Annotated in this window: 108 protein-coding genes and 3 pseudogenes (2 of these 111 cut by a window edge); 75 read left to right on the top strand and 36 right to left on the bottom strand. The window is 63.5% G+C overall.

Features of this window, described 5'->3' with window-relative positions; all coding sequences use genetic code 11:
- A protein-coding gene (locus A7Q26_RS20355; protein WP_066863627.1) for an aldo/keto reductase crosses the window boundary here: on the bottom strand, positions 1–571 show its 5' portion. Its footprint begins 473 nt before the window's first position; the window shows 571 of its 1044 coding nt (coding positions 1–571); the start codon lies at positions 569–571; the stop codon falls past the left edge of the window.
- 101 nt (positions 572–672) lie between these two features.
- Between A7Q26_RS20355 and A7Q26_RS20350 the strand changes: the two genes are divergently transcribed.
- The gene (locus tag A7Q26_RS20350; RefSeq protein ID WP_066863624.1) at positions 673–1629 is read left to right on the top strand and encodes an NAD(P)-dependent oxidoreductase; all 957 of its coding nucleotides are present in this window, start codon (positions 673–675) and stop codon (positions 1627–1629) included.
- 5 nt (positions 1630–1634) lie between these two features.
- On the opposite strand, the gene A7Q26_RS20345 is transcribed toward A7Q26_RS20350, so the two are convergent.
- From A7Q26_RS20345 to A7Q26_RS20310, 8 genes are read right to left on the bottom strand one after another with little or no spacing between them, the layout of a single operon-like run.
- Positions 1635–2441: an FAS1-like dehydratase domain-containing protein gene (locus tag A7Q26_RS20345; RefSeq protein ID WP_066863621.1), complete on the bottom strand. Its 807-nt coding sequence runs from the start codon at positions 2439–2441 to the stop codon at positions 1635–1637.
- A 5-nt stretch (positions 2442–2446) separates the two neighbouring features.
- Entirely contained in the window at positions 2447–4084 is a 1638-nt protein-coding gene (locus A7Q26_RS20340; protein WP_066863618.1) for an acyl-CoA dehydrogenase family protein, read from the bottom strand.
- Positions 4081–5295, bottom strand: coding sequence for a CoA transferase (locus A7Q26_RS20335; protein ID WP_066863615.1), 1215 nt, complete (start codon positions 5293–5295; stop codon positions 4081–4083). Before A7Q26_RS20335 ends, A7Q26_RS20340 begins: the two co-directional genes overlap by 4 nt.
- 9 nt (positions 5296–5304) lie before the next feature.
- Positions 5305–6456: an acyl-CoA dehydrogenase family protein gene (locus A7Q26_RS20330; protein WP_066863612.1), complete on the bottom strand. Its 1152-nt coding sequence runs from the start codon at positions 6454–6456 to the stop codon at positions 5305–5307.
- A 28-nt stretch (positions 6457–6484) separates the two neighbouring features.
- Complete coding sequence (locus A7Q26_RS20325) at positions 6485–7693, bottom strand: acetyl-CoA acetyltransferase (protein WP_066863609.1); 1209 nt, start codon at positions 7691–7693, stop codon at positions 6485–6487.
- A gap of 28 nt (positions 7694–7721) precedes the next feature.
- A complete protein-coding gene (locus A7Q26_RS20320) occupies positions 7722–9170 on the bottom strand; it encodes an OB-fold domain-containing protein (protein ID WP_066863606.1) in 1449 nt (482 codons plus the stop codon).
- Complete coding sequence (locus A7Q26_RS20315) at positions 9167–10003, bottom strand: MaoC family dehydratase (protein ID WP_066863603.1); 837 nt, start codon at positions 10001–10003, stop codon at positions 9167–9169. The genes A7Q26_RS20320 and A7Q26_RS20315 overlap by 4 nt, the downstream gene beginning before the upstream one ends.
- Before the next feature lie 5 nt (positions 10004–10008).
- Positions 10009–10929: an SDR family NAD(P)-dependent oxidoreductase gene (locus A7Q26_RS20310; protein ID WP_066863600.1), complete on the bottom strand. Its 921-nt coding sequence runs from the start codon at positions 10927–10929 to the stop codon at positions 10009–10011.
- 103 nt (positions 10930–11032) lie between these two features.
- On the opposite strand from A7Q26_RS20310, the gene A7Q26_RS20305 reads away from it, so the two are divergent.
- The 4 genes from A7Q26_RS20305 (at position 11033) to A7Q26_RS20290 (ending at position 16396) form a co-directional block, all read left to right on the top strand.
- On the top strand, positions 11033–11824 hold the full coding sequence (locus tag A7Q26_RS20305) for an IclR family transcriptional regulator (RefSeq protein ID WP_198163006.1): 792 nt from the start codon (positions 11033–11035) through the stop codon (positions 11822–11824).
- A complete protein-coding gene (locus A7Q26_RS20300) occupies positions 11821–12849 on the top strand; it encodes an acyl-CoA dehydrogenase (RefSeq protein WP_084439237.1) in 1029 nt (342 codons plus the stop codon). Before A7Q26_RS20305 ends, A7Q26_RS20300 begins: the two co-directional genes overlap by 4 nt.
- A gap of 12 nt (positions 12850–12861) precedes the next feature.
- Entirely contained in the window at positions 12862–14016 is a 1155-nt protein-coding gene (locus A7Q26_RS20295; RefSeq protein ID WP_066863595.1) for an acyl-CoA dehydrogenase family protein, read from the top strand.
- Positions 14017–14350: 334 nt separating this feature from the next.
- On the top strand, positions 14351–16396 hold the full coding sequence (locus A7Q26_RS20290; protein WP_066863593.1) for a 3-hydroxyacyl-CoA dehydrogenase NAD-binding domain-containing protein: 2046 nt from the start codon (positions 14351–14353) through the stop codon (positions 16394–16396).
- A gap of 46 nt (positions 16397–16442) precedes the next feature.
- Here A7Q26_RS20290 and A7Q26_RS20285 read toward each other — a convergent pair whose 3' ends face one another.
- Both A7Q26_RS20285 and A7Q26_RS20280 read right to left on the bottom strand, forming a co-directional pair.
- Positions 16443–17759 carry a spinster family MFS transporter gene (locus A7Q26_RS20285; RefSeq protein ID WP_198163005.1) on the bottom strand — a complete coding sequence of 439 codons (1317 nt, stop codon included), beginning with the start codon at positions 17757–17759 and terminating at the stop codon, positions 16443–16445.
- A 117-nt stretch (positions 17760–17876) separates the two neighbouring features.
- On the bottom strand, positions 17877–18986 hold the full coding sequence (locus tag A7Q26_RS20280) for an amidohydrolase family protein (protein ID WP_066863590.1): 1110 nt from the start codon (positions 18984–18986) through the stop codon (positions 17877–17879).
- Between the two features lie 666 nt (positions 18987–19652).
- Here A7Q26_RS20280 and A7Q26_RS20275 point away from each other — a divergent pair.
- The 9 genes from A7Q26_RS20275 (at position 19653) to A7Q26_RS20235 (ending at position 30439) form a co-directional block, all read left to right on the top strand.
- Positions 19653–22073 carry a TonB-dependent receptor gene (locus A7Q26_RS20275; RefSeq protein WP_198163004.1) on the top strand — a complete coding sequence of 807 codons (2421 nt, stop codon included), beginning with the start codon at positions 19653–19655 and terminating at the stop codon, positions 22071–22073.
- Positions 22074–22202: 129 nt separating this feature from the next.
- On the top strand, positions 22203–22961 hold the full coding sequence (locus tag A7Q26_RS20270; RefSeq protein WP_198163003.1) for a FadR/GntR family transcriptional regulator: 759 nt from the start codon (positions 22203–22205) through the stop codon (positions 22959–22961).
- 14 nt (positions 22962–22975) lie between these two features.
- Entirely contained in the window at positions 22976–24199 is a 1224-nt protein-coding gene (locus A7Q26_RS24900; RefSeq protein WP_228221279.1) for an alpha/beta fold hydrolase, read from the top strand.
- Positions 24200–24381: 182 nt separating this feature from the next.
- On the top strand, positions 24382–25599 hold the full coding sequence (locus A7Q26_RS20260) for a thiolase C-terminal domain-containing protein (RefSeq protein WP_066863582.1): 1218 nt from the start codon (positions 24382–24384) through the stop codon (positions 25597–25599).
- Positions 25599–26036: a Zn-ribbon domain-containing OB-fold protein gene (locus tag A7Q26_RS20255; protein ID WP_066863579.1), complete on the top strand. Its 438-nt coding sequence runs from the start codon at positions 25599–25601 to the stop codon at positions 26034–26036. The genes A7Q26_RS20260 and A7Q26_RS20255 overlap by 1 nt, the downstream gene beginning before the upstream one ends.
- A complete protein-coding gene (locus A7Q26_RS20250) occupies positions 26033–27382 on the top strand; it encodes a phenylacetate--CoA ligase family protein (RefSeq protein WP_084439233.1) in 1350 nt (449 codons plus the stop codon). The genes A7Q26_RS20255 and A7Q26_RS20250 overlap by 4 nt, the downstream gene beginning before the upstream one ends.
- Positions 27379–28056, top strand: a complete 678-nt coding sequence (locus tag A7Q26_RS20245; RefSeq protein WP_066863576.1) for a hypothetical protein — start codon at positions 27379–27381, stop codon at positions 28054–28056. The genes A7Q26_RS20250 and A7Q26_RS20245 overlap by 4 nt, the downstream gene beginning before the upstream one ends.
- Positions 28053–28886: an alpha/beta fold hydrolase gene (locus A7Q26_RS20240; protein ID WP_066863573.1), complete on the top strand. Its 834-nt coding sequence runs from the start codon at positions 28053–28055 to the stop codon at positions 28884–28886. Before A7Q26_RS20245 ends, A7Q26_RS20240 begins: the two co-directional genes overlap by 4 nt.
- Complete coding sequence (locus A7Q26_RS20235; RefSeq protein ID WP_066863570.1) at positions 28883–30439, top strand: AMP-binding protein; 1557 nt, start codon at positions 28883–28885, stop codon at positions 30437–30439. The genes A7Q26_RS20240 and A7Q26_RS20235 overlap by 4 nt, the downstream gene beginning before the upstream one ends.
- 15 nt (positions 30440–30454) lie before the next feature.
- Here the strand turns inward: A7Q26_RS20235 and A7Q26_RS20230 are convergent, their stop codons facing one another.
- A complete protein-coding gene (locus A7Q26_RS20230) occupies positions 30455–31852 on the bottom strand; it encodes an MFS transporter (protein ID WP_066863567.1) in 1398 nt (465 codons plus the stop codon).
- A gap of 137 nt (positions 31853–31989) precedes the next feature.
- Here A7Q26_RS20230 and A7Q26_RS20225 point away from each other — a divergent pair, with 137 nt between their 5' ends.
- On the top strand, positions 31990–32871 hold the full coding sequence (locus tag A7Q26_RS20225) for an SDR family oxidoreductase (protein WP_198163002.1): 882 nt from the start codon (positions 31990–31992) through the stop codon (positions 32869–32871).
- Positions 32868–33494, top strand: coding sequence for an SDR family oxidoreductase (locus tag A7Q26_RS20220; RefSeq protein WP_066863562.1), 627 nt, complete (start codon positions 32868–32870; stop codon positions 33492–33494). Before A7Q26_RS20225 ends, A7Q26_RS20220 begins: the two co-directional genes overlap by 4 nt.
- Before the next feature lie 342 nt (positions 33495–33836).
- Here A7Q26_RS20220 and A7Q26_RS20215 read toward each other — a convergent pair whose 3' ends face one another.
- Positions 33837–36242, bottom strand: a complete 2406-nt coding sequence (locus A7Q26_RS20215) for a TonB-dependent receptor (RefSeq protein WP_198163001.1) — start codon at positions 36240–36242, stop codon at positions 33837–33839.
- Between the two features lie 264 nt (positions 36243–36506).
- Between A7Q26_RS20215 and A7Q26_RS20210 the strand changes: the two genes are divergently transcribed.
- The 7 genes from A7Q26_RS20210 (at position 36507) to A7Q26_RS20180 (ending at position 44571) form a co-directional block, all read left to right on the top strand.
- Entirely contained in the window at positions 36507–37628 is a 1122-nt protein-coding gene (locus A7Q26_RS20210) for an acyl-CoA dehydrogenase family protein (protein ID WP_066863556.1), read from the top strand.
- A complete protein-coding gene (locus A7Q26_RS20205; RefSeq protein WP_066863553.1) occupies positions 37628–38830 on the top strand; it encodes an acyl-CoA dehydrogenase family protein in 1203 nt (400 codons plus the stop codon). Before A7Q26_RS20210 ends, A7Q26_RS20205 begins: the two co-directional genes overlap by 1 nt.
- A 124-nt stretch (positions 38831–38954) precedes the next feature.
- The gene (locus A7Q26_RS20200; RefSeq protein ID WP_066863550.1) at positions 38955–40475 is read left to right on the top strand and encodes a class I adenylate-forming enzyme family protein; all 1521 of its coding nucleotides are present in this window, start codon (positions 38955–38957) and stop codon (positions 40473–40475) included.
- Between the two features lie 29 nt (positions 40476–40504).
- Entirely contained in the window at positions 40505–41794 is a 1290-nt protein-coding gene (locus A7Q26_RS20195) for an FAS1-like dehydratase domain-containing protein (RefSeq protein WP_066863547.1), read from the top strand.
- A 1-nt stretch (position 41795) separates the two neighbouring features.
- Positions 41796–42593 (top strand): enoyl-CoA hydratase/isomerase family protein, encoded by a 798-nt coding sequence (locus A7Q26_RS20190; protein WP_066863544.1) that lies wholly within the window; start codon positions 41796–41798, stop codon positions 42591–42593.
- A gap of 33 nt (positions 42594–42626) precedes the next feature.
- Complete coding sequence (locus A7Q26_RS20185; RefSeq protein ID WP_066863541.1) at positions 42627–43769, top strand: acyl-CoA dehydrogenase family protein; 1143 nt, start codon at positions 42627–42629, stop codon at positions 43767–43769.
- Positions 43770–43785: 16 nt separating this feature from the next.
- Complete coding sequence (locus tag A7Q26_RS20180; protein WP_066863537.1) at positions 43786–44571, top strand: crotonase/enoyl-CoA hydratase family protein; 786 nt, start codon at positions 43786–43788, stop codon at positions 44569–44571.
- Here the strand turns inward: A7Q26_RS20180 and A7Q26_RS20175 are convergent.
- Positions 44568–45335, bottom strand: a complete 768-nt coding sequence (locus A7Q26_RS20175) for an alpha/beta fold hydrolase (protein WP_066863533.1) — start codon at positions 45333–45335, stop codon at positions 44568–44570. The genes A7Q26_RS20180 and A7Q26_RS20175 overlap by 4 nt on opposite strands.
- A 290-nt stretch (positions 45336–45625) precedes the next feature.
- On the opposite strand from A7Q26_RS20175, the gene A7Q26_RS20170 reads away from it, so the two are divergent.
- The 3 genes from A7Q26_RS20170 to A7Q26_RS20160 are packed head-to-tail and all read left to right on the top strand — an operon-like array spanning position 45626 to position 47961.
- Complete coding sequence (locus A7Q26_RS20170; RefSeq protein ID WP_066863531.1) at positions 45626–46408, top strand: enoyl-CoA hydratase-related protein; 783 nt, start codon at positions 45626–45628, stop codon at positions 46406–46408.
- A gap of 4 nt (positions 46409–46412) precedes the next feature.
- Positions 46413–47183 carry an SDR family NAD(P)-dependent oxidoreductase gene (locus A7Q26_RS20165; protein WP_066863528.1) on the top strand — a complete coding sequence of 257 codons (771 nt, stop codon included), beginning with the start codon at positions 46413–46415 and terminating at the stop codon, positions 47181–47183.
- 7 nt (positions 47184–47190) lie between these two features.
- Positions 47191–47961 (top strand): enoyl-CoA hydratase/isomerase family protein, encoded by a 771-nt coding sequence (locus tag A7Q26_RS20160; protein WP_066863525.1) that lies wholly within the window; start codon positions 47191–47193, stop codon positions 47959–47961.
- A gap of 84 nt (positions 47962–48045) precedes the next feature.
- On the opposite strand, the gene A7Q26_RS20155 is transcribed toward A7Q26_RS20160, so the two are convergent.
- Complete coding sequence (locus tag A7Q26_RS20155; RefSeq protein ID WP_066863522.1) at positions 48046–49053, bottom strand: zinc-dependent alcohol dehydrogenase family protein; 1008 nt, start codon at positions 49051–49053, stop codon at positions 48046–48048.
- A gap of 190 nt (positions 49054–49243) precedes the next feature.
- Between A7Q26_RS20155 and A7Q26_RS20150 the strand changes: the two genes are divergently transcribed.
- The 4 genes from A7Q26_RS20150 (at position 49244) to A7Q26_RS20135 (ending at position 53258) form a co-directional block, all read left to right on the top strand.
- Positions 49244–49975: an NUDIX hydrolase gene (locus A7Q26_RS20150; protein WP_198163000.1), complete on the top strand. Its 732-nt coding sequence runs from the start codon at positions 49244–49246 to the stop codon at positions 49973–49975.
- A 65-nt stretch (positions 49976–50040) separates the two neighbouring features.
- Positions 50041–51138, top strand: coding sequence for an acyl-CoA dehydrogenase family protein (locus A7Q26_RS20145; RefSeq protein WP_066863517.1), 1098 nt, complete (start codon positions 50041–50043; stop codon positions 51136–51138).
- Positions 51135–52346 (top strand): acyl-CoA dehydrogenase family protein, encoded by a 1212-nt coding sequence (locus A7Q26_RS20140; RefSeq protein WP_066863514.1) that lies wholly within the window; start codon positions 51135–51137, stop codon positions 52344–52346. The genes A7Q26_RS20145 and A7Q26_RS20140 overlap by 4 nt, the downstream gene beginning before the upstream one ends.
- A gap of 27 nt (positions 52347–52373) precedes the next feature.
- On the top strand, positions 52374–53258 hold the full coding sequence (locus tag A7Q26_RS20135) for a DMT family transporter (RefSeq protein ID WP_066863511.1): 885 nt from the start codon (positions 52374–52376) through the stop codon (positions 53256–53258).
- Between the two features lie 4 nt (positions 53259–53262).
- Here the strand turns inward: A7Q26_RS20135 and A7Q26_RS20130 are convergent, their stop codons facing one another.
- On the bottom strand, positions 53263–53853 hold the full coding sequence (locus A7Q26_RS20130; RefSeq protein WP_157102638.1) for a TetR/AcrR family transcriptional regulator: 591 nt from the start codon (positions 53851–53853) through the stop codon (positions 53263–53265).
- 84 nt (positions 53854–53937) lie between these two features.
- Between A7Q26_RS20130 and A7Q26_RS20125 the strand changes: the two genes are divergently transcribed.
- The 6 genes and pseudogenes from A7Q26_RS20125 to A7Q26_RS20105 form a co-directional block, all read left to right on the top strand.
- Positions 53938–54990, top strand: coding sequence for an aldo/keto reductase (locus A7Q26_RS20125; protein WP_066863505.1), 1053 nt, complete (start codon positions 53938–53940; stop codon positions 54988–54990).
- A gap of 2 nt (positions 54991–54992) precedes the next feature.
- Positions 54993–55838: an NAD-dependent epimerase/dehydratase family protein gene (locus A7Q26_RS20120; protein ID WP_066863502.1), complete on the top strand. Its 846-nt coding sequence runs from the start codon at positions 54993–54995 to the stop codon at positions 55836–55838.
- 3 nt (positions 55839–55841) lie between these two features.
- Positions 55842–56300 carry an acyl-CoA thioesterase gene (locus A7Q26_RS20115; RefSeq protein ID WP_066863499.1) on the top strand — a complete coding sequence of 153 codons (459 nt, stop codon included), beginning with the start codon at positions 55842–55844 and terminating at the stop codon, positions 56298–56300.
- Between the two features lie 152 nt (positions 56301–56452).
- Positions 56453–56830: pseudogene (locus tag A7Q26_RS20110) on the top strand (transposase); the annotation flags it as partial.
- Positions 56814–57072, top strand: a pseudogene (locus tag A7Q26_RS24895) (IS30 family transposase); the annotation flags it as partial. The pseudogenes A7Q26_RS20110 and A7Q26_RS24895, both read left to right, overlap by 17 nt.
- A gap of 4 nt (positions 57073–57076) precedes the next feature.
- A pseudogene (locus tag A7Q26_RS20105) lies at positions 57077–57379 on the top strand (integrase core domain-containing protein); the annotation flags it as partial.
- Between the two features lie 400 nt (positions 57380–57779).
- Here A7Q26_RS20105 and A7Q26_RS20100 read toward each other — a convergent pair.
- Complete coding sequence (locus A7Q26_RS20100) at positions 57780–58064, bottom strand: winged helix-turn-helix transcriptional regulator (protein ID WP_232313885.1); 285 nt, start codon at positions 58062–58064, stop codon at positions 57780–57782.
- 142 nt (positions 58065–58206) lie between these two features.
- On the opposite strand from A7Q26_RS20100, the gene A7Q26_RS20095 reads away from it, so the two are divergent.
- The 3 genes from A7Q26_RS20095 to A7Q26_RS25735 all read left to right on the top strand — a co-directional run bounded on the left by A7Q26_RS20095 (position 58207) and on the right by A7Q26_RS25735 (position 59804).
- Positions 58207–58395 (top strand): hypothetical protein, encoded by a 189-nt coding sequence (locus tag A7Q26_RS20095; protein WP_066863489.1) that lies wholly within the window; start codon positions 58207–58209, stop codon positions 58393–58395.
- Positions 58396–58485: 90 nt separating this feature from the next.
- A complete protein-coding gene (locus A7Q26_RS20090) occupies positions 58486–59424 on the top strand; it encodes an SDR family NAD(P)-dependent oxidoreductase (protein WP_157102637.1) in 939 nt (312 codons plus the stop codon).
- The gene (locus A7Q26_RS25735; RefSeq protein WP_066863483.1) at positions 59421–59804 is read left to right on the top strand and encodes an LLM class flavin-dependent oxidoreductase; all 384 of its coding nucleotides are present in this window, start codon (positions 59421–59423) and stop codon (positions 59802–59804) included. The genes A7Q26_RS20090 and A7Q26_RS25735 overlap by 4 nt, the downstream gene beginning before the upstream one ends.
- 307 nt (positions 59805–60111) lie before the next feature.
- Here A7Q26_RS25735 and A7Q26_RS20080 read toward each other — a convergent pair whose 3' ends face one another.
- From A7Q26_RS20080 to flgE, 3 genes are read right to left on the bottom strand one after another with little or no spacing between them, the layout of a single operon-like run.
- Complete coding sequence (locus tag A7Q26_RS20080; protein WP_066863480.1) at positions 60112–61020, bottom strand: flagellin; 909 nt, start codon at positions 61018–61020, stop codon at positions 60112–60114.
- A 29-nt stretch (positions 61021–61049) separates the two neighbouring features.
- Positions 61050–63146, bottom strand: coding sequence for a flagellar hook-associated protein FlgK (flgK, locus tag A7Q26_RS20075; RefSeq protein WP_066863477.1), 2097 nt, complete (start codon positions 63144–63146; stop codon positions 61050–61052).
- Between the two features lie 49 nt (positions 63147–63195).
- Positions 63196–64512, bottom strand: coding sequence for a flagellar hook protein FlgE (flgE, locus tag A7Q26_RS20070; protein ID WP_066863474.1), 1317 nt, complete (start codon positions 64510–64512; stop codon positions 63196–63198).
- A gap of 189 nt (positions 64513–64701) precedes the next feature.
- Between flgE and A7Q26_RS20065 the strand changes: the two genes are divergently transcribed.
- From A7Q26_RS20065 to A7Q26_RS20040, 6 genes are all read left to right on the top strand, one after another.
- A complete protein-coding gene (locus A7Q26_RS20065) occupies positions 64702–65103 on the top strand; it encodes a flagellar biosynthesis repressor FlbT (RefSeq protein WP_066863472.1) in 402 nt (133 codons plus the stop codon).
- Positions 65104–65137: 34 nt separating this feature from the next.
- Positions 65138–66475, top strand: a complete 1338-nt coding sequence (gene fliI / locus A7Q26_RS20060) for a flagellar protein export ATPase FliI (RefSeq protein WP_066863469.1) — start codon at positions 65138–65140, stop codon at positions 66473–66475.
- Positions 66459–66890, top strand: coding sequence for a hypothetical protein (locus A7Q26_RS20055; protein WP_066863467.1), 432 nt, complete (start codon positions 66459–66461; stop codon positions 66888–66890). Before fliI ends, A7Q26_RS20055 begins: the two co-directional genes overlap by 17 nt.
- Positions 66887–67864, top strand: coding sequence for a peptidoglycan-binding protein (locus tag A7Q26_RS20050; RefSeq protein ID WP_066863464.1), 978 nt, complete (start codon positions 66887–66889; stop codon positions 67862–67864). Before A7Q26_RS20055 ends, A7Q26_RS20050 begins: the two co-directional genes overlap by 4 nt.
- A gap of 157 nt (positions 67865–68021) precedes the next feature.
- Positions 68022–68900, top strand: coding sequence for a sigma factor (locus A7Q26_RS20045; RefSeq protein WP_066863788.1), 879 nt, complete (start codon positions 68022–68024; stop codon positions 68898–68900).
- 120 nt (positions 68901–69020) lie between these two features.
- Positions 69021–70448 carry an alginate export family protein gene (locus tag A7Q26_RS20040; protein WP_084439229.1) on the top strand — a complete coding sequence of 476 codons (1428 nt, stop codon included), beginning with the start codon at positions 69021–69023 and terminating at the stop codon, positions 70446–70448.
- An 8-nt stretch (positions 70449–70456) separates the two neighbouring features.
- On the opposite strand, the gene A7Q26_RS20035 is transcribed toward A7Q26_RS20040, so the two are convergent.
- The 3 genes from A7Q26_RS20035 to flaF form a co-directional block, all read right to left on the bottom strand.
- Complete coding sequence (locus A7Q26_RS20035; protein ID WP_066863462.1) at positions 70457–71077, bottom strand: response regulator transcription factor; 621 nt, start codon at positions 71075–71077, stop codon at positions 70457–70459.
- Positions 71074–73791 carry a PAS domain S-box protein gene (locus tag A7Q26_RS20030; RefSeq protein WP_066863460.1) on the bottom strand — a complete coding sequence of 906 codons (2718 nt, stop codon included), beginning with the start codon at positions 73789–73791 and terminating at the stop codon, positions 71074–71076. Before A7Q26_RS20030 ends, A7Q26_RS20035 begins: the two co-directional genes overlap by 4 nt.
- 152 nt (positions 73792–73943) lie before the next feature.
- The gene (gene flaF, locus A7Q26_RS20025) at positions 73944–74324 is read right to left on the bottom strand and encodes a flagellar biosynthesis regulator FlaF (RefSeq protein WP_066863458.1); all 381 of its coding nucleotides are present in this window, start codon (positions 74322–74324) and stop codon (positions 73944–73946) included.
- Positions 74325–74515: 191 nt separating this feature from the next.
- Between flaF and motA the strand changes: the two genes are divergently transcribed.
- The 13 genes from motA to A7Q26_RS19960 are packed head-to-tail and all read left to right on the top strand — an operon-like array spanning position 74516 to position 83760.
- Positions 74516–75400, top strand: coding sequence for a flagellar motor stator protein MotA (gene motA, locus A7Q26_RS20020; protein WP_066863455.1), 885 nt, complete (start codon positions 74516–74518; stop codon positions 75398–75400).
- Positions 75384–75704, top strand: coding sequence for an STAS domain-containing protein (locus A7Q26_RS20015; RefSeq protein ID WP_066863452.1), 321 nt, complete (start codon positions 75384–75386; stop codon positions 75702–75704). Before motA ends, A7Q26_RS20015 begins: the two co-directional genes overlap by 17 nt.
- Positions 75701–76066: a response regulator gene (locus A7Q26_RS20010; RefSeq protein ID WP_066863450.1), complete on the top strand. Its 366-nt coding sequence runs from the start codon at positions 75701–75703 to the stop codon at positions 76064–76066. Before A7Q26_RS20015 ends, A7Q26_RS20010 begins: the two co-directional genes overlap by 4 nt.
- Positions 76063–78171, top strand: coding sequence for a chemotaxis protein CheA (locus A7Q26_RS20005; protein WP_066863447.1), 2109 nt, complete (start codon positions 76063–76065; stop codon positions 78169–78171). The genes A7Q26_RS20010 and A7Q26_RS20005 overlap by 4 nt, the downstream gene beginning before the upstream one ends.
- On the top strand, positions 78168–78662 hold the full coding sequence (locus A7Q26_RS20000; protein ID WP_066863444.1) for a chemotaxis protein CheW: 495 nt from the start codon (positions 78168–78170) through the stop codon (positions 78660–78662). The genes A7Q26_RS20005 and A7Q26_RS20000 overlap by 4 nt, the downstream gene beginning before the upstream one ends.
- On the top strand, positions 78659–79552 hold the full coding sequence (locus A7Q26_RS19995) for a CheR family methyltransferase (RefSeq protein ID WP_084439228.1): 894 nt from the start codon (positions 78659–78661) through the stop codon (positions 79550–79552). Before A7Q26_RS20000 ends, A7Q26_RS19995 begins: the two co-directional genes overlap by 4 nt.
- On the top strand, positions 79549–80568 hold the full coding sequence (locus A7Q26_RS19990; protein WP_066863441.1) for a protein-glutamate methylesterase/protein-glutamine glutaminase: 1020 nt from the start codon (positions 79549–79551) through the stop codon (positions 80566–80568). Before A7Q26_RS19995 ends, A7Q26_RS19990 begins: the two co-directional genes overlap by 4 nt.
- Before the next feature lie 15 nt (positions 80569–80583).
- On the top strand, positions 80584–80973 hold the full coding sequence (locus A7Q26_RS19985; RefSeq protein ID WP_066863438.1) for a response regulator: 390 nt from the start codon (positions 80584–80586) through the stop codon (positions 80971–80973).
- 4 nt (positions 80974–80977) lie between these two features.
- Complete coding sequence (locus A7Q26_RS19980; protein WP_066863435.1) at positions 80978–81505, top strand: chemotaxis protein CheD; 528 nt, start codon at positions 80978–80980, stop codon at positions 81503–81505.
- Positions 81506–81521: 16 nt separating this feature from the next.
- Positions 81522–81794, top strand: coding sequence for a hypothetical protein (locus A7Q26_RS19975; RefSeq protein ID WP_066863779.1), 273 nt, complete (start codon positions 81522–81524; stop codon positions 81792–81794).
- Between the two features lie 17 nt (positions 81795–81811).
- Complete coding sequence (locus A7Q26_RS19970) at positions 81812–82675, top strand: flagellar motor protein MotB (RefSeq protein ID WP_066863432.1); 864 nt, start codon at positions 81812–81814, stop codon at positions 82673–82675.
- Between the two features lie 15 nt (positions 82676–82690).
- The gene (locus A7Q26_RS19965) at positions 82691–83116 is read left to right on the top strand and encodes a hypothetical protein (RefSeq protein WP_066863429.1); all 426 of its coding nucleotides are present in this window, start codon (positions 82691–82693) and stop codon (positions 83114–83116) included.
- A gap of 20 nt (positions 83117–83136) precedes the next feature.
- Positions 83137–83760, top strand: coding sequence for a PilZ domain-containing protein (locus A7Q26_RS19960; protein WP_066863426.1), 624 nt, complete (start codon positions 83137–83139; stop codon positions 83758–83760).
- A gap of 55 nt (positions 83761–83815) precedes the next feature.
- Here the strand turns inward: A7Q26_RS19960 and fliP are convergent, their stop codons facing one another.
- Genes fliP through A7Q26_RS19945 form a run of 3 tightly spaced genes read right to left on the bottom strand, consistent with a single transcriptional unit; the run spans position 83816 to position 85082 of the window.
- Entirely contained in the window at positions 83816–84559 is a 744-nt protein-coding gene (fliP, locus tag A7Q26_RS19955) for a flagellar type III secretion system pore protein FliP (RefSeq protein WP_066863423.1), read from the bottom strand.
- Positions 84552–84842: a flagellar biosynthetic protein FliO gene (locus tag A7Q26_RS19950; protein ID WP_066863420.1), complete on the bottom strand. Its 291-nt coding sequence runs from the start codon at positions 84840–84842 to the stop codon at positions 84552–84554. Before A7Q26_RS19950 ends, fliP begins: the two co-directional genes overlap by 8 nt.
- Before the next feature lie 6 nt (positions 84843–84848).
- Entirely contained in the window at positions 84849–85082 is a 234-nt protein-coding gene (locus A7Q26_RS19945) for a FliM/FliN family flagellar motor switch protein (RefSeq protein ID WP_066863417.1), read from the bottom strand.
- A gap of 114 nt (positions 85083–85196) precedes the next feature.
- Between A7Q26_RS19945 and flgC the strand changes: the two genes are divergently transcribed.
- The 8 genes from flgC (at position 85197) to A7Q26_RS19905 (ending at position 90107) form a co-directional block, all read left to right on the top strand.
- Positions 85197–85604: a flagellar basal body rod protein FlgC gene (flgC, locus tag A7Q26_RS19940; RefSeq protein WP_066863414.1), complete on the top strand. Its 408-nt coding sequence runs from the start codon at positions 85197–85199 to the stop codon at positions 85602–85604.
- An 11-nt stretch (positions 85605–85615) separates the two neighbouring features.
- Positions 85616–85942, top strand: coding sequence for a flagellar hook-basal body complex protein FliE (locus tag A7Q26_RS19935; protein WP_066863411.1), 327 nt, complete (start codon positions 85616–85618; stop codon positions 85940–85942).
- A gap of 135 nt (positions 85943–86077) precedes the next feature.
- Positions 86078–86341, top strand: coding sequence for a flagellar biosynthetic protein FliQ (locus A7Q26_RS19930; RefSeq protein WP_066863409.1), 264 nt, complete (start codon positions 86078–86080; stop codon positions 86339–86341).
- A gap of 4 nt (positions 86342–86345) precedes the next feature.
- Positions 86346–87101: a flagellar biosynthetic protein FliR gene (locus A7Q26_RS19925; RefSeq protein ID WP_066863406.1), complete on the top strand. Its 756-nt coding sequence runs from the start codon at positions 86346–86348 to the stop codon at positions 87099–87101.
- Between the two features lie 3 nt (positions 87102–87104).
- Positions 87105–88172 (top strand): flagellar biosynthesis protein FlhB, encoded by a 1068-nt coding sequence (gene flhB / locus A7Q26_RS19920; protein ID WP_066863403.1) that lies wholly within the window; start codon positions 87105–87107, stop codon positions 88170–88172.
- Between the two features lie 118 nt (positions 88173–88290).
- Positions 88291–89406 carry a flagellar basal body P-ring protein FlgI gene (locus A7Q26_RS19915; RefSeq protein ID WP_198163011.1) on the top strand — a complete coding sequence of 372 codons (1116 nt, stop codon included), beginning with the start codon at positions 88291–88293 and terminating at the stop codon, positions 89404–89406.
- A gap of 1 nt (position 89407) precedes the next feature.
- On the top strand, positions 89408–89695 hold the full coding sequence (locus A7Q26_RS19910) for a rod-binding protein (protein ID WP_066863397.1): 288 nt from the start codon (positions 89408–89410) through the stop codon (positions 89693–89695).
- Positions 89685–90107, top strand: a complete 423-nt coding sequence (locus A7Q26_RS19905; RefSeq protein WP_066863395.1) for a flagellar biosynthesis protein FlgN — start codon at positions 89685–89687, stop codon at positions 90105–90107. The genes A7Q26_RS19910 and A7Q26_RS19905 overlap by 11 nt, the downstream gene beginning before the upstream one ends.
- Before the next feature lie 68 nt (positions 90108–90175).
- Here the strand turns inward: A7Q26_RS19905 and A7Q26_RS19900 are convergent, their stop codons facing one another.
- The 4 genes from A7Q26_RS19900 to A7Q26_RS19885 form a co-directional block, all read right to left on the bottom strand.
- Positions 90176–91501, bottom strand: coding sequence for a putative bifunctional diguanylate cyclase/phosphodiesterase (locus A7Q26_RS19900; protein ID WP_066863392.1), 1326 nt, complete (start codon positions 91499–91501; stop codon positions 90176–90178).
- 73 nt (positions 91502–91574) lie between these two features.
- Positions 91575–92762 carry a helix-turn-helix domain-containing protein gene (locus A7Q26_RS19895; RefSeq protein ID WP_066863389.1) on the bottom strand — a complete coding sequence of 396 codons (1188 nt, stop codon included), beginning with the start codon at positions 92760–92762 and terminating at the stop codon, positions 91575–91577.
- A gap of 419 nt (positions 92763–93181) precedes the next feature.
- A complete protein-coding gene (locus A7Q26_RS19890) occupies positions 93182–93607 on the bottom strand; it encodes a flagellar biosynthesis protein FlgB (RefSeq protein ID WP_066863386.1) in 426 nt (141 codons plus the stop codon).
- Positions 93608–93621: 14 nt separating this feature from the next.
- Positions 93622–96324, bottom strand: coding sequence for a hypothetical protein (locus tag A7Q26_RS19885; protein ID WP_084439249.1), 2703 nt, complete (start codon positions 96322–96324; stop codon positions 93622–93624).
- A gap of 112 nt (positions 96325–96436) precedes the next feature.
- Between A7Q26_RS19885 and A7Q26_RS19880 the strand changes: the two genes are divergently transcribed.
- From A7Q26_RS19880 to flhA, 6 genes are all read left to right on the top strand, one after another.
- On the top strand, positions 96437–97465 hold the full coding sequence (locus A7Q26_RS19880) for a flagellar motor switch protein FliG (RefSeq protein ID WP_443018175.1): 1029 nt from the start codon (positions 96437–96439) through the stop codon (positions 97463–97465).
- Positions 97466–97472: 7 nt separating this feature from the next.
- Positions 97473–98153 carry a FliH/SctL family protein gene (locus tag A7Q26_RS19875; RefSeq protein WP_066863775.1) on the top strand — a complete coding sequence of 227 codons (681 nt, stop codon included), beginning with the start codon at positions 97473–97475 and terminating at the stop codon, positions 98151–98153.
- 98 nt (positions 98154–98251) lie between these two features.
- Positions 98252–99862, top strand: a complete 1611-nt coding sequence (gene fliF, locus A7Q26_RS19870) for a flagellar basal-body MS-ring/collar protein FliF (RefSeq protein WP_066863380.1) — start codon at positions 98252–98254, stop codon at positions 99860–99862.
- 80 nt (positions 99863–99942) lie between these two features.
- The gene (gene fliN, locus A7Q26_RS19865; protein ID WP_285833722.1) at positions 99943–100233 is read left to right on the top strand and encodes a flagellar motor switch protein FliN; all 291 of its coding nucleotides are present in this window, start codon (positions 99943–99945) and stop codon (positions 100231–100233) included.
- Positions 100233–100676: a helix-turn-helix domain-containing protein gene (locus tag A7Q26_RS19860; protein WP_066863375.1), complete on the top strand. Its 444-nt coding sequence runs from the start codon at positions 100233–100235 to the stop codon at positions 100674–100676. Before fliN ends, A7Q26_RS19860 begins: the two co-directional genes overlap by 1 nt.
- A 62-nt stretch (positions 100677–100738) precedes the next feature.
- Complete coding sequence (gene flhA / locus A7Q26_RS19855) at positions 100739–102832, top strand: flagellar biosynthesis protein FlhA (RefSeq protein ID WP_066863372.1); 2094 nt, start codon at positions 100739–100741, stop codon at positions 102830–102832.
- Between the two features lie 61 nt (positions 102833–102893).
- Here flhA and A7Q26_RS25730 read toward each other — a convergent pair whose 3' ends face one another.
- Positions 102894–103145, bottom strand: a complete 252-nt coding sequence (locus tag A7Q26_RS25730) for a hypothetical protein (RefSeq protein WP_198162997.1) — start codon at positions 103143–103145, stop codon at positions 102894–102896.
- Here A7Q26_RS25730 and A7Q26_RS19850 point away from each other — a divergent pair.
- Both A7Q26_RS19850 and A7Q26_RS19845 read left to right on the top strand, forming a co-directional pair.
- On the top strand, positions 103144–104430 hold the full coding sequence (locus A7Q26_RS19850; protein WP_198162996.1) for a flagellar hook-length control protein FliK: 1287 nt from the start codon (positions 103144–103146) through the stop codon (positions 104428–104430). The two genes, A7Q26_RS25730 and A7Q26_RS19850, sit on opposite strands and share 2 nt — an antisense overlap.
- An 11-nt stretch (positions 104431–104441) precedes the next feature.
- Complete coding sequence (locus A7Q26_RS19845) at positions 104442–105092, top strand: flagellar hook assembly protein FlgD (protein ID WP_066863366.1); 651 nt, start codon at positions 104442–104444, stop codon at positions 105090–105092.
- A gap of 30 nt (positions 105093–105122) precedes the next feature.
- Here the strand turns inward: A7Q26_RS19845 and A7Q26_RS19840 are convergent, their stop codons facing one another.
- The 4 genes from A7Q26_RS19840 to A7Q26_RS19825 form a co-directional block, all read right to left on the bottom strand.
- On the bottom strand, positions 105123–105401 hold the full coding sequence (locus tag A7Q26_RS19840) for a hypothetical protein (protein WP_198162995.1): 279 nt from the start codon (positions 105399–105401) through the stop codon (positions 105123–105125).
- A 194-nt stretch (positions 105402–105595) separates the two neighbouring features.
- Positions 105596–107008, bottom strand: coding sequence for an efflux transporter outer membrane subunit (locus A7Q26_RS19835; protein WP_066863360.1), 1413 nt, complete (start codon positions 107006–107008; stop codon positions 105596–105598).
- A complete protein-coding gene (locus A7Q26_RS19830) occupies positions 106998–108203 on the bottom strand; it encodes an efflux RND transporter periplasmic adaptor subunit (protein ID WP_066863357.1) in 1206 nt (401 codons plus the stop codon). Before A7Q26_RS19830 ends, A7Q26_RS19835 begins: the two co-directional genes overlap by 11 nt.
- Positions 108196–111387 (bottom strand): efflux RND transporter permease subunit, encoded by a 3192-nt coding sequence (locus A7Q26_RS19825; RefSeq protein ID WP_066863354.1) that lies wholly within the window; start codon positions 111385–111387, stop codon positions 108196–108198. The genes A7Q26_RS19830 and A7Q26_RS19825 overlap by 8 nt, the downstream gene beginning before the upstream one ends.
- Before the next feature lie 305 nt (positions 111388–111692).
- Between A7Q26_RS19825 and A7Q26_RS19820 the strand changes: the two genes are divergently transcribed.
- The gene (locus A7Q26_RS19820; protein ID WP_066863351.1) at positions 111693–112619 is read left to right on the top strand and encodes a LysR substrate-binding domain-containing protein; all 927 of its coding nucleotides are present in this window, start codon (positions 111693–111695) and stop codon (positions 112617–112619) included.
- A gap of 12 nt (positions 112620–112631) precedes the next feature.
- Here A7Q26_RS19820 and A7Q26_RS19815 read toward each other — a convergent pair whose 3' ends face one another.
- Positions 112632–113782, bottom strand: partial view of a GH1 family beta-glucosidase gene (locus A7Q26_RS19815; RefSeq protein WP_066863348.1) — the 3' portion only. Its footprint extends 307 nt past the window's final position; only the last 1151 of its 1458 coding nucleotides appear in the window; its start codon lies beyond the right edge, outside the window; the stop codon is at positions 112632–112634.

Raw genomic sequence — 113782 nt, 5'->3', positions numbered from 1 at the left:
CCATCAGCGAATATTGGATCTGCTGGCCGACATAGCGCGCATAGCCCCTCTCCCGCGACACCGCCTGGGCTTTCATCAACTGCCAGCCGGCATAGTTGGAACAGCCGATATAGCGTATCTTTCCTGCCGTCACGAGGTCGTCCAGGGCGCGCAATGTTTCCTCCAGCGGCACCAGCGCGTCGAAACTATGTACTTGATACAGGTCGATCCAGTCCGTGCCCAGTCGCTTGAGGCTCGCGTCGCACGCATCAATCAGATGGCGGCGGGACAGGCCAGTGTCGTGATCGTTGCGGCCCGTGCGCCCGAACGCCTTGGTCGCGACGACGACATGTTTGCGCCGGGGCCCCAGCGCTTCGCCCAATATCTCCTCCGACCGTCCTGCCGCATAGACGTCTGCCGTGTCGAACAGGGTGACCCCAGCGTCCAGGCACATGTCGATCTGCCGCATGGCGTCCGCGCCGCGCGTGGCGCCCACACCGCCAAATTGCCCGTCGCCGTCGGAAAAGGTCATGGCACCAAAGCCCAGTACCGAAACCGCCAGGCCGCTGTTGCCCAGATATCGCCGCTCCATAAGCCCGCTCCTTCAGCAATGGTATTCTAGGTTATATATGTTGCTATCCGTGACGGACGGCTTATCGTCAAGGCATCGGATCAAATGAGGGACTGGAAAATATGGCGGCAAGCCATCCGACGATCGGCCCGCGCGTCCTGGTCATGAGCCGCGCCATCTTGAAGATGCTGCGGCCGCCACCCGGCGAGTTCGACTATGTCTGCCTTGACGACCATGCCGATCGCGATCGCTATCTGGCCGAACATGGCGCGGGCATCGCAGCCATCATCGCCGCGGGTATGGAACGACTCGATGCTGCCCGCCTCGCTATGCTGCCCGACCTCCAACTGATCGCTGTCGTCGCGGCGGGGATGGCTGGCATCGATCTCGATGCGGCGCGGGCACGCGGCATAGCGGTGTGCAACGCGGGAGACATTAATGCGGGCGACGTCGCCGAATATGCCGTTACGATGATGCTGGCGCATCGCCGCGATCTCATGGCGAACGACGCCTATGTCCGGTCTGGCCGCTGGGCGGAAGCGCGTCTGCCTCCCGGCCATGCGGTATCGGCGCAGCGCGTAGGCATCGTCGGCCTCGGCCATATCGGACGCAACATCGCGCAGCGGCTCCACCCCTTCGGTTGCGAGATACGCTGGTGGGGCCCCAATCCCAAGCCTGTGTCGTGGCAGCGGATAGAGTCGCTTGAGGCGCTTGCCGATTGGGCGACGACCTTGCTGGTCGCGGTTGCGGGCACCGACGAGACGCGCGGCCTTATCAGCGCGGACGTCCTCGACCGGCTCGGCGCAGACGGCCTGATCGTCAATGTATCGCGCGGCTTTGTTATCGACGAACCCGCAATGATTGCTGCGCTCAGGGATGGCAGGCTCGGCGGCGCGGCGCTCGATGTGTTCGATGGCGAACCGATCGACGGCACCGGTTGGGTCGGCGTCCCCAATGTGCTGATGGCCCCCCATGTCGCGGGCGCGACCATCGAATCGCTGGCGGCGGTGATGCAGGGCGCGCTCGACAATGTACGCCGCCATTTTGCTGGCGAACCGCTGGAGCGGCGTGTCGTCTGACCGCGTTAGCCGCTCAGGCGCCCGATTGCGGTCATATGGTCATGCCCCTCCGCCGATCGCACATGCAGCGCGACGGTATCGCCCGCTATCATGCCGAGCAGCCGCAAGGGCGCATCGGCAAAGGCGGGTGCTACCGCGCGAAAGCTGAACTCCCGCAAAGCGTCCGGTCCGGCCATGCGATCAGCCAGGTCCAGCAGCAACGCGGCCATCAGCGGCCCGTGCACGACCAGGCCAGCATATCCCTCCGCTTCGCGGGCATAGGGCAGGTCGTAATGGATGCGGTGGCTGTTGAATGTCAGCGCGGAATAACGGAACAGCAGAGGCGCACTAGGCGTCACTACCCGTTCCCAGTCCCAGTCCTTTTCCGTCTGGGTTTCGACTATGGCAACGGGCGCGGCGCCGGGCATGGCGGCCTCGCGATAGACGATCGTTTGCCTCTCGCTGACTGCTGCCTGGCCGTCGGCGGTGACATCGTGGGCGACTATGACGAACAGCAACCGGCCGCTGCTTCCCGATTTCTCCGTACTGCTCTCGATCCGGCTGGTCCGCTCCACCCGCGCGCCCACGCGAATGGGCGCATGGAATGTCAGCGCGCTGGATGCCCACATTCGGCGCGGGAAGGCAGCATGGTGGGGCATTGCGCCACCGCCACCTGCTGGATGCCCATCCGCGCCCAGCGCGGCCGTCTCCGCTTCGGGCGTGTTGAGGCACCAGTGGATACCCTGCGGCGCGCCGTCCCGCACCGCCCTGTCGAACGTCGCGGCATAGCGGGCGGCGAGTGCGGGCGTAAGGGTGTCGCTGTGCCGTTCCATCGCCGTCAGTTCCTGTTCGTCAGCAGCCCGCGCGCGATCACCTGCGCCTGAATCTCGGCCGCACCCTCGAATATGTTGAGGATGCGCGCGTCGCACAACAGCCGGCTGATCTCATATTCCAGCGCATAACCGTTGCCGCCATGGATTTGCAGCGCATTGTCGGCGTTGGTCCACGCTACCCGTGCAGCCAGCAGCTTGGCCATGCCCGCTTCCACGTCGCAGCGCCGCCCCTTGTCCTTCTCGCGCGCTGCGAAATAAGCGAGTTCGCGCGCCGCGATCGTCTCCACCAGCATCATCGCCAGCTTGTCCGACACGCGCGGGAAGTCGGCGATCGGCCTGGCGAACTGCCGTCTTTCGATCGCATAGCCATAGCCCAGCTCGAACGCGCGCCACGCGACGCCCACTGCGCGCGCGGCGGTCTGGATGCGCGCGCCCTCGAATGTCTGCATCAGCTGGCGGAAACCCTGTCCTTCCTCGCCGCCCAGCAAGGCCTCGCCCGGCGCAGCAAAGCCGTCGAACATCAGTTCATATTCGCGCATCCCGCGATAACCCAGCACGGCGATCTCGCTCCCGCTCATCCCTTCCGCCGGGAAGGGCGTGTCGTCGCTCCCGCGCGGCTTGGGCGCCAGGAACATGGAAAGCCCGGCATTGCCCGATCCCCCGGTCCGCGCCAGCAGTGTCATCAGGTCGGACCGGGCTGCATGGGTGATCCATGTCTTCGCGCCCGATATGCGCCAGCCGCCTTCCTTATGCTGGATTGCGCGGGTGCTCAGTTGCGCAAGATCGGACCCGTTGGATGGCTCGGTAAATACCGCCGTCGGCAATATTGTCCCGCTAGCAATTCCCGGCAGCCATTGCGCCTTCTGGGCGTCCGTGCCCGCCAGCCCGATCAGCTCGCCCGCAATTTCCGACCGGGTGCCCAGCGACCCCGCGCCGATCCAGCCGCGCGACAGCTCTTCGGTGACGACGCACATCTCCAGCTTGCCCAGCCCCAGCCCGCCATATTCCGGCGCTATGCAGACGCCGAACGTCCCCAGCGCCGCCAGCTCGGCGATCGTCTCATCGGGTATCAGCGCGTCCGCCAGATGCCATTGATGGGCGTAGGGCGTGATTTTATCGACGGTGAAGCGTCGATATTGCGCCCTGATCGCATCGATCGTCTCGTCGCCCATATCCTCCGCTATGGTGCCGCCCGCCCGCACATGCGCGATCAGAGCGGCGCGCGCGCGGGGATCGTCCGCCTCCGCCACGAACGCCGCGACCGCCGGATCGGTGCCAAGTTCGCGCGCCGCCTCGGCCAGCCCCAGTTGCGCAGGCCGCACATATTCATTGGCACTGATCGGCAGGCCGCCCAGCATCTGCGCGGCATATTCCCCAAAGGCGAGCGCGAGCACCAGCGCTTCAGCGTCGCCATAGCGGTGCCGCGCCGTCAGCCCCTCCGCCCAGTCGGCCAGCGCACTCAGCGCCGCGACCGTCGTCGCGATCCAGGCCAGGCCATGGGCTGCACGCTGGTCGGCATCGAGCCGCCTGGGGTCGATCTTTCCGCCGGGCGCCACCCGGGCTGCCACATGGACCTGTGCCGCCGCGCCATAGCGCCGCAGCGCCTCCAGCGCCGTGCGCGCCCGTGCTATCGTCTCTGTCATGCGCGCGCCGCTATCCCCCTGTCGATCAATGCGCCAATCTGCCCCGACCCAAGGCCCAGCAGGTCGGCCAGTATCTCCTCGCTGTCCTCGCCCAGTCGCCGTGCGCGCCGCGGGGTTTCGCGCATCTGGGCCGGCAGGGTCGCCATCGCGCCGGGCACCGGATAGCGCAGCCCGCTCGTTTGCTGGATGGTCGAAAAAAGCGGATTGTCCGCCACCAGCACCGGATCGCGCACCGCCTGCGCCATGTCCTGGTAAGGGCCCCAGCAACAGCCCTGCGCATCCATCGCTACCCTCAGCTCCGTCGCGTTGCGGCGTGCGACCGCGCTCTCGACCAGCGGAAACAGCGCGTCGCGATGGGCAAAGCGCTCGCCCTCGTCGCGGGCGAAGTTGACGCTGCGGGACGCCTCGATTCCCGCGACCGCCTCTTCCAGCCCAAGCACGGAGACCAGCCCGCGCCATTGCCGCGGCGTGATCGCCATTATCATCAGCCGTTGACCATCGGCGGTCAGGAAGTCACGCCCGAACGCGCCATAGACCGCATTGCCATGACGAGCCCGATTGCCGGTCTGCAATGTCTCGGCCAGCTGTCCCAGATTGGCGATGGTGGCGATGCCGACATCGGCAAGTGGAATCCGGACTTCCTGTCCCATGCCAGTCTCGCGCCGGTGCAGCAGGGCGGCGAGCATGGAAAAGGCCGCATAGGCGCCGGTCAGCAGGTCCCACGCCGGCAGCACATGGTTGACCGGCGCGTCGCCCAGACTGTCGGGCCCGGTGATCTGCGGAATGCCCAGTGCGCAATTGACGGTATAGTCGAGCGCCGGGCCGCCATCGGCTTGCCCCATGACCCGCACGGTGACAAGGTCGGCGCGTCTTTTTGCCAGCCTTTCATGACTCAAAAAACCATCGACGGGAAAGTTGGTCAGGAACAGCCCCGCATCCGCGCCCGGCGCCGTCGCGAGGGCCGCGAGGAGTTCCCGTCCTTCCGGCGCGCCCAGATCGAGCGCGACCGATTTCTTGCCCTTGTTCAACCCTTCCCAATAAAGGCTCGCGCCAGTCTCCGCCTTGGGCCAGCGTCGATAATCCGGCCCCCCGCCGATCTGGTCGACGCGGATGACGCTCGCCCCCATCTGCGCCAGATAGAGGCCGGCGGTCGGCGCCGCCACGAAGGATGACGCCTCGATGACGCGTGTGGAGCCGAGAAGCTGGTACATGGGTGGACCTTAACTGCGCGCCGCGAAGTCGCGGATCATCTGTTTGGCGATCACCAGCTGCTGAATCTGGGTCGTGCCCTCGTAGATGCGATAGATGCGCGCATCGCGGAACAGCCGTTCGGCTTCATATTCGGCCAGATAGCCCGCGCCTCCATGGATCTGCACCACCCGGTCGACCACGCGCCCGCACATTTCGGTCGCGAACATCTTGAAGGCGGAGGCTTCGAGCGAAGCGCGACCCCGTTCGGATCGCGCGCAGGCGTCCAGCATCATGCACTCGCTGGCATAGATTTCCGCTTTGGAGTCCGCCAGCATCGCCTGGATCAGCTGGAACTGGGCGATCGGCTCTCCGAACGCCTTGCGTTCCATCGCATAACGCAGCCCGGTTTCCAGCGCCCTTTCCGCCAGCCCCAGCGCGGCCGCGCCCACCGAAAGCCGTCCTGAATCCAGCGCCTGCATCGCGGCGAAGAAGCCCCTGCCTTCCTCGCCGCCCAGGAGGGCGCGGGCGGGTACGCGCACATCCTCCAGGATGATGTCGGCTATTTGCGCGCCGCGCTGTCCCATTTTCTTGTCGGGGCTGCCCAGCGATACCCCCGGCGCATCCATGTCGATCAGGAAGGCGCTGACATGCGCGTTGCGCGGCAGCGGCTCGGCGCTGGTGCGCGCCATGATCAGGCCGATCTTCGCGAAGGGGGCGTTGGTGATATAGCGCTTCGTACCGTTCAGGATATAGTCGTCGCCGTCGCGGACCGCGCGGGTCTTGAGTGCCGCCGCATCGGACCCGCTATCCGGTTCGGTCAGGCCGAAACAGGCGATCTCGCCCGCCGCCGACCGGCTGAGCCATTCGCGCTGCTGCTCGGGCGTGCCCCCTTTTTTCAGCGCGGTCGAAAACATGCCGGTGTTGATTGACATGGTCGCGCGGAAGGCGGGGGCTGGCCAGCCCATTTCGCGGATGACGCGGATATACTGGCTGATGCTCAGGTCCGCGCCGCCAAATGCCTCCGGTGTGGTCAAGGCGAAAAGGCCCATGTCGCGCATCTCCGCCAATATCGCGTCAGGCACACGATCGCTGTCGATCACGTCCGCCTCGGCGGGGATCAGGCGCTCGCGAATATAGCGGCGCAACTGATCCAGAAACGCCTCGAACGTCTCTTCATCCATGCCCGACGCTCCTTCCGATGATGTGACCTCAAGCATCGGCCAGCCCCACGATGGCAACGGCCGACACATTCTGGCTCGGCATCCCGCCCAGATTGTGGCTCAGCGCCAGGCTGGGCGGCGTCTGCCGCTGCCGCGCCCCGGCGCGGCCCAGCAATTGCAGATAGTTTTCGTAGATCATGCGCAAACCCGACGCGCCGATCGGATGGCCGAAACATTTGAGGCCGCCGTCGATCTGGCACGGCACCTTGCCATCGGCGTCGAACATGCCGTCCAGCACATCCTTCCAGCCCTCCCCTTCCTTGGAGAGGTAGAGATCCTCCATCGTCACCAGTTCGGTGATCGAGAAACAGTCATGCACTTCGGTCAGGCTGATCTGCTCGCGCGGATTGGTGATGCCGGCTTCATGATAGGCCTTCTCCGCAGCGATGCGGGTGGTGTGGAAATAGCTTCCATTCCAGCCGCCGCCATGCTGCAATTCCCAACCATTGGAGCTGGCGATCTGCAAAGCCTTGATCGTGACGATATCGGTCTTGCCCAGCGCGCGGGCGATATCGGGCGTGGTGACGATGGCGCAGGCCGCGCCGTCCGACACGCCGCAGCAATCGAACAGGCCCAGCGGCTCGGCGATCATCGGGGCATTCAATACGGTGTCCATGTCGACGGCCTTCTGCAAATGGGCCTTCGGATTCTTCGCCCCATTGGCATGACTTTTGACCGATACATGGGCAATGGCGCGTTTCAGATCCTCCTTCGAAACACCGTGCGTGTTGCGATAGGCCGATGCGAGCTGCGCAAAATTGCCCGGCGCCGACCCGGTAATTCCGGTCATGTCATGCATGGTCCCGCGCGTGCGGACAGGCAGCCCGCCATAGCCGGTGTCCTTCAGCTTCTCGACACCCAGCGCCAGCGCAATGTCCGCCGCGCCCGACGCCACGGCATAGACCGCGCCCCGAAAGCTCTCCGTGCCGCTCGCACAGTAATTCTCGACCTTGGTGACGCCGATATTCTTCAGCCGCAGCGCGGTTGCGAGCGGAATGCCCGACGGGCCGATATTCACCGCATCAAAGGCTACGCCCAACCACGCAGCATCTATCTGCGACGTCTCGATTCCCGCATCAGCGATCGCCTCCTCATAGGCCTCGACCATCAGCTGGTCGGCGTCCTTGTCCCATCGCTCGCCAAATTTGGCGCAGCCCATGCCCAATATGGCGACCTTGTCCTTGATACCGCGTGCCATAGACTTTCTCCTTGGCTGGAAGCGCCGATCAGGCTGCCGGAACGGCCTTCCAGAAATATTTGGTGAAGTCGCGAATCTCGTCGATCGCCTTGATGCGGAACATCATCGCCATGTCGCGTCCGACCTCGACATCGTCGGCCTCGACATCGGTGAACTCGGCCATCATCCGGCCGCCGCCCTCGAAGTCGATCATGCCATAATAGCTGGGCGGGGCAGGGGAGTAGGTCAGCGCGTCCGCCGTATAGGTCACGATCCGCGCCTTTCGGTCGGCCAGCGGATAATCCTCCTGCGTCCCGAAGCCATGATCGTTCGGATTGACCGATATGTCGCTCCTGGGGAACTGCACGACCCCAGTCTTCGCACACCGCCCGCCGACGAGTCCCAGCACCGCCTTGCGGTTGCGCCACAATGTGGTGCCTGGCTGCTTCTGGTCGGCCTCGGCGCGCATTCCCCGATCGAGGCCGAGATTGCCGCGATGGAACAGCCAGCGCAGGTAATTGCCGTCCTTGACGCCGCGAGCCAGCGATCCTGCGACACCGCGCGCGGGCGAAGCGCCGCTGCCGGTCGCCTCGAACAACAGCAGGTCCACACCCTGGCCGAAGGCCACCAGCACTATCTTCTCGCCCGCGCGCGCCGTCTCCAGCGCAGCAGCAAGCAGCAGGAACGGATGTGCGACGCCGCTGTCGCCCACGCTGTCACCCAACCGGTCGGCCACCGCTTCGGCCCTGATCGCGGCCTTTTTCGCCAGTCCTTCGGCGACGCCCCGCGCGGTGATCGGCACAATGAATCGGTCGATGTCGGCCCCTGTCACGCCCAACGCCGCGAAACCATCGGTCAACGCTGCGCCGATCATCCCGCTATAGCCTTCGTCGCGGATCCAGCGGCTCTCCCAACTATAGTCGAAGTCCTGGCCGGACGAGCGAAAATGGTCGACGAAGTCGATCGTGACGCTGTGGCTGCCCAGATATTTCGCGACAACATCACCCTGGCCGATAAGCAGCGCGGCGGCCGCATCGCCCTGCACCATCTCGGATTCTGAGGCGGGTCTGGACAGCCGCATTTCCGACGCCAGCGCCAGATGCGGTTTTGCTCCCCCCTTCGCCGCCGCCAGCGCCTGGATCAGAGCCGACGTCGCCACGCGCTGCCCCCCGGTCACGTCAAATGCGCCAGTCGCATCGTTCAGCGTCAGCGCCTCCTTGACGACGCCGCTGTTCAGCCGGTCGGCGAAGGGCAGGGTGGTCGATGCCAGGCTGACCGATCCCACCGCGCCGCGCTGGTCCTCCGGCACCGCGTCGCGCGCTGCCTCCACCGCCATGGTGATCGGATCCTCGTCCCAGTTGGCGATCGCCCGCTCGCCCTTGGCCAGCCCTTTGAGGCCACCGGCGAACCAGCCATTGGCGGCGAAGATCGCCGATCGCTGGAGCCGGTTGCGCGGAATATAGGCGCCAAAGCGCAGGATGCCGGTTTCGCTCGTCATTGGAACTCCACATAGCCGTTGTTGAGGACGAGGCGGTCGCGTTCCACCACGCGCGCGGTGAAGGCGGCCTTGCCCTCGCCCTCGCGCCAGATTGCCGTTTCGATCGTCTCGCCGGGAAAGACTGGCGCCGAAAAGCGCGCATCCATACGCTTGATCCGGTCCGGCCGATTGTCGGCCAGCCCGCGCAGCAGTGCGCGACCAACGATACCGTAGGTGGCCAGGCCATGCAGGATCGGACGCTCGAACCCGGCTGACAGCGCTACCTTGGGGTCGGCGTGCAACGGGTTCATGTCGCCCGACAAGCGATAGAGCAGCGCCTGATTGTCGGCAGTGGGCAGCGCGATCATCAGGTCGGGCGCGCGATCGGGGATCGCATGAGGCAGGGGCTGGCCCTCGGACGATCCACCGAATCCGCCGTCGCCGCGCAGGAAATTGGTGTTACGCACCGTCGCGATATGGCGGCCGTCGTCGGCGTAGATTTCACGCGTCTGGTAGACGATCGCGCCTTTCTCCTGCCCTTTGTCCAGGATCGGCCCGAAGGTCGTATAACCGATCAGTTCGCCCTCGACCGGAAGCGGCAAATGAAGCTGCGCGCTGGTCTCGGCGTGCAATATCTTCTGCCAGGTCACGTGATAGGCCGGGTCGCGCCAGATGAAGCCCGGATAGGCCATCGTTACCGCCATGGTGGGCAGCGCCTCCAGCCCCTCTTCATAGACGAACGGCAATTCTTCCGCACCCACGCCCAGCGCATAGAGCATGACCTTGAACGGATTGATCTTTTGCCGCGTCTCGATCGGCGGCATGTTCAGCAGGACCTGTGGGTCAAAGGCCATGATCGTCAGACCGGATCATAGGGCCAGATTTCGGCCGACCGCGCGAGCGGCATCATGTCGTGCGCCATGGCAGGCAGCAGGTCGCTGACGATAGTGTCGGGCGTCCACCCGCCGGAACGCTGCATCGTCTTGATCGGGCGCGGCTTGTTGAACAGGAAAATCTCGTTCTTGCGCACGCCGAACGTCTGGCCGCTGACGTCCCTCGCTCCGTCGGAAAGCAGCGCGGCGACCATCGGCGCGATCTTGTCCGTGGTCATCGTCTTCATCCGCTCGATCCGCTTTTCCTCATCCGGGTTGGTGGCGGGGATCGTCGCGATCAAACGGCTCCAGGCGAAGGGCGCTATGCAGTTTGACCGCACGCCAAAGCGCTGCATGTCGAGCGCGATCGAGTTGGACAGGGCGAAGATGCCCATTTTCGCTGCCGAATAGTTGGCCTGGCCGAAATTGCCGATCAGCCCTGATGTCGATGTGAAATGGACATAACTGCCCGACCTCTGGTCCTTGAAATAGGGCGCCGCGGCCTTCGACACATAGAATGATCCATTGAGGTGCACGTCGATCACCTGCTTCCAGTCGACGATACTCATCTTGTGGAAGATGCGGTCGCGAAGGATGCCGGCATTGTTGACCACGCCATCGATCCGCCCGAACTGCTTTACGGCATCCTCGATGATCGATGCCGCGCCCTCCGGCTCGGCGACGCTGGCGCCATTGACGATGGCCTTGCCGCCCTCTGCCCGGATCAGCGCAGCGACCTCCTCGGCCGGCCCTGCATCGGCGCCTTCGCCCTCTGCCGATGCGCCCAGGTCGTTGACGACGACGTTCGCGCCCTGTCGCGCACATAGCAAGGCGATATCGCGGCCGATGCCGCGCCCTGCACCCGTCACCGCCACCACCTTGCCATCCAGCCGTGCCGAATCGCCCATGTCTATCCTCTCCGCATTTCGATTTCCCATGATCTAGCTTACCTATATAACTTATTCAACTATGCGAATGGACATTCATGATCGTGAATGGTAGGGTATGGCCATGGACATGCCTCGCCCCGATCCTCAACTCCGGCCGCCGGTCAATTCGGTGGTGCAGGCGATTGCGATATTGCGCCATCTGGGCGCGCTTTCCGAACCACAGGGCGTTACCGCCATTGCGCGTGCCCTTGGACTCAATCCCAGTTCCTGCTTCAACGTGCTCAAGACGCTGCTGCGCGAGGATCTTGTGAGCTTCGACGCGGTGTCGAAACGCTATGCGCTCGGTCTTGGCACGATCGATCTCGCGCGGCTTGCGCTGGGCCGCGATGCGGTCGTCCGCGCGGCGCATCTACCCATGGCGACGCTCGCCGGGCAGTTCGATGCTGCCGTAGGCCTCTGGCGTCTTACCGAAGGCGAACGCCTGGTCCTGGTCGCGCTCGCTGAAAGCGCGGAGGCTATGCGCATCCACATGGTGGTTGGCCAGCGCCAGCCCGCCGCCGCGGGTGCGACAGGTCGCGCGGTGCTTGCGCGTCGCGCCCTGGATGATGCGGCCATTGCGGCTGTCCATGCCGGCATCCGCTGGAAAAGCGCGCCCGATCCGCAGGAGTTCATCGCCCAGGTGCGCGCGGCGGCGGCGAAGGGCTGGGCGATTGACAATGGTCAGATCAATCACGGCATCTCGACGGTGGCGGCCGCGATCGTGGATACAGGCGGCGCGCCGCGCTTCGTCCTCTCCGCGTCTATGTTCAGCGGCCGGGAGAATGCCGAGGGTATGGATGCCATCGGCGCGGCAATGCGCCAGGCGGCGGACGCCATTGCCCAATCGGCCTATGCTATGGAGATGGCCACATGAGCGATGCAGCGATGGTCCTTGGCACGGCCGATCGGCTGATGGCGGACCAGTGCGACGACGCGACGGTGCGCAGCGCACGGCGGGGGGCTTGGCCGGCCTCCCTGTGGAACGCGATCGCACAGATGGGCCTGCCGCTGGCGCTCGTGCCCGAAGGATCGGGCGGCTTCGGACTTGATCCGGTCGATGCCTTCGCGCTGGCGCGTCTGGCTGGCCGCCATGCGCTACCGCTGCCGCTTGGTGAAACCATGGCGGCGAACCAGGCACTCGCGCTCGCGGGGCTGCCGCTGGCGGAAGGTCCGGCTGCATTTATCCCTGTCGAGTCGGGCCTCGTTCTCCGCGACGGGCGCATTACGGGCACCGCCGATCGCGTGCCTTGGGGGGCCACCGTCGGCACGCTGGTCGTGGAATATCTGCTTGGCGGCGCGCGCCATGTCGCCCGGCTGGACAGTGGATGGCGCGTGGCGGAGTCGGGGACGAACATCGCTCATATGCCGCGCGACAGGCTGTCGATTGATGCCGCCATAACCGCCACAGCACCTGCGCAAGGCCATCCTCTTTACCTCATGGGCGCGGGCCTTCGCGTCCTGCAGATCGCCGGTGCGCTGGACCAGGTACTGGATCTCAGCATCGCCCATGTGTCCGATCGCAAGCAATTCGGGCGCGCCCTCGCCACATTCCAGGCGATCCAACATGAACTGGCCCGGATGGCAGGCGAAGCGGCCGCCGCGGGCGCTGCCGCCGGTTTGGCGGCGGAGGCGCTGGCCGAGGCCGCCGGCGACCCGATGCTCAGCGTTGCGGCCGCCCGCATCCGCAGCGCGGAGGCGGCGAGCGTCGCCGCGGGCGTCGCCCAGCAATTGCATGGCGCGATCGGCTTTACGCAGGAGCATCGCCTGCACTGGTACACCAGTGCGTTGTGGAGTTGGCGCGACGAATATGGCGGGCCGCACCATTGGACGCAGTGCTTGGGCGCCGCCGCGCTCGCGGTTGGCCGCGATGGGTTCTGGCCCTTCGTCGTTGCGGCCTGACAGGACGGAAACATGAATCCCATCCGCTTTGCTACGCCCCCTCGCCACGAAGCCGCCGAGGCTTTGCGACACGACGTGCGCGCCTTTCTGCATGATCGGCTGGCCCATGTTCCGCCGATCCGCCGCGCCGACAGCTGGACCGGGGTGGACAAGGATTTCTCCCGTGCCATGGGCGCGAGGGGTTGGCTCGGCATGACATGGCCCAAATGCTATGGCGGGCACGAACGCAGCGCCTTCGAACGCTATGTCGTGATGGAAGAGACTCTGGCCGCCGGCGCCCCTGTCGGTGCACACTGGATCGGTGATCGGCAGAGCGGGCCGACCTTGCTCAAATTCGGAACCGAAGCGCAACGGCGAGCCGTGCTACCGCGCATCGCGGCAGGTCAGGCGATGTTCTGCATCGGCATGAGCGAACCGGATTCCGGTTCCGACCTCGCCGCCACCCGCACCAGTGCCCGGCGCACGACCCAGGGCTGGCGCATTAATGGGACCAAGGTCTGGACCACGGGCGCGCATCAATCCGACTATATGATCCTCTTCTGCCGCACATCAGGCACGCCAGCCGATCGTCACGCCGGGACCAGCCAGTTGCTGATCGATCTCCATGCCACGCCCGGCATTGCCATCCGACCGATCATCGATCTGGCGGGCCAGCATCATTTCAACGAGGTTCATTTCGACGATGCGCTTGCGCCGCTCGACGCGCTGATCGGGCAGGAAGGCAATGGTTGGAACCAGGTGATGAGCGAACTCGCTTTTGAACGCTCCGGGCCGGAACGGTTTCTTTCCTCAATGCAGCTGATCGTGGAACTCATCGCCGTTCTGGGCAAGGGGCATGGCGATCTGGCTCGCGCTGCGATTGGCCGCCTGTCCGCCCATCTCATCATCCTGCGCCGCCTTTCGCGTGGGGTGGCGGCGATGCTGGACGCAGGCGAGAATCCCGCGCTCCATGCGGCCATCGTCAAGGATCTTGGCGCGGTCTTTGAACAATCCGTGCCCGACATCGCGCGCGGTCTGATCGATGCGGAACCCGACCTCGCCGCACGGGCCGACTATAATGCGGTCCTCGCGAAGATCGTGATGAATGCGCCCAGCTGGTCGCTGCGCGGGGGCACGCGGGAAATTCTGCGCGGCATCATCGCGCGGGGCTTGGGAGTGCGCGGCTAGCGATCGGCCCCCGTCGGACCGTCAGCGCCGGTCTGGGCGCGGGAAAAAGCCCTTCCAATGTTGGATTTCCTTTGCTTCAAAGGCGCTTGGCCCGGCCGCTGGACGGAGCGGCGGGACCACCCTGTCGCCGACGGGTCGAAAGGCGCCATAAGGTGACATTGCAGCCGGTATCTTGCGGCACCTTTGTCGCTTTAGGCCCTTTGCACGCGCCGAACCGTCGGCCCCGCATCCGAAAGTGCACCTGGATAACTATGTTCTCTTTCTCCGGTTGCGCGGCGCGCCGAGTCAGGGCAAAGACCGATGCAAACATGCTTTGCAAATCGAGGAGCCTTTCATGAGCGAAGTCGGAAAATACAGCGTCGAGGACGGCGGCATCGGGGTGATCGAAATCGACAACCCCCCGGTCAATGCTCTGGGCATCAAGACGCGCCTGGCGCTCGATGCGGGCTTCCGCAAATTTGCGGAGGACGATAGCGTCAAGGCGATCGTCCTGATCTGCGGCGGCCGCACCTTCTTCGCCGGCGCCGATATTTCCGAATTCGGCCAGCCACCGCAGGAGCCCGGCCTGCACGCGGTATTCGACATCATCGAAAACGGTACCAAGCCGGTGGTTGCCGCGATCCATGGCACGGCGCTGGGCGGCGGTTACGAACTGGCGCTCATCTGCCATTATCGCATCGCCGTGCCGTCCGCGAAGGTCGGCCTGCCCGAAGTCAATCTGGGCCTGCTGCCCGGCGCCGGAGGCACGCAGCGTCTGCCGCGTATCGTCGGCGTCGAAACCGCCCTCGACATCATGACCGGCGGCGCGCCGGTTCCCGCGAAAAAGGCGCTGGAACTGGGCATGATCGACGCCGTGGCTGAAGAGGGCAAACTGCGGGAGGACGCCATTGCCTTTGCTCGCACCGTCGTCGACAAGCCGCTCCAGCGCGTGCGCGACCGCCAGGACAAGGTGGCGCCATCGCGCGGCAAGCCTGAAATCTACGAAGCCTATCTCAAGAAGAATGCCCGTGCCTTCCGCGGCTTCAAGGCGCCCTATAATATCGTCCGCGCCATTGAAGCGGCCGCCGAGATCGAGGATTTCGACAAGGGTATCGAACGGGAAAAGGAACTGTTCGACGAATTGGTGACCAGCACCGAGTCCGCGGCGCAACGCTATTATTTCTTTGCCGAGCGTGAGACGGCCAAGGTCCCCGACGTGCCCAAGGACACGGCGACGATCCCCATCAAGACCGTGGGCGTCATCGGCGCAGGCACGATGGGTGGCGGGATCACCATGAACTTCCTCAATGTCGGCATTCCCGTCACTCTCGTGGAAATGACGCAGGAGGCGCTGGACCGCGGTCTCGGCGTAATTCGCACGAATTATGAGAATACGGCCAAGAAAGGCCGCATGACTGCCGAGCAGGTAGAGCAGCGCATGGCGCTCATCACGCCCAGGCTGGGGCTGGAAGCGCTGGGCGAGGTCGATCTTGTCATCGAGGCGGTTTATGAGGAGATGGGCGTCAAGAAGGACGTCTTCGGCAAGCTCGACAAGATCGCCAAGCAGGGGGCGATCCTGGCGTCCAACACCTCCTTCCTCGATCTGGACGAGATTGCGGCGGCGACCAGCAGGCCTGACTGGGTGATCGGCCTCCACTTCTTTTCGCCTGCCAACGTCATGCGCCTGCTTGAAGTGGTGCGCGGGGCGAAGACGTCGAAGGAAGTGATCGCGACGGCCATGGCGCTCGCCAAGAAGATCGGCAAGGTGCCTGTCCTTTCCGGCGTCTGCTTTGGCTTCATCGCCAACCGCATCATGTCTCAGCGCGGGAAGCAGGCCGACGAACTCGTCCTCGAAGGGCCGACGCCGGAGGAAATCGACAAGGCCGTGTATGACTATGGTTTCGCCATGGGGCCGTTCCAGATGATCGATCTTGTCGGCCTTGATGTCATCGGCCGCGACGAGACCGAGCGCAGCGTTCGCGGCGACCTGGTCAAGATGGATCGCCTCGGCCAGAAGAAGAATGGCGGCTATTACGACTATGATGAAAACCGCAAGGCGACCCCGTCGCCGGTTGCGGCCGCCGCGATCGCGGATTTCGCCAGCTTCAAGGGCGTTGCGAACAAGGGCAAGCTGTCGGACGAGGATATCGTTGCCCGTCTGCTCTACCCGGTCGTCAACGAAGGCGCCAAGGTGCTGGAAGAAGGCATTGCCATCCGTGCCTCGGACGTCGATATCGCTGCGATCCTGGGCTATAACTGGCCCGTCTATACCGGTGGCCCGATGTTCTGGGGCGATACTGTCGGCCTGCAAAAGGTCGTCGACGGCTTGCAGGCCATGGGCATCGAGCCGTCCAGGCTGCTGGTAGAAAAGGCTGCAAAGGGCGAAAGCTTCACCCGCTGATACAGGATGGGCGCGGTCCGCCGGGCCGCGCCCATTGCCCTTTCATTTATTGAGCCGTCACCGGCCGTGCCGCGATTTCCCGCCGCACCAGCTTGGTACCAACGAAGCAAAGCAGGCCGCACGCGACCAGCCCGCCCAGCACGAAGACCAGAGAATAGCGGATCGCCTCCTTGCCGAAGCTCGGCTCCAGCAGGTCGTTCATGACGCCCACGAACACCGGACCCATGCCGATGCCCACAACCGTCGTGCTCAGCGTCAGCAAAGCGGTAATCATGCCACGGTTGCGGACCGGCGACATGCCTACGGCCACAGCATAGGTTGGCGGCATCCAGAAGGTCATGAACAGCTTGGAAAAGAACAGGCCCACCAGCGACAGCATGGGGTCGGCTGCCAGCAGGAAAAGCAGGCCGAAAGGCGCGGCCAGTATCGTGCCCCATCCGGCAACCTGCATATAGACCGCAAAATCGCCCTTCGCGACCCGATCCGCGATCCGCCCCGCGCCGACATTGCCGATAAACAGCCCGCCGGCCACCGCCAGCCCCATCAATCCTCCCACCTGCATCGTCGTCATCCCATGGACGCGAATATAAAAGGTCGGTCCCCACCCCAGGATCGAATAGCCCGCGAAGGAACAGCACATGGCGATGATGAGCAGCAGGCGCAGCGAGGGTGAACGCAGCGCGATGAGAAAGGCCTCCTTCAGCGGCGGCGTTTCCACCTGCTTGCCGACGCCCCCATCCGCCATGCCGCGCGGCGGATCCTTGACGGTCAGGCGGATGCCGATCGCCAGCAGCAGACCGGGCACCCCGACCACGATGAACGCGATCCGCCAGTCGAAGGCAGTGTTGAGCCATCCGCCGAAGAACAGGCCAAATGCGATGCCGATCGCCTGCGATGCCAGCCAGATGCCGATCACCGTGGCGCGTTGCGATATGGGATACAGGTCGGCGAGCAACGACTGGGTTGCGGGACCGCCGCCGGCTTCGCCGGATGCGACGCCGATGCGCGCGACGGCCAACTGAACGAAATTCTGGACGAATCCGCACAGCACCGTAGCAAGGCTCCACACTGTCAGGCAGCCGACCAGCACGTTACGCCGCGATCCCTTGTCGACCATCCGCGCGATCGGGATGCCGGCAATCACGTAAAAGGCGGAAAAGGCGATCCCCGACAGCAACCCCATCGCCGTGTCACTGACGCCCAGGTCTTTCTTGATCGGTTCCAGGAGGATCGCGAGAATCTGGCGATCGACGAAATTCACGACCCCGACCAGGCACAGGATGAACAGCACATAATGGCGTCGTGGCAGCGTCCACCAGCCATGTGTCGCGTCCGTGCCAAGCGCCTTGTCTATGGGCTCCATCCTCATGCTCCTTGATTGTTATCTATATAACCTAGACAACCATGTTCGGAGTGTGGGGACAAGCAAAAAGGGCCGCCACAGCCCGGGCGGCCCTCCCTTTGGTTGAAGCTGACAGCGTCAGGCGAGGATGAGTTGCGGGTCGGGATTGAGCGTATCATGCTTGAACTTGAACAGCCGCGCGGCGTTGCCGCCCAATATGTCGATCTTGTCCTGTTCGCTGATATCGATGCCCGCGAACAGTCCGTCGATCACGCTCCGTGAATGGGGGAAGGTGCCTTCCGCATGGGGATAGTCCGACGCCCACATCAGCGCACGCGTGCCCGTCACCGATCGTGACATGATGCACGCGCGGTCGTGCTGGAACGAGCAGGTCACTTGCCGCTTGATGATCTCCGATGGCATCATCGACAGCTTGGGACGGACGAAGATGTCGTGCGCGACATAGACCTCGTCCATGCGCTCTGCAATCGCGGCCAGCCAGCTGGCGCCACATTCGATGACGGCGACCTGGGCCTTGGGATTACGGTCGAGCAGTCCCCCGGACACCATGTACATGATCGCGTTGATGCCATCGTTCATCTGCATACTGTAATTGATGACGGCCGCGCCCGGGCCACGCTCGTTGACGACGGTCTCGGCTCCAGTTCCGGTGTGCAGCACGAACACAATGCCCAGGTCGCCCGCCAGCTTGAACAACGGATCCCATGCTTCGTCATTATATTTGGGGATACCGGCCATCGGGATGGAAGGCAGCATGACGGCGGTGAAGCCTAGCGTCGCGATGCGGCGAAGTTCCTGCTGTGCATAGGCGAGGTTGCGCACCGGCAGCACGCCGCAGCGCACGAAGCGATCGAGATGACCGGAAAAATACTCGTTGTTCCAATCATTGTAGATTTCGCACTGCGCCAGTTCGGCATCCTCGTCGTCGATTGCGTACAGCCACAGGCCAAGGCTCGGGAACGCGATTTCGGCGTCGATGCCGTCCTTTTCCATGTCGACCAGCCGCCCACCCAGATCATGGATGCCCAACCGGGTCGCGCCACCAAAATCCGGATTCTTTGCCAGGCGCAGTTTGAAGATGGTCTTGTGCGCGGTCTTCGTGACCAGCGCGTCGCCCTCCTTCACGGTGTGCACCGCGTGCTCTTTCAGCGATGCGGGCAGATTGTCGAGAAACAGGCTGTTTGGTTCGCGCACATGGCTGTCGGCGCTGAAAATGAATGGTTTCATGGGCATTGTTCCTTTCCCAAGGGGCGCGTTGCGACGGCCCTCTATTCCTGACTTAATATTTCACCCCGTGCCTGACACGGATATCGATGCCGGGCGCCGGTCCGGCGCGATCAGCATCAAACCCCGCCCTTGCATGCCGGGCATCCGGGTCGGGGCGACGCAAACATCACCTACTCTGCACTTATACTATGTGTCGAAGCGCCTGTCTCGTAAAAAAAGATACCTCTTTCTAAAAAGGAATGCGTGGCTGTGCGGAATGTGACTGGGGCCATGTTCGGTCAACGGGCGCAGCGGTGGAGACCAAAGGGTGGGAGGGTCGATCGGGCGCAGTGGAATGATTCGCTTTTTGGCTCCCGGTTTCGACTGCCTTGCGGCGCTGGCAAGTTGCGCGATCAATGCGAAGCGGAGGGCGTGATCGGCATTATGTCGATGTGTCATCAAGATAGATAACTAGGTTATTGAGCATTATTGGATTAAACTGCGCACCTCGATAAAAGAGATACCTATCTTATTGCCTTCGCCGGGCTGAATGTGTAAATCAGCCTCATATGGACCCTAGAGAGGTTCTGATCCAAACAGAATGGGAGGTTGTCTGATATGCATCCACTTCGTCACTCGGCGCGGAGGGCTGTTTCGGGGCTCTTGCTTGGTACCGCGTTCGGAGCATTGTCGGTTACGCCGGCGTTCGCGCAGGCGCCGCAGGCCAGCGAACAGGGCGGCTTGCAAGACATCATAGTAACCGCGCGCAAGGTTGCCGAAAATCTTCAGGATGTTCCGGTTGCAGTTACGGCCTTTACCGCCGAAACACTGTTGCAACAGGGTGCGACCAAGGTATCCGACGTCGCGCGCACAACGCCCAGCCTGACCGTGCGTGAGTCGCCTTCCAATCCTACAGCCATTTCGATCACCTTGCGTGGTCAGGTACAGACGGACGTACTCGCGACGCTCGATCCCTCGGTTGGCACCTATGTAGACGACATGTATTGGTCGCGCGCTTATGGCCTGAATCAGGATCTGCTCGACCTTAGCAGCGTACAGGTGCTGAAGGGGCCGCAAGGCACGCTGTTCGGCCGCAACACGACCGGCGGCGCGATGCTGTTCGAAACCAACAATCCGAATTTCGACGGCGTCTCCGGCAGCATCGCGGCGACCTATGGTCGTTTCAACGAGCGTGTCGGAACAGTCGTCGTGAATATCCCCTTGATCGACGACAAGCTGGCAATCCGTGGAGCGCTCCAGCGCAACTTGCGCGATGGCTGGATGAAGGATCGCATCACCGGCGACAAATATAATGATCGCGACAACTGGGCTGCGCGCGGGAAGATCCTGTATCAGGCGACCGACAATTTGAGCTTTCTGTTCTCTGCGGAATATTTCAAGCAGGATGTCAATGCATCCGGTCGCCAGATGCTATATCTGATACCGTCGGGACTGACGGCGCCATCCGCAGCGGGCAATGCCAGCTTGCAGGCGGCGGGTGCTGCTGCTGCGGCCACTCTGACAGCCGCCGGCCTGCCGGTGCCGACCGGCATCAACCCCTTCTCCTACCCGGCGATCGGTGCTTCGGGCGCGCTTCAGGCGGGCGGCAACCTGCGCAGCTATTATACAAGCCTGGGTGCTAGCGAGACCGCGCTGTCGCAGGGGGTGGCGGGCAATCCCAACCTCCCCGACGCATCGCCGCTGACGCGGGTCAAGACGCAGACATATAATGGCACGATCAATCTCGACACCTTCTTTGGTGCGATCAAGTTCGTCGGCGGCTGGCGCAAGGTAAGCACGACGTCAAGACTGGACCTGGACGGATCGGCCGCTCCCATCCATACCACGACCGGCGATCAGACCCTGACCCAATATTCGGGTGAGTTGCAGATCACGGGCACTGCGCTCGACGACGCGGTTGATTTCGCCGGTGGCGCCTTCTACTTTCATGAATCAGGGTTCGACACTTCTTCGTCCATATCTCTGCCATCGTTCAATCCCAATACATTGTTCTTCAATGGTGAACTCGATAATGACAGCATCGGCGCTTATGCCCAGGCCACCTATCATTTCACCGATCGCCTCTCCTTCACCGGCGGACTGCGCTACTCGGTGGATGACAAGGGTCTTACCACCAGAAACTCTACCCAGAACCGCACGAGCGGAACTATCGCATGTCAAATCCCGACAGCAACGGTGGCCAATGGCTGCGCGCTCCGCGTGCGCGATGATTTCGACGGCGTCTCCTATCTTGCGAGCCTCGACTACAAGCTGAGCGAGGATGTGCTCGTCTATCTCAAGACCAGCAAGGGCTTCCGTTCCGGCGGACAGAATCTGCGTGCCAACTCGGTCGCGACGGCCATCCCCTTCAAGCCCGAGATCGCCTATGCTCATGAGGCCGGCATCAAGAGCGAATTGTTCGATCGCCGCCTGCGCCTCAATCTGGCAGGCTATTATTCCAACGTGAACGACATCCAGCGGACCACGCTGATCGGCTTGGCCAACGGTACGACCCAGACGGTTCTGACCAACGCGGGCAAGATTCGCATCTGGGGCCTGGAAGGCGAATTTCTGGTCCAGCTGCCCGCTGGCTTCCAGGTCGGCGGGACCGGCAGCTACACCAATGCCAAATACAAGGACTATCAGGAACTGCCCAGCCGCACCAACCTGACCGGCAACCGTCTGGACGAGCGGGTTGAAGGTGTACCGAAATGGACCTGGTCCCTGACCGGCAGCTACGAACACGCATTCGATTTCGGCCGGTTCAATCTGCGCACAGACTATAGCTGGACCTCTGCGATCAATCTTCAGCCTTATACACCCTTTATCGGGGATCCGCAGGGCGTGACCATCGATCCCAACACCGGCACGACTATCGCGCAGAACATCATCGACGCCACGACGTCGCCCAAGCAGGGCGTGTTGAGCGCGCGTGCCTCGCTATCGCTTATGAATGACAAGCTGGAACTAGCGGTGTTCGGTCGCAATCTGACGAACAATCGCAAGGTGGTTCAGGCCCTGTATGTCGGCGGTCTCGGCTATGTGTCGGGCGTGCATCGCGAACCTTTTACCTATGGCGGCACGATCACCTATCGCTTCGGCAACTGAGGAATTTGGGGAAGGCCGGCGCGCATGTTGCCGGCCTTCCTTGTCCAAGTCCCGCGCTTTTGTAATGAGCATGTTGCCCGGTCCCAGCAATCACGTCGCGACGGGAGCGGTAAGGACAGGATGCTCGACATGAACAATATTCTCGACCTCAACGAAGCTGTCGAATTGGGCGGTTCCGTGGTCGCACGCACAGTGCGGGAACTGACGGAACTCAGCCTTCAGGCCGGGGACGGGGACTATCTGGGATCCGAAGCCGAACTGCTCGAGCGCATGGGCATCAGCCGTCCGACCCTTCGTCAGGCAGCGAAAGTCGTGGAAAGTGACTGCCTCCTCTCGGTCCGCCGCGGCGTCAACGGGGGCTTCTATGCCACCCGGCCCAGTGCGCGGCATGTGGTCCAGTCTCCTGCACTGTGGCTCCGTCTCCAATCGGCGACACTGGAGCAGATGAACCGGGCGAGCATGTTGATCTACCCGACCGCCGGCGCGGAGGCGGCCAAATGCACCGATCCAAAATTGATCGCGGAACTCAGAAGCTTTCGGGCAGCGATCGACGAACGTGAGGCGCGAGAGGAAAATCAGCGGGAAACGCTGGATGCCGAAATCTATTTGTCCCAGCTTATCGCGAACATGAGCGGGGATCCCGTCCTCATCCTCTTCATCGGCATCAGCTACACCTTCGGCCTGCTGGAACGAGAATATCGCTTTTACCGCCGCGCGCCCGAACGTCGCAGGCTCTGGCTGGCGCTACAGCGCAGCTATTGCGACGCCATATTGTCGGGCGACAGTGAAATCGCCCTGTTGATCGGGATGCGGCGCGGGCGGCAGGTCGAAAGCTGGATTGCGGAGGACAAGGCCGCCGCGGCGCGACGAGCGAGCGATGAGACATAAACGACAGGACAGGCATGATGGCACAACTTGACTATATCGGTTTTGGGGGTGTGCGTCTCGTCGCGCAGAGCTTCGGGCAAGAGGATGATCCGGGCATATTGCTGCTGCATGGCGGTGGTCAGACCCATGATGCTTGGCGGTCGGCAGCAGTCGCCCTCGCCGAAGCCGGGCGCTATGTCATCAGCCTTGATCTGCGAGGGCATGGCGCCAGCGAATGGCCTGCCGATGGTCGCTATGATCTCGATGCCTATAGCGGCGACATCCGCGCGGTCCTGGCGACATTGCGGTCCCGGCCCGTGATCGTGGCGGCATCGCTGGGGGGCTGGATCGCTACCGCCGTGCTGGGGGAAAGCGAAACCGCGCTGGCGACAGGTCTCGTGCTCGTTGATGCACCGCCCCGTATGGACCCGGCAGGGTCAAGCCGCATGAGCGAAACGCTGCGCCGTGTCGCGACTGCCAATGGCGGCCGATGGGATCCGCGCATTCTGGACAGTTTCGACACGCCAGCGGCGGAAGGTCGGCTGATTGATGCGGCGCGGCAGCTCAAGGTACCGACACTGATCGTTCGCGGGGAGCGCAGCACGCTCAGCACCCCCGAATCCGTCGCCGAACTTGCTGGCTGCATCGCCGATGTGGAGGCCGTCGAAATCAGCGACGCAGGGCATCTGGTCGCGGTCGACCAGGCGGACGCTTTCAACGCGCTTCTGCTCGATTTCCTGGAACGACGGGTCCCACTTTCGCCGCCCTCCTATGTCGCCGGCTCGGATTCCCGGACGCTGCGCGATGCGCTGGGCTGTTTTGCCACCGGCGTAACCGTCGTCACGACCCTCGACCCAGATGGCAACCCCGTCGGACTCACAGCCAATTCATTCACCTCCGTGTCGCTCGATCCGCCCCTTCTGCTTGTGTGTATTGCCAATAATGCAGGCAGTCTGCCCGCTTTTCTGACCGCCGACCATTTCGTGGTCAACGTCCTGCATATCGGCCAGCAACCGGTATCGGGCCGCTTTGCCAGTCGTACCGAAGATCGCTTCGGGCAGACCGATTGCGACATATGGGATAGCGGCGTGCCCGTAATCCGCCACTCGCTCGCCAGTTTCGAATGTGCCCGCGACACGGTTCATGACGCGGGCGATCATCAGATTCTGGTCGGACGCGTCAAGCGTGTTCAGTTCGAGCCGCACCGCGATCCCCTGCTCTATTTCCGCGGCAAATATCGCCGCTTGCATTTTAGCTGATCAGGCTGGCCTGACATATATTACTAGGTTTTATCAGTTCGCATTTTTGGCGTGACAAGAGGTACCCATTTAGGCCAGAAAGGTTTCGACAATAATCGCCTGTCCGTGATTCCATGGCCAGGACGGGACCGGGAGAGGCGCTTGCCCCGACCGGATACCGGAATCGAGAGAGCAGGAACGGGATGACCTGGGTAAATCAGGATAAATGCGCGATCGTCGGGATTGGCGCGACCGACTATTATGTTCGCGGTAAGAGCTGGCCGCGCACGATCAACGACATGGCGGGTGAAGCCATTTTGAAGGCGTGTGAGGATGCAGGCATCTCGGTCAACCAGATCGACGGCATCGCTTATTATTCCACCGCCGGCGCTGGCTATCTCGACAAGTTCGATACAGCAAGCCTGATGGAAACGCTGGGCATTCCCTATGTCGGCTTTTCCGCGACGCTGACCAGCGGGGGCGGCGGCTGCCCGGGCGCGATCGGTCTCGCGACGGCCGGCCTGATGAACCAGGATTGCACCTACACGGTGACGCTGATGGCGTTGCAGCAACTGCCCCAGCATCGGCTGGGCGTGGTGTTCGGCTCGTCCGCCCCCAATCCCGAAAACAGCTTCCTTCAACCTTCGGGCCTTGTCGGTCCCGGTCATCTGATGAGCGTCCTGGCCCGTCGTCACATGCACCTCTACGGCACGCAGCCCGAAGCCTTCAAGGAAATCGTCCAGGCCACCCGCGAGAATGCGCTGGACCGGCCCAAGGCGGTTCGTCGCAAGCCGTTGTCGGACGAGGAATATTGGAACTCGCCGATGTTGGCCGATCCATTGCGCCGGCTCGACTTCTGCCTGGAGACCGACGGCGCAGTAGCGGTCATCACGACAACGATGGACCGCGCCAGGGACTGCCGCCACAAGCCTGCCGTGGTGCATGGCGTCGCCCATGGCGGCACCCGCGAATGGGGACGGGCCTTTGCCTGGATGGGTATGCCCGATCCCGACTTTGCCTCGTCCGGCCACAAGTTCGTCGCGGACCGTATCTGGAGCCAGACGGGCCTGACGGCCAAGGATATGGATGTCGCGCTGATCTACGACCATTTTTCCTCCATGGTGCTGATGCAACTGGAAGATTATGGCTTCTGCGAAAAGGGCGAGGGCAGCGACTATGTCCTGTCCGGCAAGATTCGCTACGACAAGGCGACCAGGGGCGGCGTAAACGGCGGCGTGCCTGTAAACACTCACGGCGGCAACCTCAACGAAGCCTATATCATTGGCATGACTCACATCGTCGAGGGTGTGGAGCAGGTGCGCGGCACGACCGTCAACCAGGTCGAGGATTGTGAATTCGCACTTGTGACCGGCGGCCCTGCGTCGCTGCCCGTTTCCGGTCTCGTTCTGAGGAGGGCCTGATGAGCTACGGACCCGCACGCGTCCTTCCGGGCGACGGCATCAAGATCACCACCAATCCCGATACGGAACCCTTTTGGGAAGCCGCTCGGGAACAGCGGCTCACCGCCTGCCAGTGCGGCGATTGCGGCCATTTTCGTATGCCGCCTTCGCCCTATTGCCCCAAATGTCAGTCTACGCAGAAGGCATGGCCCGACCTGCCGGGCACCGGAACGATATTCAGCTTCGCCATCTGTTCGAAAAATCCCAAGACGGGTGAAGATTATATCTACGTTCCCGTCGTCGTCACCCTCGACGGCACCGACGACGCGCGCCTTGTGTCCAATCTGGGCGGCATCAATGCGGAGGATGTCCGCATCGGCCAGAAGGTCCAGGTGGACTGGAACCCGATTGACGACGGCTGGGTGTTGCCCGTTTTCAAGCCCGCGGAGGCCTTATGAGCCAGATCAGCGAAATCACCCGTCCCGTCACGGCGCAAGGGCCGCAGCCCGATGACCTGCGCTATCTCGACCCGCAGATCGAGACGCTCCCGCGTGCCGAACTGGACAAGCTGCAGGAATTGCGCCTGCTGGCGATGCTGCAATATGTCTATGACGGCAACGGTCTCATCCGCGAAGTGTGGGATGCGGCCGGGGTCAAGCCGTCGGACATAAAGTCGCTGGCCGATTATCGGGCGAAGGCGCCCTTCATCGACAAGGACATGATCCGCGACTATCGTGACCGCAACGATGATCCCTGCGGCGGGCTGCGTATCGCCGATTATCGCGACATTCCGCATGTCGGCTTCACGTCGGGCACGACCGGCGATCCGACCCCGGTGCCCAATGGCAAGGGCAGCGCCACCGAACCGGAAATCCTGCGCGAATTCTGGCAGATCGGCGCGCGCGGCGGCGACTATGTCACCTATATGATGTTCACCTTCCGGGGCGGCATCAACCGCACGTCCTTCCTCAACGAAGCGGGCTTCACGCCGATCCTGTCGCCGCATGATCCTGCGATGTTGCCGCAGATGATCGAGGCGATCGAAACCTATCGCCCGACCATTCTCTACATGCTCTCCACGCCGATGATGATCGGGCTGGAGAAGTTTTTCGAGACGAGCGACAAGGATCCGCGCGAGGTCTTCAAGTCGGTCAAGGGGGGCGTGTTCGGCGGCGAGCCGATGAGTCCGCGCTTCCAGAAGCTGGCCAAGGACTGGGGGATCGAGATTTTCGATTACACCTCCCTGGGCGACGTGACCGGCGCGATGGAATGTCGCGCGCATAACGGCTTCCACGCCTGGGAAGATCTGGCGCTGGTCGAAAATCTCGATCCTGATGGCAATCCGGTGCCCGATGGCGAGATGGGCGAACTGGTCGTCACAGCCCTGTCCGATCCCTGGGCGCCGCTGGTTCGCTTTCGTACAGCCGATCTCGTCAAGTTCGACCGCTCGCCATGCAGTTGTGGGCGCACCCATCTGCGCTTCTGGACGCTCGGCCGTGCCGGCGACCAGACATTCATCAATGGGACCGCGGTCCTGCCGCGCGACATCCAGGCGATCGTCGAACAATTCCCCGAAACCAAGGCGGCCCTGTTCCAGATCATCCGGCCCCAGGCCCGGATGGACTTGCTGCGTCTGCGCGTGGGTTATGACGGGCTGACCGACAGCCAGGAGGCGCTTGCGGCCCGTATCGCCAGCAAGGTGACGCAGGTGCTGGGCGTTCCGTCCGACATCGAACTGGTCCCGGCAGAAGAGTTGCTGAAGCTTGGCCCCCCCCAGAAAATCCCGAGGGTAACAAAGTCATGAGCGAGACCTTGTCGATGATCCGCCCCAGCGCCATCGCGCAGTTCAGCGATAATGGCGTGACGCGGCTGCTGCCGATCAGCGAGCGCGAAGTGAACCGCACCATAGCCTTCTTCCGCCGCGTATTGGCGAGCGACTGGGATCTGCGCGGCCGCTTCGCGCTGATCCTGGGGACGCAGGCCGACGCCTATTTCCTTGCCGCCTTCGAACGCGCGCTCCAGGAACGCGGCGTGACGGTGTGCAATTCGGAAGCCAATAGCTGGGATGGCGCCCGCACCGAAGCGACAATCCGCCGCTTCGACGTCGCGATCGTGGCCGTGGTGACGCCCATCGTCCTCGATGCCATCCGCAACGCGGGGCACGACGCGAAAACCCTGTTCCAGGGGAAGATCGTCTGGGCGCAGGGCGACGCCTATGATGCGCTGGAAGGGACCGAAGGGATTGACCTGCGCCGCTGGATACCGCTCGGCCCTGCTTTCGCGATCGAGGGACGGCACCGCGGGGGCGCTCATTATGACGGCCGCGAATGGCTGATAGAGACGCACGGTGACACCACCTATGTCACCAGCCGCCTTGATCGCGCCATGGCCTTCGACCGGCTGCCCGTGGCCCTGACGGCGCAGATCAATACCGATCCCTGTCCCGGCGGCGCCTTGGGGCCGCGCATCGTCCTTTGATCCGTTTCCACGGCCATGGCGGCGTTACGCTGGCGGCGGATGAGGCGGGGCCGTCCGATGGACCGAGCGTCATCTTTCTCCATGGCGGCGGCCAGACCCGCCATAGCTGGGGCACGGCCCTCGATGCTGCATCGGCGCGCGGTTTCCACGCGATCACGGTCGATCTGCGCGGCCATGGCGACAGCGACTGGGCGCCCGACGGCGACTATCGCATAGACGCTCATGTCGGCGACATCCGCGCGATCGTTGCGACACTACCCGACGCGCCGGTGCTGGTCGGCGCGTCGCTCGGTGGTCTTGCGTCCCTGCTGACCGTCGGCGAAAGCCCGGCGCCGATCGCGCGCGGCCTTGTCCTGGTCGACGTCGTGCCGCAGATCGAGATGGAGGGCGCGCAGGAAATTCGGGGCTTCATGACCGGCAATCCCGACGGCTTTGCCACCGTCGAGGATGCCGCCGATGCCGTGGCCACCTATCTGCCCCATCGCAAGCGTCCGTCCGATCCCACCGGCCTCATGAAGAATTTGCGTCGCCGTGCGGACGGCCGGCTCTACTGGCATTGGGATCCGGCGATGTTGGAGGATATCAAAGGTCTTGATCCTGCCGAGCGTGAGGCGCGCTTTACGCGCGCCGCGACGCGGGTGCGCGCGCCGACCCTGCTGATCCGCGGCGGCATGAGCCGTATCGTCAGCATGGACGGGGTCGCCGCCTTCCAGAGCGCCATTCCCCACAGCGAATTCATCAACATCGAGCAGGCGGACCATATGGTCGCGGGGGATGCAAATGACGCATTCAACGCACCGCTGCTCGACTTTCTGGACCGGAGCCGATGACCAACCACGCCGATCTCGCCCCCTACATCGCCGTCCATCATTACGGTCTGGGCGATCTGTTGCATGAGCAGGCGCGCAGCCGGCCGCACATGATCGCGGCCATCGACGGCGAACATCGCTTCACCTATGCCGAATTTGACGAACGCGTGAACCGCCTGGCGGGCGTTTTGCGGGCCCGCGGCGTCGGTCATGGCGACCGCGTCCTCTGGCTCGGTCAGAACAGTATGCGCGTGCTTGAGGCGCTGCTGGCCTCCGCCCGCGTCGGCGCCATATTCTGCCCAGCCAACTGGCGCGCATCGGTGTCCGAAATCTCCGCTATGCTGGATGATTTCGATCCCAAAGTCACATTCTGGCAAAATGAGGAGATTGGAGAAGGCAATCGCCAGGCTCGCGACGGCTGGAAACCTGACAGCCACTGGATCTGCCATGACGGCTGCGATGGCGAGGACAGCTATGAAGCGTTGCTCGCGGCGGCCGATCCCGAAAGCGACTTTGCCCCTGTCGATACCGGCACGCCCTTGCTCGCCATCTACACCGCCGCCTTTTCCGGCCGCCCCGGCGCAGCGCTCCTTAGCCACGAGTCCTTGCTCATCATGGCCTGGCTCGCGCTGCAATCGCAGAAGATAGACGAGCATTCCGGCTATCTCGTATCCGGCCCGATGTTTCATATCGGCGTTCTCATGGGCACGCTCGGCACCTTCCTGGCGGGTGGGCGCAACGCTTTCGTGCCGCGCGTGGACGCTGAAAATCTCCTGCGGATGATCGAGGCGGAAAAGCTGACCCACGCCTTCGTGCCCCAGCCGACCGTATTGCAGATGCGGGAGGTCAACAAGGACGGCACCTATGACGTGACCAGCCTGTTTGCCGATAACCAGATGTCGGACTGGCGGATGCCGATGGTCATGCCGGCCGACGCCCCGGCCGTGCGGAAGCTGGGTGGCTATGGCCAGACGGAGATTGGCGGGCTGACATCGGTGCTGTGGATGGGAGGGCAGGGCGCAGGCCGCCCCGTGCCCTTCGTCTCGTTCAAGATCGGCGATGAAGAAGGCAATGAACTGCCCCGCGGCCAGACCGGCGAAATCTTCGCGCGCGGACCGATCGTCATGTGCGGCTATTGGAACCGGCCGGAGGAAAATGCGCGTCGCGTCGTCAATGGCTGGCACCGCACCAATGATTTGGGCAAGCGTCTGGAAGACGGCAGCCTGGTCTTTGTCGGTCCCAAGACGACGATGATCAAGACCGGGATCGAGAATGTCTATCCGGCCGAGGTGGAGGCCTGCCTGCGCCAGCATCCCGGCGTTGCTGACGTCTGCGTGATCGGCGTGCCCGACCCCAAATGGGACCAGAATGTCAAGGCGGTCGTCATCCGCAGGGAGGGCGTGGAGGTCGATGCCCAGGCGCTGATCGATCATTGCCGCGACCGCATGGCATCGTACAAGAAGCCAAAGATCGTCCACTTCGTCGACAGCCTGCCGCGTACCGCTCAGGGTTTTGTGGATCGCGCAGCGGTGGATGCAGACTTCGGCGGTGGCGGCTATCCCAGCGTGGGATGATCCGACAGACCCGTGTCAATCCGCTGCGACCCCGGCATTGCGCGGCAAAGCAAAGGCCAGCAGCGTGGCCGTGATGCACAGCGCCACGATCACGCCCATTGCCAGGAAAAAGGCGCCCGTGGTGGGGTAGCTCGCTCCGCCGCCGGGCGTGGCAACGGTGCTGGTCGCCAGTAGCACCGAAACCATCTGCGCGCCGACGCCCAGAAAGGCTTGCCGCATGACCGTCATCATGCCCGCCGCCTCGCTCGTGCGGTCCGGCGGCACCGCGCCCGCCAATATGGTCGGGCCGACGGCGAACTGCATCGTCGCACCGAAGGATATCAGGATCAGGATCATCGTGACGACCAGGATGCTGTCATTGAAGAACATGGCGAGCAGCCACCCCGCGGTGGTCAGCAAGCCTCCTGTTATCATCGTTGTGCGACCGCCGCCCCGTGACGTCATCCAGCCGCTCAGCGGCCCGGCCGCCAGCGAACCGATATTGGACGGCAGCTTCGCCAGGCCAGCCAGTGTTGCCGTCGCGCCAAGCCCGATCTGGGTCCAGGTCGGCGCCTGCAACAGCAGCGAGAAGACCAGCGTGATCTGAAGCGTACTCATCGCCACCAGCGCCGTCACAGCGTTGGCGATGAACACCTGGGAGTTGGCAAAGAGGCGTACGTCGAACAGGGGCCTGGCCGTCCGCAGGCTTGTCCATATCCACAGCGCCAGCAAGGTCAGGCCCGACACTGTCGCCGCGCCTGTGCGCCAGTCGGCCAGTCCCCATCTGGGACCGCTTGTTATCGCGAGCAGCAGGGCGAAGATGGCAGGGACGAACAATATCCCCCCGACCCAGTCCAGACGTCCCTCGATGATGATGCGCGGCGATCTTGGCAGCGCCAGGTAGATGGCTGCAAAAGCGGTGGCGGCGAACAACGCACTGGCGAAGAAGACCCCATGCCAGGAGAAATGATCGACGATCATGCCGCCTATCACCAGCCCGCAGGCCGTTCCCGCAGATGCGCCGGAAATCATCAGGCCGATGCCCATCGGTACTTTCCTCGGCGGCAGATTTTCGCGCACCAGCCCCACGCAGAGCGGGAGGATGGCGCCGGTAAGCCCCTGGAGGCATCGCCCGGCGAGGAGCATTGGATAGTTGGCTGAAAAAGTGCTGACGAGGGAGCCGACGAACCCTACAGCCAGCATCGCCAGCATCAGGCGGCGCCGCCCGAAAATATCTCCCAAACGCCCGGCCAGCGCGGCGGCCCCGGCGCCGATCAGCAGGTAGGAGGTGATGAGCCAGCCGACTCGCACCGGATCGCCAAGGTCGTCGGTCAGCGCGCGTTGTGCGGCATAGATCATGGCGGTTTCGAACGATCCGGTGATCTCCGCAATCCAGAGCGCGCCAATGACCGCTGCCGTCGATCCGTTTTTCATCCGGCACCTTCTCCTGCAATGCACGCGTTAACTGGCGCTATGTCATTTTTCCCTGGCTATAGCGAAGGTGGCGCCGCTACGATAGTGCTGTTGCACCTAGTTAGCGATGATGGAAAATTCATGAGGAGATGGAAGGCGTGAACATCCCTGCAAATCATATCGTGGTGGAACCACCCCCGTTCCAAACCGCGCCCTTTCCGGCCGATTGCTTTGCCGGCCAGGCCGTCGTCGTCACCGGCGGCGGCTCCGGCATGGGCCTCGCTATGGCGACGGCTTTCGGGCAGGGCGGGGCAAAGGTCGCGCTGCTCGGCCGCACCGCCGAAACGCTGGAAAAGGGTGTGGCGACCTTGTCCGATCTCGGCATCGTCGCGCTCGGTGTTCAGGGTGACGTGCGCAACCCGGACGCCATTGCTGCCGCGTTCGACACCGTCGAACGGGAATTGGGGCCAGTGACGTTGCTCGCCAACAACGCCGGCGGCAATTATCCGGTGCTGGCCGAGGCCATGTCGCCAGGCCAGTGGCGATCGATCACCCGCATCGCGATCGACGGCACCTTCTTCGTCTCGTCGGAATTTGCCCGGCGCCGCATTGCGGCGGGCGGCGGCGGCGCGATCGTCAACAATTCGGCGCAATATGTCTGGTCGGGCTTTCCCGGCGACGCCCATTCGGCGGCGGCCAAGGCGGCGATCGTTTCCATGACGACAGCCCATGCCGCCGACTGGAAAGCGCATGGTATTCGCGTCAATTGCGTGGCGGCGGGCTTCTTCCCGCATGAACGCTCCAATGCGTCGGACGATGCGGAATCCGTCGCGCGCCTGGGCGCCATGTTCCCGCTCGGCAGGGTCGGGCGGACGCGCGAATTTGGCTGGGTGTCGGCCTTTCTCTGCTCGCCCTTCGCGTCCGGTGTGACGGGTGAAACGCTGGTGATCGACGGCGGGGACCGTCTGCGTCGTCAGTTGATGAGCCCTGCCTTCGTGCCACCGCGCGAACGCGACTCGATCTGGGGAGTGGCGCCATGAACGCGATGCTTGATCTGCTCGCAGGGCGTCATGCTATGGTCGCGGGGACCGGCGCCGCCGTCGACAGCGTGGCAAAGGCGCTGGCTGCACTCGGCGCGCGCGTCACCCACATCAGGAATCCATCTGCTGATGCTGCCGCCATCGCCGCGGCCTTTGTCGAAGCCGACGCGCGGCAGGGGCGGCCCGTCGACCTGCTCGTCCATGCCGGAGCACCGCTTGGCAACGAAGCCGCCGAAACCGTTTCGGTTGAAGGCTGGCGACACGGGTTCTCGGCCGATATCGACGGCCGCTTCCTGCACGCGGCGGAATTTGCCCGCCGCCGCATCGCCGCGCATGAGCGGGGCGCTATCCTGTTCCTGATGCCGTCACCGCGGATTTGTAGCGGCCGCGCGGCACAATTGAGCGCCCATGGCGCGCTCGACAATCTGGTCAAGTCGCTGGCGGTCGAATGGGGCCGGGACGGTATCAGGACCAACGCGATCGCCAGTGCTGTGGTTGATGATTTCGCCGCGGCATCCAGCGCGGCGCAAGCGTCGCTCGGCAATCTGGCTGGCTATATCCTCAGCGACCATGGCGCCTATATTACCGGCATGGTCATGGGAATCGACGAACTACCGGTCTGACGATCGGCATGTCTTCCCCTGACATGCGCGCACATCAAAAAAAGGGCCGGCGAACTGCCGGCCCTTTTCATGTCTGACCCAATTGTGATCGTTTCGGTTTATTTTCTGATGAACGGGGACCGAAAAAAGCTTCAAATGTAGGATTTCATCTGCTTCATACTTAGCGATGATATATCGCAAATCGGTTCCCCTATGCTTATGGTCGCGCTTTCAGCTAGGCTCGCAAAAGTGGCTTCAAAAGTGACTTAAGGTGACATCGCCGGCCGCGCTTCGCGGTGCTTTTGTCACCTTAAGGTTCATTTTCGCCGGGCGCGGCGCTTTAGGCGCGTCTGGCGGAAGCGGTCAGAAGCCGCCGAACTTGAACGTCGCAGTGACGCCATAGGTAGCCGGATCGTTGCGCTTGCCCATCGCCAGGAACAGGGGCGCGCCAAAGGCGAGGCCCGCAATATCCACCCGGCGATTGAGGATGTTGCGGCCGAACAGCGCAAGTTCGATCGTGTCGTCGGCGAAGGACACGCCGAGGCGACCGTTCAGTTCGCCACCGGCCGGACGTGTCAGCGCCTTGGCGACTGCGTTGGTGATGCTGTCGTCGAGGGCATTGCCGGTCTGGAGCGTGCGGAAGGCATAGAGCGCGGTGTCGTCCTGCCACGCATAGTCGAGATGCGCGCGCATCGTGGCGGACCCGAACGACCTTTCATAATCGCCCGCGATGCTGAAGGTCCATTCGGGGACATTCTGGAACACCTCGTCCCGCCGGTCGCCGCTGGCGTCCGCGAATTCCAGATATTTCGCATTGGAGAGGGCCGCGGTACCCGACAGGGTGAAGCCCTCGAACAGTCGGGCGGTCACCTCCGCTTCGCCACCGTAGAAGCGCGCCTTGCCGGCATTGCTTACCACGGTGGAGGTCGAACTGCCGTCGGGGCTGACCAGCAAGGTCGTGCGCTGGATGTCCTTCACCTCATTGTAGAAGGCGGCGAGGTTGAAGCGAACCCTACGGTTGAACATCTCCGCCTTGAAACCGGCTTCATGCTCCCGCGCCACTTCCGGCCCGAACGGCGCGAAGGCGCCGCCCGTCGTCGCGCCGGCAGCACGCAGATTCTGGCCGCCGGAACGGAAACCCTTGCTCGTCTTGATATAGACCAGGACATCCGGATTGATCTGATAGTTCAGGCCGAGCGTATAGGATATCCCGTCGAAGCCGGACTTGGATTCCGCACGGCAGGTGCCAGGGGTGGCCGTGGCGATCAGACAGCGCAGCAAGGCGTCGGTATCGGCATTCCGCGTCGCATTGAACGAAACGATATTCTTGTCCTCGACCGAATAGCGGACGCCGCCGAGGGCGGAAAAGGCATCGGTGAAATGGAACGTGCCTTGCAAATACATGCCCATCGACCGATTGGTGATGTCGCCGATATAATAGGTTTGCGGCAGCAGTCCGCCGGACGACACGCGAGTCAATGCTGGCAGCGCAATCGATGTCGATTCGTCACGACCGGTTTCATTGAATGCGAAGATGCCGCCTGCAAAGTCTATCTTGTCGTTCATGGCCGTACCGGTGGCCTGCAACTCGCCAGAATAGGATTGCAGATCCTGCTTGCCGGTCGTTTTCACGATGGAATAAGGCGACCCGTCCAGGTCGATCGGCGCGATCGACTTGATGGTACGATAGCCGCCGATGAATTTGAGCGCCCCCCAGAATGTATCGAGGTTGGCGGTCATCACATAGGTCTGGCTCTTAACGTCGACCCGCGGGTCGCCATCGTTCAGGCGGGTCTTGTCCGTGCCGGTATAGGTGGCAATATAGTTGGAGAACAGTCCGCTGCCGATGCCGACCAGCTGCGCTGCACCGCCTGGTACTGCCAGCAAGGCTGCGTTGGCGGGATTGGCTTCCAGCGCGGCCTCGATGTTTGCCGGCGACGTGGGCGCGACATACAGAAGCTCATAGGGACGATCGTAATTCTTCATCCCATAGAATTCTCCCGACAGGATGAGCTGGAAGTTATCAGTCGGGTCCAGCCGCAGCTTCACGCGTCCGGTATAGCTGTCGCGTTGCGCCAGGTCGCGACCGGTGATCTCGTTCTTGATGAAGCCGTCCCGCTTGTTCACCGTGAAGGCCGCGCGCATGGCGGCCTTGTCGGCAACGATCGGCAGGTTCAGCACGGCAGTGCCGTCCCGCTCGTTGAAACGACCGTAGGTTGCCGAAATCATGCCGGAAATGCCATCATAATTCGGGTCGTTGCTCTGGATCAGCAACGCGCCGCCGGTGGTGTTACGACCGAACAGCGTCCCTTGGGGACCGCGCAACACCTGCGCATTCTGGATGTCGAGCAGGTTGGCGTTCAGACCATAGGCCCGGGCCCAGTAAAAACCGTCTACATAGACGCCCACCGAAGGATCGAGTGTGGCCAGCACGTCCGTCTGGACCTGCCCGCGAATCGTGATGTTCGAGGCGGACCCGTTGGACGATGCCTGCGTGAAGGTGATGCCGGGGGTCAGGCGGGCGATGTCAGGGACCTGGACAGCAGATTGCTGTCGCAGCGCATCACCGGTCTGCACAGTGACGGCTACGGGGATGTCTTGCAAGTTTTCCGCTACTTTACGCGCTGTTACGACGATGTCCTCCAGCGTGCTGCTATTCTTGGCGACACTGTCCTGACCCAAGGCAGGCGCTGCGGACAGGATGGTCATAATCGCGGCAGCGGAGACGGATCGTGTCAGCTTGGCCCGAAATGTAGAACAGGATTCCATTGTTACATCCTCCCTCATAGCTGACCGCATATCAGTTTTGCGGTTTCCGGTTAGTTGGCTTAGTTGGACTTGTTGGTCAATGGCTTTGTTTGCAAAGTGGCTGGCTGTTGTTTTGGCACCACTTTTACCGAGCAAGCTCAACAAAAGGCGGCGCTCGCCTCAATCTGGGTGGTCGCGCCTAGCAAGAATGCCATTGCACCCTTGACATAGTTACCTTAGTTGGAGAGGTGAATGGTACAGCCGTAGCGTACACAAGGAACGAGCATGAACTTCGACCTGTCCGACGAACAAAAAATGCTCGCGGAGCAGGCGCGCGGGCTGTTGGGCGAGCGATCGTCGTCCGACCGTTTGCGCGAACTGATCGACGCCAGGGCTGAATGGGACGAGTCGCTATGGCGCGAGATCGCCGACATGGGTTTTCTGGGCGTGACCCTGCCGGAAGAATTTGGCGGTCTGGGCATGACCGAACTCGATCTCGGCGTCATCAGCGAAGAACTCGGTCGCGCCAACACCGCACTCCCCTTCTTCTCCTCGATCATTCTGGCCGCCGACGCTATCAACTTGGCGGGATCGGATGCTCAAAAGGCGCATTGGCTACCGAAATTGGCGAGCGGAGAGGCGATCGGGACCTTTGCCTATGCCGAAGGGGCAGCCGGCTGGACTGGCGATGCGGTCAAGACTCGGGTCGACGGCGCGACGCTCTCCGGGCAGAAGACGCCCGTCGCCGATGGCGGCGTCGCTACCGTGGCTGTCGTTCTCGCCAGGGTGGCGGACAAGCCCGCTCTTGCGCTTGTCGACCTGGCCCAATCGGGCGTTACGCGGAGCCGGCTCAACAGCTTCGATCAGTTGCGTGCCCATTACGCGATCCAATTCGATGCCGCCGCGGCGGAGTTGCTGGAGTCGGCGCCGACGGAGCGAGTACTTGACCAGTTGTTCGACCGTGCCGCCGTACAGGCCGCATTCGAAGCAGTGGGTGGAGCTGACGCCTGCCTGCTGATGGCGCGGGATTATGCGATGGATCGACAGATATTCGGCCGCCCTTTGTCCAGCTATCAGGCCATCAAGCACAAACTCGCCAACATCGCGGTCGCCGTCGAACTGGCGCGTTCCAACGCCTATTTCGGAGCCTGGGCTGCGCTTAATGATCCCGACGCGTTGCCCGTCGCCGCCGCCTCGGCCCGGCTGACCGCTATCGATGCATTCGAAAATGCAGCGCGGGAGAATATCCAGGTCCATGGCGGCATCGGCTACACATTCGAGGCCAACTGCCATTTCTATTATCGGCGCGAGCGGACGCTGGCGCTCAGCCTGGGCGGGCGCGAACCTTGGGCCGACCGGCTCATCCAGCATCTTCCCGGATCGCAGTTCAAGGCGGAGACGGTTTAATGGATTTCAACGACACGCCAGAAGAGGCCGCCTTTCGCAAGGAGGCGCGCGAGTGGCTGGCCGCCCATGCCCCGGCCTTTGAAAAGCCCGATGGCATATCGGAAGCCGAGGAGGTTGCGCTCGGCAAAGCCTGGCAAAAACGGCTTTCCGAAGGCGGCTATGCTGGCATCCTGCTGCCCAAAAAATATGGCGGTCGTGGGGCGACCATCGCGGAAGCTACGGTCTTCGGCGAGGAGGAAAATAATTACCACCTCGCCAAGGAGGCCTATATCGGCATAGGCTTGGGGATGGCGCTGCCGGTGATCTTCAAGCATGGCACGCCCGAACAGATCGAAAAATTCGCTGGCCCAACCCTGCGGGGGGAAATGACTTGGTGCCAACTCTTTTCGGAGCCATCGGCCGGCTCGGACCTCGCGGCCGTGCGGACGCGTGCGATCAAGGATGGCAGCGACTATATCGTCAACGGACAGAAAGTGTGGTCGAGCTGGGCGCATCATTCGGATTGGGGCATATTGATCGTCCGCACTGATCCGACACTGCCCAAGCACAAAGGCTTGACCTTCTTCGTCGTCGATATGAAGACCCCAGGTATCGACGTCCGTCCGATCCGCCAGATTTCCGGCGCGAGCGATTTCAACGAAACCTTCCTGACCGATGTCCGCATTCCCGAATCCTGCCGGATCGGTGCCGAAGGTGAAGGCTGGGCGTGCGCCATGACGGTGTTGATGGGAGAGCGCCTGAACCAGGGAAGCGAAGGCAAGGGCGGTGGCATCGGAGCGCTCATCCGCTACGCGGCGGATACCCCGCGCAATGGCGGCAACGCGCTGGATTCCGCCGCAATCCGCACGGCGCTCGCCTCGGCCTATGCGGAAGAGCAGGCGGAACGCTATTTCCAGGCCCGGTTGCGCACCATGGTGTCGCGCGGTGAAAATCCTGGCGCCCTCGCGTCGATGGTGAAGCTCGCCTACACCAACCGCTATCAGAAGACGTCAGGCCTGGCGCTCGAAATGCGGGGCCCCGCCGGCCTCATAGCCGAAGAGGGCAGCGAAACTGCACGCATTCAGGATGATTATATCTGGTCGACGGCGCTGCGAGTCGCTGGCGGTGCGGACGAAGTGCTGCGCAACCAGATTGCCGAGCGGGTTCTGGGAATGCCAGGTGAGATGCGAGCGGACAAGAATGTGCCCTTCGATCAACTGTAGGAGTAGGCGTGGGCGGCTGGCGCTGCATTCTTGCGCTGCTGTGCCTTCCTATGTTACCTAGTTATATAAGAAAAGCGGGCGTCATTGGAACGTGAGTCCGCGACCGTAATTCCGGGGGTTTGCAATGTCCGTTTTTTCCGACCTGTTGAACGGCGTATTGACGATCGATCCGTCGGCCGAGGTCATCGACTACCAAGGCAGATGGTATAGCTGGCGGCAACTGGGCGATACCATTGCTGAGATCCGGACCCTGCTGGCCACGCTTGGTCTGGGAAAGGACGCTCGCGTCGGCGTTATGGTGAAGAACCGGCCATCTCCCTTCGCAGCGGTTCTGACTGCCGTGGCCGATGGCATGACGATGGTTTCGATCAATCCGCTGCTGCCCGACGATCGGCTGGTGAAGGATCTGGAAGGTCTGGACCTGCCCGTTGTCATCGCCGAGCAAGCGGATCTGGATCGCCCGGGCATATTGGAGGTGCTCAAGGCTGCCGGTACCGCTGTGATCGAGCTGCCGGGCATATTGGGAGGCGCACGCTTCCGCCCCGGTTTTGAGCGATTCAGCGACCAGGTGAAAGAGACTGAGCCGGGCATCATCGTCGAGATGCTGACGAGCGGCACGACAGGGAAACCCAAGCGCATACCGTTGCAGCGAGCCGCGTTCGACAAGAGTTTCGAAGGCGCGCTCAGTTACGAAAAGGATCGCAAGCCGGGTGAAGCGGCCAAATTGCGGCCCGGCACCACAATATTGTCCAATCCGATGACGCATATTGGCGGACTTTGGGGCGCGCTCACCTGTATCGCTGGCGGGCGCAAGGCATGTCTGCTCGAAAAATTTTCGGTGGCAAGTTGGCATGACGCGATCAAGCGGCACAAGCCCAAGGTGGCCGGTGCGGTGCCAGCGGGCCTGCGGATGATCCTGGACGCGAACATCCCCAAGGAAGATCTTTCGAGCCTGGTCGCGATCCGCACGGGCGCTGCGCCGCTTGATTTCGAAGTCACTAAGGAATTTATGGAGCGCTACAATCTGCCTGTGCTGCAGAATTACGGCGCCACCGAATTTTCCGGCGCGGTTGCTGGCTGGGCGCTCAAGGATTTCCACCAGTTCTGGGACAAGAAGCCTGGCAGCGTCGGCCGGTTCCAACCGGGCGTTAAGGGCAGGGTCGTCGATCCCGATACGGGCGAGGAAAAAGCATTAGGAGAAGAGGGCGTGCTGGAAATGAAGGCTGCGCAATTCGGTTTGGGTGACGCCTGGCTGCGGACCACCGATCGCGCGATCATCGACACGGACGGCTTTCTTTTCATCAAGGGGCGCGCTGATCTCGCGATCATCCGGGGCGGGTTCAAGGTGCATCCTGACGATGTGAACAAGACCTATGAATCGCATCCGGCGATACGAGAGGCAGTCACCGTGGGTATCGAGGATCGTCGCCTGGGGGCTGTCCCCATGACGGCGGTCATGCTCAAGGATGGCGCCGAGGCGCCATCCGAAGCGGAACTCAAGGAATATGGCAGGGAACATCTGATGCCCTATCAGGTGCCGGTCAAATTCCTCATCGTCGATGATGTGCCGCGCACGCCCTCGATGAAGCCGGCGCTGCCGCAGGTGCGCGACCTCTTCACGTCCGACGCTGCCGACGCGGCCTGATCCATTCGAATATTGGGAAAGAGACTGACATGGCGACCAAATCCCCCGACGACATCAAGCAGAGCGACGAATGGCAGAAGGCGGTCGATTATGCGATCACCGACCATGACATCGAAAGGCAGGAAAAGCTGCTGGGCTATATGCAGGCGGCCAAGACCCGCGAATATATCCAGACCGCGACGACCGACAATATCCGCAATTTCGCGCATGGCACGGGGGACGATAATCCTCTGTTTTGCGATCCCGATTATGCACGCGGCACCCGATGGGGCAGCGTGATCGCGCCAGGCATGATGGTCGGCCAGATCAATTCGCCAATGCTCGGCGATCCGCCGAGCGAAGAGATCAAGGCGCTGCGTAAGAGTTTGTGGAAGGGCGTCCACGTCTTTGTATCCGGTTCGCAATGGAACTGGTATCGTCCGGTATTCCCCGGCGACACCATCTACAGCTATAATGGCGATGAGACTTCGGAAGTGAAGCAGTCCGAGTTTTCTGGTCGCTCGGTCATTTCGGTGCGCAAGGACGTTAAGATCAACCAACGCGGCGAGGTCGTAGCCGTCTATCGCATTCTGCGAGTGCTGACAGAACGCAAGACTGCCGCCAAGAAAGGCAAATACAGCGCGATTGAGCCTGCGACCTATACTGACGAGGATATCGCGAAGATCGATGAGGTCTATGCGAGCGAGGTCGTTCGTGGCAGCGAGCTCCGCAATTTCGAAGACGTCCAGGTGGGCGACAGCCTGGGGAAGATGGCCAAGGGACCGCTCACCGTTACTGACGTCATCGTCTATCATGCCGGCGGCTACGGTTTTGTACCCTACGCGCCGACCGTCGGTCGCCTGGCGCACAAGAATCGCAAGCGTATCCCGGCCTTCTATGTGAAGAACGAGTATGGCGTTCCCGACGTGGCACAGCGTCTTCATTGGGATCCGCTCTGGGCACAGGCGATCGGCAATCCGATGGCCTACGACTATGGGGTCATGCGCGAAAGCTATCTGTGGCACTATCTCAATGATTGGGCTGGCGATGATGGCATCATCACCCATGTTCATGATGAAATTCGCAAGTTCAACTATATGGGCGACGTTCAAACGATCACCGGCGAAGTCACCGGCAAGCGCGAGGAAGGTGGCCAGAATCTGGTCGATGTGAAGGTCATCTTCACCAACCAGAGGGGCGATGAGACCGTTCGTGCCACGGCCACCATCGCCCTTCCCAAGAAGGGCGGGATCGCGATGTACCCCGAAGTTCCTCGTGACCTGGCGGAAGAAGCAGCGAAGATGATGCAGCGCCATTGGGAATTGTCGAGAAAGAAGTAGGATGACGTTTCAGACCATCAGAGTTGAGGGACGCGGACCAGTCGAGATCGTTACTCTCGACCGGCCTGCCGCGCTCAACGCTCTGTCCGAACAACTGGTTGGCGAACTGGGCGATTATGTCTGTGCGCTCAAGCACAGGCGCGATGTGCGGGTCGTTATTCTACGCGGCGAAGGGCGCTCCTTCTGCGCTGGCCTGGACATCAAGGAAAGCCGCACCGAAACCAATGAGACCCGCTTCCAGAGAAGTTGGCGCGTGCAGACGCAATTGGGTGACGTACTCAAGGCCATGCGCCTGGCGCCACAGCCCTTCATTGCACTGGGCCATGGCGCGGCATGCGGCGGTGGCTTCTCGCTGATGCTGGCATCGGACGTGCGGTTCGGCGCACCCGATCTTCGTATGAATGCGGCATATATCAAGATTGGTCTCGGCGGGGCGGACATCGGTTCCAGCTATTTTCTGCCGCGACTCGTCGGCGCCAGCTTGGCCGCGGAACTGCTGCTCACCGGCCGGTTCATCCATGCCGATCGCGCCCTGCGACTGGGCCTGCTCAGTGACGTCGTGGAGCCGGAAAAGCTGCTTGATACCGGTCTCGCCCTGGCCGATGAAATGGTCGCGAACAGCCCCTATGGCCTGTCGCTGACTAAACAAGCGCTCAACATGAACATCGACGCCCCCTCAATCGAGTCTGCTTTTGCGATCGAGGACCGACAACAGGTCATGTTGTCGGAAACGTTCGACCATCGGGAAGCGATGACCGCCTTCGTTGAGAAACGCCCGCCCGTATATCAAGGCCGCTGACGCGCGCCCCATGCCTTCGACCCGGAGATCATCATGCTCGACACCGCCGCCCGTTTTGCCTTCAACGAAGACCATGCGATGTTCCGCGATACCGTGCGGCAGGTCTTCGCTAGGGAATTGATCCCCAATCTCGATCGTTTCGAGGAGGAGGGGATTGTCAGCCGGGATTTCTGGCGCGCCTGCGGTGACGCTGGGATGCTTTGCCCGACGGTCAAGGAACAACATGGAGGGCTGGGGCTCGATTTCGGCTTTAACGTCGTGGTTGCGGAGGAACTAGCCTATGCCGGTTCTTCGGCCGGTATCACTTTGCAGAACGACATCACGGCCGAATATATCGAAGTCTATGGCTCGCCCGAGCAGCATGACAAGTATCTACCCAAAATGGTCAGCGGCGAATGTATCACGGCGATCGCCATGACCGAACCGGGCACAGGGTCCGACCTTCAGGGTATCCGCACAACAGCCAGGAAGGACGGCAATCATTATATCATCAATGGCTCCAAGACCTATATTACCAACGGCCAGAATGCCGACGTCATCATCGTTGCGGCGAAAACCAATCCGGAATTGGGCGCCAAGGGCGTGTCGCTGATCCTGGTCGATGCCGACACCGCCGGTTTCAAGCGTGGTCGCAATCTCGACAAGATCGGTCAGCATTCGGCCGACACTTCGGAGCTGTTCTTCGAGGATGTCCGCGTTCCCATTTCGAATTGCCTGGGGCAGGAAGGGCAGGGCTTCATTTATCTGATGAGTCAGTTGCCGCAGGAACGCCTGTCGATCGCCGTGTCCGCCCAAGCTGCCGCGCAGCGCGCTTTCGACGAAGCAGTCAGTTTCACGAAGGAGCGACAGGCTTTCGGCCAGGCAGTGTTTCAGTTCCAGAATACCAAGTTCACGCTGGCCGACATGAAGAGCCAGCTGCAGGTGGGTTGGGCGCATCTCGACTGGGCAATCAACCGGCATCTGGCCGGTGTGCTCACCACTGCGGAAGCGTCGGCCGCCAAGCAATGGCATACTGACATGCAGGGCCGCGTGATAGACATGGCGCTGCAACTTCATGGTGGCGCAGGCTATATGAACGAATATATGGTGGCTCGCTTATGGCGAGACGCGCGGGTGACGCGCATCTTCGGGGGTACCAATGAAATCATGAAGGAAGTGGTGAGCCGCTCCCTCTGATAGCGGGAGGTCTTCCATGTCGGAATCGCGTGTAATCATGACGGTCACGGATGGGGTGGCGGATGTCCGCTTCAACCGTCCGGACAAGCTCAATGCTCTCGACGAAGCGCAGTTCCGGGCAATCGCGGCGACCATCGCGGAGATTGAGGCGCGGCGGGATATTCGCTGCGTCCTGCTCTCGGGAGCGGGTAGGGCGTTCAGCGTCGGGGTCGATCTCGACAGTCTGGCCAGTGCGCCTGCCTTGCGCGACCTGATGCCGCGTACCTGTGGCGAGGCCAATCTGTTCCAGCAATGCGCCTGGGGATGGCGCACATTGCCGGTGCCCGTCATCGCTGCGGTGCATGGCTACGCTTTTGGTGCGGGATGCCAGATGATGCTGGGAGCCGACATTCGCTTCTGCGCGCCGGACGCCGAACTGTCCGTCATGGAAATGCGCTGGGGTCTGGTTCCCGATGTTGCCGGTATCGCGTTGCTGCGCGGTCTTGTTCGCGAAGATCGGCTCCGCGAAATCATTTTCAGCGGGCGCCGTTACCAAGGCGCGGAGGCCGCCGATATCGGGCTGGTGACGCACGTCGCTGCTGACCCCTATGCCGAAGCGATGGCGATGGCGCGCATCATTGCCGCTTTCAGTCCCCATGCAATGCGCGCGGCCAAGCGACTGCTCAACCTGCCATGGGAAACCAGCAACGCAGCAATGCTTCTCGCCGAATCACGGGAACAGGAAGTGCTGCTGGCATCGGAAAATCATGCCGAGGCCGTGCGCGCCGCCCGCGATAAGCGTGCTCCCACTTTCAAGGACTAGCGAACCGCGCGCGCCGGTTCATTGGACAGTATTCCGCGCAACGCCGCAACCAGCGCCAGGGGCTGCTCGATCATGACATGATGGTTGCAGGCGGGGATCGCGACCGGCTTTCCGGCGTGAGGGGCGATCTTGAGCGCCAATTCCACGCGCTCGGGTGTCATTACGTCGCTCTCGGCCCCGTAAATGACGTCGGTCGGCACGCTCACGCCGAACAGGTCGTCACGATAGCGCTCCCTGTTGAGCGACTTGGCGGCTTGATGATCGAACTTCCAGCTCCACCCATCCGCCGTCTGCACCACGCCATGGCGGGCGATATACTCCATGATCGCGGGGACCGGCTCGCGAACATCGGGGATCAGGCGAAAGCGCGCCATCGCACTATTCTGGTCGGGATAGATTCGCAGCGGCGGGGTAGGGATTTGATGCGCCTGCTCATCGACGGTAGGAATGCCCGCATCGATCATGATCAAACGCTGTATCCACTCCGGCGCCAGTTTGGTCGCCAATATTCCGCCCATGGTCCCGAAACTGTGCGTGACCAGGGTGAAGGGAGCAAAGCCGCAGGCGGCCGCCACGGCGAGAATCTCCCTGCCATTCTGCGCCCGGCTATAGGCCTCCCGACGGTCGCTATCGCCCATCCCTGATAGATTGAGGGCGACCACCCGATAGCGATCCGTGAACGATGGCGCGATATGGTCCCACCACCTTGCGTGGGCGCGAAAGCCATGGACCAGCACCAGGCCCGGCAGAAATACGGAATCCATATTCCAGCCTAGGCAAGCGATACGCGCCCCTTCCACCTCTACCTGAAAGGCCCGGGGAGTGTGCGCCCATTGTGTGGCAAGCCAATTCCCCAAAGCGGTATCGTTCGCCATGCATAATCCTTGGTTTCGTCAGCCGCCGGCCTCAATGCGACAACGCAGGAATCAGATGCTATACAACCTAGTCAACTTAGTACATAGAAAGGGAAGTAGCGTGTCAAACCGGCTTTGGATGTGGGACGGATCGACCGTTTCGCCGCGACCGAAGGCCGAACCGGAGAATAAAGACAAGCATGGCCTACGAAACGATCCTGTACGACATTATCGATGACGTTGCCGTCATCAAGATGAACCAGCCCAAGACTCTGAACGCTATGACGACGCAGATGGGTGAAGAACTGTTGGACGCCGTATGGCGCGCTGAAAAGGAAGCGCGCGCAATGCTCGTAGGCTCGGTCGGTCGGGGCTTCTGCTCGGGTGCAAATCTGGCCGAAGGCGGGATCGACCTCACCGATCCCAACCGTGACATGGGCGGCAATCTCGACGGAATCTTCAATCCTATCATCTATCAGATGCGGGCGGCGCAGATACCCGTGGTGACAGCCGTGAAGGGGCCGGCGGCAGGGGTGGGCTGTGGCATAGCACTTGCCGGCGATATGATCGTGGCGGGCGAAAACGCCATCTTCTTCCAGGCGTTCAGCAAGGTCGGCCTGGCGCCCGACGGCGGGTCATCCTACCTGCTGGTCAAGGCGATTGGTCGCCCGCGCGCGATGGAGATGATGTTGCTCGGTCCGAAGCTAAAGGCGCCGCAAGCGCTGGAATGGGGCATGATAAACCGGGTCGTGGGCGACGACGAAGTCGATGACAGGGCGCTTGATCTGGCGCGGGAACTGGCCCGTGGACCCCGATCGCTGGGCATCATCAAGCGGGTGGCTTGGGCAGCGCTCGACGCATCCTTCGAGACAGCCCTGTCGAACGAGCGCGTCGCCCAGCGCGAAGCTGGGCGGACAGAAGATTTCGGGGAGGGTGTAGCGGCCTTCCGCGACAAGCGTCCCGCACAATTCAAGGGGCGATGAGGCAATGGCATCGTCGCTGCTGTTCGATCTGTCCGGCAAGGTTGCCATCGTCACCGGGGGCAATGGGGGCCTTGGCCTAGGCATGGCCAAAGGGCTGGCGCAGGCGGGGGCATCGATCGCGATTGCCGCGCGGCGTGCCGACAAGGCGCAGGCTGCTCTCGCTGAGTTGGACGCGATGGGCGCTAGGGCGATCTTCGTCGAAACAGATGTAGCGGATCGCGCATCCTGCTTCGCCATGGCGCAGAGCGTCGCGGACCGGCTAGGACGGGTCGACATCTTGATCGCCAATGCCGGCATCGGCGAAGGCGCCCGGCCTGAAACGATGGATGAAGCCATGTGGCGCCGCACGCTCGACATCAATCTGTCCGGCAGCTTCTTCAGCGCCCAAGCCGTATATCCGCACCTGAAAGCGGCTGGCGGTGGCAAGCTGGTGATGCTCGGGTCGATGACATCGATCTTCGGGGCGGCGGGCGCCGCCAATTATGCAGCCAGCAAGGGTGCCGTGGTGCAGCTTGCCAAATCCCTGGCGATCGCCTGGGCGCGCGACAATATCCAGGTGAACGCCATCCTGCCTGGCTGGTTGGTCACGGACATGGTTGCGGACACCAAGGCGAGAGCGCCGGAATTTGACGAGGGCATCGTCGCCCGCACGCCAGCACGGCGGTGGGGCGAACCGGACGATCTGGCTGGGACCGCCGTCTATCTCTGCTCGCGCGCATCCGATTTCGTCACCGGCACGGCTATTCCTGTCGATGGCGGTTATGCGGTGATGTAGGCGTCCCGTGGCGCTGATCCGGAGCATCGACGAAGGCAATGTGCGGACGCTGACGCTCGATCGGTCAGACGGGCATAATGCGATCGGACCGGACCTGCTTTGCGAACTCGCGGCCGCACTTGATGCGACGCGCGCTGATCCGACCATCGGCGCGCTGATCCTGACCGGGGCCGGGTCGATGTTCAGTGCCGGCGGCAATTTGCAGGCGCTGCTTGACGGCCTGCGAACCCGTGACATGGCTGCCGAAAGGGCCGCGCTGGATGCGGCGGTCGCGACGGTGGACCTTTTGCGGACCTTGCCGATTCCGACTTTAGCGGCGGTCAACGGCCCTGCGGCGGGTGGGGGCCTTGCACTAGCGCTCGCTTGCGATTTGCGTGTCGCCGCCGACAGCGCGAAATTCGCTTATGCCTATGGCGCTATCGGGCTGGCGGGAGATCTTGGTATAAACTGGCTACTGGTCCGCGCGGTGGGACAGGCGAGGGCGCGCAGCATTGCATTTGGCGGGGTGCTCGACTCACAAGCTGCGCTGGCGGCCGGTCTGGTGGAAAGCGTCGTCCCTGACGCTGCGCTGCTCGAAGAAGCACAGCGCCGTGCGCAGCATCTGGCCCATATTCCCGCATCTGCCGCTGCGGCGATAAAGGCCAACCTGGATTTTGCCACAGAGCATGATTTTGCCAAAGCTGCGCTACATGAATGCGAAAGTTTTCAAAGGGTTCGTGGCGGGGCGGCACATCGCGCCGCCGTCGAAGCTTTCCTCCAAAGGTCGGCGCGCAAATAGCGTCCAGGTGGCGCGGTCGGCCACTGCACGAACCTGCCGAAGGAGGGCGCCGAACACGCAGTCGGCGCCTGCCACTATGCTGCCTCAGATTTCGATGCCGATCTTACCGAAATGCAAACCGCTTTCCTGATGACGAAAGGCATCTGCAAGGTCCGCCAAAGCGAATCGCGTTTCGACCACTGGGCGGATGCCGGTGGCATCGATCGCGGCGATCATGTCGAGTTGATGCCTGCGACTGCCTACCGTCACGCCGATGACGCGCGCCTGCTTGCCCATCAGCATCGCGGTCGGTACTGTACCCTGGAAGCCGGCGAGCACGCCGATCATTGAGATATGCCCGCCAACCCGGATCGCCGCCAGTGACTGCGGCAAAGTTCCCGCGCCGCCGATCTCCACGACATGATCGACACCGCGTCCGCCGGTCAGCTTCTTCGCAGTCGAGCCCCATTTTGTGTCCCCCCGGTAGTTGATGATGTGATCTGCACCCATCGCCTTCAAGCGTTCCAGCTTTTCGTCGGAAGATGAAGTGGCTATCACGGTGGCACCCATCGCCTTGGCGAATTGCAGCGCGAAAATGGAGACGCCGCCCGTGCCCTGGACCAGCACGCTGTCGCCTGCCTTGATCGCGCCTTCGACGACCAGCGCGCGCCAGGCCGTGAGGCCAGCGCAGGTCAGCGTCGCCGCTTCCATCGCGTCATAGCCTCGGGGCGCAGGGGTAAACCAATTGGCCGGGCCAGTAACGACCTCGCGTGCGTAGCCATCCATACCGTCCCCTGGCACGTTGGTGAAGCCGCCATCCTGCGGTCCGCCATTGGCCCAATCGGGAAAGAAGGTCGAAACTACCAGGTCGCCGACGGCAAATTGGGTGACGTCTTCTCCCAAGGCTATGATCTCACCGGCGCCATCCGACAGGGGAATGCGACCGGCCGGGACCGGGATGGCGCCCGTCACGACTGCATAATCATGATAGTTAAGCGAACTGGCGCGCAACCGGACTTGGATTTCGCCACGGCCGGGCGCCGGGGCATTTGGCAGATGGACGACGCGCATCGTGTCGAGAGTTGCCGGGTTACTGATCTGTATTGCCTGCACGTATCGTCTCCTGAAATTGGGGCGTAACGCATCTTGCCCACAAAGAATGCTTGTCCTTCGAATGATCCTGTCCCACACATAGGTACATAAGTGAACCTTGTTGTGAAATGGCCAAATGGGCAATCGAGGATGTATGGCGGGCGAACCCAGGGAAATAGCGATACCGCGACCGGCAGCGACCATCCTGCTCGTGCGCGACGCGCCGTTCGAGGTGCTTATGGTGCGGCGCCATGCCGGTCAGACCTTTTCTTCCGCGCTTGTTTTTCCGGGCGGCACGGTTGACGAAAGCGATTGGTCTGACGCCTGGCTGGACCTGGCGACAGGCGGTGAAGCCCTGGACCCCGCGGAACGCGCTCTGCGAATTGCCGCCTTTCGCGAAACTTTCGAGGAAACGGCTATCCTGTTGGCGCGGGATGCCGACGGCAGGCCCGTATCATGTCGCAGCACGGCGCGTGACGATTTTCGCACGGTCGTTGCGGAGAGTGGCGGCACGCTCTGGCTCGACGATCTGATCAAGTTCGGCCATTGGATCACGCCTGTGAATGGGCCAAAGCGGTTCGATACGCATTTCTTTCTTGCCCGGACTGCGGCGAATCAGGAAGCGGTGTGTGATGGCGGGGAGGCCGTCGCCCTGGAATGGGCCTCGCCGGAATCGATCTTGGCGCGGGCGGCTGCAGGCGAGCGATCGATCCTCTTTCCCACGCGCATGAACCTTCGGCGTTTGGCGGAGTCCGGCACGGTGGAGGATGCCCTGACCACCGCGCGTGCCCGGCCCGTCTTTACAGTGCTGCCGCGTGTCGAACGACGCGAGGGCGGCATGGCGGTCGTGATTCCCCAGGATGCAGGCTATGGCGAAACCGAGAATTTTCATCCGCGTGAAGAGATGGCGGGCCATGCTGCCGGGCAGCCGGGCGAGGGCTGAAGCGCGCACAGCGAACGGCCGGCGCGACACGGTCGGCCGCCCTCACATGTTTGGAGAGGCTAGAGATGTCGATATTATATGATGACGCACAGCAGGCGATCGGCGGAGAGGCCGTTCGTATTCTGGCCGACCGGACGCGCAGCGAGACGCTGAAGGCATTGCTGGAAACGACGGGGCGCTATGACATGCGCTTCTGGGAAACCTGCAAGGAGCAGGGTTGGACCGCCGTCGGCATACCAGAGGTGTTTGGCGGTATCGGTCTGGGTCTGGTCGAACTGGGGCTCATCGCAGAGGCCATTGGGCAGGTCGCGGGCGGCGCGCCTTTTCTCGGCACCGGCCACGGCGTGGCCCAAGCCATTTTGCGCTACGGCTCGGACGCGTTGAAAGAGCGCTGGCTGCCGACATTGGCAAGTGGCGAAACGATCGGTGCGGTCGCTTTTGCTGAAGGCGCCGATATGCTGCCATCGGAGCCGGCTTTGCGCCTTACGCACGGCCGCCTTGTCGGAGCGAAGCCGGCGGTTTGCGCTGGCGCCGTCGCCCAGGTCGCGCTCGTGCTGGCTTCGGGCGAACAGGGTCCAGTTCTCGCGCTGGTTGAACTGGCTGGGGACGGGGTAACGCGGGATATGGTCCACACTTTCGACAATAGCCGCTGCACGGCCGACCTGCACTTCGATGGCGTGGAAGCGTCCGTCCTGACCGGCGAGGGCGCGCTGCTTGCGGCCCGCGCTGTGCTGGAACTGCAGGCCGTCGTGACCGCGCATGAACAGGTGGGCGGGGCCGAGGCGATGCTGGGCAAGGCGCGCGACTATGCGATGGATCGCCGCGCCTTTGGCCAGGTGATCGGTGGATTCCAGTCCGTGAAGCACCGTATTGCCGAGGGTTATGTTCTGGTGGAACTGGCTCGCGCCAATGCCATCCATGCTGCGGCTTCCGAAGGCGAAGCCGATTTCGGCCGCCATGCCGCTGCGGCGCGGCTGTCTGCAACCGAAGCTTATGATAGCGTTTCGCGCGATGCGACACAGGTGCACGGTGGCATTGGCGTCACTTGGGAAGCCGACCTTCACCTGCATCAGCGCCGCGCGCGGACGCTGGCGATCGAGAATGGCCCCGCCTTGTTCTGGGAAGATGCCCTGGTAGACTATCTGGTGGAAGAGGCCGCATGAGTATAGATCTGGAAATCTATCGCGCCGATGCGAAGGCATGGCTCGAAACGAAAGCCATGGAGTTCGGGCGCGCCGCGCGCCGGGGCCTGTCCGAAGAGAAAGACCTGACACTCGGCCGGCGCTGGCAGGCGGAAAAATTCGCGGCGGGCTATTCAGCCATCAACTGGTCCAAGGAGCATGGAGGCCAGGGACTAGGTGCGTTGGAGAAACTCGCCTTCGAACAGGAAGAGATGAAGCACAGCTTTCCGAACGACTATTTCGGCGTCAGTCTCGGGATGCCGGTGCCCATCATGCTGCGTTATGTGAAGGGGGATTGGGCGCGCGAACGCGCGACCAAGGCGTTGAAGGGGGAGGAGATCTGGTGCCAACTCTTTTCCGAGCCGGCTGCGGGATCGGATCTTGCCGGCCTGCGGACGCGGGCGGATCGCGACGACGCCACCGGGGACTGGATAATCAACGGCCAGAAATTGTGGACCACCTGGGCGCAATATGCCGATTATGGCGTCATCGTCGCGCGCAGCGATCCGACGGTAGCCAAGCATCGGGGTCTTACCTATTTCTGGGTCGACATGAAGTCTCCCGGTGTCACGGTCAGGCCGGTCAGGCTGGCGGAAGGCCGTTCAGAGGTAAATGAGGTCTTCTTCGACGACGTCCGAATTGCCGATAGCCAGAGGCTGGGTTCGGTCGGCGGTGGTTTTGGCGTGGCCATGGAGACGCTGATGATCGAGCGCTACCAGGCGACCGATCCGGCTGGATTCGGCCCACCCATCGACCTGTTCGTCGAGGAAGCGAAGACGATCCGCATCGGTGGCAAGTCCGCGATCGAAGACGGGCGCGTGCGGGAACGCATTGCCCGAACCTATGCCGCGCAATCCGCTCTGGCGGCAATCCATCGCAGGGCTTTGCTCAGTCTGGCTGCCGGTATGCAGCCTGGCCCTGAAGGATCGGTCCATAAACTGGTATCTGTCCGCACCCGTCAGAAGTTGAGCGAATTCGCGATGGACCTCAAGGGCGTCGATGGGATGCGCTATGATGAGGATAAGACGCGCAAGGAAAGCTGGTCGAAAAGCTGGATGACCGCGCCTACCGGCCGCATCGCGGGGGGCGCGGACGAAATGCTGCTCAATACAATCGCTGAAAAGATATTGGGGCTGCCGCAGGACCACAGGCCGGACAAGGGTGTCGCCTTTAACGACATTCCACGCTGACCACCCGATGACTGATATGGAGTATACATGCCGCCACGGGATTTTCTGATTTTCCTGGCGATTTGTGTGGCCTGGGCTCTCAATACGATCGTCAGCAAGCTGGTCGTCGGAGACATGGCTGTGCCGCCGCTTTTTTACGCGGCGGCCAGGACATTGGTGGTTGGGGCGCTTCTGTACCGATACCTGTTCCCGATACCCGAACAGCTATGGCGGGTTTGCTTCGTGACGCTGCTGGTCGGGGGAGGGGGCTTTGCGCTCCTGTTCATCGGTTTGCAGACCGCTACGCCTTCGTCGGCAGCCGTCGTCATTTTGTCCCAGACGCCGCTCACCATCCTGTTCGCTGTGCTGCTCCTCGGCGAGCAGGTGGGCGTTCGACGGATTATCGGCATGATATTGACATTGGCCGGCGTTCTGGTGGTGCTGTTCGATCCGATGGGCATGCGTGGGTCGCTCGGCTTGATCTTCGTGGGGTTGTGCGCCTTGGCGGGATCGCTGGGGTCCGTCATGCTCAAGCAATTGTCGACCCAGCCGATCCGGCTTCAGGCTTGGGGCGGTGTAGCGAGCAGTATCGTGCTGATGCCGCTCAGCCTGTTGGCTGAGAAGGGGCAGTGGGCCGCAATTCAAGCTGCGAACTGGCAGTTCGTCGCCGCTCTGCTCTTTTCCGCGGTCGTCGTGTCCATCATCGCGCACACCACATATTATGGCCTGCTCCAGCGCTACGACGCCAACATGATCGCGCCGCTGACGCTGATGACGCCGATATTCACCATTGCCCTAGGCGCGGTAATCACCGGCGACCCCATCGGCTGGCGCCTGATAGCTGGCGCATCGCTCGCAGTGGGCGGTGTCCTCATCATCGTCATTCGTCCAAGCCGCACTCTGCCGAAATGGCTGATCGTGCGCGACCTATGATCGATCAGCAGCCGCCGGCGAGCGCCAATGAAACCGCATCATTGATTCGTCGGCGAAATGTCTCGGGCGTGGGCGCCTTGCCCAATTTGGCGCCGCGCGCGGCATGTACGAGGACGTTCGCAACCTGGGCCGTGGACAGGCCCTTGCCGGAAAAGTCAGTGTCGCCATCCGCTTCCGCCCGGTCGAGCATGGCCTGGATGCGGGCGCGCGGGCGTGGCCCGCCTTGGGTAAAATGGTCCGGATGGGCCGCGACAAAGGCCTTGAGTTCGCTCAGATGCTCGGCATCGCCGAACCATTCGAGCGCCACGCCGAAATAGGCGTAGAGCAAAGCGCGCAGGCGCTGCGACAGCGGTGCGTCGCTGGTTTCCGCCGCGACGACACGACTTTCCACCTCGGCCTGGCAGCGATCCAGCATCATGGCAAAAATCGCCACCTTGCCACTGAAATGCAGATAAAGAGTGGCTTTCGCGACACCCGCCTCGCGCGCGATATCGTCCATCGATGTCCTCCGATACCCATGCCGGACGAACAGGATTCGCGTGGCTTCCACGATTTGGTCTAGCCGGACGACGGCTGGGCGAGGCGCGCTGGTCATGGGATTCAAATATAGAGGGACTAGACCCAATGCAAGAATATGGTCTAGTTATTCTACCAACGGATTCGGTGGGGAGGACGAGCCATGCGCTATATCAATCTGGGGAATACTGGCCTCAAAGTGTCTCGCCTCTGCTTGGGCTGCATGACCTACGGTGCCACCGGGAACGGTTCCTCCAGCACAGGACATGCCTGGACGCTGGACGAAGAAACGAGTCGTCCCTTCTTTCGGGCCGCTTTGGAGGCCGGGATCAATTTCTTCGACACGGCCAATGGCTATTCCGCCGGTACATCCGAGGAATTTACCGGCCGCGCCATCAAGGCGATGGCACGCCGCGATGAGGTGGTCATCGCAACCAAGGCTTACATCCCCTGGCGCAACGCCCCAAATGCTGGCGGGCTGAGCCGCAAAGCCCTGTTCCAGGCGATTGATGACAGTCTGCGCCGATTGGGCACCGATTATATCGACCTGTATCAGATCCATCGCTGGGATAACGACACGCCGATCGAAGAGACGATGGAGGCGCTGCACGATATCGTAAAGGCCGGCAAAGCCCGTTATATCGGCGCATCATCGATGTGGGCGTGGCAGTTTTCAAAGGCGCAACATGTCGCCCAGACCAACGGCTGGACCCGTTTCGTGTCGATGCAACCGGAGGTGAACCTTCTCTATCGGGAGGAAGAACGGGAGATGATCCCGCTCTGCATCGATCAGGGCGTGGGGGTCCTTCCCTGGAGCCCGTTAGCGCGCGGCAAACTGGCCCGGTCCTGGGATGCGGCGACGACGCGCTCGCGCACCGATCAGTTCAGTCAATTTCTGTTCGGCAAGACCGAGGATGAGGATCGGCAGGTGGTCGAAGCCGTGCTGGCATTGGCCAGGAACCGGGGTGTCGCTCCAGCTCAAATCGCGCTCGCCTGGCTGCTGGCCAAGCCCGGGATCACGGCGCCGATTATTGGCGCGTCCAAGCCGGAGCATCTGACCGACGCCATTGCGGCACTGGACTTGGTTCTGGAAGGCGCTGAGATCGAAGCATTGGAGGCCCCGTACGTTCCCCACGCGGTTGTGGGCCTTTCTTTTTCCGCCCCATTTCGTGGTCGGATCACGCCGCCCTCGGCGATTGAACAGGGAGATCGTTGATCATGCAGGTGATGGTAACCGGCAGCGCCGGCAAGATCGGACGCGAAGCCGTCCGCGCGCTCAAGGCTGCGGGGCACAAGGTGACCGGTATCGACCTAAAGGGAGGTATCGTCGATGGCGTTCGCACGGTGAAGGTGGACTGCGCCGATTTCGGCGAGGTCATGGGCGCCTTTTCCGGTGTTGATACCATCTCGAAGCCCGATGCGGTCGTGCATCTGGCGGGCATCCCGATGCCCGGCCTGGCCAGCGATGCCGATATATTCCAGGTCAACACCCTTTCGACCTATAATGTCTTTTCCGCCTGCGCACGATTGGGCATCCGCCGCGTGATATGGGCGTCGAGTGAGACGATCCTCGGCTTGCCCTTCACCACGCCGCCGACCTATCTCCCGCTGGACGAGGACGCGCCCGACCTGCCTAACTGGTCCTATTCGCTGTCAAAGCATCTGGGCGAGGCGATGGCCGAACAATTTGTGCGCTGGCACCCGCAGATGACGATCGCCTCGCTGCGCTTCTCCAACGTGTTCGATGCGGCTGACTATGCTCAGCGTGACGCGATCGAAGCGCGACCCGAAGGGCGAAAGCTCAATCTGTGGGCTTATGTCGATGCGCGCGATTGTGGGGACGCATGTCGGCTGGCGGTGGAGGCCGATCTTTCAGGCCATCAGCGAATGATCATTGCGGCAGCTGACTCGGTGGTAAGCGTACCGAGCGCAGAGCTGGCCGCCCGGTATTTCCCTGAAACGCCGATCAGGGACGGCCTTGAGGGGAATGCGTCTTTTCTGTCGTCCTCGCGCGCCCGCGACCTGATCGGCTATCGTCCACAATATGGCTGGCGGGAGCGGTAAGGGATGGCCTTGAAGGACGATCCGACGCGGCTTATCCGCGATCGCTATCCGCTGCATTTTACCACCCGTATTCTCTACGCCGACATGGACGCTTTCCGGCATCTCAACAATGGCGCAACAGGCCGCTATTTCGAGGAAGGGCGCGCTGATCTCAACATGTCCGTGTTCGGGAAGGGGAGCATGATCGATCCGCCAGGCGGCTTGCAACTGCTGTTTGCGACCGTGACGATCGATTTCATCAAGCAGGCCTATTATCCTGGAACAGTCGAGATCGCGACTGGGCTCACTCGGATAGGAAGCAGCTCGTACATCATTGCGCAGGCCGCGTTCCAGGATGACGTCTGCTTTGCGCTCGGTGAAGCGGTCATGGTCAAAGCTATTGACGGACGGCCGGCAGCTTTAACCGAAAAAGAAAGGTCGCGCATGGAGAGTTTTCTGATTTCGCAGGGAAGTATATCATAAATACTCGTCTTGGATATATCGTTTTTCCACATTGTTGGCATAATATCAAATGTGGACGACCTCGGTAATAAGATCGTCCGGTGGCGTCGTTTCGTAATAGAGGATCGGCAAGCGATCGGCGTGGATCATCCATGAACATGGAAGGAACCACGATGACCGATTCCATGATGGATCTGCGCGCGCTGGTCGAGAAAACTCCTGATGCGGATATTTTGCGGAAAATCATCTCGTTTGCCGCGGAGCAGCTGGTGGAGATGGAAGTTGGCGGCCTGACGGGCGCGGGACATGGCGAGAAGTCGGCTGCCCGGCTCTTCCAGCGCAACGGCTACCGCGAGCGCGATTGGCAAGCCCGCGCCGGCACGGTTGAGCTGCGCATCCCCAAGTTACGTAAGGGCAGCTATTTTCCGGGCTTTCTCGAACCGCGCCGAATGGCCGAGCGGGCGCTGACGGCGGTTATCCATGAAGCCTATGTTCTTGGCATCTCGGTCCGTCCAGTCGATGATCTGGTCAAAGCTCGACAGTGGGTTGGAGATCTATTTTTTTGATCCGCAAAGTCCTTGGCAACGAGGCTCGAATGAAAACACCAACGGCTTGCTACGACAATATTTCCCCAAGGTACCGATCTCTACAGGCACACAGCAAAGGAGTTGGACGCCGTAGCCATGCCATGAATACAAGGCCCAGAAAGACGCTCGACTGGAAAACGCCTGCAGAAGTCCTCGACCAGTTCCTCGTTGAGCAGTATGAAACCGGTGTTGCGACGAACGATTGAATCCGCCCAATATCTTGTCATGAACTACACCCAGCGCCTGGCTGAAGCTAAACTCGTTTCTTCGGTTGGCAGCGTCGGCGATTCCCATGACGATGCGTTAGCTGAGACGATTAACGGCCTTTACAAGGCCGAGGTCATCTGGCGGCAGCAGTCATGGCCAAGCGTTTCGACCGTGGAAACGGCAACGCTGCGCTGGGTCGATTGGTACAACAACCGCCGGCTATTCGGCCCTATCGGCCACATCCCGCCCGCTGAGGCCGAAGACAATTACTATGCAGCTCTCGAGAACCTCGATATGGCTGCATAGCCCAATGAAAACTGCCTCCTGAAAAGCCGGGGCGCTTCATGGTGTAGCCTGATCGAGCCTATCTCGGTGTCCACCAAACCGGCAGCAGGCCACTACTATCCACCCAAGTCCCGGTGGATACAGGCTGTTCCATTCATGCCATTCGAGCGACATCTTCGCCATTCTGCGACGACAATGGACCGAACGTGACATTCGAGCTGCTGTTTTGGTCAAGCCTACTCAATTGCAGTATTCATGAAATTCAACAAAGTATAATAGACGATATTGATCCTGATCATTCCGCCGTTCTCTTCGCACCGTGGATGCGGGGGTGTAATCGCCGGATCGGTTCAGGATTATTGTTCTGCAATTCCTTCTGTACTTGAACCCATCAGGCTCAGGCCGAAAGGCGTGGTGCCTTTCATGTGTAATAGGTCTGCCACCATGCCATCAGCGCGTCCATCATAGGAGCGAGGGCACGCGCCTTGGGTGTAATCGCGTAATCGACGCGCGGCGGGACTTCCGCGAACACGGTTCTCAACACCAGGCCATCCGCCTCCAGTTCGCGCAATTGAGCCGTCAGCATATGTTGGGTGATGCCCGGTATCGCCCGCCGAAGCTCGCCGAAACGATGCACGCGCTGGTCGAGCAGCCACAGGATTTCGAGCTTCCATTTGCCGGCTAGCACAGCGAACGCGCGGCGCATTTCCAAGTGCAGATCCGGTGTACCCGCCTTGCAGCAGCTATTACTATGATTTTCCATACTAGCAGACGGTCATCCATCCTACTTGCGCACTTCGATGCGAGAGGACATTTCGGCTGCTTTCCGCAAAAGCGCAAGGGGCACCATGTTCAATGATGAAATGATCATCCCTCCCTCGCTTCGCTACGTTGCTTCCAACTCCCGCAACTTCGATGAGCGGCTGGACATCTGCAAACGGCTGAAGGGTCTTCGCATCATGCGTGCGCTCTCCATCGGTGCGGGTGTGCAGACGAGGTGCCATTACGACAACCGGAGCCTGACAGTGTCGAATTGAACTCGGGCAATTAAGGCGACCGCCGCGAGTGGGGCCTCGTCGGGTGCGCAGGCCACGACGGATTGCGCCCACTGCCCATTCGACGCGGAGGTGACTCCGTGGGGAGCTGCCCTCCTGCCGTGCAAACAGCCATATAAACCATTGCTTGATAAGGAGATTATGATGACAGTTGAACGTCCGTTGCGCGATGCCAACCTGGTCTTTTTCGGGGGATCCGCGGGGATCGGCCGGGCGGCTGCGGTCGAAATCGGCAGGCGGGGCGCCAACGTCCTGATTGTTGGGAGAGGGCGCGAAGCAGGCGAGGCCGCCGTCGCCACGGTCAGGGCCGCAGGCGCGGCTTCGGCCGAGTTCCTTCCCGGAGACCTTTCCACGATCGCAGGGATCGACGCCGTAGCCGCAGGCGTCCGGGCGTGGAAGCCGGAATTGCACGGTGTCCTGCACACTGCGATGGCTGCGTTCAGTGGCAAGCAGACCACCGCAGATGGTCTGGAGTTTGCCTTCGCGCTGCAATATTTCGCGCGTGCCGCGCTCAACCGCCTGCTGGTCGATGTCCTTGCCGCATCGGGGGACGGGCGCATCGTCCACATTGCCGGTAACGTGCCGACGATGTTCATGCCCGATCTCGACGATCTCCAATTCGATCGACGCAAATGGAGCTTTTTCAGGTCGGTCTTGGGCACCCATCTGCTCGGCTTTCTTCATATTCAGGAGGCAACGAAGCGCTGGGAAAACCGGCCGGTGACGCTGACGGCCTGTTGCGTCAATTCGACCCGGACCAAGGCGATGTCGGACCCGGCCATGCCACTGATCATGCGGCTGATGGGCCGCTTTGGTACAACGCCCGAGCTGTCCGCGCGCAATGCGGTAGGCCTTCTGACCGAAGCTTCGGCGCGGGGGGCCGCAGGCACGGTACTGCGCAACCCGGCACGCTATGCGCCCGAGCCTTTGATCCTCGAAGCACAGGAGGCGGCGAAGCTGTGGGACATCACCACTTCCATCGCCGGGCAAGGCGGCATGGCGTTGCCATGAAGCACCACCGGCCCATCGAACTTGGCATCTACACCTTCGGGGACACCGTGCCGGATCCGCACACCGGGCTGGCACCGAGCCAGACCCAACGGATGGCGCAACTGATCGAACTCGGAAGGCTTGCAGACGAATTCGGCCTCGAGGCGTTGGGAGTCGGTGAGCACCAGATCCAGAATTTGGTGGCCGCCGCCCCGGCAGCCGTGCTCTCCGCGGTCGCCGCCGTCACCCGGCGCATAAGGCTGACAAGTGCATCGACGTCGATCAGCACGGCCGCCCCGGTGCGTATCTTCCAGGAGTTCGCCACCTTCGACGTCGTTTCACACAGGCCCCAATGCCTGCCCCGGCATCGTCTGCAGATTGCAAGCGCAGAAAAAACATAACTGTATGAGTATAGGTCGGCAGAGCGGTGCTTGCTTCTGTATAGTGGAAGCCTGCCAGCCATGCTTTCGCATCGTTGGAACCGACTTTCGGTGGTGCGCGCACGCACTGCTCCCCGAAGAAGGAGAGGACGATCCGGGGGGATCGTCCTCTCCCCGTTCCGCCTGCTGCCGGGCAACAGTGGGGACTGTAGGCTGCGCGGCAGCCTGACGGAACGTTGGGGTGCGCTGTCCATGTGGGGGGCGCTGGACAGCGCGTTCCCGAAACCGGTCGCCCCGATATGGGGAGGCCTGGGCGACCGGCGGCAGATCAATCCAGGAACTGTGTGAGCGACAGGCTGGAGAGCTGGGAAAAGACGGAATAGGAGGCTTCGAGGATGGTCTGGCGCTGCGAGATGTCGAGTGCGACCTGGCCGAGATCGGCATCCTCGACCGATCCGATCACGTCGGTCAGCAGGATTTCCCGGTCCTTGGCGCGGGTGCCCAGCATCTCCACCTGATTCTGCTTGCGGCCATTTTCGGCGTTGACCGCACGGACTTCGCTAAGTCCGTCGTCCAGTTCGCCGATCGCCTGGCGGATCGCATCCTTCTGGGCGTCGGTCAGCCGGTCGCCGAAGGGGCCGGCGGCCGCCAGCGTCTGGAAGGCGGGGACGAGCTTGGCGCCGACATCGCTGGCAACGACGCCATATTCGACATCCACCCCGTCACCCACGCGGCCCGACTGGCGCACCTGATCGTTCACGAACACCTGGTCGGGTGTCATGCCGGCAAGATCGGCCAGGGTTTCGGGAACCATCGGCAGGTCGTCGGTCCGCGCGCCCGCGAAGAGCGGCATCCCCGCCTCGGTCGCGTTGAGCGCGCCGCGCACGTCGGCGAAGCTGCCTTCGACCAGATGCTGGATGCCCGGCGAGTCCCCGGTGCCCAGCGCGGTCATCAATTCGGTGCGCAGGTTGGACAGGCTGTCGTCGATCTGGCTGATATTGGCGTCATAGAGGGACAGTGTCGTGCCCACGCGGCTGGCCACCGACTGGTAGCTTTGCTGCTGGGCCAGCATCGACCGGGCGGACAGGGTACGCACAGCATCGATGCCCAGCCCGGCATAGTCATGAGCCTTCTTGCCGCTGGTCAGCTGGATCTGGCTGGTCGCCAGATTCTGCTGGGAGCGCTGGATCGCGCCGGACAGCGTTCGTTGCAGGGGAATGGTCGCTACGCGGGTCATGTCTGGTTTTCCCTTTCTGGAACCTAGTCTTATCGGAGCATCTGGAGGAGGGTGTCGTACATTTCCGACGCGGTCGTCATGACGCGGGCGGACGCGGAATAGCTGTTCTGCAACACCACCATCTGGGCCAGTTCCTCATCGACATTGACGCCGGCATAGCTGTCGCGCCGGTTGACCGCGTCATCCAGGCGCGCCGCCGCTCCCGCATAGCTGGTCTGGGCGAGCGACGCCTCCGTTCCCGCTCCGCCCAGCAGGCGGCTGGCGAAGGTTTCGATCGTGGCTGATCCGTCCTTGCCGAAATCGAACGTGCGGGCGAGTTCGTCGATGAAGGCCGTCGCGCCCGAGAGGTCGCCTGCGCCGATCGCTTTCGAATTGACCGGAACGTCCAGTTGCAGTCGGGCGAGCGGCAGCAGGGTGGCCTTGGCGGCGATGTCGGCGCGCACCTCCGCGCTGGCCAGGCCGCTCGCCGCACCGGACAGGCCCGACAGCGCGGAAAAGGACAGGCCGGTGCCGTAGCGGCTGGTCGAATCCGAGGGGATGGAGATGGTCGATCCGGCGCTCAGGCTGTCGGGCGTGAACTGGACCCGGCCCTTGTCGTCCAGCGCGAAGCTGCCATGCTGGCCCAGTGGACTGGCGTTCAGCTCGGTCATCAGGTCGCCGAAGGTCGGCCCGGCCGATCCGGTGAGCGTGTAGCTGGCCAGCAGCTTGCCTGTCGAATCGCGCAATGCGATCTCGGTCGTCTCACCCGCGCCGAAACCGTGCGGGTCGGTGGGAGTGAAGCCGGACGGTACCAGCGCGCTAGCGTCCGAGCGGACCAGATTGTTCAGCCCGAAAAATTGCGAGAAGCCGACCCCGGCGCGGTCGCTGGGGGCGTCGGGATCCTGCGCGATGGCGATACCCTGGCTGCTGTCGGTCGCCTGGATCGATAGCACGCCGTCGACGAAGCTGGCGGTTGCAGCCGGCGATAGGCCGGTGTTGATCGCGGCCACCGCATCATCGACGGTCGCGCCCGCGCCGAGCGCGTCGAAATCCACCGTGACCTTCTGCACCAGCGTACCGTCCGCCGCTGCCACGGCGAACACTGCCTTACCGGTGAAGCCCAGGCGATCGGCGCCGACCAGGCCATTGGCCTCGCCGGTAAGGCTGTTCGGCGGGGGCAGGGTGGTGCCGGCGTTCGACACGGCGTTAAGGCTCTGGGCAAGGCCTGAAAAGAGCGTGCCCAGTTGCTCGGAAAATTGGGGCAGCGCCCGGTCGCGCATGTCGAGCAGGCCGCCCAGCTTGCCGCCGATCGCGGCGGATTCGATCTGTTCGCCGGTCGAAGCGCCGATCGCACCGCTGTCGGTGGCGAAGCGGATGTCGATCGGCGGATAGCTGTTCTGCGACGCGCCCGCGCCCGAGGGATAGCTTAGTTGCCGCAGCCGCTTGTCGAGCAGCACCTGGCCCGACGCGCTGTCGATGGTGACGCGTCCGTCGGGCTGCTCCCTCACGGTGATATCGATGAGACCGCTCAACTCCTCCAGCGCGCTCACCCGCTGGTCGGTCGGGCCGGAGCTGCTGCGGCCCAGCCCGTCGAGCCGCGCGACTTCGCTGTTGAGATCGTGGATCTGCCGGAGCAGTACATTGGCGCGCTCCACCGTATAGCCGACCTCGGTCTCGACATCGGCGCGCAGGCCCGACACGTCCTTCTGCAACCGGGCGATCGTGTCGATCGTGTCGGCGACATTGCCGGTGAACAGCGCCACCGACTGGGACGAGCCCTGAAGGCTGGTGACCTGCGCCGCGGCGGAGGACAGGGTGCTCAGCCGCGCGGCGAGCCCGGCGCTGGAATCCGGCGCGCCCAACAGCGACTGGAGCCGGTCGAGATAGGAGGAGGCGACCTCTGACCGTCCGGCCGCGCCGCCGCGCTGGTAGACGGCATTTTCGAGGAACTTGTCCGCCACCCGCGACGGTTCGCCGACGATCACGCCCGATACGCGCCCTCCCGAAACTCCGGTGCTGAGCGACACGCGTTCGCGCGCATAGCCGGGGGTCCCGACATTGGCGATATTGTTGGACACCGACCGCAGTCCCGCCTGCGAGGCCGACAGGCCCGAAATGGCTGAATTGAGGATCTCGTTCAGGGACAAGGTAGGTGGTCCTTCGACAAATCAGGGGAGAGGGGCGCGCGGATCAGGATCAGCGCTTCAGGCTGCTGACTTCCTGGAGCATCTCGTCGACCGTGGTGATGATCTTCGACGACGCGCTGTAGGCGCGCTGGAACAGGATCATGTTGGAAAATTCCTGCGCCAGGTCGACGTTCGACGCTTCCAGCGCGCCAGCCGCGATCGTGCCTGCACCAAGCGCGCCGGGCTTGTTGATCGCGACATTGCCCGATTGCGACGACATCATATAGGCATTGCCGCTGATGCGGGCGAGGCCGTCGGGATTCTGGAAGGTCGCGATCGGCAGCTGGTAGATGGCGCGCGAGGTGCCGTCCTCGAAAATGGCGCTGACGACGCCCTGGTCGGAAATCTCCACCGAGGCCACCGTGCCGAGCATCCCGCCATCGACGGTCGAGGAGAGGAGCGCGGAGTCGCTGCCGAACTGGGTGAGGCCGTCAAGCCCGTCGTCGCTGCCGAGGCTGAGGCGGATCGGGCTGGAGCCGGCGCCATTGGCCCAGCCGATGTCGAGGCTGTCGAACAGCGCAGGATCGGACCCGGCCAGGTCCAGGCTGCCGTCGGCGTTGAAGCGGATCGTGCCGCTCGCCAGCACGCCGTCGGTGATCGCAGTGCCGCCGATGCTGGTGATGTCGGCCGGATCGCCCGAAATTTCCGCGACCCATTCATTGGCTGCGGTCTTGACGAAATTGAAGGTCAGCTGGTGCGACGTGCCCTGCGCGTCATAGACCTCCATCGAGCGGGAAAATTGCGGCGACAGCGTGCCCGACGCCATGGAGCCGGTGACATAGGCGCCGGTAATCGGTTCGGCCGTGGATTGCAGGTTGGCGCGCATCGCGATCTTGCTGGTCGGCTGGGCCGATCCGGTCAGCGCGCTTGGGCGGATCGGTTCGAGCGTGTTGAGATTGCCGTTGTCGACATAGTTGCCATCGACGTCGAGCGGCCAGCCCTGGAGATAATAGCCCGCCGCGTTGCGTAGATAGCCCTGCGAATCGGGAACGAAGGAACCGGCGCGGGTGAAGGATACCGCATCGCCCGCATCGGTGCCCGAACGCACGACGAAGAAGCCCGCGCCATCGATGCCGATGTCGGTCAGGCTGCTCGACGCCTGGAGCAGGCCCTGCTTGGAAATGAGCGCCTTGGGCGTGGCTGCGACGCCGCCGGCGGAATAGCCGTTGCTGCTCTGGCCGCCGGCCACCAGCGTCTGGAACTGCGCCGACACGCCCTTGTAGCCGACGGTGTTCACGTTGGTGATATTGTCTGCAACGGTCGCCATCGCGCCCGCCTGTGCCCCAAGGCCGGATACGCCAGCATAAAGGGCGGAATAGAGGCTCATGTCATTCTCCCATGCGTGGGGCGGCGCGCTCGGCAAGTCCGACCCGGTTACGTCTTCATTGTAGGAGGGAGTCCCGGCCCTCCGTCGGGAGGTGGTCAAAAAAATACGCCACCCGGCAAAAGCTGCCGGGTCGGTTCATCCTATAATCTGGTCATGTCCGCTCTTCGGGGCGCTATCGGGGATATTCGCATGACGCTTCGCATTTCGCTTCGCAATGGAGAGCCGGTGATCGTGAACGGCGCCGTGCTGCGCTCGGTCGGGCGCACCGACCTGGTGGTGGAAAACAGCGCCACCATATTGCGCGGCCGCGACGTGATGAAGCCGGAGGAGGCCGACACGCCGGCGCGCCAGCTCTATTTCGCCTGCATGATGGCCTATATCGACCAGGGCGAGTTGCAGAAGCATCAGGGCGCCCTGCTGGAGCGGCTGGAGGGATTAATGGCCGCGCTCGAAGCGCCCGACGCCAAGGCCAAGTGCATCGGTTTTGCCCAGAAGGTCGCGACCGGGCAATTTTATGCCGCCCTGTCCGATTGCCGATGGCTGATCGGATATGAGGCCGACGTGCTGGCCCGGGCCGCCCAGGCGGCCTGATCTTCCCTTTCACAGCAAGGCTGGAGAACGTCCGATGACCACATTGGCAGCGGCGGCCGCAGGGCTGCGCCTGCTCAGCCCCGATCGCCGCTATGGCCATGTCGTTGCGGTGCGCGGCGCGCTGATCGAGGTGGAAGGGCTGGCCGGTGCGGCGCAGATCGGATCGCGCGTCACGCTCGATACCTCGGCCGGCCGGGTCGAGGCGGAAGTGACCGGCCTCGATCATGGCATCGCCCATTGTATGCCCTTCAGCGAGCCGCAGGGCATTGCATCGGGGACGCGCGCGGACCTGGCCGCCAGCCAGCTGGGCCTGCGTCCCGGCGCCGGCTGGCTCGGTCGCATGGTCGATGGGCTTGGCCGTCCCGTCGACGGCAAGGGCGCGCTGCCGCAAGGCGCCGAAATGCGCCTGATCAAGGCGTCGCCGCCGCCTGCCTCTGCGCGGGCACGGGTGGGCGAGCGGCTGGGCACCGGGGTGCGCGCGCTGGACCTGTTCGCGCCGCTCTGCCGCGGCCAGCGGCTGGGCCTGTTCGCCGGATCGGGCGTCGGCAAGTCAGTGCTGCTCTCGATGCTGGCGCGCTGGACCGATTGCGACGTGGCGGTGATCGGCCTGATCGGCGAGCGCGGGCGCGAGGTGCAGGAATTCGTGCAGGACGACCTGGGCGAAGAAGGCCTGGCGCGCAGCGTCGTGGTGGTCGCGACGTCGGACGAGCCGGCGCTGATGCGCCGGCAGGCGGCCTGGACGACGCTCACCATCGCCGAACATTTCCGCGACCAGGGGCTGAACGTCCTGTGCCTGATGGATTCGGTGACGCGCTTTGCCATGGCCCAGCGCGAGATCGGCCTGGCCAGTGGCGAGCCGCCCGCGACCAAGGGCTATACGCCCACCGTCTTTGCCGAATTGCCCCGCATGTTGGAGCGCGCCGGTCCTGGCCTGCCGGGGCAGGGGAGCATCACCGGCTTGTTCACGGTGCTGGTCGACGGCGACGATCATAACGAGCCGGTGGCCGACGCGGTGCGCGGCATTCTGGATGGCCATGTCGTCATCACCCGCCAGATCGCCGAGCGTGGCCGCTATCCCGCCATCGATGTTCTCAAGTCCGTCTCCCGCACCTTGCCGCACTGCCTTTCCACCGAGGAAAATGCGGTGCGGCTGGCGGCCCGACGCGAATTGTCCACCTATCGCGACATGGAGGAGATGGTCCGGCTCGGCGCCTACCGCGCCGGATCGAGCGCTGAGGTCGACCGCGCCGTCGCGCTGGCACCGCGGATCGAAGCGCTGCTGAACCAGGGAAAGCAGGAGCGCGGCTTCGCGCAGGACAGTTTCACCAGACTCGCCGCCATCATGGAGATGAATGATGAAGACACCCTATGACACCGCGATGCGCGTGCAGCGGCGGGAGATCGACGCGATGGGCGTCGCCATCAACGTGCAGGTCAATGTGCTGAACCAGATCGAGACGGCGCGGGACGAGGCGCGGACGAGCATCCTGCGCGAAGCCGATGTGGCGGCGGGGGATCTGACCCTCTCCTCCCACGCCTATATGGAGCGCATCCGCGCCGAGCAGCAACGCCTGACCCGGGACGGCGCGTTGCAGAGCGCACGGCTCGACCAGATGCGCGGCAAGGCGGCGGCGGCCTATGGCGCCTTCCGCGCGATCGAGGTCGCGGCGGAGGGATATAAGGAGGACGCCAACCGGCGCAGCGCCAATGTCGAGCAGGCGGGCATGGACGACAGTTCGGCCGTGGCGTTTCTGAAGGCCCGCCGCATGTTGCGAGGCGGGCGATGATCGCCACCAGCGGACCGGCGGGGCTGACTGCGGCGCAAAAGGCCGACGTCATCTACGCGCAGGCGCGCAGCGAACTGACGACCCGGCTCTGGCGCGCGGCGCTGGGCAGTGAGGAGGGGGGCGAAAAAAGAGCCGGGGGCGACGTGAAGCTGCCGATGAGCCTGGATTCGCTTTTGACCCTGCTGAAGGAGGACAAGCAGACGCCCGCGCCGGCCATGCCCCAGAGGGCGACGCTGCCCGAAAGCGAACCGTCGACCCCCATCCTTCCCTGGGACGGGCAGGGAGGGCGGCAGCAACAGGGGCGGCAGCAGGATGCAACGGCCGGCCAGGCGCCCGGCTATGGTCCCAATGCGGGTCATGCCGGGGCGTTGAGCGCCGCGGCGCAGCGCACCGGCCTGCCCGTGGCGGCGCTGGCCACCATCGTCCATGCCGAGGCGGCGAAAGCGCCCGATGGCCGCTGGCTCCCCTATTCACGGAACCCGCGCTCCAGCGCGGCCGGCCTAGGCCAGTTTCTGAGCGGAACATGGAGGGGCGAGGCCGAGCGCGAGGGCACCTGGCTGAACGCCGTCGCGCGCCAGCGCGGCTGGCTGAACGATCATGGTCGGGTGAAGGGCGAGGACCGCGCGGCATTGCTGGCGCTGCGATATGACCCGGAGGCGGCGATCCAGGCAACCGCAGATTATGCCAAGGCCAATCTGGATGCCTTGGCGCGCGCGGGCGTGTCGATCGGCGAGGGTGCGCAGGCGGTCGCCCAGGCGGCCTATCTCGGCCACCATCTGGGACGCGGCGATGCCATCCGATTTCTTAAAGGAGGACTCGATCCCGACCGTGCCCGGACGCTGCTGAACGCGCAGATCGGTGCGGCCGGCGCGGGTCGGCGGATAGCCGCCGTTGGCGATGCGACCGTCGCGCATCGCACATGGTTGCTGGATTTCATTGGGCGGAACATCCGGGCGGAGCGGTTCAGCGCCTGACCTTGCACCCGCGTGGATGCCCGGCAAAAAATATAGGAATGAGGTAAAAAATAAATATAGGATTAGAGAGTCGTTAACCAATGGAGGCGAAAAGGGTCCTGTCGAAAGGGGGGCACGCGAAGGTCGCGATGCCATGACGTCATCGAAAGGACTGGACATGTCGAAAACCACCATTGCACTGGAAGCGGCCGTCGCCACGGTGAAGGCCAATCTGCCCGCCGACGGACAGACGCAGACCGCCCGTCAGCGCGCCGCCGTCGATAAGGCGTTCGCGCGCATCCTGACGCTGATCGCGCCGCGTATCCGCCATTTCATCCGGCAATATGGGCTGGTGGGGCACTGGGAGGACGCAGAGCAGGTCTGCTCCATAGCGGTCCACCGCGCGATCGAGGCCTATGACCCGGAAAAGGCGCAGTTCACGACCTTCGTCAACTGGCAGATCCGCGGCGAATTGCAGAGCCTTCGCTTTCGTCTGATGACCGACCAGCGCCCCTCGGCTCGCAAGGTCGAGGCGACCACCGTATCGCTCGACGCGATCGGTGCGGGTGAGGATGGCGAGGAGATTTCGGCGATCTCCCTCATCGAGGACGAGGAAGCGCTGGACCGGACGGAAGCGGGGGCTTCGGCCTATCTGGCGGCGGCTGCCACGGTCACGCTGATCGATGGCTATATCGAGCATCTGCGCACAGTCGCGCTCGATCGGATGCGTCGGCAGGTTCGCACCAAGCGCGTAGCCCGGGCTGCGGGGTCGTCGCGGCAGTCGGTATGGCGGGCCGACAATTCCTGCCTCGATCCGGTCGAACTCGACGAACTGGAAATGCGCCTGAGCCATAATCGCGAAGTCGTCGAACGCCGCTTGTTCGACATTGCGACGCTCGATACGCTGGAAGGTGATATGGGCGTGAACAAGGAACGGGTGCGCCAGATCGCCAAGCGCGCGGCCAAGACCATGGCCGAGCTGGCGGCGCAGGATCCGCGCTTCGCCATCATGGTCGATCACCGCGACGTCCCACCGGCGCAGCCGACGCTCCACTGAAATTATAGGATAGCTCTAGCGCAGCAATGCGACTTGTTGGCGGCGGCGAAATTTTCTCCAGCGCGAAGCTGGCGATCGGACCCTCGTCCTATAAGGAAGCATCATCCCTGGAGTGTGTTCATGACTTATGCTTTCCGGACCGCGCGCCGTAGCGCGCGCCGCATTCTCTCCTCGTCCACCCGCCGTGCCTGGGCGCCTGCCGTTGCGGCGCTTGCGATGGTCGCCGGCCACGCCGGTCCTGCGCTGGCCGAGACGCCGCTGCATGAAGCGCTGGGCGCTCCGGACGAGTTGACGATCAAGGGCATGGTCCGTTCGCGCATCGAGGCGATCGACGGCCAGTTTCGCCCGAACATGGCGGAGAATGATTTTCTGTGGTCGCTCAAGACCACCTTGCTGGTCGATTACGACAGCGGGCCGGTGCGTGTCGGCGGCGAGATATGGGATGCGCGGGGCTATGGCGAGAAGCAGAATTCTTCGGCGGGTACCAATGAAATCAATGCGCTCGAACTGATCCAGGCCTATGTCGGCGTCGACTTTGGGCTGGGGGAAAAGGCCAAGGGCGCGCTGACCGCCGGCCGCTTCACCATGGATGTCGGCTCGCGCCGCCTCGTGGCGCGCCAGACGTTCCGGAACACCACCAATGCCTTTACCGGCGCCAACCTGATCCTGTCGGACAAGGCCGGCGATCGCCTGACCCTGTTCTGGACCATGCCGCAGATCCGCTTGCCGGACGATCATGACGGCATCTTCGACAACGGCGTCCGCTGGGACCAGGAAAGCAGCGCATTGCAGTTTTTCGGCGGCAGTCTGACCAAGGCGGGCGTGCTGGGCGGCACGCTGGAAATCTATGGCTATGGGTTGAAGGAACAGGACACGGCCGATCGCCTGACCCGCAACCGCCGGCTGTGGACGCCGGGCCTGCGCGCGTGGCGCAAACCCAAGGCCGGGCGGATCGACTATGATCTGGAAGCTGCTTATCAGTTTGGCGAGACCCGCGCGAGCACCAGGGCCACTGACCTGACCGATCTCAATGTGTCGGCCTGGCTGGTCCATGCCGAACTGGGGCGGACGTGGCCGCAGGGAATGCAGCCGCGCCTGTCGATCGATTTCGACCTTGCGACCGGCGACAAGGCTGGCGCGCGGACCTATAATCGCTTCGATACGCTTTTTGGCGCGCGGCGTTTCGATTTTGGCCCCACTGCCCTTTATGGCCCGGTCCATCGCTTCAATATGATGTCGGGCGGGGTGCGGTTCGAAGCGAAGCCGGGAAAATCCTCCGACGTGATGGCGATGTATCGCGCGCTCTGGCTCGAATCGAGGACCGATAGCTTCGCAGCCACCAATGTGAAGGACGCGGCGGGCGACGCCGGTCGGTTCGCCGGACATCAGTTCGAAGCCCGGCTGCGGCGCTGGCTGATCCCCGATCTGCTCCGCGTCGACACCGGCATCGCCTATCTGGCGAAGGGCCGTTTCCTGACCGACGCCGCCAATGCGCCGCGGTCCGGCGACACACGCTATGGCTATGTCGACCTGTATCTGGAATTCTGACCGGCGGTTCAGTCGTTCGAATAGAGCCCGGCGGCGAAGGCGATACCAAGCGCTTCGGAGAGGCTGCGCACATGCAGCTTCTCCATCAGCTTGGCCCGATAGATTTCGATCGTCCGGGGGCTGATGCCAAGGTCATGGGCGATCACCTTGTTGGAATGCCCTTCGATCAGCCCGATCAGCACGTCGCGCTCGCGCAGCGACAGCGAATTGATCTTCGCCAGCGCCTGCGCCCGGCGTGTCACCGCCTGGATGGACTTCGCCTGCCGGGAAAAGGCCGATTCGATGGCGGCGATCAGGCGGACATGGTCGCAGGGTTTTTCCAGAAAATCGAAGGCACCCAGCTTCATCGCCTGCACCGCCGTACCGACATCGCTCTCCCCGGTCAGCACGATCGTCGCGAATCGTTCTGCGATGGGGCCGATCGCTTCCAGGACGCCGATGCCGGGGGTGCCCGGCATGTGCAGGTCCAGCAGCAGGCATCCGGGATCGAGCCGCGCGGCCGCGGCTAGGAATACATCCCCCGACGCGAAGCTGTGAACCTGGTGATCGGGCAATATCGACAGGAGCTGGACGAGCGACAGGCGAACCGAATCGTCGTCATCCACGATGAAGATCTGTCTGGTCTTCATCGTGCCGCCTTCATTTCGCCATCGCCCGACTCCCGATAGATCGGCAGAGAAAATTCTATGATCGCGCCGCCGTCCGCGGCATTGGCGAGGGTCAATGCGCCGCCATGACCCTCGACGATACGGCGGCAGATCGACAGGCCGAGACCCAGTCCGTTAGCCCTGGTCGACATGAAGGCGTCGAACGGTCGCCCTATGATGGCCGGCGGAAAGCCCGGGCCATTATCCCTGAACCGGATCATGACGGTGCCGTCGGCGTGCTCGACCGTCGAGATCATGATCCGGGCACCGGTCGTCGGGTGGACGGCGAATGTTTCGAGCGCATTGTTGATTATGTTGATGAAAACTTGCTGTATCTGGACGGCGTCGGCCAATATGTCCGGACCAGAGATGCTGGGTTGGTAATGGAGTGTGACGCCCGAGTGACGGGTTCCCGACCAGACCAGCTGCAGCGCATCCGCGATCAGTTCGCTCAGCGAGCAGGATCGGATGTCCAGTTCCCCCTTGGCGACGAAAGCGCGCATCCGGCGGATGATTTCGCCCGCGCGAAGCACCTCGACATTGGCGAGGGCGATCAGGTCGCGGACCTGGTCCGGCGATGCGCCCATCCCCAATCTCATGTGCGCGGCCCCCAGGAAATTGGCGGTCGCGGTCAAGGGCTGATTGAGTTCATGGGCGAGGCCGGCGCCCATTTCGCCCATGGTGCTCACCCGCGCCGCGTGCAGCAACTGTTCCCGCAATTCGTTGAGGCGCGTCTGGGTCGCGATCTGTTCGCGCAGGCTGCGGACGAAGGCGATGGAGATATGTTCCGTGCCGATCGTGGTTTCGCCGACCACCAGTTCGACCGGCATGGCGTTGCCGTGCCGGTCGCGCCCGGCGGTGGTCTGGGCTTGCGACGCCTTGAGCGGAGGCGTCACCCCGTCCGTCGAGACAGCCGTTTTCTCATAGTCGGGCAGCAATGTGCGGACATCGTGGCCGGTAATTTCCTCCGCGCTGTAGCCGAACAGCCTTTCGGCTGCCGTCGAGAAGGAGCGGACGCGCCCCGTTTCGTCCACGGTGATCATCGCTTCCGGCACCGTTTCCAGGATCGAGCGCAGCTCGAATTCGCGGGCCTCCAGCATTTCGGTGCGGCGCGCGCGCTCGGTCGCGTCCATGACGATGCCCAGCATCGAGGGCCCCTGATCGCCGGGCGCGTCGTAAAAGAAGATCGAGCCTTCGACGATCAGCGGTTCGTCCGCCAACGCGCCGTTCAGATGGAAGGAACAATGATGGAAACTTGCGGGCAGGGGCTGATCTGCAAGGATATCGGCGCCAAAACGCGCGCGCACATGGTGGCGCCAGTCGTCGATGCCACCACTGAACGTGCCGGGCAGGAAACCGAAGAGACGCTCCGCATGAGGCGACATTTGCATCTGGTCGGTCGATTGGCGCCATTCGAACAGGCCCAGTTCGTGTAGGTCCGCCGCAAAGGCAAGCCGAGCCTCGCTCGCCAGAACGGCCTGCTCGGCACGCTGACGTTCGGTGATATCGGTCATCGACAGCACCACCATCGGCGCTATGTCGGGCCGCGGCTGCACGATCTGGCGCGATTCCAGGACACGCAGGCTCGTTCCGTCCCGATGCCGCTCCGTGATCTCGGCCTCCTGGCGCGCCTGGGACGCGAAGGGGAGGCGCGATCCCGTGGGCAGAAGCGCCCTGGTCAATGCGTGCTTGCACTGGCCCCGCGCATCTTGGGCTGTCCATCCGTAAAGCCTTTCGCAGCCCTTCGACCAGCGGATGATGCGGCCGTCTATATCGGTGATAGCGATCGGCGCGGAATCGATGGCGGTGCTGAACGCCCATCGGGTGGTGCTTTCGCGACCGATCCGTATCCAGGCCCAGGCGACGATCAGGCAGGATATGCTAACCTGGATCGCTGCCTGGATGATTTCGGCCATTTCCTTGGTCACATGACCATTTTTGTACGTCCAAAGCTGCAAAAGCGCCGATGACACGGGCAGGAGGACGCAGGGCGCCAGCAACCACTGGAGCGTACCGCTCCCGATCCCGCAACGGGGACTGCGCGGCCAGGCGACATGACGCCGCTGCTCGATGATGGCCAGGGCGAGCGCGATCAGGGTGGACGCCGTGGGCACCGACATGAGCGCCCGCCTGGTGCCTTCCCCCAATGAACTGACGCCGAGCGGAAGCAGCGTGCCGGAAATGACGGCGGTCGATAAGGCCAAGCAACTGAGCAAAGTTACCATGCGTTGCACGGCATTGTGCCGCGATGTCGTGGCAAGCGACGCGCAGGTCAGCAGCAGCGTGGAAATGGCAGGCATCAGTCCCGGCCTGCCGGGGTTCACGCGCGGCTGATGCTCGATATGGTCGGGGAAGAGCCAGCGGTCGATCGTCAGCGTCAGATCGGCCCAATCCTCGAACAGGGCCATGAGCGAAATGGCCAACGGCACGACCGCTATCAGGCGCGCGGCCCCATATCGGCCCGTTGCAGCGCAGAAGAAGGACAGGCTGAGCCCGATGCAGCCCACAGCCGTCCAGGGTTGCATGAAGATCTCGCTGCGGCCGAAGCCGGCGATCCCTAGATTATCCCTGGACCACCCCATCAGGACGGCCACACATATGATCAGCGCCACGGCGACCAGCGCGGGGACGGCCGGCGCCAGTCGAGCAGAAGGGGCCCCGCCAGCGCCTGATGGCGGCGGTATCAACAATTTCATCCCCACTCTCAATCATCACCGGGGCATCGCGACGTGCCCCGGACGATCGCATGAAGCGGCCGACCCAGAATGTAAATATTTCCGACAGTTTTTAATGCCCCCATGAAGCCGGAAGTGAGGCATATATCTGAACAAAAACCATAAAAATATGGTTACGGATTCGAAACCATAGGGCTTGCCTTACCGTTTTCCTGGGAAAGCCCTTCAATGATGGCGCGATTGACCACGATAAGGTCATCGATGGATTCGCGGCCACGCACGACGTCGGAGGTATGGCGCTCGACCCACAGGCCGATCGAGATGATGCGGGCGCGCAAATCCTCGGGCAGTTGATTGTCCGGCGATGCACACAGGTTGGAAAAGGTGCTCCATGCCCGGCGGTTACGATGCAGCGCGGGCATCAAGCCAACGCCCACGAGCCCGGCATCGCGCGCAGCCATCATTTCGGCAGTGATCTGGCTCATCAGGCGATATTCGGTGCCTCTTGGTGTCGCGGCGATTTCCTGTGCGCGGCGATAGGCGTTGAGTGACATGGACGATCCCCTGGCATAAGTATCTTTCCATTCTAGGATAAAAATCGCCGATGCGGTCGCCATTGACGATGATCGGTCGGTTCGGGACCGGAGCCGCATGAAAAAGATGCGCGGTGGCGCGGGGCGATCGATATTCTTCCTATAATCAGTCCATCGGCTTCGGCCACATTCCAGCTCAAGCGGACTGATCCATGCTCAATGCCATCGGCCTCGTCGTCATCCTGCTGTGTGTTTTCGGCAGCTTCCTGATGTCGGGCGGCAATCTCGGCGTCATCCTTCATGCCTTGCCGCACGAGATGTTGGCTATTGCCGGCGCGGCGGTCGGCGCCTTCATTCTCGGCAACTCGATGAGCACTGTGAAGAAGGCGTGGAAAGGGACGGTCCGCGTCTTCAAGGGCGTGCGGTGGACCGAGGCGGATTTCCGCGACCTGCTCGCACTGCTGTATACATTGCTGTCCACCTTCCGGAAGGACGGCGCGAACGCGATAGAGAAGCATCTCGACCAGCCGGCGGAAAGCAGCATCTTCAGCCGCTATCCCAAGCTGTTGCAGGATCAGGGGCTGATCGAGTTCATCTGCGACTATCTGCGCATGATGACGGTCAATTTCGAGGACCCGCACCAGATGGCCGAAGCCATGGAGGGCGACATCGAGCGCCATCATGCCGAGGAATTGCTGCCCCAGAATGCGATCCAGATGATGGCGGACGGCCTGCCCGCGCTGGGCATCGTGGCGGCGGTGCTGGGCGTCATCAAGACGATGAGTTCGATCGACCAGCCGACCGAAGTGCTGGGCGCCATGATCGGCGGCGCGCTGGTCGGCACCTTCCTGGGCGTGCTGCTCGCCTACTGCCTGGTCGGTCCGATCGCATCGAAGCTGCACCAGATCATCGATGCCGACTTCAAGCCCTATCTGATCGTCAAGACCGCGATCATCGGCCACGCCCAGGGCCAGCCGACCCAGGTGGCCATCGAACTGGCGCGACGCATGACCCCGTCCGCCTACGCCCCCTCATTCGCGCAGCTCGAAGCCGCGCTCGACGATGTGAAGGACCAGCTCAATGCCAAACCTGTCTGATCCGGTCGCCGACGACCGATCGCTGACCCTGCCGCCGCACGGAACGACCGTGACCGCCGAGGATCTGCGCGTCCGCCTGGTGCTGGCGAGCGATTTCGACGGCGTGATGGAAGTGGACGCCGGCGCGGTCGAAAGCGTCGGCCAGGCGGTGCTGCAACTGCTGGTCGCCGCCAAGGCGGAGGCCGACGCCCAGGGGCAGAGCTTCGTCATTCGCAACCCCAGCCCCGCCTTTGTCGATCGGGTGACCGCCTGCGGGCTGGCGCCGGCCATCGGCCTTTCCGTGGAAAAGGACCTTCTTTCGTGAGCAAATTGATCCTGACCGTCGACGACTCCGCGTCCATGCGGATGTTGCTGAAGGCATCGCTGACCGCGCAGGGCTTTCGTATCGAAAGCGCCGATGACGGCCAGCATGGGCTGGAGCGGATGCATGAGGTGAAACCCGACCTGCTGATTACCGACATCAACATGCCCCGCATGGACGGCTTCGAACTGATCGAGGCGGTTCGTTCGGTGCCCGAATTCCGCGGCACGCCGATCCTGGTGCTGTCGACCGAGTTTTCGGACGACAAGAAGACGCGCGCCCGGCAGGCCGGGGCGACCGGCTGGATCACCAAGCCGTTCGACGCGACCAAGCTGGGGGCGGCCATCCGCCGCGTGTGCCCATGAGCGACGAGCTGGACGAAATTCAGGGCATCTTCTTCGAGGAATGTGCCGAAGGCCTGGTCATCGCCGAGGAAGGCCTGTCCGCCATGGCGGCGGGAGACGTGTCGGCTGACGTGATCGCGGGGGTGTTCCGCGCCGTCCATTCGATCAAAGGCGGTTCGGGCGCCTTCGGCCACGGCGCGTTGCAGGCCTTCTCCCATCGATTCGAGAATGTTTTGGACGAAGTGCGGGCGGGGCACATCCCGGCGAGCGCCGAGGTCACGCGCATCATGCTCAATGCATTCGACATATTGTCGGATCATGTTGCGGCGGCGCAGAGCGGTTCGGCCTTCCCGGATGATGCGGCGACGCTGGAACAGCTCGATGCGATCCTAGCCAGCAAGGGCGCCCCGGCGGAGCCAGGCGCTCCGGCGCCGGTCGCTGAGGCGGATGAGTTTGGCTTCACGCCGGTCGCTGCGATGGTCGAGGATTTCGATCCCTTCGGCTTCGAGCCGGTGATGGTGGCGCTGGACGATCTGGTCGCGGCCGAACCTGCGGGCTGGACGGTGCGTTTCGGCCCGTCGCGCGCGGCGATGGCCAATGGCGCGGAGCCGATGCTGGTGATCCGCGAGCTGGAGGACATGGGTGGCCGTGTCGCCGCGGCGGACACCAGCCGCCTGCCCGGGCTGCGCGATCTGGACCCGGAGGAGGGCTATCTGGTCTGGACGCTGGATCTGCCGGCCTCGGTCGAGGAACAGGCGATCCGCGACTGCTTCGACTTCGTCGCGCCGGATTCGCTGATCGAGATCGGCCGGGCGGACGTCGCGATCGCCCCGCCCGTCGTCGAAGCGGCGGTTTCGGTGCCTGTGATCGAGGAAACGGAACGCCCGGCGCTGACGCTGGTGGCGGGCAATGTGGCGCCAGCGGTCGAGAAGCCCAAGGCTGAAGCACCGGCCCAGAGCATTCGCGTCGATCTTGGCAAGCTGGACCAGCTGCTGAACCTGGTCGGGGAACTGGTGATCCGGGGGTCGATCCTGTCCGATCGCCTTTCGCCCGCCGATCAGGAACGGGTCGAATTGCCCGAACTGTCGCGCCTGACGCGGCAGATTCAGGACAATGTCATGTCGCTGCGTGCCCAGCCGATCCGGCAGGCCTTTTCGCGCGTGCCGCGCATGTTGCGCGACCTGATGGGCGAGACCGGCAAGCAGGTGCAACTCGTCACCACCGGCGAGACGACCGAGGTCGACAAGGGCGTGATCGAGAAGATCGGCGATCCGCTGACGCACATGATCCGCAATGCCGTCGATCACGGTATCGAAAGCCCCGAGGAGCGCATCGCCGCCGGGAAGCCCGCCGAAGGCACGATTCGCCTGTCGGCCGAGCAGAAGGGCGCGCGCATCATCGTGCGGATCAGCGACGACGGCCGCGGCATCAACCGGGAACGGGTCCGCGCCAAGGCGATCGAACGCGGCATCATCGCCGCCGACGCCCAGCTGTCCGACGAGGAGATCGACAGCCTGATCTGCGCGCCCGGATTTTCGACGGCCGAGACCATTTCCAATATTTCCGGCCGCGGTGTCGGCATGGATGTGGTGCGCTCCAATGTCGAGGCGCTGGGCGGGCGGCTGGATATCCAGTCGGTGCCGGGCGAGGGCACGACCTTCTCCATGGGTTTGCCGCTGACGCTGGCGATCCTGGACGGCATGATCGTGCGGCTGGGCAAGCAGCGCTACGTCCTGCCGCTGACCAATGTGATCGAAACCGTCCAGCCTGCGCCCGGCCAGGTGCAGGCGACATCGCCCACGTCGGAAGTGATCGAACTGCGCGGCCAGTATCTGCCCGTGCGGCGGGTGGGCGAGATGTTCGGCCTGACCGGCGAGCGCAGGCCGGAGGACTCGCTGGTCATCATCGTCGAGAGCGAGGCGGCGGGCCATGTCGGGTTGATGGTCGACACCATCGATAACCGGCGCGAAGTCGTCATCAAGAGCCTGGAGGACAATCTCCACCCCATTCGCGGCCTCGGCGGGGCCACGGTGCTGGGCGACGGCTCCATCGCCCTGATCCTCGACATCGATGCGCTGGTCGTCGCGACCGGCTTCAAATCTGCCCTGAAAGGAATGGCTGCATGAGCAAGACGCAAGAAACCGAAGGCGAAGAGCGCAAGATCGTCACCTTCACCCTGGGTCATCAGATGTTCGGCATCGACATGCGCGCCCTGATCGAAATCCGCGAATGGGAAGAACCCACCCCGCTGCCCAGCGTGCCCAGCTATGTGAAGGGCGTGACCAATCTGCGCGGCGCTGTGGTGCCGGTCGTCGGCCTCGCCGAGCGGCTGGGCTGGACTCCGAGCGTGCTGCATTCGCGGTCGTGCATCCTGGTCGTCGCGATCGGGCAGCGGCAGGCGGGTTTCCTGGTCGATGAAGTGGCGGACATCGTCGTCATCGACAGCGCCGACATCCAGCCCGCGCCCGATGTCGAGGTGAATGAACAGAGCGCAATTGCCGGCCTGGTCCGCATCGAACGCCGGACGTCGGACGCGAGCCATGCCGAAACCATGGTGCTGCTGCTGGACCTCGATGCGCTCAGCCTGACCCGCCATATCATGGATATCGCCGCGTGAACCAGGCCGTCGCCATCGGCGGCGACGGTGCTGGAGCCGGGTCGCCGCTTGCCGCACAGGGCGAGCTGACCACGGCCCAGTTCCGCGAGATCGCTGCGATCATGCAGAAGGACGCGCGCATCCATCTGGTGGAAGCCAAGATGACGCTCGTCCATTCACGCCTGAGCCGCCGGCTGCGCGAAAACGGGCTGACGCGCTTTGCCGACTATCTGGCGCTGGTGCGCGACGATGCGCAGGAGCGGGCGGCGATGGTCGTCGCGCTGACCACGAACCACACCCATTTCTTCCGTGAAGCCCATCATTTCGATCATCTGCGCGCCCATGTCCTGCCCCGCCTGCAAGCGCGGGCGCGGGCCGGGCAGAAGGTGCGGATCTGGTCGGCGGGCTGTTCCAGCGGAGAGGAAGTCTATTCGATCGCCATGACGATGGCCGGTGAAAGCGGGTCGAGCGCCGCCTGGCTGAAGCAGGGTGACGTGCGCCTGCTGGCGACCGACATCGCCCCACATGTGGTGCGGGCCGTCAGCGATGCGCGTTATGCGACTGGAACGATCCAGCCGATTCCGGCTGCCTATCGCCAGCAATGGCTGCGGCAGGAGGGGGCGGACAGCCATGTCGTGTCCGACGCGTTGCGATCGCTAGTGACCGCGCGGGTGCTCAACCTGTTCGAACCCTGGCCGATGCGCCAGAGCTATGATGCGATCTTCTGCCGGAACGTGATGATCTATTTCGACGACAAGGCGAAAGCCGAACTGGAGGCGCGCTTCGTCGAGATGCTCAGCCCCGGCGGTACGCTCTATATCGGCCATAGCGAAAGGCTGATCGGCCCCGCTGCGGCGCTGATGGAGCCGGCCGGCCAGACTATCTATGTTCGCAGAGGAGGCGCGCAATGAGCGAGACGACGCGCGTCCTGATCGTCGACGACAGCCCGTCGATGCGGGCGATGCTGACGAAATTGCTGGGCAGCGACCCGCAGATCGAGGTGATCGGCGCTGCGCCCGAACCCCATGCCGCGCGGGAGATGATCAAGACGCTGAACCCGGACGTGGTGACGCTGGATATCGAGATGCCGGGGATGGACGGCCTGTCCTTCCTGGAAAAGATCATGCGGCTGCGCCCCATGCCGGTCATCATGTGTTCCACGCTGACGGCGCGGGGCGCGGAGGCGACGATCGAGGCCTTGCGCCTGGGCGCGGTAGACTGCATCGCCAAGCCATCGGGCAATGCCGAGGAAATGGCGCAGAACGGCGCGCTGTTGCGCAAGATGGTGAAAGCGGCGGCGCGGTCCTCCGTCCGTCGCGCGCCCGCGCCGCCGGCTCCGCTGGCGTCCGCCGGCAAGCTGCGCGACGTCGTGATCGCGATCGGCGCGTCCACCGGTGGGGTCGAGGCGCTGTTCTCGCTGGTCGGCGCGCTGCCGCCCGATTGCCCGCCCGTGCTGGTCGTCCAGCACATGCCGGCGGCCTTCACCAGCGGCTTTGCCGTCCGCATGGATCGGGACTGCCGCGTCAAAGTGGTCGAGGCGGCGCATGGGATGATGCTGCAACGCGGGACGGTCTATGTCGCGCCCGGCGGCGCGCAGCATATGGAACTGGTCGGTGGCAGCAGCGGCAAGATCCGGCTTCTGCCCGGTGATCCGGTGTCGGGACATCGTCCATCGGTAGACATGCTGTTCCGTTCCGTCGCGCCCCTGGGGACGCGCGGGGTGGGAGTGATCCTGACCGGCATGGGCAGCGACGGGGCGCAGGGCTTGCGCGTCATGCGCGATGCGGGCGCCCGCACGCTGGGCCAGAACCGCGATAGCTGCGTCGTTTACGGAATGCCACGCGCCGCCTTCGAACTGGGTGCGGTGGAAAGGGAAGTGAGTTTGTCGGCCATGCCCGAGGCGATCCTCGGTCTGTGCCGGCTTTAAATCGGGGTAGGGTTCATGCCGGCAGCGTCTGCAATTAAGGTAATGGTGGTCGACGATCAGACGAGTATGCGCGCGATGATCCGCCGCACGCTCCAGGATCTGGGGTTCAAGGATGTGCGCGACAAGGCCGGTCCGGTCGAAGCGCTGGCCGCGATCAAGGCGGATCGCGTCCACCTCATCATCTCGGACTATAATATGCCCGACATGGACGGGTTGCAGTTTCTGGAGGCGGTGCGCGCCGATCCGGTGATCGGCAAGACCGTGTTCATCATGCTTACTGGTTCGGCCGACAAGGAGGTCGTGCAGAAGGCGGCGGCGCTGGGCGTCAACAATTATGTGGTCAAGCCCTTCGCGCCCGCCGCGCTCAAGGAGAAGATTGAGCGCGTCTTCGGCGAGCTGGCCTGAGCCCATGCGCCGCGTCGCGATCGTCCAGGGCGAATATCATGTCGTGTCGGAGCCGGGCGTCGTCATCACCACGCTGCTCGGTTCCTGCGTCGCCGCCTGCCTGCAGGATCCGGTGGCGCGGGTGGGAGGCATGAACCATTTTCTGCTGGGAGAGCCGGGCGCCGACGCGCCGGTCGGCACTGCGGACATGCAGCGCTATGGCGTCCATGCGATGGAATTGCTGATCAACGCCATGATGCAGCGGGGCGCCCAGCGTTCGCGCCTGCGTGGCCATCTCTACGGCGGCGCCAATATCATCGCGGGGTTGGGCGGGATCGGCAGCGGCAATGCCGCTTTCGCGCATGGCTTCATGGAGACCGAAGGGATCGCCATCGGTCGATGCGAACTGGGCGGGGTGCAGGCGCGCAAGGTCGAATATATGCCTTTCGAAGGACGGGTACGATCGACCAGCGTCGCCGAGGCGCCGCCCCTGCCGCCCCGCACCCGGCCAGCGCCGGTGCTGGCTGCGGCGGGCGATGTCGAGCTATTTTGAGGAATCGGGGGACAAGATGACGAGGCAAGTGGCGCTGTGCGCCGCGCTGGCGCAGGAAATGCGCGTGACGCGGGGGCTCGTGGAGGAATTGGCGGCCACATTGGTCGCCGACGAGCGTTTCGTGATGGACTATCTGGACCAGCTCCAGGCGTTCGACCTGATCGTCCAGCATGTCGACGAAAGCGCGACGCTGCTCGACCGGGTGGCGACGGGGCAGGATCTGGACAGTGCGGTCGATGACGTGCGGCTGGCCGTGGTGCAGCAGCGCCTGCGCCTGGCGCTGGGCTGAAGCGGGAGAGGGGCGAGATGAGCAGCGGCGGCGGCGAACCGACGATCATTATCCGGAAGGTCAAGAAGGCAGCGCATGGCGGCCATCATGGCGGCGCCTGGAAGGTCGCCTATGCCGACTTCGTGACGGCGATGATGGCTTTCTTCATGCTGCTGTGGCTGCTGGCCAATCCTGACAAGGCGCAGTTGAAGGGGCTGGCCGACTATTTTTCGCCGGTATCGGCCAAGGATTCGCCGGCGACGACCCTGACATCGCTGCCAGGCGCGCAGCCGGGGCTCGGCGGTCATTCGCGTCATGCGCAGGCGGCGGACAGCGATCCTGTGGGCGAACCGTCGGCGGAGGCCGGTGTCAAGGGCGCGTCCCGGGGCGGCACGGCCGAAGTGCCCGAAGCGGCTTTACGGGTCCTTGCCGAAGAGATGCGCCTGTCGATAGAACCACCGATCACCGCCGTCGATGCGAGGCGCAACGTCGATGTCGAACAGAGCCGGGACGGGCTGCGCATCCATCTGGTCGACAGCGCCAAGCGATCCATGTTTCGCGGCAGCACCGCGCAGCTCAACGATTTCGCGCGGGACATGCTGGCGAAAGTTGCTGGCAAACTGGCGGGAACCAAGGCGCAGATCGCGATCGAGGGGCATACCGACAGCACAGGCGGACAGAGCGACGCGAACTGGCTGCTGTCCGCCCAGCGCGCGCTTGCCGCCCGCTCCGCCATGGTCGCCGCCGGGTTGACGCCCGATCGCTTCGGCGAAGTGGTAGCGAAGGCGGGAACCGAGCCAGTCTATCCCGATCGTCCGGACCTGCCGGAAAACCGCCGCATCACGATCGTCGTCCTGGCCGCGCCGTCGGCGTTGCCCCGCGACGCCAGTTTCAAATTCTGACCGGGAGGAAGGGCGATGAAGATAATCGCAGGTGCGCTGATCGCCCTGATATTGGGGGTCGGCGTGGGCGGGGCGAGTGCCTATGGCGTCGGCATGATCCGGCCTCAGGAGCGCCGTCCCGCTGTAATCGAGACGGAATTTGTTCCTACAGGAGCCATAATGGCGCCACTTGTCTTTCCAGATGGTCGACTTTCGGGTTATACGTCTTTCGATATACAGCTGGAAGTCTCTCAGGGACAGGGGGAATTGGTGAAAGCGAAACTGCCGTTACTGCTGAATGCGGTGAACATGCGTACCTATCGCACGCCCCTGGCCAGCGGCCCTGACGGGTTGATCCCGGGTGTCGCAGCCTTTCGGAAGGTGGTCATGGACGCTGCGCGTGAAATTTACGGTCCCGACATCGTTCGTGGCGTGGCTGTGACGCAGGCGTCGCCCGTTTAGGAACAGGAAAGGAGACGATCTTGCCCCTGCCCAAAGAGTCCGCAGAGAAACGCGCGCCTGACCGCGCGCACAGGCCGCGCGAGGCCCGTGTCACCACCATCCTGCTGATCGGCAAGATGATCAGCGCGCATGGCGAGGCGCTGTGCCGCATCCGCAACCTTTCGAATGGCGGTCTGATGGCGGAGGTCCATGTGCCGCTGCTGGTCGATGACCCGGTCGCGATCGAACTCAAGGCCGGCGATCAATTGTCCGGTCGCGTGCGCTGGCTGTGCGAGGGGCGCATGGGCATCGCGTTCGACACGCCGGTCGACGTGGGCACGGTGCTCGCGCGCGCGACCGTGCGCAGCATCGAGCAGGGGCTGGTGCGGGCGCCGCGCTTCGCGGTCGACTGCCGCGCCGAACTACGCGGCGATGGTCGGCGCCATGCCGGACGGCTGGTCAATGTCTCGCAGGGCGGCGCCCGGCTGGAGGTGGATTTCGAGGCGGAGCAGGATCAGTTGCTGACGCTTGCCATTCCCGGCCTGCCGGAACGTAAGGGCGGTGTGCGCTGGGCGAGCGATGGCGCGCTCGGCATGGCGTTCGTGGAACCGCTGGCCTTCGAGGAACTGGGCGGCTGGCTGGCCTGGCAGCAATCGCAGGCATGAAGAACGGCCCGACGACAGCCTGCCGCCGGGCCTTTGGATAGGAGGGTGGATCAAGCTAGCCCGGCATACCGAAACTCTTGACCAGCGATCCGGCGATCAAGGCCCAGCCGTCGACCAGCACGAAGAAGATGATCTTCATCGGCAGGGATATGGTCGCGGGCGGGAGCATCATCATGCCCATGGCCATCAGTACCGCCGCCACCGCGAGATCGATGACGAGGAAGGGCAAGAGCAGCAGAAAGCCGATTTCGAAGGCGCGCCGCAGTTCGGAGATCATGAAGGCAGGCATCAGAGTCGTCATCGGCAGTTGTGCGCGATTGGGCGCGGGCTTCCCCGAGAGCTGGACGAACAGGCCGACATCCTCGTCGCGCACATGTTTCAGCATGAAACCGTGGAACGGCGCGCTGGCCCGTTCCAGCGCCTGCGTCTCGTTGATCCGTCCCTCATTATAGGGGACCATTGCCTGCTTCCAGGCCGTATCGAAGGTCGGTCCCATGACGAAGAAGGAGAGGAACAGCGCCAGGCTGATGACCACAGGGTTGGGCGGGACTCCCTGGACGCCCAGGCCCGAGCGCAGCAGCGACAGCGCCACGACGATGCGGGTGAAGGAGGTGATGGTCATCAATATGCCAGGCGCGAGGCTCAGCACCGTCAGCATCAGCACCAGCTGGATCGCGCGGCCGGACAAAGACCCGTCGCCCGTGCCCGGCAGCATGTCCTTCGCGTGGGCGGCCTGGGGCAGGGCGAGCATCAGCGCGGTCGCGGCGATGGCGCCGCCGATCAGGAAAGATTTACGCATCCGGCGTCTCCGTTCCGGCATCGAGGATCAGCAGCCCTTCGGGAGCGATCAGCAGCATATGTTCGCGCCCGTCCTTGCGGATCAGTGCGACGCAGCGTCGCGGGTCAAGCGCGAGCCGCTCGACCAGTTCGAGGCGGCGAGGGGCACCGGCAGGCCCGAAACCGGACAGGAATTTCTGCGGCAGGCGGATCTCGTAGCGGCGCACGATCCACAGCCCGCCCGCGAGCAGACCCAGCACCACGCCCAGCGCGCCGATCATGCGCAGCAGTGATAGCATATCCATGGCGGATCAGCTCTTGCGCTGGATGACGCGAGTGATTTCCAGCGACATATGTTCGCCATCGACCAGGATCTTGCCCTCCGCCACCAGTTCGTTGTTCACATAGACGCGCGTGGGATCATTATGATCGCAGTCGAGCGGGATCATCGCGCCGCGGCTCATCTTGAGCACCTGCCGGATGGGCAGGTCGGTGGAACCGAGCACGATCGACAGGTCAATGGGGATACCTTCGAGGACCGACATAGGGGTCTCCTTTCAGGTTCGTTATAGGAATAATTTTATAGGATCAGGCCCGGCGCCCGGCAAAAATTGCCTATAAGGGGACTGTCTGCCTCACGCAGTCAGGAGCATGAAAGAATGGACCTGGATTCATCCATCGGCGTGTCGGCCTCCGGCCTGCGCGCCCAGTCGCTGCGGATGCGGGTGATCGCCGAAAATCTGGCGAACTCGGATTCCGTGGCGGCCAGGCCGGGGGGCGATCCCTACAGGCGGCGCGTCACCACCTTCCGGAGCGAAGTCGATCGCGCCACCGGCGCCACCCGCGTGGCGGTGAAGTCGATCGAGGGCGACAAGAGCCAGTTCCAGCGCGTCTACGAGCCGGGCAATCCGGCCGCCGACGCCAGCGGCTATGTTCAGCGCCCCAACGTCAACAGTCTCATCGAAACCGCCGACATGAAAGCGGCGCAGCGATCCTACGAGGCCAACCTCAACGCCATCGAATCCGCGCGCGGCATGACCATGCGGACCATCGACCTGCTGAAATAAAGGAACTTTACATGGCAATCGGAACCCTCGACGCGGCGGCCGCCTACGGCCGCTCGCTCAAGACCCTCGCGCCCTTGGCGGGCGAAGGCACCACCGGCATCGGTCAGAAGGAGGCCGGCGGCGGCAGTTTCGGATCGATGATCGAGACCATGGTGAGCGATGCTGCGGGAACGCTGCGCGTCGCCGAGACGGAAAGCGCCAAGCAGGTGGCGGGGAAGGGTGACATGATCGATGTCGTCACCGCGATCGGCGCGGCCGAGACGGCGCTCGATACGGTCGTCGCCGTTCGCGATCGTGTGGTGAGCGCCTATTCCGAAATCATGCGGATGCAGATTTAGCGAAACTCCGCCCCCGTTCGCCTGAGCCTGTTGCAGGGCCAAAGTTCTCGCCGGCAAGGCACGCGGCTTGGGACAAGCTCAGCGCTGAACGGCGGCGACCAATCATGCCGGCTCCACCACCACAAAGGAACAGTCATGGCTTCCACTGACGTCATGGAAATCGTGCGCGCCGCGTTGATGCTAGTGCTGACCATCGCGGGACCGATGCTGATCGCCGCGCTGATCGTCGGTGTCGCCATCGGCCTGTTGCAGGCGTTGACCCAGGTGCAGGAAATGACGCTGACCTTCGTGCCCAAACTGGTGGTGCTGGGGATCGTGCTGTTGCTCAGCCTGCCGATGATCGGCCAGGCGTTGTCGGTCTTCATGGACCGCATCGCCGACGCCATCGTCCACGGATAGCGTCATGGACCAGATTCCCATCGATGCGGCGACGTTCCTGATCCTCTTCGCGCGGGTGGGGGCGGTATTGATGCTGCTCCCCGCCTTTTCGGAGGAAACCGTGCCTCCGCAGATCCGGCTGGTCATGGCCCTGGGCTTTTCCCTCGGCCTCTATGGTCTCCTCGGCCCGAAGATCGCCCCGCTAGCCGCATCGCAGGCGGTTCTGCCGATCATTATCATCGCCGAAATGCTGGTCGGCATCGCCATGGGCATGATCGTCAAGATGCTGTTCAGCGCGGCGGCCATGGCCGGCTCCATCGCCAGTATGCAGATCGGCCTTGCTTCCGCGCTGGTGGCCGATCCGTCCCTAGGCGGCCAGTCGCCGCTGCTCGCGCGCCTTATCGGCCTCGCTGCGGTGATCGTTTGCATGGCGCTGGGTGTCCATCATCTGTGGATCGCCTCGATCGTCAACAGCTACGCCCTGTTTCCGGTGGGAGGTCTGGCACCGGCACGGGATTTCGCCATGCTGGCGGTGGGCGTGCTGGGGCAGGCGACCGGGCTGGGCGTCAGCCTTGCCGCGCCGTTGATCCTCTATGGCGTGATCTTCAACCTGGGCCTTGGCCTCGCCGCCCGCGTGGCGCCCGCGATCCAGGTCTTTTTCATCACCCAGCCGCTCAACCTGCTGCTTGGCCTTTCGCTGTTGGCGATGGTCGGGGGCACGATGCTGACCGGCTTCGCCACTGCCATGGGCGATTTCATGGCCAGCGGCTGGAGCTTTTGACCCATGGCCGAGGCCGACAAGGACCAGCGCACCCACGCCCCGACGCAGAAGCGGCTGGAGGACGCCCGCAAGAAGGGCGATGTCGCCCTCTCGCCGGAGATGCGCCATGCGACGATGATGATCGGCGCGACCATCGTCATCGGCTGGGCCGGCATGTCGGCCCTGTCCGGTCTGGCTAGCATGCTCGCTCGCCTCTGGGGCAGCGCCGATGATTACCGCCTCGACGGCCATGGCGCCCGCGATGTCGCGGCCGGGATCATGAGCCATGTCGCGCTCAGCCTGGCGCCCGTCATGGGGGTATTGTTCGCCTGCGCACTGGGCACGTTGTTCCTGCAGGGGCGGGTGACACTGAGTTGGTCGCGCGTCGCGCCCAAATGGTCCAAGCTGAACCCCATGTCGGGCTTCAAGCGCCTGTTCGGAACCCGTGCGCTGGTCGAGTTCGCAAAGACGCTCGCGAAGTTCGGCGCCATCGCGACGGTCGCCTTTCTCGTGCTGCGCCCGCGCTTTGGCGGCCTCGATCAACTGGTCGGCTATACGCCGGGCGGTGTCGGTCTGGTTGCGGGCCGCATGGCGTTCGAGGCGATCCGCGCCGTCACTCTGCTGGTCGTGCTGCTGGCGGTCGCGGATTTCCTCTACCAGAATCGCGCCTTCATCAAGCGGATGCGTATGACGCTTCAGGAATTGAAGGACGAGCATAAGCAGAGCGAAGGCGACCCCAAGATCAAGGGCAAGATTCGCCAGATCCAGATGCAGCGTGCCCGACGCCGCATGATGGCAGCCGTCCCGGAAGCGAGCGTCATCATCACCAACCCCACCCATTATGCCGTGGCATTGAAATATGACCATGGCGCCATGGCCGCGCCGGTGGTGGTGGCGAAGGGCGTCGATGCCGTGGCGCTGCGTATCCGCGAGGTTGCGAAGGGCGCCAATGTCCCCATCGTCGAGGCGCCGCCGCTCGCTCGCGCGCTCTATGCCACAGTCGAGATCGACCGTCCCATTCCCATCGAGCATTATGCCGCGGTGGCCGAAATCATCGGCTATGTCATGCGGCTCGCCAGACAGGGGCGGTAGTCGTGCGCGCTTTGCTGCGGTCGTCGGCTCCGCCGACGCCGGCACGATCGAAAGACGCAATTTGCGCTTCCTTCTCCCCATTCCCTCTCTCCATCCTCCTATAAGGACTAAGATGAAGATGCTGACGAAATCGCCGACCCTGACCCTGGCCGCGTTGTTCGCGGCATTGGCGCCGGTCCCGGCGCTGGCCGGTCCCACGCCGCGGATCAAGGATATCGTCGATGTCCAGAATGTGAGGCCCAACCAGCTGGTCGGCTACGGTCTCGTGGTCGGCCTGCAAGGCACCGGCGACCGCATCCGCAACATTCCCTTCACCGAAGAGACGTTGCAGGCGATGCTGGAGCGGATGGGCGTCAACATTCGGGGGACGCAAATGCTGACGCAGAATGTCGCGGCGGTGTCCGTGACGGCGACCATGCCGCCCTTCGCCCGCGCCGGATCGACCATCGATGTGCAGGTTTCGGCACTGGGCGATGCCACCAGCCTTCAGGGCGGAACCCTGCTGGTGTCATCGCTCCGCGCCCTCGATGGCGAAATCTATGCCGTGGCGCAGGGACCGGTCGCCGTGTCGGGGTTCAAGGCGCAGGGGGCCGCCGCGCGCCTCAGCCGTGGAGTCACCACGACCGCCCGGATCGCGGGCGGAGGGATCATCGAGCGGGAAGTGCCTTTCGCGCTCAAATCCGCCACCAGCCTGAAGCTGGCGCTCAAGAATCCCGACTTCACGACGGCGGACCGGATCGCCGGCGTCATCAATCGGCAGATGCCCGGCACCGCCGAAGTACTCGATCCCGCGACGGTCGAAATCCGTCCTGCCGGCGCCTTTGCCGGTTCGGTCGTCGAGCTAGTCACCCGTGTCGAGAATATGACCGTGGAGGTCGACCAGCCTGCCCGCATCGTCATCAACGAGGCAGCGGGCACGGTCGTCATGGGTGCCGATGTCCGCATCAGCCCGGTCGCCATTGCGCAGGGCGGCCTGACCATCAGCGTCAGCGAAAATCCGGTCGCCTCGCAGCCCGGTCCCTTGTCCAATGGCGAGACGGTCACGCTCCCGCGCACGCAGATCACAGCGGACGATGGCAACGGCGCCTCGCTCGCCCTGCTGGGTGGCGGGGCGTCGCTCCAGTCCCTGGTGTCGGGCCTCAATGCGCTGGGCGTCAGCCCGCGCGACCTCATCACTATTCTCCAGGCCTTGCGCAGCGCCGGTGCGCTCCAGGCCGAAATCGCGGTGCAATAATATGGCGGATGCTGTCAGCGCGCTGCCCGTGACATCCCGTGCCACCGGCAGTGCCGCAAAGGTCGCGCGCGAGTTCGAGGGTGTCTTTGCCGGCCAGATCGCGAAGATCATGATGGAATCGGTCGAGATGGACGGCGACTTCACCGGCGGGTCGGGCGAGTCCATGTTTCGCGGCATATTGGCCGAGCAGATCGGCGCGCAGATCGCGAAGGGGCGGGGCCTGGGCCTCGCATCAGCGGTGGAGGCGCAGATTATCCGGATGCAGGGAGGAGAGAAGGATGCCCAATGAGATGATCGACATCATGACTTCCCTGTCGGCGATCATGAACGAGGAAACTCGGCGGCTGCAGGGGCAGGAGCGCGCGTTGAGCCTTGCGGAACTGGCGGCGGCGAAGGCCCGCCTCGTCGCGCGGCTGGAGGAGTTGCTGGCCCGGCGCAACCGGCATCAGCCGGAATGGGCCGAGGAAATGGAAGTCGAGATACGAGAGCGGCTGATCGAAGCGCTGGCCGAACTGCGCCACGCCTCTGCCACAAACGCCAGCTTGCTGGAGCGCCAGATCGACCTGTCGATGGAGATGATGACCGCGATCGCCGCCGAAGCGCGTCGTTTGGCGGGCAATCGCGCCCGCACCTATGGCGCGCGCGGTGATCTGGCTAAGATGGAACTGACCACGCCTATCTCCTTCAACGGCGAATATTAAGTCCAGGCTGATCGAAAGAAAAGGCGCGGCAGGGACCGCGCCTTTTTCGTATCCGCCCTGTCCTGTTCTCATGGATGGGATGAAAGGGCCCGCGTCCGGGCCGCATCGGCCGGTTCCGGCCGGCCGAAATAATAGCCTTGGCCGAATGCGCAATCGAGGTCGCGGAGAAACCGCGCATGGTCCGGGGTTTCGATCCCCTCGGCGGTGACGGGCATGGAGAGGCTGCGGCCGAGATCGACGACCGCCTTGACGAGCTTGCGGCCCGCTTCCCGGTCCAGCGACTGGATCAGCGTCCGATCGATCTTGAGATGGTCGATCTCCAGATTGCAAAGGCGGCTGAGGCTGGCATAGCCCGTGCCGAAATCGTCCAGGGCGATGCGAACGCCGGTATTGCGCAGCGAACGGATGGTTTCGTGCGCGCTCGCCAGATTATGGATCAGCGCGCTCTCCGTGATCTCGACGATAAGGCGGCCGGGCGCCAGCCCGGAGGCGAAGAGGATGCGTAGCAGCATGACCGCATTGTCGGGATCGCAAAGCTGTGCGGGCGAGATGTTGATCGACACGGTGAAATGCGCCGGCCAGTCCCGCGCATCGCGGCAGACCTGGCGCAGCATCATGAACAGCAGATCCCGGTCCAGCCCCATGTCGTCGACGATGGGCAGGAAGCGGTCCGGCCCCAGCAGCCCCTGGCGCGGGTGGTGCCAGCGCGCGAGCGCCTCGAACCCCTTGGGGCGGCTGTTGTCTAGCAATATGATCGGCTGATAATAGGGCAATATTTCGCCCCGCATCAGGCTGGTGCGAAGATCATTCTCCAATTCCGTGCGATCGTCGAGGTCCGTGAACATCTCCGGACAAAAGCATCGCACGGTCTCGCCACCGGCCTGCTGAGCATGGGACAAGGCGAGGGAGGCTGCATGAAGCAGGTCATCCGCGGACAGCGCCGGCTCGTCCGCGATCACCATTCCGCCCGAAGCGGTCAGGTAAACCACATGCTCTCCCAGCAGGATGGGTTCACGGATGACTTGTTGTACCGTGTCCGCGAGTGCCAGGGCGATCGCTTCGTCACCGGCAAAGGGAAAGAGGCAGGCGAATTTGTCCGCCGCGAGATGGATCGACCGGACGGTCCGGATGCTCCCCAGCCTCTGCCGGGCGACGATCTCCAGCACCGCATCGCCCTTGGCGGGGCCGCACAGGTCGTTGACCAGGTCGAAACGGTCAAGGTCGATCAGCAGCAGCGCCAGCCGATCGACAGGCTCCCGGGCCTCGACCATCTCGTCCAGCGCCTGTTGCAGGCGCTGGCGCGAGGAAAAGCCGTTCGACATGACGGCCGACGGCGGGAGTGAGGAGCGCGAACCGCGTCCGAGCGCAGACTTGATCGTGCCAGAAATCGACATGGTTCAACCGGTTATCCTCCACTCTCCATTATAGGGCGGAGAATGACGAGCGATGTCCGGGGCGGGCCAATCTTTATTCGAACTGTGCCGACAGCACGGTTGCGACATCTTCGGGGGCGACATCGTCGATGGCGATCTCCCGATCGGGATGTTCGCTATAGCCGAACATCCGCCCTTGCCGGTCGAATGTCACGGACAGCAGCCGAAGGCCTTCCGCTTCACGGATGACCGCCAGGCCGCCGGCCGACGGAAAGCGATCTGGATCGACAATGATCGTCGACCGGCCCGGTAATCCCGAACCCAGCGTCGGCCGGCATATCCGCAGGCCATAGGCGCGCGGTCCGGCATTGCGGGGCGCTTCGACCTGTTCGCCGGTCGCTACGCGCGCGATCAGCCCGTCGTTGAGCGGCGCGCCGAATACCGGGACGAGGCGCACGGTGACATTGTCCGACGCGTGGATGGCGTCCAGCACGGGCGCCGAGACGTCGTCTGGCATGAGGCTGCCCAATGCCGGGTGCGCGGCCTTGGGGCGTGGCAGTGGCCGGGCGCGTGGACCTTCGGCAGCCAGTTCGCGCCGTAGCGCGAGAATTCTGGCGCGGGTCTTGGCGATCCGGGTTTCCGGGTTGGCGATCATGGGCAGCATGGCGTCCAGTTCACCCCTCGCATGGGCGAGGACGACATCCTGTTCCAGCCCGGCGGCATCGCGCACGCCGAAGAGGCGACACAGCGCCTGCTGGATGTCAGCGCTCCAACGATCGAAGGGCTTGTAGGCATTTTCGATCCGGGACAGGATGACCGGCGCGATGCCATAGTCCATTTCGAAGGCGGCGATCGTCAGCGAAGCGTCCGCCGCCCGCCGCGCGCGAACGGCGGCGGCCACCAGCACGGCCAGGCTGTCCGCAAGCGGATCGGCGCTGTCGGGCGACTGAAATTCCGCCGCCCACGCCGCGATGTCGAAAGCGGCATCATCAATATCGATCAACAGCCGCTCCGGATCGACCTCCAGCGCAGTAGCAATCTGCCTGATTTCATCGGCACGGGCGAAAATCTCACCGCGCTCGATCTTCGACAGGCGAATATAGGTTATGGAAGGAATCGACTGGGATAGTTGCAGCAGCGATCCGGCATTTCTTTTTTTCCTATATTCCCGAATATTATTGGGAAACAGGAAGGCGCGGAAGGCATCGACGCCGGCAAGTGGACGCAGAACGGGGGCCGGGCGGGTCGTTCTGGAGCGGGATTGGCCAAATTTCTGCGTCATATTGCCCTCTGCGTGCGGAACAATTTTAGGAACGGCTCGTCACTCCCTCATTTGCCCTATTCTCATAGCATTTTGTGTTGGTCAATGATTTACAATCAGCAACTCTGACGATGTCACAATTGGAAACATCCTATAGGGTATACTGTTGCGATTCATTATCGAGCACGAAATGCTGCCTCCAACGCATCTAGGCGGCAGATGTATCCCAAAAATTTCACAAGACTTCACGATTTTTCGCGCGCGGACTTATAGGATGCATCCGCTTAGCGGGATCGTGCATGGCCTATGGCGGAGCGATGCATGGAATTGCCACGCGCTTGTCGCCTGGCGCGTCTCATCTATATGACTACGCGCCCGGCTGGACTGAGCGACCGACCGGTCCCCTTTCGGAACGCGCAGTCAGGACCAGGACGGGCGGATCAGCCTTTGCCGATGGCCGTTTTCAGCAGGCCGATCTGCTTGCGGTACAGGTTGGTCATGGCTGCGAAATCCGCCTGAACCTCTCCCATCTTGAGAAGCTGGTCTTCCAGCGTGACATTATTGCCATCGGGCTTGGTCTCGCTGATGTCGCTTTCGAGGATCACGCGACTGTTCGCGCGCGGCGCTTGCGCACCGAGCGCGGCCATGCCGCCCGACAACTGGACATGAGGGCGGCCGACGCGCGGTTTCCCGCCGTTGCCGTCATAGACCTGGACAAGCGACGAAAAGTCCGGCGCTTCGACGGTCTGCGCCTTGAAGCCGGGGGTTTCGCCATTGGCGATATTTTCCGCGATCACCCGCTGGCGTTCGGAGAGATGCTTCATCGAACGGCCGATGCCGTCGAGTATCGAGGGAGTGAAGGTCATGTCGGGTCTGCTCCTTACACGGAAAGGCGACTGAGCGCCGCCTGATACTGGGCAAGCCGGGCCTGCTGATAGACGGAACCGCCGCCGGTCACGGTGCCGTTGATCTGGGCTTCCTTGGACGAATCCCAATAGAGCGATCGATAGGCGCTCTGCGTCATCGACAGGGCGGCATTGATCCGGGACAGCGCCGCTCCCGCGGACTTCAGGTCGGTCAGGTTGAGCATGTCGTTCAGGTTGAGGCTGTATGTGCCGCCGGGCGTCACTTTTGGCGCATCGGGATCCTTGGGCGCCGGGGCGACGAGCCGGATCGGGGTCATGCCCAGCTTGGCCAGCGCGTCGCCGCCGTCCGGGCCGGCGATCAGCTCGATGCTGTGTCCGGTTTTGGCGTCGACGCGCAACACCTGCTCGCCATCGACCTTCGCCGTAGTGGCGGTGCCGTTCACTCCGGTGATGCGCTGGATCTTCTGCGCCAGCGTGGCCATGCTTTCATCTTTGCCGATGGTGATGGTGCGTACTGTGCCGCCATCGACGCGCAGGCTGAACTTGTCGCCTTCCTTGAGCGTGGTCTGGGAGGAAATGGTGGCCGATACGGTCGGGCTCAGCGATCCCCGGCCGAGGCCCAGCGCGCCCAGCGCGGTCGCGCCGCCGGTCACGGCTGTGATCTTCACCGGTTCGACGCTGTGCGTGACGAGACCCCATTGGTCCACGTCCGCAACCGCGCCGGTGGTCGTGTCGATCCGGGCGACGAAGCCGTCGACCTTGCCGCTTTTCGTGCCTTCGAGCGCGCCATTGGTGCGACCACCCACATAGAGTGCGCCGTTCATATAGGCCAGGCTGTCGGCCTGATCGTCGCTGGTGGTGCCGATATAGCTCGTACTGGCCGAGGAGAAATCGGACGTGATCCGGGTCACAAAGGCATCGCGCCCGCCAGTCATGCCATTGGCCTGATCGCCATCGACCGCCACGCTGGCAGCGCCGGCGACCGCGATTTCGCCACTGTCCGATACCGCGATCGCACGGGCATCGACTGCGCCGAGGCTGACCGATCCAAGATCGGTCGACAACGCCTGCGCATCGATCCGCCTCAGCGTCGCATCGGCGCCCTCCCTGGTAAGCGCCAGCAGTTCGCCCGACCCGTCGATAGCCAGCGCGGTGATCGAGTCCGACCCGCCGCTGTCGATGGTCCGCTTTTCCTGAACCTTGCCGGTCGCATCGAGCCGCACGAGCACGGCGTCGCCACCGCCCGTGGAAGCGCGGCCCGCGACATAAAGGCTGCCGTCATCGCCGACGGCGAGCGCGGTGGCGCTTTCGTTGCCGACCTGCCGGATGGCCGTGGCGAAAGTCTGCGTCCCGTTGGCGGAGAAGCGCGCGACGAGCATGTCGGTCTGGCTGTCATCGCTGCCGGTGAAGGCGCCGCTGACCGTGCCCGCGACGACGATATCACCGTTGGCGGCGATGGTGACTGCAGCGCCTTCGCCGGTTCCGGCCGCGCCCAGGCTGCGCTGCCACACGGTCCGGCCCTCGCTGTCGACCTTGGTGAGGAACATGTCGTCATCGCCGTCCGACAGGGAGCTGCCCAGATCGCCGGCGGTGGTGCCGACGACATAGCTGAAGCCCTGGGCATCCGTGGCGATCGCGCGGGCGGTCGTACCGACATAGACGATGGGATCGGCTGCATCCTCGTCATCGGCGTCGGCATTGGCGGCCGCGACGGCCTGAGCCTGGGCGGTTGCCTTGCTGTCGATGGCGTTGATCGTGCTCAGCCGTTCGGTTTCGAGCGCCGACGCCGGATCGTCCACGCGGAATATCTGCGCCGATGTAGGTCCGTCCGTGGCGGTTCGGCCACTGGCTATCATCAGCGCGTCAGTGGCGTTGACCTGATCGATCGACGCCTTCTCGATACCGGCTGCGGTAAAGGCTAGACCCCATGTGTCCCCGCTCTTCTCGACCGTGAATCGCGACTTCCACAGACTGGTCGGGTTGCCGCCCGCATCCAGGATCGGATTGCCGCTGCCATCGAGCGCGGGCGTCGCCCCGATTGCGGCATTCAGGGCGTCGGCAACCGAATCCAGCGTCGGTGGCTGTGTCGTGGTCGACAGATCCACCGTGACCGTTTCGGTGGCCGTGCCGCGCGTGAGTGTGACGCTGAACACTTCATTGCCAGTCAGGCCGGCGAGGGCGCCGTCGCGCGTCGCGCTGACGCCTTCGGCATAGACCTTGCCCGAACTGTCGGTCGTCTCGATGCCGATGCTTTCCGATCGACGCGTGACCAGCCCATAGTTCAGGGTCAGAAGATCGGTTTCCGCCTGTCCCAGAAAGGTTTGTAGGTCGCTTAACCCCTTGGCAAATATCTTTTGCAGCGCCAGCCGTTCCGTCGAAGACGTCGTCTTCTTGGCTGCGCTGTCGGCTAACAGGCGCAAGGCGTCCAGCGCCTTGTAGGTGGTGAAGGCGGTCTGGATGTCGGGCAGATCCTCCAGCCCATTGTCGCTACTGGTGTCGATGATCGTCTTCAGCCGCTTGATCGCCGCGATCTGGGTGCTCAGCGGGGCGTCGCTCGGTTCCTCCTGCCAGGGCGGCGTGGTTTCCGGCAGGGTGAAAGCTTTTTTCGCCTCGATCACTGCCGGCGTGTCGGTCGTCGACGCATAATAGGAGGTGAAGCCGTTGGTTCCTCCCAGCAGGGACAGGCCGACCAGGCCGTTGGATAAATTTATCGTCAAGCAATCCTCCATCGCCGGAAGCTGCCGGCACTCTCCTATAAGATAGAGGAATGCAGCCTTGATCCGGTTCGGCGCGGGGCAATATTTTGGGGAATATGTGCATATGAACATGATGACGCCGCAATTCGGCGAGCCGCCCGAATTGAAGAAATATTCGGGACTTCAGCGCGCCGCCGCGCTGATGCTGGCGCTGGGGCGCGATCATGGCGGGCCGATCTGGGAGCAATTGTCCGTCGAGGAAATCAAGGAATTGTCCTCCGCCATCGCCCAGCTGGGCCGTGTCCCCTCTGTCGTGGTCGAACATCTGCTGGTGCAGTTTTCCGGCGAAGTATCGAGCATGGCTTCGCTCCATGGCTCGTTCGAGACCACTGAAAGGCTGCTTGAAGGTATATTGCCCGCCGATCGCGTGCGGGAGATCATGGAGGATATTCGTGGTCCCTCCGGGCGGACGATGTGGGACAAGCTGTCCAATGTCAGCGAGGCCGTGCTGGCCGGTTATCTGAAGAATGAATATCCGCAGACCGTGGCCGTCATTCTGCACAAGCTGCGGTCGGATCATGCTGCCCGGGTGCTCGCCGAACTTCCCCGCGAGCTTGCGACCGATGTCGTCATGCGGATGCTGAAGATGGACACGGTGCAGAAGGATGTGATTCTCCAGGTCGAACAGACGCTGAAGAGCGAGTTTATGACGAACCTGTCCCGCGCCCAGCGCCGCGACCCGCACGAGACGATGGCGGAACTGTTCAACGCGCTCGACCGGTCGACCGAGGAGGCGATGCTGGTCGCGCTCGACGACCGGGCGCCCGAGTCGGCGGAGCGGATTCGCGCGCTGATGTTCACCTTCGAGGATCTGGCTAACCTGCTGCCAGGGGCCATCCAGACGATCGTGCGCAACAGCAACAAGCGCGACCTGGCGCTGGCGCTGAAGGGCGCGCCGGAGGAGATGAAGCAGATTTTCTTCAAGGCGATGACCGAGCGTGCGGCGAAGCTGATGCGCGACGATATGGCGGCGATGGGGCCGGTGCGCGCGCGTGAGTGCGAGGACGCGCAGGCGTCGCTCGTGCGCCTTGCCAAGTCGCTGGGCGACCGGGGTGAAATCATGCTCGTCGATCCGAAGAGCGACGATGCGATGATCTATTGAGCCGATGATGGAGGCTGCCATTTCGATAAAGCCGTTCGGTTTCGACCGGGTGTTCCGATCCGGCCCCGCGCCGGTGGAGGACGTTCCGGCGTCTCCGCCCGTCGAGGAACTGCAGGGTCAGATCGCGGCGCTGCAGGAGCGGATCGAGGAGATGCGCCAGGACCGGGAAACCGCGCTGCTGAAAGCCCGCGCTGAGGGGCTGGCCGCGGGGCTTGCTCAGGCGCGGGGCGAACGCGCGGAAGCCATGCTGTCCGCAACCGACGCGCTCCACGCTGCGCTGGACGAACTGGGTGGGCAATGGGCGCACGAAAGCGATCGCATCATGCGCGAGGCCGCCGAGGTGGCGCTTTGCGCCGCGGAGATGATCGCTGGCCATGCGATCCGGCAGGCGCCGGGGCAGGCGATCGACGAAGCGCTGGGCCGCGTGCTGCGGCAGGTCGTGCGCGGCACGTCCGTATCGATCCGCGTTCATCCCGACAGCCTGGAGGATGTCGAGCGGCTGGTGGCGGAACGCCGCGCGGGGGAACGACGCGCCCTCAATATCGCGATCGTCGCAGACGCGACGATCGCGCGGCATGACGCCCATATCGGCTGGGCCGAAGGCGGGCTGATCGTCGAGGCCGCAGCGCGCCGCGCCGCCGTGGCGCGCGAACTGGATGGGCTGCTGGGAGAGGCCGGCACGGTGTAAACTTTTCCCGCCGCGGGCAACTATTGCCTAGCTGATCCTCCTATAATGAAGGAGCGGGACGGCCAGGGGGCCGCCCCCTCTCTCAAGAAGAGGCAGCCTTGAACGCTTTGCGGAATTTTATCGAGCAGATCGGCCCTCGTCGCGCCTTGCTGATGGGGGGCGTTGCCGCGGCCCTGTTGCTGGGCATCGGCTATCTGGCTCTGCGAAGCCCATCGAGCGAGATGGGATTCCTTTACACCGACCTGGAACCCTCCGCCACGCAGGCGATCGGCGAAAAGCTCAAGGGACAGGGCGTCCCGTTCCAGATTTCTGCCGATGGCACGTCCGTCATGGCGCCGGTCGACAAATTGCCGGAACTGCGCATGGCCATGGCCGGCGATCAGCTCGGCGGGAAGATCGGCTATGACGTGCTGGACGCCGAACAGCCCTTCGGCATGTCGGCGTCGCGCGCGAAGCTCAACGAGACCCGCGCCATCGAGGGGGAACTGTCCCGGTCGATCGAAAGCCTGGAGCGCGTCACCAAGGCGCGAGTGCATCTGGTCATGCCGGAGCGCGCGATGTTCGAGACGGAGCGGCGCAAGGCGACCGCAGCGGTCACGGTCAAAACTACCGGCCGCCTCCCCGGTGAATCGGTGCAGGCCATTCGCCACCTGGTCGCATCGGCCGTGCCCGAATTGTCGCCCGAAAGCGTGTCGATCGTCGACCAGTCGGGCGCGCTTCTGGCCCGGGCGGGCGAGAGCGGAAGCGCCGGTTCATCCGAGATCGACGAGCGTCAGGCCTCCGTCGAGAACAAGTTGAGGACCGAGATCGAGGCCATGTTGGCGCCGATCGTGGGCGCCGGTAAGGTCCGCGCCGAGGTTGCCGCCGTGCTGGAGCGCGATCAGGTGCGTGAAGAGGCGGAGATATTCGATCCCGATACCCAGGTCGTCGCCCATCAGGTGACAGTCGAATCCAGCGATCAGAATGACGAAAGCGGCGCGGGCGCGCAGGGCGTGACCGTCGGCGCACAGTTGCCCGACAATGAGGCTGCGATCAACGGGACGGGGGGCGAGAGCCGCCGTTCCGCCCGCAACGAAACATCCGAGGACATCACCTACCAGAACAGCCGCACCCAGAAGGTGAGTGTCCGCTCGCCCGGTAAGGTGTCGCGCCTGACTGTCGCGGTGATGGTGGACGGCGGTCCCAAGGGTCTGCCGCAGGGCGAGATGCAGCGGCTTCAGCGCCTGGTGGAAAATGCAGTGGGCTTCGATGCCGAACGCGGCGACAGCGTGGTCGTCGAGAATATGAGCTTTGCCGCGCCCGGCGAGCTCGACGAACCGGCCGAGGGTCTGCCTTTCGGTGTCACCGCCGACGGCCTGCTCGACCTTGCCAAATATGTGCTGATCGGTGGCGTTGTCCTGTTCGCCATCCGCATGTTGCGGCCAAAGGTTATGCCTGTCGAAGGCGAAGTGGAGCCGGTCGAACATCTGCTGGCTGCGGAGAATGAGGAAATGGCCACGCTCGCCCAGCGTGCGGCCGATGGCGACGAGGAAGCGATCCGCCAGCTGGAGGAAGTCCGCGCGCAGGATGTGCCGCTGCTCGATGAGGAAATCGCGCTCGCCCAGATCGACGGGCGGATCAAGGTCTCCGCGCTGAAGCGCATCGGCGACGCCATCGCCGCCGGACCGGCGGAATCCGCCTCGGTGATCCGGCAATGGATGAATGCATGAAAGGGGATGCAATGAGTGAAAATATGGAACCTCGGCAACTCTCGCCGGCCCATCTGACCGACGGCGTCGATGATGTGGAGATGAATGCCGACCCCAATTGGTCGCCGCGTCCGACCGCGCCGCCCGCGCCCGATGATCTTCAGGCAGTGTTCGACGTGCCGGTCAAGGTGCAGGCGATCCTGGGCCGGGCGCGGATGGACATTGGCGAACTGCTGCGGCTGAAACCTGGCATGGTGGTCGAACTGGACCGCCGCGTGGGTGAACCGGTCGACATCTTCGTCAACAACCGCCTGATCGCACGCGGCGAAGTCGTCCTCATCGACAGCGCGCTCGGCATCACCCTTACCGAAATTGTGCGACAGGAGCGTTGATGTTCGTTTCAGACCATGATCCGACCCGCCTGCTGCTGGTGGGCGATTTGAACAAGACGATGGGTCTTGCCGTCGAGATGGTGCGCGGGTCCGCCGCCAGCATTGCGGTCGGCACGGCGGACTGCAATGCGCTGGAAAATTGGCGCCGGACCGTGGGCGAGCTGGTGGTGGTGGATGTCGCGGTGAACCTGCCCGACGTGATCGCCCGGCTGCGTGGCGAGCGTGCGGCCAACCAGGCGATGGCCGCAGCCGTAGAGGAACTGGTCGGACACAGCGTCGACGATGTCGAGCGCGCGCTGATCCTCCAGACCCTCGATCGCTGCCGGGGCAATCGCACCACGGCCGCCGCGATGCTGGGCATTTCGGTGCGTACGATCCGCAACAAGCTGCGCTTGTTCCTGAGAGATGACTTCTCACCGCCGGCGGGCCTGCTGCGGCATTGATCTCTTCCTTCTCCCCCGCGGGGAGAAGGATTGCCTGACCCTCATCGCATCGGAATACACTCATGAAAGTCCAGCTCCCCGCAAAGTTCGACGAGATGATCGCGCGCCTCGGCCCCGGCCGCGACCTGGCGCTGGCACTGGGCGTCACGGGGATCATTGCGATGCTGATCCTGCCGATGCCGGCATGGATGCTGGACCTGGGCCTGGCGCTGTCGATCACGGCGTCGGTGCTCATCCTGATGACCGCGCTGTTCATCGACAAGCCGCTTCAGCTGTCGAGTTTCCCTACGATCCTGTTGATCGTCACGATGTTGCGGCTCGGCCTCAACCTGGCTTCGACCCGTCTGATCCTGGGCCATGGGCATGAGGGGCACCAGGCCGCCGGCGGCGTGATCGCAGCGTTCGGCGAGTTCCTGATGGGCGGGGAGACGGTGATCGGCCTCACCATCTTCGCCATCCTGATCGTAATCAACTTCGTCGTCATCACCAAGGGCGCGGGGCGCATCGCCGAAGTCGGCGCGCGCTTCAGCCTGGACGCGATGCCCGGCAAGCAGATGGCGATCGACGCAGACCTGAACGCCGGCACGATCACCGAGGTGCAGGCGCGCGAACGCCGCGCCGAGATCGAGGCCGAAAGCGGCTTCTACGGCGCGATGGACGGCGCGTCGAAATTCGTGAAGGGCGATGCCGTTGCGGCATTGCTGATCACGGCGATCAATATCGTCGTAGGCCTGATCATCGGCGTCGCCATCCATGGCGTGCCCTTTGGCGAGGCCTTCACTACCTACACCATCCTGACTGTCGGCGACGGGCTGGTCAGCCAGATTCCTGCGCTGATCGTATCGACCGCAGCCGGCCTGCTGGTATCGAAGGGCGGGGTTGCCGGCAAGACCGGCGCGGCGCTGGGAGAGCAGCTCGGCCGCTATCCCAAGGCGTTCGGTGTGGTCGCCGCGCTGATGCTGATGCTGGCGCTGATGCCGGGCCTGCCCTTCGCGCCGTTCGCCCTGTTCGGCGGCATTTGCGGCTGGCTGGCCTGGTCGATGACGAGGAAGGCGGAGGCGGCGGCCATTCAGGCGCGCATCGAGGAAGTCGCCGCGCGACAGCAGGTCGCGCAGGTCGAGGAACCCATCGCCCGCACCCTTGCCATCGACGCGCTGCGGATCGAACTGGGCTATGGCCTGCTGCCGATGATCAATGATGCGAGCGCCGAACCGCGGCTCGACGATCAGGTCCGTGCGCTTCGCCGCCAGATGGCGGTCGATTTCGGCTTCGTGCTGCCATCGGTTCGCATCCTCGACAATATGGCGCTCCAGGCCAATGAATATGTGGTCTATGTCAAGGAGACCGAGATCGCCCGCGGCGAATTGCGCATCGGCAAGCTGCTGGTCATCAACGCCTCTGGCCAGGAACCGGGCATCAGGGGCGAACCCACGAAGGAGCCGGTATTCCAGCTTCCGGCCCTCTGGATCGACCGCGATATGCGCGAGGAGGCCGGGTTCCGTGGGCTGGCGGTGGTCGATTGCGGCACCGTCGTTACCACCCATCTGACCGAAATCGTGAAGGACAATATCGCCGACCTGCTGTCCTATGCGGAGACCCAGAAGCTGCTGAACGAGGTCCACAAGGAAGCTGAGAAGCTGATTGCCGACCTGATACCGGCGAGAATCTCCATTTCCGGGGTGCAGCGCGTGTTGCAGAACCTGCTGGCCGAAGGCGTGTCGATCCGCGACATCCCCACCATCCTGGAGGGCATCGCCGAGGCGACCGCGATGACCGCCAACCTGACCCAGGTGACGGAGCATGTCCGTGCCCGCCTCGCTCGCCAGATTTCCGCGCAGCAGACCCATGACGGCAGCATTCCGGTGGTGACGCTGGGCAGCCAGTGGGACGAGGCATTTGCGGAAAGCATTATCGGGCAGGGCGACGAGCGCCATCTCGCAATGGCGCCATCCAGCCTCCAGGCGTTCATCGCCGCCGTTCGCGAGACCTATGATCGTTTCGCAACCCAGGGCGAGATTCCCTGCCTGCTCACCAGTCCGCCGCTGCGCCCATTCGTGCGCTCGATCATTGAACGGGTGCGACCGGCAACCGTCGTGCTGTCGCAGAATGAGGTTCATGCCCGGGCGCGGCTGCGCAGCCTCGGAACAATCGGCTGACGCGACCGGGACGGCCGTCCATCCTCTATAATGAATGACATGCGGTGGCTTGTCGCCGCCATCAAGATCGAAAGACCATGACAGCAGCATCGATGATCTTGTCCGCTCCGGCATCCTCCACGCCCATGATGGCATCGCCGGAAGCGCCGCCCCTGTCCATGCCCGTCCCGGGCTTTGGCGCCTTGGTCGATGGCATGGCCGCGCCGAAAGCGGACGCGCCAGCGAATTTGGGGGCCGTCCCGACCGAAACGGCCGTCATGGCGTCGCCCGATATGGGGATGAAGCAGACATCCCTGCCAGAGGAGCCCGCCATGAACGCGGCGCCAGCGCCGCTGGCACCGCGTGGGCGGGACAAGGGCGAGAGCGTGCTGGCCGCGCCCGTTCGTCCCGAGATCGCTGTTTCGGAGGCGCGGCCAGAGCCAGAGCCGGAAACGCAACCAGAGCCGGAAACGCAGCCGCAGCCGTCCGAGGCCGGCGCAAAGCCGACAGCGATCCAGACAGCTGAAACGCCTGTGGAGAGTCCGGCGGAACCGTCGCCGCCCATGCCGCTTCCGATCGCTCCGGTTCAGGCTGCGCCGCTGCCGCCCATCGCCAGGCCTGCGGCAAAAGCGACCATGCGCGAAACGGACATGGCCAGGCCGGCCGAGGCTGCGGATCAGGATGGGGTTGCGACGGCTCCGTCCAATTCCGATGCGTTCCTGGCCGCGCCGTTGCCGATGAACCTGGCTGGCCCGGGCATCGCGCCCGCATTTACAGGCGAATTGGGCCAGCCGGCGAAGCATGTTTCGGGCAACCCGGAGGAGTCGGCTGGTGCAAATCCCCCGACGAACATGTCGATCGCAAGCCGCATCGCGCCGCCGGTGGAAATGGCCCCTACTATGATGGCCGTTGCGACGCCGCGACCCGCAGCGCCGAATCCTGCGGCCGGTGCAGATGGTGCTCGGGAGATGACGCCATCGACAGCGCCCATCCGGGCCGAGATTGCCGATCCGCGCAACCCCGCCCCTGATAGGAGCGACATTGCGCAGCCGCTGATCGCGTTCAAGGGTGAAAGCAGCCTGCCGGCGCCCCTGCTGACACAGACCATGGCGCCCGTATCCGGAAGCCCGGCAGTCAGCCCCTATCCCTCCATGCCGCAGAGTGTGGCGATGGCGCCCGTCGTCCAGGCGCAACCCGGCCGTATCGGCGCGGATATTGGCGTCGAAGTCGCCAGGGCCGCCAAGGGCGACAAGGAAGACCTGCTGATCCGACTCGACCCACGCGAAATGGGACGCATCGACGTGCGCTTGTCCTTCGATCGCGACGGCACGCTGCGCGCGGTCATGTCAGCCGAAAGCCCGGCGGCGCTTGACATGCTGCGGCGCGAAAGCGGTGATCTCAACCGCGCGCTGGTCGATGCGGGCATCCGCTCCGACGCCCAGTCGCTCCGCTTCGATGCAAGAGCGAACGACGGCGGGCAGGGCGGCAATGGCGGCCAGGGCTGGAAACGCGACCAACATCATCCGGCTGCGCAGGCCCGGCTTGCCGGGGACGGCGAGGCTGCCGATCCCCTTTACCGACCGCTGCGCGCCAGCGGGCGGATCGACCTCAAGGCATAAGGACGCACGACATGACGACGGTCAACACGACGACGGCCTCCGGTACAGCGACTTCGCAACTGGCCGGACTGTCCACGGACTATACAATGTTCCTGAAACTGCTCACCACGCAGATGCAGAATCAGGATCCGCTCGATCCGATGGATACGTCCGAATATACCCAGCAACTGGTGCAATATTCGCAGGTCGAGCAGGCGATCCAGCAAAATGCGTCCTTGCAGGACATCGTGTCCCAGCTCAGCGCCCAGCAGATGTCGCAGGCGTCGAGCTTCATCGGGAAGGAAGCTCGTTTCGATTCCGCGATTGCCGGTCTTGGCAGCGATCCTGCGACCTGGACCTATTATGTGGACGGCACGCCGGCGTCGATCACCGCAACCGTGACCGATTCATCCGGCAAGGTCGTGCATACGGCGACGCTCGATCCCGAGACGCAGGGCCGCTTCGAATGGGACGGAACCCAGAGCGACGGCACGCGCGCGGCGGATGGCGCCTATACCCTGTCCGTCACGGCGACGGCAGCCAGCGGCGATCCGCTGGACGCCACCATCAATTCGGTCGCGAAAGTGAGCGACGTGGTCAGCAGTGGCACGGACATCATGCTGGGGGTCAATGGCATCCGAATGCCGCTTTATGGCCTGGTTGGCGTGGCCGCAGTCGAATGAGAGGGCAAGGGCTGACTCCGCTTTTTCGGTTCAGCCCGCCTGCCCGCCGGATTGTTGCTCCAGAACCGCGTTCAGCATGACGCAGCCCGATACCCGTTCGGGCAGGACCAACGCCATCAGACAGTCTTCGATTGATGGGTCCTCTTCAGGGCCGATGAGATCGATCAGATCATCCGTCGAATCGTTATACTCGCTCATGCAGTGCACGGCGGCAGCCTGCCAGAGAGATTTGAGACATTCGACTCGAATTTTAAGAGTAAATTCGAATTCCTGATCCGATACAGGCGATGCATCGGTAGCGTTCTTCACGTCACTGATCATCTTTTTACATGCGCTCTCAATCGCGATACGTCTCCGGGACAGCGGCGACAATTTTCATGCATGGTAGCGTTCCCGGCGCTCTCGACTCACTGCTTCATGTAGGATGTTCTTCCAACTAAGGGGTTTCCCGTAGGTGGGTTTGACAAGGTCGTCCGTCCCGGCAGGATCGCAGCCGGAATGGATCAACCGCCAGCGGGACCGCCCATCGCCTTGATCAGGGCGATGCTTGCGCGCAAGCGGCTGGTATCGACAGCGATCAGCGCGCGGCGGGCGTCGAGCGCGTCGGTCTGGGCGGTCACGACCTCCAGATAATCGGACGCGCCGTCGCGATAGCGGCTGAAGGCAATTCTGCTGGTCCGTTCAGCGGCCTCGGCGGCGTCGCGCTGGTCCGCCGATTGCGTGGCGAGATGACGGTTCGCCGCGATTGCGTCTTCAGTCTGGCGGAAGGCGGTGAGCACCGTATCGCGATAGAGGGCAGCCAACTCTTCATATTCGGCGCGTGAAAAGCGGACCTGTCCTTTGCGACGGCCTCCGTCGAACAGGGTGGCGAGCGCCGACAATGGCCCCAGTCCCCAGAAGCTGTTGGGGCTGCGCAGCAGATCACCGTGCGTCGTTTCCCAGCCGCCGGTGAGGCCGAGTGTGAGCGAGGGGAAATAGGCTGCCTTGGCGACGCCGATGCGGGCGTTGGCGGCAAGGACGCGTCGCTCCGCCGCTGCGATATCGGGCCGGCGCTGCAACAGTTCCGAGGGTGTGCCTGAAGGGATGGCGGGCATCTGCGGAAGCGCGTCTTGAGGGGCGATCGTAAAATCGGACGCGAGGATTCCGACCAGTGCCGCGATTTCATGTTCGGTCGCCGCGCGTTCATTTGCCACGGCGGAAATCTGGGCACGCGCGTTGCTGAGCGCGGTTTTCGCGCGGTTGACGTCCATGCCCGACGCGATGCCGCCCGATCGGCGCGTGGCGGTCAATTGATAGGCGCGCTCGAATGCCTCGACTGTCTGGCGCAGCAAGGCCGCCTGGGCGTCGAGGCCGCGCAGCCGCGCATAGGCGTCGGCGACCGAAGCCTGCAAACTGAGCCGCGCCGACGCCAGGTCGGCCTCGCTGGCCTGCGCATCGGCGCGGGCAGCCGCGACGCTGTTGCGGATGCGACCCCACAGATCGATTTCATAGTCGACCGCGCCGCCCGCTGCATAATCGTCATAGGTGATCGCGTTGCCATTGCCCTGGAAGCGATTGCCCGACACGCGGCGCCGGCTGGCATCGGCCCCGGCGCTGATAGTCGGTACAAGGCCGGATGCCTCCACCCGTGCGGTGGCGCGCGCCTGGTCGTATCGGGCGAGGGCGGCGGCCAGCGTCGGGCTGGCCCTTTCCGCGCGCGTCTCCAGATCGTTCAGCACCGGATCGCCAAAGGCTTCCCACCAGGCGCCGCGCGGCGCGGCATCCATCGGCCGGGCGGCGGTCCAGCCCGCCACTTCCTTGAAGGCGGCAGGGGTCGCCGTTTCAGGCGGATGATAGTCCGGCGCCATCGAACAGGCGGCGAGGAGAGTGGGCAGCAGTGCGGGAAACAGTGCTGCACGGCGGCGATCAACGCCCATGCGCGGCGCCCTTTCCACCGGCCGCCGCCGCCTGCACCTGAACGCGGTCGCCCGTGCGGATCGCGTCCGGCGGAGTGTCGATGACCTTGTCCGCCAAGGTCACGCCGCCCGACAGCTGGACGTTCGCCCCTTCGTCGCGGGCGATGGTGACTGGCTTCACCGTCACGCGGCCATCCCGGCCGACCACGGCGACCGTCGGGCCGTCATTGCCGTAGAGGATCGCGCTGCCCGGCAGCGTCAATCCGTTGCCTCGGCCGGCATCGACCTGGAAACGCACCTGCGCGAATGCGCCGGGCTTGAGCGCCGCGTCGGGATTGGCCGCCTGCAACTGCACCAGAACGGCGCCGGATTGCGGGTCGACCGCGCCGGCGCTGCTTGTCATGGTGGCGGGAAAGCTCCGTTCCGGATATTCGGGCAGCGACAGGGTCGCCATATTGCCGGGCCTGACGGCGGCCGAATAGCCCTGCGGCACGCGGACATAGATACGCACGCGATGCACGTCCGACACGGTGAAGAGAGGCTGCGCCGCGGCATTGCCCGCGACGACGAGCGCGCCGATCTGCGCCGAGCGGCTGGTGACGACGCCATCGAAAGGAGCAGTCAGGCGAGTGAATCCCTGGAGCGCCTTCAGTCGTTTTACATTGGCGAGCGCGGCATTGGATACGGCGACACGCGCGGCGAGATCGCCGGCTTTCTCATCCGTCTCCTGCTGCGAAACGGCATCTTCCTTCAACATGCTGGCCCAGCGCTTCGCCGTCGTGGCCGCCAGCCGCTGGTTGGCCAGCGCCGTCTGATAGTCCGCCTGTGCGGCGGCGAGTTGCTGGTCGACTTCGGGCGCGTCGAGAATCGCGAGCGGCTGGCCCGCATGGACGTGATCGCCGATGTCGGCCAGCCAGCGGCGGACATAGCCATTGGTGCGGGCATAGATGGCGGCGCTGTTGAACGCCTGGACATTGCCAGGCAGCACGAGTGCGTTCGCCTCCGCGTCAGCGGTGGGCGTCACAATCGCCACGACAGGCAGGGCCGCTTCCGCTGCGGTCTGGCGCAGCTGGTTGGTCGCGCTGATGCGTGAGGCGATACCGGCGCCGACGACCGCGATGGCCAGGATGGCCGCGCCAATGCCGACGCGCTTCAGGGTGCGGCTATCGGGTCCGGCCTGGGCGGGGTTCTCGATGGGGGCGTTCTGCTCAGACATGGTTGGGCTGCATTTCCATGGTGACGGGCTGTTGCCCTTGCTTGCGGTGGACAAGGGCGAAGACGGTGGGGACGAAGAAGAGGGTGGCGATGGTGGCGCACACCAGGCCGCCGACGACCGCGCGGCCGAGCGGAGCATTCTGCTCGCCGCCCTCGCCGAGGCCGAGCGCCATCGGGCCCATGCCGATGATCATGGCGAGTGCGGTCATCAGCACGGGGCGGAAGCGGACCATCCCGGCTTCAAGCGCGGCCTTGGTCGCATCCCCCAGTTCGGCGAGCCGTTCACGGGCGAAGCTGACCACGAGGATCGCGTTGGCGGTCGCGACCCCCATGCACATGATTGCGCCGGTCAGGGCCGGGACCGACAAGGTGGTGCCGGTCATGAACAGCATCCATATGATGCCGGCAAGGGCCGCGGGCAGGGCGGTGATGATGACGAAGGGGTCGACCCAGCTCTGGAAATTCACGACGATCAGCAGGTAGATCAGCACCACGGCGCCGGCGAGGCCGAAGCCCAGACCCGAAAATGCCGTGTTCATCGTCGCATATTGGCCCCGGATGGTGACGGTCGCACCTTTGGGCTGGTCCTTTTCCATCGACTGGATGACCTTTTCGATGTCACCGGCCACCGCACCGAGATCGCGGCCCTGGGTGGTGGCGAAGATGTCCAGTACGGGCGCGATATTATAGTGGGACACGACTGGCACGGTGCTGGACCGAAGGATGGTCGCAAGCCCTCCCAGCGGCTGCACCGCCGTCGCGTTGGTGCCCGAGACGGGGACGTTGGCGAGGTCGCTGAGCGAGCCCACCAGATATTCGGGCGCCTGCGCGACGACCGGATATTGTACGCCATTTTCGGGGTTCACGAAGAAGACGGGCGCGGTCTGCGACGTGCCGGCCAGCTGGCTCGCCAGGCTGGTCGTGACGTCACGCTCGGTCAGGCCGAACTGGCCGACACGCGATCGGTCGACATCGATGTCGAGTTGCGGCGCGCGGCCGGGCTGCTGGATGCGGCCGTCGGCCAGGCCGGGAATGGTCGCGATCCGGGCCAGCAGCTTCTGGGCATAGGCGCGATTGGCCTGGGCATCCTTGCCGGCGATCTGGATGTCGATCGGGGCGGGTGCGCCGAAGTTCAATATCTGGCTCGTAATGTCGGCGGGCAGGAACGCGAAGGTCGTGCCGGGGAAGCGGCGCGGCAGTTCGCGGCGCAATTCGGCGACGATCCGATCGGTCGGGCGGTGGCCATGATTGAGGGCGATCAGCATGTCGCCATCCTGCGGGCCGATGGTGCCGCTATTATTGTAGACGGTGTTGATGGAACTGACCGGCAGGCCGATATTGTCGGTGATCGATCCCAGTTCGGCGGCCGGGATCATCTTGCGCACTTCCCGCCCGATCCGGTCGAAGCGGGCGGCGGTATCTTCGATCCGCGACCCGACCGGGACGCGGATATGCATGGCGATCTGGCCCGAATCGACCGACGGGAAGAAGTTGCTGCCCAGCATCGGCAGCAGTCCGAAGGACAGTATCACGATTCCCATGAAGCCCAGCAGGAAGGGCTTGAGGGCATCAAGGGCGCGGCGGAGCAAACCGATATAGCCGGTGCGGATCGCTTCGAAGCGCGCTTCGAATCTGCGCTGAAAGCGGACGAGCGGATTGCGGGATGCCGCATTGCCGCTCATGTGCGCGTCGCCATGATCGACATGCGGTCTCAGCAGATACATGGCGAGCGTGGGGACCAGCGTGCGCGACAGGATGAAGGACGCGATCATCGCGAAGACCACCGAAAGCGCCATCGGCACGAACAGGAAGCCCGCGACGCCCGGCAGGAAGAACATCGGCACGAACACGATGCAGATGCAGAGCAGGGCGACGAAGGCGGGCGCGACGATCTGCGCCGCGCCGTCCAATATGGCCTGGGTAACGCCCTTGCCCTGTTCCAGGTGCCAGTTGATATTCTCGATCGTCACGGTGGCGTCGTCGACCAGGATGCCGACCGCCAGCGCCAGGCCGCCCAGCGTCATGACGTTGAGCGTTTGCCCGAACGCCGCCAGCGCCGCGATGGCGGCCAGGATCGCCAGCGGGATCGACAGGGCGATGATGACGGTCGACCGCCAACTGCCGAGGAACAGCAGGATCATCAGCGAGGTCAATGCCGCCGCGATCGCGCCTTCGTGAATCACGCCCTCGACCGCTGCCTTCACGAACAGGGACTGATCGCCGACCGGCAGGATCCTGAGATTGTCCGGCAGGGTGGCTGCAATGCGGGGCAGGGCCTCCTTCACCCCGTCGACGATCGCCAGGGTCGAGGTCGCGCCATTTTTGAGCACCGTCAGCAGTGCAGAGCGGCTGCCTTCCACATGGACGATATTCTGCTGCGGACCACTGCCGTCGCGGACATAGGCGACGTCGCGCATGTAGATGGTCGCGCCGTTGACGACCTTTACCGGCAAATCGTTCAGCGCCACGATGGAACTTGGTGCATTGTTCAGGCGCACGCTATACTGGGTCGCGCCGACCTTGACGAAGCCTGCGGGATTGATCTGGTTCTGCGCGGCGATCGCATTGCCGACATCCTGCGCCGAGAGCCCCTTGGACTGGAGCGCCAGCGGGTTGAGGTCGATCTGCACCTGTCGCTGCTTGCCGCCCGAAGGGAAGGGCATGGCGAGGCCGGGAATGGTGACGAGTTGCGGACGAATCTGGTTCTGGCCCAGATCGAAGAGCTGCTGTTCCGACAGGCCCTTGCCAGAGAGGGCAAGTTGCAGGATCGGCACGGTCGAGGCGCTGTAGTTCAGGATGAGCGGCGGGGTGATGCCCGGCGGCATCTGGCGCAGTACGGTCTGCGAGATGGACGTCACCTGCGCGGTCGCGGTGCGGATGTCGGCGCCCGGCTGAAAATAGATCTTGATGATGCCCACGCCCTGGAGCGACTGGCTTTCGATATGTTCGATGTCGTTGACGGTGGTGGTCAGCACGCGTTCATAGGGGCCGACGATCCGGTTGGACATGTCTTCGGGCGAAAGGCCGGCATATTGCCAAGCGACCGCCACGACCGGGATGCGGATGTTGGGGAACATGTCGACGGGTGTGCGGAAGGCAGCGAGCAGCCCCACGATCGCGACCAGTATCGCCATCACAATGAAGGTCAGGGGGCGGTTGAGCGCAACCTTGACGATACCGATCATGCACGACTCCGGAACATCCCGGCGGGACTGCCGGACGTGAGAAAAATGCCTCTCCTGAAGGAACAGCTCGTTGTTAGCGCAACCATCCCGGCGGATAAAGCCGCTTGGCGCGGCATGATCTGACGAATGTCATTCATGAATGTGACGATGGTCCGGGTCCGGCAGGCTACGGCATCGGGGGCGGATCGCACATGGCCTTCGGAACGACGGCGAACCATCGCCACATCCAGTTTCGCCATGCAACCTGGAATTTGTCGCGTCTAATATATAATATGGCTGTATTGATAGCTTGGACGTCTTGATTCATGGATTTGCGACATTTGCGCTATTTCCTGTGCGTGGCCGAGGAAATGCATTTCGGCCGGGCCGCCTTGCGTCTCGGCATCTCGCAACCTCCGCTCAGCCAACAGATAAGATCGCTGGAAGAAGAATTGGGTGTCCGCTTGTTCGACCGCACGAGCCGGCGCGTGAGTTTGACCGAAGCAGGGCGGCTGTTCGCGCCCGAAGCGCGCGCGACGATCGCGCAGGCCGAACGGGCGGCGCAGACTGCGCGGCTGGCGCAGATGGGACAGATCGGCCACCTGTCCCTGGGCTTCACTGCATCGGGACCGTTCGTTCCGCGCCTCGCCAGGGCGCTGTATCAGTTCCGGCAGTCATTCCCGAATGTAACGCTCAACCTGCAGGAATTGGGGCGGGACGGGCAGATCGATGCCGTGGAGCGCGGCCATATGGACGTGGCGATCGTGCGCTGTTTCGATCAGCCCGTCCTGCCCGACGGCCTCGTGCCCCTGCAATTGGTCGAGGAGGAGATGTTCCTGGCGATCCGGCAGGATCATCGGCTGGCGCGACAGCTGCGCAATCCGGCGATCGACGACCTCAAGGATGAACCGCTGGTATTGTACGGGGCGGTTGCCGGCGCCGGTTTCAACGAGCATTTTCTGGCGATGTGCGAACAGGCGGGTTTTCGGCCGAACATCGCGCAGGAGGCCGGCAGTCTCGCGACGCTGCTCGGCCTGGTGGCTGCCGGATTTGGCGCCACGATCCTGGCGCGGTCGCTGACCCGCTTGCATGTCGACAACCTGACCTATCGGTCTTTCGCGACGCCGGTCAAAAGTCGCTTGTGGTTGATCCACCGGAAAATTCTGTCCCCGACCGCACATGCGTTCAAGGAGACGATATTGACCGCCGAGGACGGTTGGGAACCATCGCCCTCAGCGGTCTTGTCTGGATAATGAAGAGGACTGTCAGACCAAATGATTGGTGCGGACCAGTTCGCGATACCAGTCGGCGCTGAGCTTGGGGGTGCGCTTCTGGGTCTTGAAGTCGACATGGTGGATGCCGAACAGCTTGGTATAGCCGTCCTCCCACTCGAAATTGTCCATCAGGCTCCAGACGAAATAGCCCTTGACGGGCAGCCCTTCGCGCGTGGCGCGCTGGAGGTGCGTCATATAATTGCGCAGATACATGACGCGGTCAGTGTCATAGACCTTGCCGTCCGCCGAAACCTTGTCGTCTGCCGAGCAGCCATTTTCGGAGATATAGAGCCCCTTGGGCTTCCAATTCTCGCTGATGGCGCGCATCCCCCAATAGATGACCTCCGGCGTGACATAGAGCCAGGGGGAGGGCATGCGCGGCGCCTGCCCCGGATGGGGCAGGATCTTGTAGCCCGACGGCGCAGTTTCGTCGGCGCGCACCGTGTTGCCGGTATAGACATTGACCGACAGGAAATCGAGCGGCGCGCCGATCAGCTTCATGTCGCCATCCTTGACCTTGGGCGCGTCCTTGCCCTGCGCGGTCAGATAGCTGTCGATATAGCGTCCCTCCATGATCGCCGTCAGGAACATGGCGTTTTCTTCGCGCACCGCCTTCTTTACCGCCTCGATATGTTCGGGGGTCTCGATCGCGGGGACGTAGATATTGGGATTGTCGGCGATGCCGACCTGCGTCCCTGCTTTCGTCGCAGCCCGGATCGCCTGCACGCCCAGGCCATGGGCCAGCACGCCATGGTGGCGGATCTGGTTGACCTGCCCCATCGGCAGCTTGAGGCCCGGTGCCTTGCCGCCGGTCATGTAGCTCAGGTCGGTGAAGCAGCGCAGTTCGTTGACCGTCATGAAATGCCGGACCCGGTCGCCCAGCTTGCCGGCCGTGTAGCCGGCATAGTCGGCGAAGGCGTAGGACGTGTCGCGGTTTTGCCAGCCGCCCGGTAGGGCATGGGGCAGATCCCAGTGGAACAGCGTGACATGCGGGGTGATGCCCGCCGCCAGCAGGCCGTCGACCAGGCGGTTATAATAGTCCACGCCCTTCTGGTTCGGATTGCCCTTGCCATCGGGGAAGATGCGCGACCAGGCGATCGAGAAGCGATAGGCCTTCACGCCCAGCGCCTTGAGCAGCGCGA

The sequence above is a fragment of the Sphingobium sp. TCM1 genome (assembly GCF_001650725.1).
Lineage (GTDB): Bacteria > Pseudomonadota > Alphaproteobacteria > Sphingomonadales > Sphingomonadaceae > Sphingobium.
Note: the sequence above shows the minus strand (reverse complement) of the source record. Positions and strands in the feature narration are given on the sequence as shown.

Coding starts and splice junctions, on each gene's coding strand:
- A7Q26_RS20040 (WP_084439229.1), top strand. CDS start 69,021: ATGACTTATGCTTTCCGGACCGCGCGCCGTAGCGCGCGCCGCATTCTC.
- A7Q26_RS20305 (WP_198163006.1), top strand. CDS start 11,033: ATGGACATGCCTCGCCCCGATCCTCAACTCCGGCCGCCGGTCAATTCG.
- A7Q26_RS19930 (WP_066863409.1), top strand. CDS start 86,078: ATGGCTTCCACTGACGTCATGGAAATCGTGCGCGCCGCGTTGATGCTA.
- A7Q26_RS20320 (WP_066863606.1), bottom strand. CDS start 9,170: ATGACGAGCGAAACCGGCATCCTGCGCTTTGGCGCCTATATTCCGCGC.
- A7Q26_RS25730 (WP_198162997.1), bottom strand. CDS start 103,145: ATGGCGGGCTCCTCTGGCAGGGATGTCTGCTTCATCCCCATATCGGGC.
- A7Q26_RS20115 (WP_066863499.1), top strand. CDS start 55,842: ATGGCCTTGAAGGACGATCCGACGCGGCTTATCCGCGATCGCTATCCG.
- flgC (WP_066863414.1), top strand. CDS start 85,197: ATGGACCTGGATTCATCCATCGGCGTGTCGGCCTCCGGCCTGCGCGCC.
- A7Q26_RS20045 (WP_066863788.1), top strand. CDS start 68,022: ATGTCGAAAACCACCATTGCACTGGAAGCGGCCGTCGCCACGGTGAAG.
- flaF (WP_066863458.1), bottom strand. CDS start 74,324: ATGTCACTCAACGCCTATCGCCGCGCACAGGAAATCGCCGCGACACCA.
- A7Q26_RS20170 (WP_066863531.1), top strand. CDS start 45,626: ATGGCCTACGAAACGATCCTGTACGACATTATCGATGACGTTGCCGTC.
- A7Q26_RS20190 (WP_066863544.1), top strand. CDS start 41,796: ATGACGTTTCAGACCATCAGAGTTGAGGGACGCGGACCAGTCGAGATC.
- A7Q26_RS20235 (WP_066863570.1), top strand. CDS start 28,883: ATGACCAACCACGCCGATCTCGCCCCCTACATCGCCGTCCATCATTAC.
- A7Q26_RS20015 (WP_066863452.1), top strand. CDS start 75,384: ATGCCAAACCTGTCTGATCCGGTCGCCGACGACCGATCGCTGACCCTG.
- A7Q26_RS19825 (WP_066863354.1), bottom strand. CDS start 111,387: ATGATCGGTATCGTCAAGGTTGCGCTCAACCGCCCCCTGACCTTCATT.
- A7Q26_RS20220 (WP_066863562.1), top strand. CDS start 32,868: ATGAACGCGATGCTTGATCTGCTCGCAGGGCGTCATGCTATGGTCGCG.
- A7Q26_RS20350 (WP_066863624.1), top strand. CDS start 673: ATGGCGGCAAGCCATCCGACGATCGGCCCGCGCGTCCTGGTCATGAGC.
- A7Q26_RS20100 (WP_232313885.1), bottom strand. CDS start 58,064: ATGCGCCGCGCGTTCGCTGTGCTAGCCGGCAAATGGAAGCTCGAAATC.
- A7Q26_RS20325 (WP_066863609.1), bottom strand. CDS start 7,693: ATGGCACGCGGTATCAAGGACAAGGTCGCCATATTGGGCATGGGCTGC.
- A7Q26_RS25735 (WP_066863483.1), top strand. CDS start 59,421: ATGAAGCACCACCGGCCCATCGAACTTGGCATCTACACCTTCGGGGAC.
- A7Q26_RS19910 (WP_066863397.1), top strand. CDS start 89,408: ATGGCGGATGCTGTCAGCGCGCTGCCCGTGACATCCCGTGCCACCGGC.
- A7Q26_RS20290 (WP_066863593.1), top strand. CDS start 14,351: ATGAGCGAAGTCGGAAAATACAGCGTCGAGGACGGCGGCATCGGGGTG.
- A7Q26_RS20120 (WP_066863502.1), top strand. CDS start 54,993: ATGCAGGTGATGGTAACCGGCAGCGCCGGCAAGATCGGACGCGAAGCC.
- A7Q26_RS20300 (WP_084439237.1), top strand. CDS start 11,821: ATGAGCGATGCAGCGATGGTCCTTGGCACGGCCGATCGGCTGATGGCG.
- A7Q26_RS20280 (WP_066863590.1), bottom strand. CDS start 18,986: ATGAAACCATTCATTTTCAGCGCCGACAGCCATGTGCGCGAACCAAAC.
- A7Q26_RS20080 (WP_066863480.1), bottom strand. CDS start 61,020: ATGACCCGCGTAGCGACCATTCCCCTGCAACGAACGCTGTCCGGCGCG.
- A7Q26_RS19975 (WP_066863779.1), top strand. CDS start 81,522: ATGACGAGGCAAGTGGCGCTGTGCGCCGCGCTGGCGCAGGAAATGCGC.
- A7Q26_RS20065 (WP_066863472.1), top strand. CDS start 64,702: ATGACGCTTCGCATTTCGCTTCGCAATGGAGAGCCGGTGATCGTGAAC.
- A7Q26_RS20030 (WP_066863460.1), bottom strand. CDS start 73,791: ATGAAATTGTTGATACCGCCGCCATCAGGCGCTGGCGGGGCCCCTTCT.
- A7Q26_RS20055 (WP_066863467.1), top strand. CDS start 66,459: ATGAAGACACCCTATGACACCGCGATGCGCGTGCAGCGGCGGGAGATC.
- A7Q26_RS20255 (WP_066863579.1), top strand. CDS start 25,599: ATGAGCTACGGACCCGCACGCGTCCTTCCGGGCGACGGCATCAAGATC.
- A7Q26_RS20335 (WP_066863615.1), bottom strand. CDS start 5,295: ATGTACCAGCTTCTCGGCTCCACACGCGTCATCGAGGCGTCATCCTTC.
- A7Q26_RS19970 (WP_066863432.1), top strand. CDS start 81,812: ATGAGCAGCGGCGGCGGCGAACCGACGATCATTATCCGGAAGGTCAAG.
- A7Q26_RS20050 (WP_066863464.1), top strand. CDS start 66,887: ATGATCGCCACCAGCGGACCGGCGGGGCTGACTGCGGCGCAAAAGGCC.
- A7Q26_RS19925 (WP_066863406.1), top strand. CDS start 86,346: ATGGACCAGATTCCCATCGATGCGGCGACGTTCCTGATCCTCTTCGCG.
- A7Q26_RS20245 (WP_066863576.1), top strand. CDS start 27,379: ATGAGCGAGACCTTGTCGATGATCCGCCCCAGCGCCATCGCGCAGTTC.
- A7Q26_RS20185 (WP_066863541.1), top strand. CDS start 42,627: ATGCTCGACACCGCCGCCCGTTTTGCCTTCAACGAAGACCATGCGATG.
- A7Q26_RS20005 (WP_066863447.1), top strand. CDS start 76,063: ATGAGCGACGAGCTGGACGAAATTCAGGGCATCTTCTTCGAGGAATGT.
- A7Q26_RS20095 (WP_066863489.1), top strand. CDS start 58,207: ATGTTCAATGATGAAATGATCATCCCTCCCTCGCTTCGCTACGTTGCT.
- A7Q26_RS19830 (WP_066863357.1), bottom strand. CDS start 108,203: ATGTCTGAGCAGAACGCCCCCATCGAGAACCCCGCCCAGGCCGGACCC.
- A7Q26_RS20145 (WP_066863517.1), top strand. CDS start 50,041: ATGTCGATATTATATGATGACGCACAGCAGGCGATCGGCGGAGAGGCC.
- A7Q26_RS20205 (WP_066863553.1), top strand. CDS start 37,628: ATGGATTTCAACGACACGCCAGAAGAGGCCGCCTTTCGCAAGGAGGCG.
- A7Q26_RS20140 (WP_066863514.1), top strand. CDS start 51,135: ATGAGTATAGATCTGGAAATCTATCGCGCCGATGCGAAGGCATGGCTC.
- fliN (WP_285833722.1), top strand. CDS start 99,943: ATGAATGCCGACCCCAATTGGTCGCCGCGTCCGACCGCGCCGCCCGCG.
- flgE (WP_066863474.1), bottom strand. CDS start 64,512: ATGAGCCTCTATTCCGCCCTTTATGCTGGCGTATCCGGCCTTGGGGCA.
- A7Q26_RS19900 (WP_066863392.1), bottom strand. CDS start 91,501: ATGTCGATTTCTGGCACGATCAAGTCTGCGCTCGGACGCGGTTCGCGC.
- A7Q26_RS19985 (WP_066863438.1), top strand. CDS start 80,584: ATGCCGGCAGCGTCTGCAATTAAGGTAATGGTGGTCGACGATCAGACG.
- A7Q26_RS19845 (WP_066863366.1), top strand. CDS start 104,442: ATGACGACGGTCAACACGACGACGGCCTCCGGTACAGCGACTTCGCAA.
- A7Q26_RS19880 (WP_443018175.1), top strand. CDS start 96,437: ATGACGCCGCAATTCGGCGAGCCGCCCGAATTGAAGAAATATTCGGGA.
- A7Q26_RS20195 (WP_066863547.1), top strand. CDS start 40,505: ATGGCGACCAAATCCCCCGACGACATCAAGCAGAGCGACGAATGGCAG.
- A7Q26_RS24900 (WP_228221279.1), top strand. CDS start 22,976: ATGATGGCACAACTTGACTATATCGGTTTTGGGGGTGTGCGTCTCGTC.
- A7Q26_RS19945 (WP_066863417.1), bottom strand. CDS start 85,082: ATGTCGGTCCTCGAAGGTATCCCCATTGACCTGTCGATCGTGCTCGGT.
- A7Q26_RS19820 (WP_066863351.1), top strand. CDS start 111,693: ATGGATTTGCGACATTTGCGCTATTTCCTGTGCGTGGCCGAGGAAATG.
- A7Q26_RS19835 (WP_066863360.1), bottom strand. CDS start 107,008: ATGGGCGTTGATCGCCGCCGTGCAGCACTGTTTCCCGCACTGCTGCCC.
- A7Q26_RS19950 (WP_066863420.1), bottom strand. CDS start 84,842: ATGGATATGCTATCACTGCTGCGCATGATCGGCGCGCTGGGCGTGGTG.
- A7Q26_RS20285 (WP_198163005.1), bottom strand. CDS start 17,759: ATGGAGCCCATAGACAAGGCGCTTGGCACGGACGCGACACATGGCTGG.
- fliI (WP_066863469.1), top strand. CDS start 65,138: ATGACCACATTGGCAGCGGCGGCCGCAGGGCTGCGCCTGCTCAGCCCC.
- A7Q26_RS20340 (WP_066863618.1), bottom strand. CDS start 4,084: ATGACAGAGACGATAGCACGGGCGCGCACGGCGCTGGAGGCGCTGCGG.
- A7Q26_RS19965 (WP_066863429.1), top strand. CDS start 82,691: ATGAAGATAATCGCAGGTGCGCTGATCGCCCTGATATTGGGGGTCGGC.
- A7Q26_RS20270 (WP_198163003.1), top strand. CDS start 22,203: ATGAACAATATTCTCGACCTCAACGAAGCTGTCGAATTGGGCGGTTCC.
- A7Q26_RS20000 (WP_066863444.1), top strand. CDS start 78,168: ATGAGCAAGACGCAAGAAACCGAAGGCGAAGAGCGCAAGATCGTCACC.
- A7Q26_RS20210 (WP_066863556.1), top strand. CDS start 36,507: ATGAACTTCGACCTGTCCGACGAACAAAAAATGCTCGCGGAGCAGGCG.
- A7Q26_RS19850 (WP_198162996.1), top strand. CDS start 103,144: ATGAACGCGGCGCCAGCGCCGCTGGCACCGCGTGGGCGGGACAAGGGC.
- A7Q26_RS20230 (WP_066863567.1), bottom strand. CDS start 31,852: ATGAAAAACGGATCGACGGCAGCGGTCATTGGCGCGCTCTGGATTGCG.
- A7Q26_RS19895 (WP_066863389.1), bottom strand. CDS start 92,762: ATGACGCAGAAATTTGGCCAATCCCGCTCCAGAACGACCCGCCCGGCC.
- A7Q26_RS20200 (WP_066863550.1), top strand. CDS start 38,955: ATGTCCGTTTTTTCCGACCTGTTGAACGGCGTATTGACGATCGATCCG.
- A7Q26_RS20295 (WP_066863595.1), top strand. CDS start 12,862: ATGAATCCCATCCGCTTTGCTACGCCCCCTCGCCACGAAGCCGCCGAG.
- A7Q26_RS19935 (WP_066863411.1), top strand. CDS start 85,616: ATGGCAATCGGAACCCTCGACGCGGCGGCCGCCTACGGCCGCTCGCTC.
- motA (WP_066863455.1), top strand. CDS start 74,516: ATGCTCAATGCCATCGGCCTCGTCGTCATCCTGCTGTGTGTTTTCGGC.
- flhA (WP_066863372.1), top strand. CDS start 100,739: ATGAAAGTCCAGCTCCCCGCAAAGTTCGACGAGATGATCGCGCGCCTC.
- A7Q26_RS19890 (WP_066863386.1), bottom strand. CDS start 93,607: ATGACCTTCACTCCCTCGATACTCGACGGCATCGGCCGTTCGATGAAG.
- A7Q26_RS20310 (WP_066863600.1), bottom strand. CDS start 10,929: ATGGGCGATTCGGCACGGCTGGATGGCAAGGTGGTGGCGGTGACGGGT.
- A7Q26_RS20175 (WP_066863533.1), bottom strand. CDS start 45,335: ATGGATTCCGTATTTCTGCCGGGCCTGGTGCTGGTCCATGGCTTTCGC.
- A7Q26_RS19915 (WP_198163011.1), top strand. CDS start 88,291: ATGCTGACGAAATCGCCGACCCTGACCCTGGCCGCGTTGTTCGCGGCA.
- A7Q26_RS19980 (WP_066863435.1), top strand. CDS start 80,978: ATGCGCCGCGTCGCGATCGTCCAGGGCGAATATCATGTCGTGTCGGAG.
- flhB (WP_066863403.1), top strand. CDS start 87,105: ATGGCCGAGGCCGACAAGGACCAGCGCACCCACGCCCCGACGCAGAAG.
- A7Q26_RS19875 (WP_066863775.1), top strand. CDS start 97,473: ATGGAGGCTGCCATTTCGATAAAGCCGTTCGGTTTCGACCGGGTGTTC.
- A7Q26_RS20130 (WP_157102638.1), bottom strand. CDS start 53,853: ATGACCAGCGCGCCTCGCCCAGCCGTCGTCCGGCTAGACCAAATCGTG.
- fliP (WP_066863423.1), bottom strand. CDS start 84,559: ATGCGTAAATCTTTCCTGATCGGCGGCGCCATCGCCGCGACCGCGCTG.
- A7Q26_RS20330 (WP_066863612.1), bottom strand. CDS start 6,456: ATGGATGAAGAGACGTTCGAGGCGTTTCTGGATCAGTTGCGCCGCTAT.
- A7Q26_RS20180 (WP_066863537.1), top strand. CDS start 43,786: ATGTCGGAATCGCGTGTAATCATGACGGTCACGGATGGGGTGGCGGAT.
- A7Q26_RS20260 (WP_066863582.1), top strand. CDS start 24,382: ATGACCTGGGTAAATCAGGATAAATGCGCGATCGTCGGGATTGGCGCG.
- A7Q26_RS19990 (WP_066863441.1), top strand. CDS start 79,549: ATGAGCGAGACGACGCGCGTCCTGATCGTCGACGACAGCCCGTCGATG.
- A7Q26_RS20315 (WP_066863603.1), bottom strand. CDS start 10,003: ATGGCCTTTGACCCACAGGTCCTGCTGAACATGCCGCCGATCGAGACG.
- A7Q26_RS20035 (WP_066863462.1), bottom strand. CDS start 71,077: ATGAAGACCAGACAGATCTTCATCGTGGATGACGACGATTCGGTTCGC.
- A7Q26_RS20215 (WP_198163001.1), bottom strand. CDS start 36,242: ATGGAATCCTGTTCTACATTTCGGGCCAAGCTGACACGATCCGTCTCC.
- A7Q26_RS20125 (WP_066863505.1), top strand. CDS start 53,938: ATGCGCTATATCAATCTGGGGAATACTGGCCTCAAAGTGTCTCGCCTC.
- A7Q26_RS20165 (WP_066863528.1), top strand. CDS start 46,413: ATGGCATCGTCGCTGCTGTTCGATCTGTCCGGCAAGGTTGCCATCGTC.
- A7Q26_RS20345 (WP_066863621.1), bottom strand. CDS start 2,441: ATGGAACGGCACAGCGACACCCTTACGCCCGCACTCGCCGCCCGCTAT.
- A7Q26_RS19860 (WP_066863375.1), top strand. CDS start 100,233: ATGTTCGTTTCAGACCATGATCCGACCCGCCTGCTGCTGGTGGGCGAT.
- A7Q26_RS19905 (WP_066863395.1), top strand. CDS start 89,685: ATGCCCAATGAGATGATCGACATCATGACTTCCCTGTCGGCGATCATG.
- A7Q26_RS20250 (WP_084439233.1), top strand. CDS start 26,033: ATGAGCCAGATCAGCGAAATCACCCGTCCCGTCACGGCGCAAGGGCCG.
- A7Q26_RS20135 (WP_066863511.1), top strand. CDS start 52,374: ATGCCGCCACGGGATTTTCTGATTTTCCTGGCGATTTGTGTGGCCTGG.